This is a genomic window from Leuconostoc sp. UCMA20149 (assembly GCF_030400235.1).
GTDB classification, from domain to species: domain Bacteria; phylum Bacillota; class Bacilli; order Lactobacillales; family Lactobacillaceae; genus Leuconostoc; species Leuconostoc pseudomesenteroides.
Genome location: NZ_VJYC01000005.1, coordinates 1 through 115,343, shown reverse-complemented (window position 1 = coordinate 115,343; position 115,343 = coordinate 1). Strand labels below are relative to the sequence as shown.

The following is a 115,343-nucleotide window of genomic DNA, read 5'->3' as shown; positions in this document are numbered from 1 at the left end:
TCATCTGTCAAAGCCAACTTAGCTTTTTCATCAGCATTAATTTCATTGTAGTGTTCAAGTGAGTATTGCAAAACCCATTTTGCCATCCAATTTGTATAGAAATTGTTATTAACATTGTTTTCGTACTCGTTGGGACCCGTGACACCATGAATCATGTACTTATCGTTTCGGGCAGAATAGTGGACACGATCTGCCCAGAAGCGGGCGATATTATACAAAACTTGTGCGCCATAACCGTCAAGCCATGAGTGATCTCCCGTGATGTTTGTATAATTATAAATCGCATAAGCAATTGTCGAATTACGGTGAATTTCTTCAAAAGTAATTTCCCACTCGTTGTGTGACTCAATACCATCAAAGGTCACCATTGGGTACAAAGCACCCTTTAAGCCTTGTTCTTTGGCATTGTGGAATGCACCATCCAACTGATCAAAACGATATTGTAGCAATGAACGGGTCACAGACGGATCAGCAACACCAAGGTAAACAGGAATAGCAAATGCTTCGGTGTCCCAATACGTGGCACCACCGTACTTCTCGCCAGTGAAACCTTTTGGTCCGATATTCAAGCGTGGATCATTACCATAGTAGGTTGAGAATAACTGGAATAGGTTGAAGCGAATACCTTGCTGCGCCGCATCATCTCCTTCAATTTGAACATCAGCTTTTTCCCAACGATTAGCCCATTCTTGCGCATGCGCTGTGTATATGTCGTCGTATGTTTGTGCGGCAAGATCCGCAGTTAGTGTTTCACCTGCTTTAATCACTTGAGCTAGGCCATCATAATCACGTGAAGTTGTCACAATCACGCGCTTTTCAAAACTAACTGAACCTTTAGCTGGTACTTCAATGTCAAAGTTATCAGTCACTTCTTTTTCAGAGCGGTTCACACCATGCTTTTCACCGCCAACAAAGCTCTGACGGGCAACAACTGTAAATTGTGGCACACCAAACGGATTTTCAATCGTTTGCGTAGCGATAAATGATGAATTAGTGTCATTACCCGCATCCAAAACTTGCCAAAACTTCTCATCATAATTTGAATCTTCATTGACAACGTCAGCATCAATACTAGCATCAAAACGAATTGTGTGCGCTTGACCATCAGCAGATGACAAGTCATAGTGAATATCTGCTAGTTCCTTCACTGCTGCTGAAACTAAGCGCGTGATTTTAAACGTCACGCCAAACACAGTAAATGTTCGATTCAAAACACCATTTTTCATATCCAATGATACTTCAAAATCAGTCACATCATTCTTAGCTAAATCAACTTGATTGCCATCAACGTAAATGTCTGCTTTGACATAGTTTAGCGCATTGATAGCTTTTCCAAAGTAAAGTGGATAACCATTTTTCCACCAACCGACACGTGTTTTATCTGGGAACCAAACACCACCAACGTAAATACCTTGATGTGTGTCACCGGAATAGACTTCTTCGAACATACCACGCATGCCCATGTATTCGTTGCCCAAACTCGTCATAGATTCTTGGAGACGTTTATCTTCGGGATTCAAATCATGTGATGTAACTGTCCAAGGATCAACTTCAAAAATTCGTTTCATAAGACTTTCTACCTCTTCAATTTTTCTAATGCTTAGCTTCAGCGCTAATATCTACGACGACTAATCGCACATATTAACGCCGAAGCGTTAGCCATTATTGTGCATCTACTGGATTACTGTGAATTTCATTGATAAATCCAACACTGACTGCACCAATTAACATTAAGATTCCTGATACCAAAATCATTGATGGGAAATGTGAACCAAGTGCAGGAAATAGTGCAAAACTAGCAACCGAGGCTACAATTTGTGGTAAACAAATTGAACCGTTAAACAATCCTAGATAAGTACCCATGTGATCACCAGGCAATGCGTTGGTTACCATAATAAATGGATATGCCATCATACCTGCCCATGAAATACCGATTAAAATAAATGAACCAATCAACAAATACTGTGAGTGAATAAAGAACACTGATGTGAACCCGATTGCCCCCAAAAATAGTGACAAAGCATAACCTGTTTTGTTTTTGTTTGCTGGAATCTTTGATAATACAAGCGACCACACGACGGCTGCAATGGCATAAACCGCTGACATGATACCAAACCAGTTTCCACCATTTTGGTAACCAGCCGTTGTTGGATCAGTTGCATGGAAAATATTGTCTGCCACAGCACCAGTACCGTATGTCCACAAATATTGGAATGCCATCCAGCAGAAAAACTGAGTCAAAGTAACCATCCAAAATGTTTTTGGTGCACGCTTTAACAAAGTCAAGAAGCCACCTTCACCATCATCTGGTGTATTCAAAGCATAACCATGATATAGCTCATAAGTGGCATCATCGTATTCTTTCACGTTAAAGACTGCAATCAGTGAAAAGACAACTAAGACAATCGCACCAACATAGAATGAAATAATCACAGAAGCTGGCACCTGACCTTTAGGTGCTGTATTAGCAACACCAATGGCCGTCAGTAAGAATGGGAAAATGGTTGCCAGCACAGACCCTGTATTAGATAAGAAACTTTGGATTGAGTATGCGTATGACTTTTGGTCTTCATTAACCATGTCACCAACAACCATCTTGAAGGGTTGCATTGCAACATTAGAGCTCAAATCCATGAACAAAATTGTAATCGCTCCAAACCACAAACCAGCAGTAGTTGAAAAACCAAAACTACCTGAATTAGGCAACAAGAACATCACGATAACTGACACAAGAGCGCCAACCAATAGATAAGGCATTCGACGACCAAAGCGCTTTGTCCAAGTGCGATCTGAGAAATAACCAACTAGTGGTTGAACAAACAGCCCTGCTAATGGTGGTAGGATGAAGAAAAATCCTAACTTAGTGGGATCAGCACCCAATGTCTGAAAAATACGTCCCATTTGGGAACTCTGCAATGAAAACGCCATCTGCACGCCCAAAAATCCAAAACTCAGCATCCAAATGGTGCTTAGCGGCAAGTTTGGCAACCCCTGCCCTTTTTTCTTATCTGCCATAATTACTTCCTCCAAAAATTATTTTGAAACATAACTTGTTTGCTCTAATCATGCACCATTTCTATGAACAATTCGTGATGAAACTGTATTTTCTTCATTAGAAATGAGACACATATTTTTGGGCATCAAATCATGTAACCGTTTACATTTTATAGTATAAAACATTTTGATAATTAATGGAAGCGTTTGCACAATGTTAACGGTAACATCATCACAAATTTGTTGTTTCTCGAACAACTATATCTGGTAAAATGCTGGTATTTTCTACTTCTAAGGTGTTTTCTGATTCAATCTGAGAAATAATTTGTGCGACAATTTTTTCAGCAATTAAGGCAAACGGTTGTCTCACAGTAGTTAATTGCGGTTGAGTCAGCTGATCAATGAACACACCATCAAATCCGATTACGCCACATTCACGCGGAATATGATAAACACGCTGAACAGCACGCAACACACCAAGTGCAATCCGATCAGTCGCACAAACAATCGCAGTTGGTAATTCGAAATTGTGCATTAAGTTCGTTAATAGCGTATCCGCTAAGTGGGCATGATTTTCAGTTTGATAAACGTTAACACGACCGCCTTTTTGTGCCATAACTGCTCGATACCCAGCTTCACGTTGCTTAGCAAAAGGTAAATCTAACGATAAACCAATATAATAAATATCACGATATCCCTGCCGCCACATATATTCAGTCGCTTTTTCAATCCCAGCTTGATTATCCACGTCAACAGATGATAAGGGAGAATTTGGTGGCGCTGCGCCATAAAGTATCACTGGCACATCAAGCGTTTGTAATTTTAATAAATCTTCTTGTCGCCAACCGCTGACAATTATCCCGTCAATACTTTGTGTCTCTGCCGTAATATCTAAGCTAATTTCTAGTGTGTAGCCTTTTTGTTGTAAATTATGAGCTAATCGAATCAATAATTTGGCATAATTCGGTTCAACTGTTGCAACATCTTCTAAAAGTAAGAAACGAATGACATAATGGCGTTGGTTGACCAATGCCCGTGCGACTTGATTTGGCACATAGCCGACGGCTTCAATTGCTTGTTGTACTAATGTCATCAGTTCAGGTGATACTTGATCTGGATGATTAATTACACGGCTAACTGTCATTTTTGAAACATGCGCCTTTCGCGCAACATCGCTTAAATTCACCATGTCTCATCACCAAATTCAGGTAAACGATACGGCACAATCACGCTTGTTGCCTTAGTTTGCTCCAGCACAGAACGCTGATCGTTAAACAATAATCGGACCGCTTCACTGCCCAAGCTACGTGGTAATACATCAACTGAGTAAAAGTCCTTACCACCCAGTCGTGCATATTCAGAACGATTAAAAGCTATCGTTGGCAATTTTGGATGTGTGGGCAAATGCGCTTGCGCCTGATTACGTGCCAGATAGCCGATTTTGTCATCACTAGCAATAATGCCGTCAATTTCGTGGTGCAATTCGAAATAACTTTCCAATACCTGTTTTTGCGCTTGAAAATCAATTGGTAATGATAAGACTTGACCGTCTGGTTGTGCAATATGAAAGCCGATTTCACGATTTCGCTCATAACGCCAATCAGCCAACGTACGAACAAAGAGCGGTGCTTTTAGATTAAACTGGTCAACTAGCTGCCTAGTTGCTTCTTCCCCAGCTCGGCGATTATCATTATCAACATATAAAACATCATTAGCTTGCTCGGGTTCACCTGTAACAACAACACGGGCGTTGTTTTCTCGTAATAATTCAGAAATCGGATCATTTTCAACAGTGTAAAGTAGTATAAAACGGCGAACTTGTCCAGCTTCCACCATCATTTTAACGGCATTGTAGACTTCAGACCAATTGCTGCCCGTCGCAGTAGTCAATAAGTATTGTCGCGCAACAAGTTGAGAATTAATCCCAAATAGTAATTGCATGGCAAAATCATTTTCAGCACTACCTGCAGCTTGTGGTTGAAAAACAACCCCTACCGTGTTGCTTTCACGCTGTGTTAAGTTCCGTGCAGCAAAATTTGGCGTATAGCCCATATCTTGTGCAAGTTTTTTAATACGTTCCTTTGTTTTAACACTAATTTTCGGTGAATCAGCCAACGCGCGCGAAACCGTTGAAATAGCAACTCCGGATTTATTTGCAATATCTTGTATTGTTACCATAGCGACCTCCTGTACACGTTATTTTAACATGAAAAAGATTGGGACTGACGCCCCAATCTTTTTTAACCTTTGACCGAGCCACTTGTCACACCAGAAACGTAGAATCGTTGCAACACAATAAACAAAATCGTAATTGGAATTGCAATAATCACTGCCCCCGCAGCGAAACTCATGAATAATGAATTGGCCGTCTCTTTAGTCATCATCGAATATAATCCGATTGCAACTGTATAATTTTTAACATTGTCACCCATAATAACCTGAGCAAAAATGAAATCCATCCAAGGACCAGTAAAAGCTGTCAATGCCGTAAAGACAATGATTGGTTTAGATAATGGCAAGGTAATTTTGGTAAAAATTTGCCATTTGGTTGCACCATCTAGCATGGCACTTTCATCCAATGAATATGGAATCGTGTCAAAAAATCCTTTTTGGATGTAAAATCCCAAACCAGCGCCAGATACATAAACTAATATTAGGGCGAATAAACTTTGCGTTAAACCAGCTGCTTTCAAAATATAATAGATAGCAAACATTGCCATAAAGCCCGGAAACATGTTCAAAACTAAGGCAACCTTCAAAAAAGGACCCTTTAACTTAAATCGTAAGCGACTCAATGAGTATGCCATTGCTAACACTAAAGCTGTGGAAATAAAGCCGCTCACAATCGACACAAATAACGTATTCAAGAACCAGCGACCAAAAGGATATTGTGAGTTGGTAAAAAGTTGTACGTAGTTATGAAAGGTGTAGGTTTTTGGCCAAAAATAGTTTACAAACGCGCCACCTTCGCCACGGAAACTAGTCAATATAATCCAGAGAATGGGCACGACCCAAACAATTGCCATGACAGTCAATAATAGATACAAAATCATTGTATTACGGCGTTTTACGCCTTTTAAGCTATGCATTGTTATGCCTCCATTCCAGAATTTGATATTTTCTTATAAGCAATCAATGAGAATGTTGCGGACAAAATGAAGATTAAGATACCAATTACCGAAGCTAAGTTATAATCAGCAGTATTCAGAGTTAAATTGTATAACCAAGTAATCAGCAAATCAGTTGATCCAGCACCGTAATAATTAGAATTAGCTGGTCCACCACCTGTTAACAAGTAAATCACGTTAAAATTGTTCACATTACCAATGAACTGTTGAATCAAACTCGGCGCCATCACAAACACAATTTGCGGAAATGTGATTGACCTGAAAATTTGAAATTTATTAGCGCCATCAATTTCTGCTGCTTCAATTTGTTCTTCGGATTGATTCTGTAAGATCCCCGTTGTCACCAACATTGTAGCTGGAATACCAATCCATAGGTTAACAACAATAATTGTAAACTTGGCAAACAATGGATTTGTGAAAAATGGTAACGATGTTTTAATCAGACCTGAGTTGATCAGTAATGTGTTAACTAATCCACCGTCAGCAAACATATTATTCATAATCAGTAAACTAATGAAGGCTGGAATCGCCATCGTTAAAATGAAGATAGTTCGAAAAACTTTTTTACCTTTGATGCCCTTAGCATTGATCATCATCGCCAAGATAACGCCAAAGAAAAATGAAGTTACTGTTGCTGCAACAGCCCAAATTAATGTCCAAGCCAATACTGGGAAAAAGGTATTGGCCATTTGCCCTGAAATAACATTACCAAAATTCGCAAATCCGACCCAACTAAATAAATTTTTGGGAGGCAAGTGGTTGTGATCGTATGATGTAAAAGCAATCGCAATCATATAAATTAATGGCAAAATAGTAAAGAACAAAACACCTGTCATTGGAATTGCCATCAAAGTCACATGCATTTTTTCGTCAAGCAAGGATGCTAAGTCTTGCTTCAACGTTGGCAGTGTCTCACCGTCTTGTTTCAATTCCCATATTTTACGCGCCGATCCCAAATTAGCACGATATAAGAGAATAAACAGTACCGTAATAATGACAGCTAGCATACCCCATAGTAGCAAAAGCATCGAATTATCACCCGCTTTTAATACAGAAATCCCTAACTTTTTGTCATACACCAAACCCTGTGCATGTGTTCCCAGCGTTATCATGTTGTGATAAGCTTTTAATCCTGTCGTGAATAACCACGCCACCCAAGATATTTCTAGTAATAAAAAGATGAATCCTTTGAGATATTGCTTATTGGCAATGTTGGCAGCTCCCATAATAATATAAGAAGCCTTAGTTGCACCATCTGCTTTTTTAAATAACTTTGTTAGTGGTATATGCGCTTCAAAAGTCGAATGCTTTTTTCTTTTAAACATCTTTCTTTCCATCCTTCATAAGTATGTACACAGTGAGTGATAGCCACTCACTGCTTTCCTTTTATTTAACTGATTTTGAAGCATTTTTAACCAAAGTGGTTAGCTTTGGCAACATTTGACTGTCTGAAATCTTGCCCTTGTATGTGTCGTTAAACAAGGCATCAGCTGATGTCCAGAAGTTAGCCATGGCTGGTGATTTAGGCATTGGTGTTGAATAACCTTTCTTCGACATATCAACAACCGCCTTTGCAAGCGCATCATTTTGAATATCTTGAGAGGCTTGAACTTTTTTAGATGATGGAATGTAGTGCGAATTTTTGAATCCTAGCTCTTGTACCTTATCACTTGATAAGTATTTCGCTAATTTCATCGCTGCCAAAGGCTGCTTAGTATCTTGCTTAACACCGAATAACTTAACACCCAAGAACGCCTGCATCTGTTTTTCACCTGAACCCAAGTCAACTGTTGGATATGGTGCAATGCCTAAGTTGTCCCCTAAGGCTTTTTTATAGTCATTGTATGACCATGGACCAGACAAAGTTGCCGAAATTTTGCCTGATTGTAACAGACTCAATGTGTTCGTGCTGGCTTGAACAACGCCCGGATTATCTTTTTGAGCTTTCATCCACTTCAAAACGGACACACCTTTTTTGTTGTCAATATTTGTACCCTTTGCTTTTTCACCATTAGCACCATACAACGTATCTCCGGCAGTGTAGAATAGTGGTGAGAAAATGTAGTTAGCACCAGCTGATGCTAAATTTGTTCCCACTTTTCCCTTAGATGTCAAACTAGTCCAAGATTTAATATCATCATTACCGAGTTGCGTTTTGTTATAATACAAGACTTGTGACTCAATGCCATAAGGATAACCGTACACCTTGCCCTTATAGGTTGCCCCTTTCATCGCATTAGAAATTTGTGTTGATTTAAGGCTTTTAGCATATTTGGTATTTTGATAAATTAGTCCCTGAGAAGCTAGCGATCCAATTTGATCATGTGGAAACATGAATACATCTGCAGCAGCCGATGGGTCCTTTTGCAAATTCTTTAATGCATCAGTTGAGCTTGTGTACTTAATAGTCACCTTGATGCTAGGATTCGCTTTTTCAAAATCTTTGACAGCTTGAACATAAGTTGGTTTTGTACTTGTATCTACCCACAACTTCAACTTTTTCGTCTTGGCAGCATTTACTGTTGGGGTATCAAGTGAAACACTCAATAATCCAACGGCAGTTGAAGCCGTCAGCAATGTTACCATTGCGCCAGTCGTCACGCTCATCATTTTTCTCATGATGTTTTTCCTCCAGAAAAATTCTCTTTGTATTTTTGATTACGCAATCATCATAAAACATTTATCCAAGTAATGCAAGCGCTTACATTTTTATTTTTTATGAATTGGTCTAGACAAGCTATGATATTTTTATTGATAATAATTGAGCATATAAAGAAGTATTTTTTTATTAAGTATGAATTATCTATGATTTTATTATTGAATTAATCACATTTTTCACAAGCATATAAAATTTGGTATAACACTTTTGTGGAAACGCTTGCATTTATTTTTAAATATGCTAATCTAATTCATGTAAGCGCTATCATTTTTTTATAGTTGCGATACCCGATATTAAAAAAACGAGGAAGAAAAAATGGCTGAAATTCGTTTGGAACACATCAATAAAACATATCCACACATGTCCACCCCATCTGTGGCAGATTATAATCTTCAAATTCACGATAAAGAGTTTATCGTGTTTGTCGGTCCGTCTGGTTCTGGTAAATCAACTGTTTTACGCATGATCGCCGGCTTGGAGGAAATCTCTGGTGGTGAATTTTTCATTGACAATAAATTAATGAATGATGTTCCACCTAAAGACCGAGATATTGCGATGGTTTTTCAAAACTATGCCCTCTACCCACATATGAGCGTGTTTGATAATATTGCTTTCGGCCTCAAATTGAGAAAAGTACCCAAAGCTGAAATCACACAGCGTGTTCAAGACGCAGCGAAAATTCTTGGCATTGAAGACTACCTTGATCGCAAACCCGCTGATTTATCTGGGGGTCAAAGACAACGTGTGGCAATGGGTCGCGCAATCGTTCGCGATGCGAAAATTTTGTTAATGGATGAACCGCTATCTAACCTCGATGCAAAATTACGTGTTGAAATTAGAGCAGAAATCACTAAGATTCACAAGCGAATTGGTGCCACTACTATTTATGTGACGCATGACCAGACAGAAGCTATGACACTGGCTGATCGCATTGTTATTATCGACCACGGTGACATTCAACAAGTCGGTACACCGCAAGAACTCTACAATGAACCTGCTAACATTTTTGTTGCCACATTCATTGGTATGCCATCAATGAATATGATTTCTGGTCAGTTCAGTCATGATATATTGACCACAAAAGATGGCTTTAGTCTGAAAATTCCGCTTGGTATGGCTAAACAACTCACTGCCCGTGGCTACGAAGGCAAACAAGTTGTATTTGGTGTCCGACCGGAAGATATTCACTCCGAGCAAGTAGCACTTGACACCTATCCCGAAAGTAAAGTAACAGCAACTGTTACCATTGCAGAACTAATGGGCGCCGACTCAATGTTGTATACGCAAGTTGGTTCACAACAACTGATCGCTCGTGTAAATGCTCGCGATTACAATCAACCTGGTGCCTCAGTCGAACTCGCTATTAACACCAATAAAGGACACTTTTTTGATGCCGATACGACACAACGTATTGTCTAAAACTTCGCATATTTCCTGACAGTTTAATCTATTAACGAGGCAATTATTTATGAATAAAGCAGCAATTTATCACCGCCCTGAATCTGAATACGCTTATTTATATACAGCAGATGAATTACGATTACGAATTCGAACAGCAAAAAATGATATTCAATCAATTAGCGTCATTGCTGGAGATCCCTATAATTGGCAGAACGGTACTTGGCAAAAATCGGCCAATGTCGTCATGAAAAAAACACTTGTCACTGAAACACATCAATATTGGCAAGCATCATTAACAGCGCCTTTCAACCGTTTAAACTATGGCTTTATTTTAACTGACAGTCTCGGCGATTCCATTTTTTATGGTGATCAAGGATTTGAAACACTCACATCCTCTTCAAATGATGACAACAGTTTGATGGGTGCTAATAATTATTTCAAAATGCCCTATTTTCAAGAAATTGATCGTTTTAAAGCACCAGAATGGGTCAAAAAAACTGTATGGTACCAAATTTTTCCTGAACGGTTTGCCAATGGTGACACATCAAATGATCCATCTGGAACATTACCTTGGCGGTCAGGTGATCATCCCACCGCTGAAAGTTTTTATGGCGGGGACTTGAAAGGTATCATCAACCATTTAGATCACTTCAGTCAACTTGGTATTAACGGCTTGTATCTCACACCTATTTTTAAAGCACCTACTAATCATAAATATGATACGCAAGATTATTTTGAAATCGATCCACATTTTGGTACAAAAGAAGATTTTAAATTATTGGTTGAAAGAGCACATGCGGCCGGAATTCGAGTGATGCTTGATGCCGTGTTCAATCATATCGGTGATCAAAGTCCTCAATGGCAAGATGTTATTGCTAATGGTCGTCAATCAAAATACGCTGATTGGTTTCATATTCATGACTTCCCTGTGCGTTATACGCCGACTGATAATTTTGAATATACTGCAGACGCAAATTATGATACATTCGCATTTACGCCGCACATGCCAAAACTTAATACCGCTAATCCAGAAGTACAAGATTATCTGATTGACATCGCGACCTACTGGATAAAAGAATTTGATATTGATGGCTGGCGTTTGGACGTGGCAAATGAAGTTGATCATCATTTCTGGAAAAAATTCCGCAGAGCCACTACGGCCATCAAGCCTGATATTTATATACTTGGTGAAATTTGGACAAGTGCACAATCATGGTTGCAGGGCGATGAATTTTCGGCCGTCATGAATTATGCTTTCACAGGGTCAATTGTTGACTTTTTTGCCAAACAACAAATTTCGCCCTCCCAGATGGTCCATAAACTCAATGCACAACTAATGCTAAATCGTGATCAAACCAATCAGGTCATGTTTAATCTACTTGACTCACATGATGCGCCACGCATTCTAACCGTAGCACACAATAATAAGACCATTGTGAAACAAATGTATACTTTTATGTTTTTACAGCAAGGTACGCCTGATATCTATTACGGTAGCGAATATGCAATGAGTGGTCAACAAGATCCAGATAATCGCCGGCCTATGGTTTGGCAAAGTGATCAACAAGATGCAACGATGTATGACTTTTTGAAGCAACTGATTCAGCTACGTCATGATTATCAAACTGTCTTGTCTGAGGGTACACTGTCCTGGGAGACGGATGATAACAAAAACATTGTTGGTTTCACACGTCAGCTAGGTCAAACAAAGATATTCGCAATATTTAATGCTGGGAATACAAATTACGAAATACCAACATCAATTGATATATCTCACATCATTTCAGAGCAGTTGTACAACAACCACATCATTCAGCCTAACGGCTTTCTTGTGACGATTTCTAATCAGTAAGGAGTTTTTTTATGACAGCACCTTGGTGGCAATCAGCCGTTGTTTATCAAGTATATCCCCGTTCATTTCAGGACACTAATCATGACGGCATCGGCGATATTCAAGGCATTATCTCACATCTTGACTACTTGCAAAAACTAGGCGTTGATGCAATATGGCTATCACCAGTTTATGCTTCTCCAAACGATGACAACGGCTATGATATCAGTGATTATGAAAATATCATGGCTGAATTTGGTACCATGACCGACATGGAAGCTTTAATTCATGATGCTCGTGAAAGAAATATCAAAATCGTGATGGATCTGGTATTAAATCATACTTCTGATGAGCATGCTTGGTTTATTGAATCAAAGCGAAGCCGTGATAACGATTATCGAGATTTTTATATCTGGCGAGATGCTAATCATAATGCTGCCCCGAATGATCTACATTCTGCATTTGGTGGTAGTGCCTGGACATTAGATCCACTCACGAATCAATATTATTTACATCTATTTAGTCCAAAACAACCAGACTTAAATTGGACCAATCCTGATGTCAGACAAGCAATCTATGCCATGATTAATTTCTGGATTGACAAAGGCGTTGGTGGTTTTCGTTTAGACGTCATTGATTTGATTGGTAAAATACCAGATGACAAAATAACCGCTAATGGGCCTAAGCTCCATGACTACTTAAAAGAAATGAACCAAGCAACGTTTGCTAATCATGATTTGATGACAGTTGGCGAAACTTGGGGTGCGACACCTGACATCGCCAAATTATATACGCGTCCTGACCGAAAAGAACTATCAATGGTTTTTCAATTTGAACACATAACTCTCGATCAAGAATCTGGTCAAGACAAATGGTTTTATATTCCATTAGATGTTAGCAAACTCAAGGGGGTCATGACTAAATGGCAAACACAGCTCAACAGTGATGATGGTTGGAATTCACTTTTTTGGAACAATCATGATTTGCCTCGGATTGTATCACGATGGGGTAATGATACGATTCACCGTGTGGCATCAGCAAAAATGTTGGCAATTTTACTGCACATGATGAAAGGCACGCCCTACATTTATCAAGGCGAAGAAATTGGGTTAACCAATACACCAGTCAAAGATATTTCAGATTTACGAGATATTGAATCATTAAACTATTACCATGACTCACTCAAAAATGGCTATCTCTCATCTGATGCAATACTTGATCAAATTAACCATAAAGGTCGTGATAATGCAAGACGACCTATACCTTGGCGCAACAGCCTAAACGGTGGTTTTTCTGATGTTGATCCTTGGATTGATGTTAATAGCAATTACCCTGATATTAATGTTGAAGCCGCTTTGAATGATTCCAACAGTATTTTCTACACTTATCAAAAATTAATTACGCTTAGACATCAAAACCCAATTGTTGTCTATGGTGATTTTGAGCTCATTGATACAGTTGATCAAGTTTTTGCCTATTACCGACACTATCATGATCTAACTTGGCTAGTTGTGACTAATTTCAGCAATCAGACCAATACGTTTACAAGTGAAGATCACATAGAAGCCACCATAGTTGCAAATTATGACGAACCCAAAAATTTGCATAATAAAATACTTCAACCTTACGAGGCATTTGTGGTTCAAGTCACGACAAAATTGTAATTTTGGAGGTATTTATTGATGACAAAAATTAATCCACCATGGTGGCAATCCGCTATTGGCTATCAAATTTATCCACGCTCATTTCAAGATACAAATCATGATGGTATCGGCGATTTACAAGGTATTATTAAGCGCCTACCCTATCTTAAATGGCTTGGTATTGATTTTATTTGGCTAAATCCAATTTATACCTCACCAAATGTCGACAACGGTTATGACATTGCTGATTTTCAAAACATCGCTTCAGAGTATGGTACGTTATCTGATTTCAAAACGCTTATTGCAGCTGCTCACAAACAAGATATCCGTGTCATTATGGATTTAGTTGTCAACCATACATCAAATCAGCATGCTTGGTTCAAAGCAGCCAAAACCAGTCGTAATAACCCATACCACGATTTTTATATTTGGCAACCAAATCATAATCACCAGCCACCAAACAATTGGACTAACTTTACTGGAGATAGTGTTTGGACCTATAATCAGGCAACTGATGAATGGTATTTCCACTTGTTTGCACCAGAACAGCCTGATTTAAATTGGGAAAATCCATCTGTACAAACCGAAATTATCAATATGATTACTTGGTGGTCTGAGCAAAATATTGATGGCTTTCGTCTCGATGCGCTCAGTCATCTTAAAAAGGTTTCATTCGAGACACCACAACCCACTGGTGAACATCAATTTGATATTTTTGCTAATAATCTAGGTATCGAAAAATTTTTAAAACGCTTGCATGATACTTTTCAATCACTTCATTTGATGACTGTTGGCGAGGCTGGCGGTGTGCATGCCGACACGGCTAGAAATTGGACGGGACCACAGGGTTTCATTGACATGATTTTTGAATTAGAACATCAATCTCGTCAGTCAGAAGTACCGCCGCGCGCTGACATCAATCATTTACTTTCTAGTTTGACAACGTGGGAGAAACAACTAAATTCACAAGGCTGGCTAGGCATCTATCTAGAAAATCATGATCAGCCTAGATCATTAACTGTTTATGGTGAAAACAATCCTGTAGCAGCCAAAAGCTTGGCAACTTTGTTGCTCACATTGCGAGGCACACCTTTTATTTATCAAGGTGAGGAATTAGGCATGACCAATATGCCCTTTACCTCGCCAGACCAAATTGATGATCTACCAACTTATCATGATTTTCAACGCTTCAAGTCGGCTGGTATTGCAACAGATTTAGCTTTAAAAAAAGCAACAAGTTGGTCGCGTGACAACGCTCGAACCCCGATGCAATGGACAAAATTCGGCTTTTCCGACAATGCAGAAGATTCTAAAAAGACATGGCTAGTGACTAACCCTAACACGACAAAGCGTAATTACCAAGAAGATAGAGAAAATCCTGACTCAATACTGAATTACTATCGTCGTTTAATCCATCTCCGTCGAGATGATGACACTTTAAAATCTGGTGATTTTAAGTTAATCACTATGGAAAAAACTAACATTTTAGTATTTACACGAAATTCAACAGATAGCCAACGTTTGATTGTCATCAACTTGTCAGATGCCCCTCAAACAATTTCCCTGCCCGAACAACTACTCAATAAAGGCTGGCAGCCATTGATAGCGACCATTAATCCTATTCCAGAAATATCACAATCTATCCACTTACAACCTTTTCAATCTATTATCTGGTATAATTAACGTTTTAAAGGAGCAAATCATGGGTAGATATCAAATTGATTTTAAACAAAAACAAGCCGATGCTAAATACAAATCGGGTCAACAAACACAAACAACGAAAGCTGACAAAATCGCCGAAATTAGAGCAAAAATGGTCGCTAACAAAAAGCAATCCAAACGTTAAAAATACGTTTGGATTGCTTTTTACATAATTGTTCTAACAAAATTTAGGACTGCATCATTAAATTGATCTGGTGCCTCAATGTGAGGAATATGACCCGCTTTATCAATAGTGACACCTTGACCATTTTTTGACATGGCGACAACTGTTTCAACATGTGCCGACGGCCAAAGTGGCGAGTCTTGTCCAGCAATGAATAAGTGCTTCACCTGCTCACGACGTAACACATCACGCCAATCCTGCATTAAACTGTCTAATAGTAGTGGCTCATTGTATTGAAAGTCAAATGGTTGATAGTTATCAGCCAAAGCATGCTTGACTGTTTCTGACAGTTTCAATCGCGTTAATTTTGTATGCGGTAGTTTTGTCGCTGCTGTCCAAATCATCGTCAAATCAGCGTTAAAAATGCCATACGGCCAGCTATCATCTCGCAATATCTTTGGAAGCTGATCTTCAGTAATGATAGCTCTGACGTTGGCATCCCCATATAAGGATAAGTAAGCCCAAATTGTGCTGGCACCCATTGAATGTCCCATCAATATTGGCTTTTCCAGCCTCAATTGTGCCATTAATTCAGCTAAATCTTGCCCGTGCCGTGCCATTCGCATACCGTAGTCAACCGTATCGCTTTTCCCATGGTTACGACGATCATAAGTGATTACCTGTAAGCCAGCGTTTACTAGTGGTTCAACCTGCATCACCCATGTTGCTTGATTCCCTGAATATCCTTCAACCAAAATAATGGGCTGACCTGTACCAAATATTTGATAATCGAGTCTCACACCATCATTTGTCATCATTGTTGACAAAATCTGTTCCTCCAATCAAAACAAAGTCGCTACAAAAAGCAACTTTGTTTATGTCAAGCTTATTATATATGAATTGGTAAGCCATCCGCAACTTCAGCGGCATCCATGATGGCTTCACCCAAAGTTGGATGTGGATGAATTGTTAGGGAAATGTCTGTCGTCGTTAGACCATTTTCAATAGCTAATGACAATTCAGAAATCAAATCCGAGGCACCCGGACCAACAATTTGTGCACCCAATAGCGCTTTAGTTGTTTTATCACTTATCAAACGAATAAAGCCAACTGCTTCATCAATTGAAATGGCACGACCGTTAGCAGCAAATGGAAACTTCGAAATTGTAGCCGTTAACTGCTTTTCTGTCACTGACTCTGGTGTTTCGCCTGTTGTTGCTAATTCATAATTTGTATAGGCAACTGCTGGTAAGGAATAATGCAAGTCACGAGCATGCGCATCCCCAGAAATTGTAGCTGCAGCAATTTTAGCTTGAAAACTTGCCTTATGTGCCAATTGGGGCCCCGCTGTCACATCACCGATGGCGTAGATATGAGGCACAGTTGTCTGCATGTTATCAGTGATTTCAATCAAGCCACGATCGCTTAATTTAACATCAGTGTTGTTGAGACCAAGCGTATTGGTATTAGCGCGTCGACCAACAGCAATTAACAAATAATCACCAGAAACTGTTTGTTCTTGCCCATCTACTTCATAAGTCAATGTCACATCGTTTTCAGTTTGGACAGCGCTTTTTGCCATGGCTGAGGTAACAATCACCCCACCGCGTTTCGTGAAATCATCTATGACCGGTTTAGCCAGCTCTGCGTCAAATCCATTTAGCGTGTGATCCAAGCCTTCAATAATTGTGACCTGAGAACCTAGGTTAGCATAAGCACCACCAAGTTCAGAACCAATCACGCCACCACCAACAATAATTAACTTATTAGGTATTTCAGGTAAACTCAAGGCGCCAGTAGAATCAACAATTCGCTTACCAAATGGCAAAGCCGGAATTTCAATTGGGCTAGAACCAGTCGCAATGATAGCATTGTTAAATTGCAGCAATTCGTGGCCATCTTCTTGAACAACATTTAATGTTTCATTGTCATTAAATGATGCTTCACCCTGAATGATATCAACATGATGCTTTTTGAGCAACATTTTAACACCACCAGTCAGCGTGTTGACCACAGTATTTTGCTTCCAATCTTGTGTCTTTGACCAATCGATTTTTGCATCAGCTTGTGTCAAACCAAAAGGATTTTCTGATATAGCATCACGATAATGATGTCCCACATTGATTAAGGCTTTTGACGGAATACAACCGACATTTAAACAAACACCACCAATTTGATCACGTTCGATAATAGTCACATTTTGACCCAATTCAGCAGCGCGAATAGCGGCTACATAACCACCAGGTCCTGATCCGATAACAACTGTATCTACTTCACGTGCTTGTGCACCAACAACCATGATTACACCTCCATCAACATATAGGCTGGGTCAGCCAACAGCTGCTTCAAATAATTAATAGCTGACTGTCCTAACATGCCATCAATCAAACGATGATCATAACTCAATGACAACTTCATGTTTTGACCGACCGCCAATTCACCATCTAAACCAACAATGGGTTCTTTCAGAATTGATCCCAAGCCGAGAATTGCGACTTCTTTACCATTAATAATTGGTGTGAACCAAGTACCACGTGCCGAACCAAGGTTAGAAATTGTAATCGTACCGCCTTGCATTTGCGCTGGCTTAATTGTTCCTTCACGAACAGCGGTTGCTAACTCAGCAATTTCTTTAGCTATTGTCACGATTGATTTTTGGTCAGCCTGCTTAATGACTGGCACATAAAGACCACTTGGCGCATTAACAGCAATGCCCATATTGACATCGTCATGATAGACAACTTCTTGCGTATCCATGTCTAGACTTGCGTTGATTTCAGGGAACTTTTTAGCCGTTGCAGCTAACGCTTTTACCGCATAAGCCAAATAAGTCAAATGAATGTCTTGATCAGCCAATTGCGTCTTAAATGTTTGACGATGAGCGACCAATTTGCTAACTTCAACCGAATCAAAATTAGTAACCGTTGGAATAGTTACATTCTGTGTTGCCATTGCTTTAGCAATTGCCTTGCGAACGCCTGACATTGGTTGGCGACCTTCGCGTACAGGTTCAGGCACTTCAACATCTTTGGTCACTGCCGCTGTTGGTGAGGTAGTTGTTTCATTAGATGACTCACTTGAAGTTGCAGCTACCGGTGTATCCGTTGCTTGGTATGCCGTGACATCAGCTAATGTCACATGCCCATGACGACCCGTTGCTGGGACTTTAGTCAAATCAATCCCTTTTTCAAAGGCTAAATGGCGCACTGATGGCATAGCCAAAACATGTCCATTCACAACTTTTGATAATTCAGTCGCTGTCGGTGTTTGCGGTGTGACTGAAGTGGTTGTATCAACTGATGTGTCTTCAACTGTATCGCTGGCTGTTGGTTCAGCGCTCTCATCACTACTGTCGCCACTACCGTCGCCATCAAATTCAATCAATGAATCGCCAACAGAGACAGTTGTGCCTGCGTCAACAAACAGCTTGGTGACAGTACCTGCGTACGGCGATAAAATTTCTTGAATCAGCTTATCATTTTGAACTTCCGCGACTGGATCATCCATAGCCACAGTATCACCAACTTTAACTAACCACGACGTGATGTCACCCTCAGCCATGCCTTCGCCAATATCTGGCATTTTAAAAATCTCAGTCATAATTAACAACCTCCATCACTTTTGCAACAACATCATCAGGCTTAATCATCCAATCATTTTCTGCCTGCCCAAATGGATAAACTGAATCAGGCGCTGCAACACGACCGATGGGTGCTTTTAGGCTTAAAATAAAGCGTTCTGAAATCTCACCCATTACATTGGCACCAATGCCAGCCATCCGTTGTGCTTCTTGCACGACAACAACACGTCCAGTTTTTGTCACCGTGTCACCAATTGATTTGATATCCAATGGTGAAACAGTGCGCAAATCTAACACTTCTGCGGACACACCATTTTTGGCTAAGGCGTCCGCAGCCTTTAGTGCTACAGGTACACCGCCACCATACGAAATAATAGAGACATCTTCGCCTTCACGCGCCACAGCGGCTGTATCAAGCGGTGTTGTGTAATAACCTTCGGGTACTTCCCCTTTTAATGAACGGTACAAATGCAAATTTTCCAAGAAAACGACCGGGTCGTTGGATTCAATTGAACTCAGCAATAATCCCTTGGCATCAGCTGGATTAGCTGGCATTACAACACGAATGCCTGGAATCTGTGCCACCATACCCTCTAAATTATCTGCGTGCATTTCTGGTGTTTTGGTACCGCCGCCATATGGTGATCTGACAACAATTGGCATTTGGCGCGTGCCGTTGAAGCGGAAGCGGTTACGAGCCATTTGGCCAGCTATGGAATCCATCACTTCAAAAACAAATCCGAAAAACTGAATTTCCATAATTGGGCGGTAATTTTGCGTAGTCAAGCCAATCGCTAAACCACCAATACCGGATTCAGCTAACGGCGTATTGAAAACACGATCTTCGCCATATTTAGCCTGCAGACCATCAGTAGCACGGAAAACACCACCATTTTCACCGACATCTTCACCAAAAATAACAACGTCATTATCTTTTTCTAGCGCTAAATCCATCGCTTCACGAATTGCATCAATATAACTTTTAACAGCCATGTCACTTTCCCTCACTTTCAAACTTACTGATTTGTTCGGTCATTGCTTGTCCGGGAACTTCCAATGTATGCTTAATGAAATTAGAAATCTTTTGCTTGTCTACTTTGTCGGCGATCTTAATTTGCTCATCAATTAGCGCATTAACTTCGTCAATGTATGCACTTTCTTGCTCTTCAGACCAAATACCTTTTTCAGTCATAAACTTGCGCATACGAATCAGTGGCTCTTTTTGCCACCAAGCATCAATATCTGCTTGTTTCCGGTAACGTAGAGGGTCATCACCCGCTGTTGAATGTGGTTCTAGACGATCTGTTAGTGTCTCGATAAAGACAGGTCCTTTACCACTTGTTGCCCAAGCACGTGCTTCTTTAGCTGCTAAGTAAACAGCGATCGGATCGTTACCATCAACAACAATACTTGGTAAACCAGCTGCCCATCCTTTTGCTGCCAAATGCGTAGCTGCTGTTTGCAACGAACGGGGCGTTGAAATCGCATAACCATTATTTTGTGCAAAGAAGACGGCATTCGCCTTGTACGCACCCGCAAAATTCATGCCTTCGTAAAAGTCACCTTGCGACGTACCACCATCACCAGTATAAGCATAGGCAACGGCATCTTTATTTCTTTTCTTCAGTCCCAAAGCAATACCGGCTGCTTCAACATACTGCGCACCAATAATAATTTGTGGCATCCATGCATTAACAGGTTTACCCTCTTCCGTAGTAAATTCGTTTCCAAGTACATGACCGCGGGACCACAAAATGGCTTTCCAAATTGGCCAACCCTTAACCACAATTTCTGGAATGTCACGATAGCCAGGCATCAACCAATCATCATCATTAAAAGCATAAGACGATGCCATCTGTGACGCTTCTTGACCAGCAGTTGGCGCAAAGAATCCGAATCGACCTTGTTTAGCTAATTTAGTTGAACGAATATCTAATTGCCGGCTGAGCAACATTCTTTTGATAATGTTGACAAGATCTTCATCTGATAAATCAGCGCGCTTCAGCGCCTCTTCATCAACAATTTGACCATCATTATTTAATACAGACAACATCGGAAATGACGTGTCTTGTGCCTCTAATTGTGCTTGAAAATCTAGTATCTGCTGATTTGTTGCTGTTAGATCACTCATGAATTTTTACCTCATCTTTCTGGAAAAAAGTTGCTAATAGTTCATTATTTGTAATGCTACCAAAGTATTGTCCCCCACGATTCTGGTCAAGTACGGTCGAAACAGCTTCCGGTGTAAATGGTATTCCGACTAATGCTGGCTTGATTTCGCGCCAGTCGCGAACACCTAAGAAATCGCCAGTGAAGTTAATGTCTGTGATCCGACCATCATTAACATTGACCTGAACATCAATCGCACCTCCGTCAAATTTTGCATGATTATCATACATAAATTCTGGACTCTTGCCATAATTCCATGACCATTGTGAGAATTTTTGATCCCTTGCTTGCAAAATAGCCTTTTTTTGCGTGTCGCTTAATTGATATTCACCATCACGACCCTCATCACTCAAATAATATTGTAATTTGGCAATGAAGTCATCAATTGTTAACGATTCAGGTGCAAAATCTTTGATGTTGCCCACACGAGCACGCACCGACTTAGCTGCCTTAGAAATAAATTTTTCATCCGCAACATTTAGTGCCCTCACCATCGCTTCAACATCAGTATTCCAAAGTAAAGTACCGTGGTGCATCAGATAACCACCCGCATAGCGTTGCGCATTACCAGATACCTTCTTACCGTCAATTTCCAAATCATTTCGTCCGGAAATTGCCACTGGAACGCCAACTGATTCCAAGGCATCAGCCATCGGTTTAACAAATTGTTGAAAATTAACATTTGCACTATTTGCAACCGGTACAAAAAATGTGAAGCAAATATTACCTAAATCATGATAAACAGCGCCACCACCTGATACGCGACGGACAACTTGAACATCATGGCTATCAACATAATCTTGATTAACCTCCGCAAACGTGTTCTGATTCTCGCCGACAATGATGGCCCGTTTATTTTGCCACAGTGCAAAAACTGGCTCACTTGGGTGCAAGTTTTTCAGTAACCAAGCATCCATGGCAATATTGGTATAGGCATCATTACCAAAATAATTGATGAATTGCATAACTTTTCTCCTTTTGTAACCGCTTACATATTACACTTTTATTATACGCCTGTTTTCAGAAAATGACGGCATTTTTTGACAAAAAAAAATCCTACCGGATTTTATAGTTGCATCTTAAATTGTTTAACAACGGCATAATCACCGATGTATGGCACATCTTCACCATTAATTTTTTGGTAGGGATCTTCGCCTTTTCCTGCCACGATCACAATGTCATGCTGCCCAGCATTAGAAATAGCCTTGTGAATTGCTTTAATCCGATCCATTTCAAAATGAACGACTAATAATTGATTATCAATGTGTTCAGCAATTTGGTGAGCAATGTCAAGCGGATTTTCAAATTGTGGGTCATCAGCTGTCAAATAAACAACGTCAGCCAATTCACTCACTACACGACCAAAATCGGCACGTCGTGACACCCCTTTATTACCTGGCGAACCCACTACCACGATGACGCGACCTTCGGGTGATTGCGACTGAGCAAACTTTAACAAGGCCCTCATGGACGCGTAATTATGAGCATAATCCACAAATGCAATGCCGTGATTTGGAATTGGTAGGCTCAACATGCGACCAGGAATGAACACTTCGTCCAAACCTTTGACCATTGCCTCATGCTTAACGCCAGCAAACGCGACCATCATCATCGCAGCTAAAGCATTTGATTCATTAAAGTCACCAGGTAAATTCAGACGATATTGCCCAATCATTTCTGGAAAGTCGCTTTTGGTTACAGTAAATCGACTCTCATGAATGGCACTCTCTTCGGTTGTTATCATGCTATGACTGTACAAATAAACTTTATCATGCTCGGCTTTAGCATGTGCATAAATTGTATCAAAATGGTCTGTCTCCGCATTGATAATCACTTCATCTGAGTGATCAAATAACATCATCTTATGAGCCAAATAATCTTCAAAAGTCGGATGTTCGTTTGGTCCAATATGATCTGGTGAAATATTTAAAAACGCACCGACATTGTACCGCAACGCATAGACACGGTTTTTCAGATAGGCTTGTGAGCTGACTTCCATAACCAAATGTGTCATGCCATTATCGACCGCTCGGCGCATATCTTTAAATAATTCATAAGACTCGGGTGTCGTTAAATCCGACTTTTTCTTATCTTGAGGTTCTGGACCCGTAATACGATCAACGGTTGAAAAAAGTGCCGTATGATTGTTTGTTGCTTCTTTAAGCATTGTATATGCAAAATAAGCTGCGGTAGTCTTTCCTTTTGTACCAGTGACAGCAGCAATCCAAAGGGACTTTTGAGGATAGTCAAAAAAAGCCATTGACAATAATGATAACGCTTTTTGGACGTTGGTAACCTGCCATTGCGGTAAATTTATCGTTAGGGGTTGCTCAACAATCAATCCGGTGACACCTTGGGCATCGGCTAAATACTCTGACTTAAAGGCACCTTTCACGACAAATAATGTATTATTGCGTACTTGACGTGTATCATAATGCAAAAAGTCAAATGTCGCGTTGACATCAGCCGATTTGATTAACAAATGATGTTCAGTTAAAATATCTTCAATTTGTTGCGATGTTAATTTTATTTGTCTCAATTATTCTTACCTTTTTTCATATTGGCACTCGATATAATACTGACTACAATTATACCATCTTCGCGTGAGATGCCATGACATTCTAAACGCTATTCAACTAAAAATTAACCTTAAAAAATCATTTTTAACTCAAAATTAAAAATTCAAACACAAGAATACCTCGCATTGTTTCAAGGTTTGCGTTTGAATATATTGTCGTTAATCAGTTTCACTGGCAACCTTACGAGCAGTCGCCGCTGCCATATCTGCGCTTGCAGCGGCATTATCTCGGTAAATATGTTTGTCATTAGCAACAGCATCATAAACTTTAGCTAATTCACGTGCCAAAACAGTACGTACTTCATCAGTCGAATGCGTTTCCATCAACATTTGCCGTAAAGCAGAAGCATGCGCGAATCCACGCAAGTATATTTTGAAATAGCGTTTCAAAGCCTCAAAATGTTTGGGCGTAACGGTCGCATTGACCTCATCAAATAGATCTAACTGCAAGTTTAATAAATCAATTGATTCTGTCAAAGTGTGTTGGCGCGGACTTTTTTCAAACGCGTATGGATTCTCAAAAATACCTCTGCCAATCATAATGCCATCTAATCCAGGATGAGCTTTCGCTAAGTCCAATCCTTGTTGACGCGTTTTGATATCACCATTAATTTGGATTAAAGTTTGTGGTGCAATATCATCGCGCATCGCCAAAATGTCATCGATGAATTCAAAATGAGCCGGTACTTTTGACATTTCTTGTCGTGTGCGCAAATGCACTGTTAGTACAGCCACATTTTGTCGCAAAATGATGGGTAACCATTCTCTAAATTCTTCAGTCTTGTAGAAGCCTAAACGCGTTTTAACTGAAACAGGTAGACCAGATTGCTTCGCCGCAGCCACAATTTGTCGTGCCAAATCTTCATGACGAATCAAATCCGAACCCGCGCCGTTTTTAATCACCGTTGCATCAGGGCAACCCATATTGATATCAACAGCTTGGTACCCCATTGAGGGTAAAAGTTTAGCAGCGCCAGCGATATCATCTGGACGTCCGCCCCAAATTTGTGCAATCGGTTGCTGTTCATTTTCCGCTACCGCTAGACGACCTTGTACTGAAAATTTGGCCTTTGGGTGAATCATGGAACTGGCATTTGTGAATTCAGTATAATAGACGTCAGGAGCGCCTGCCTTAGCCACTACTCGGCGGAAAATAGTATCAGTAACTGCTTCCATAGGTGCCATACTAAAAAAAGGTTGCTTTTGATCGTGACCCATTTGTGCATTTGCCACGACTTCATCCCAAAATGGCAATGTTGTTGTTGAATTTGACATATTGTGTTGCCTCATTATTTTATATTATCTACAAAAAAACATCTCTCCCATTTTACCACGGGCTAGATGTTTTCACAAAAGATTCACAAGTGCCTGCAAAGCGCGAGAACGGTCGTGATAATCAATTACGTCATTAATTGACATTTCTGACAAAGTCAATCCATTTTCAGCTTCAACAATATTGTCTAAGCCATCAATGTAATCACCTCGTCGACTATTTTCTGCAATCCGAACGCCACCTTTGCCTTGTGCCGTTAATAAACGATTGTTCGGCGTTGCTAAGCCCATCACGGCCAATAAATAACCCGATCGATCTATTGATGGTTGACGCAATAAATCAAGAATATATTGTTGCTCTGCTTCAGTTCCTAAGATACCCTCAGCTTTGAACTCTCGCGCTGTCACAACACCAAAGCGATCCGGAAAAGCTGACAAATATAAGCCAGTATCATCTGATAAAACGTATTCATCAGGTAAATACTGATGGACAAATTGTGCCTTAACACGAGCATTTTCAATTTGAGAAGTCGTGGTTTCTGCTGGAAAAACTAATGTTTCGCCTAGAACATTTCGATAATTTTCGACTTGATGTCCCATCGCCTGCGCTAAAACGGCCACTTCTTCCGTTTTGGCAGTATTATTTGAAGCTAAAACAAATCGCATTAAATGCCTCCTTCTCTATGAATAGCACTCAAGGTATAAAAAGAACCAGTCACCACAATTAACGCTTTTGAGGATTCACGGACCCTCATGGCCAATGAAATTGCTGCCGAAGCATCGTTGGCAACCTCTACTTCAATATTGGGATAATCCGACAAAATATCGGCTGCTAGTTCATCTGCTGATAAAGCCCGTGTTTTATTATTAGGTGTAACCGTAATGACCCGTTGCACAAAAGGTACAATTTCATCCAACATTTCGTGATAGTCTTTATCTTTTAGCACGCCTAAAATCAATGTTGGCTTGATTTTCAAGTGCCAAGCATTCAGCGCCGATACCAGTCCCCTAATACCATCAACATTGTGAGCTGCGTCAAACAAAATGTTGGTGTCTTCATGATAATTCATGCGACCTAATATTCTGACATTCGCCAATCCTTGTTTTGTTTTTGCGCGGTCAAAGACCATGCCTTTTTCAATCAATGCTGCTTTTATTTGTAAAACAATACTAAAATTGTGAACCTGAAAAGCACCAGACATACTTAGAAAATAGCCACTCTCGCCATTAATACTCAAATCTAATCCAGCTGGCGTTGTATTTAAAATTATAATTTCATCACGCTTGTGCTCGAACCATCGGGCGCCAACAGCCTCTGTTCTAGCTCTCAATACTTTCGTAGCGTCAATATCTTGACCGGCGTAATTAATAACCCATGTCCCTGATTTAATTAACGCTGATTTATTATCGGCTATTTCTTTAATGTTGTGACCCAATAGATTTTGATGATCAATGCTAATTTTGGTGAAAACCGTCAACATTGGTACCTCAATGGCATTTGTTGCGTCTCGCAAGCCACCTAAACCAGCTTCAAAGATAACGATATCAACACCGTTGTCCACAAAAGCCAATAAGGAAATAACAGTCAAATATTCAAAGTACGATAAATAATCAATTGCATGTCCGTGGGCGGCAAATGTTGCCACAACTTGATCATAGTAAGTCAGAAAATCTTGCTTGGTAATCATTTCCCCGTTAATACGAATCTGTTCGCGATCATCCATGATGAAAGGACTAGAAAAATGACCATAAGTGTAGCCATTAGCTTTTAAAACAGCACCCAACATGGCGCCTGTTGACCCTTTACCGTTCGTACCAGCAATCTGAATGATTTTGAGTTTAGTGTCAGGATGGTCTAACCAACTGAGAACTTCACGTAAAATGGGCACACGTGTGTCATCAATCACGCGCCAGGTTTTGTCAAAACTTTTAATTACCTTTTTATAGCGGGCTAAAATTTTGGTTTCACGTTTTTCTAACTGTTTATCCACTTGACTTCTCCGAAAAAATAACTTAAATATATCTTAACATATATCACGTCTGTGTTAAATTGATTTGAACGAACAATCCTACTACGTCATCAAAAAAAAGCACCAAACATGGTGCTTCAGTACAAAAACTGCATGTATATTAGTCGGCACGGGTTGGCGTAAATATGAAGACAGCCAAACCGACACCAAATAGCACAATTAATGATCCAGCCGCTAATTGCACTTGCCCAGTCATTTGTGCGACTGTTCCGAACAATAAGGGCCCTAATATGGCGCTAAATTTTCCAAATATATTATAAAACCCAAAAAATTCACTGGCTTGGTCTTTTGGTACCAGCTTACCGAAATATGATCTTGATAGAGCCTGTATACCACCCTGCGATGTACCGACCAAAATAGCTAATACAAAAAATTCTATCGCATGATGAATGAACAACGCATAAATGGTAATACCAATATAAATGGTAATGCCGCCGACCAAAACTTTGCGTGTACCAAAATAGTTTGCCAATCGCCCGTAAATAATCGATGATGGGAAAGCTATAATTTGAACTGCCAATAAAACGGTTAATAAAGTTGTCATTTTGATGCCAACAGCAGCGCCAAACATTGTTGCCTCAGTAAAAATTGTATTAACACCGTCGATATAAAAAAAATAGGCTAAGAGAAACCATGCAATATCTGGATATTTGGCAATATTTTTGATTGTTGTTATTATTCTTTGTATGGCTTCTGTGAATGGTTGTTGCGGCGTAGGCAAAAAATTCACTTGGTTTACTGTACGCCACATCGGAATCGTCCATAACAACCACCATACTGATGCCAACATAAAAGCAAACATAACCCCTGTTGTTGGCGTCATCAGTCCTCGCAATAAATAAAAAATGACAAAAGGTATTACACCACCCAAGTATCCAAAACCATAACCAGCGCTTGACACGCGATTCATACGTATATCAGTTGTAACATCTGTTAAAAAAGCATCATAAAAAATATTTGCAGCGCTATAACCAATATTAGCAAGCATAAAAATAAATAATAACCACCATATTTTATTATCAGGCACCAATGCTAAACCAACGGTTCCAATAATACAATAATACCAATCAGCGTAAACCAAGTAAATAATCTTTTTTTGAATCCAGCATAATCCGCAATCGCACCTAAAATTGGCGCAGCAATAGCGACCAAAAAAGTCGAAAAAGCGTTAGCATACGACCAAAAAGCTGTTGTCTGAGCGCCGGAAAAGCCTGTGTTTTGGCCCACTTTGACCACCCAAATTGGCAATACTGCTGTCACCACAATAATACCAAAGCTAGAATTGGCCCAATCATACAACACCCAACTTTTCTCTTGGGTAGTTAATCCTCTATTTTGCACATCACTACTCCATTACATGATATAAAGTCCATATATGACACCGGGCTTATTTTTTAATTACTTTTTCCAAGGGTATCCCATCTAACACATTCTCAAATTCAACATCCAAAAATTTAGCAAACGTGGGTGCTTCATCAACCAAACGCGCATCCTCAATCGTAATATGTTCGACATCTGGACCAGCTAATACCAATGTTGTCTGATAATCGGACTTATCTGGTCGAAAACCATGGACCGCTTTATAGCGATCACTCGTGCCCAAATCAGCATCATCAGTCGCTTCAACGACCGCTGAACGGTTAACTTCATCAGTAAAGAAATAACCATTTTGTGCCTCAATAATGAAAGCGGCTTCTGGATTGATATGCCATTTGATCAGATCACTTGGCTGATAAATTGTTTCAACACCTTGAACTTGGTTAACAATTGACCGAACCTTATCTTGTAAACTATCATCTTTGATATAGACATATGTCGATCCATCAGTGGTCTTGGCTAACACACGCCAATCCCCATCAATTAAGCCTTTGTCAGTGACAACTAACCAGCCTTGCTCGGCAAACAACTGATTAAGATGAATCATATGATTAACATCAATTTGGAAGTGATCACCAAGAACAACAAAATTCGTATTTTCAAAATTACCAGCCTCTTTTGTGGCTGCCATTAATTCGCCAAGATGCGCATCAAGACGCTTTAAAGCAGCGTAAGCCTCTGCCGAACGCACCCCAAACTGATGACGATGTGCATCCATATCAACTAAATGAATAGCTAACAAATCTGGTTTTTTATTTTTTATCGTATCAACCGCAGCAGCGGTAATAAAATTATCCAAATTAGGTTGCTTAATACCGTTACGCAATTGACCAAAACGACGGTTCATATCAAACATAAAATATGGGGTACTGGCATTAAATGACACCAACACTTGGTTCGTCCAAATTCGATTAGGAAAAATCTCAGCAATATTCCAAGTAATTGGTGCTTTTGCCGACACCGGCCACAAAAAAGCTGCCGTTTTGAGTCCTTTTCGATGCGCTAAATCAAATAAAGTAGGTACTTGAATATCTTTAGCATACCAATACCAGTCTGGTGAGTCACCACGTTCTGGTTGTATTTTAGTGTTATTAACAATACCGTGCTTTGCTGGATAAACACCTGTCATAATTGACGTATGCGATGGATAGGTTAAAGTTGGATAAATGCCTTCCACTTTTTTGACATGAGCCCCACGCTGTATTAACTGCGCCAAATTAGGCATCATCTCAAGATGTTGAGCGACATCCTCAGCCCCCAATGCATCAAACGACACAATTACTAGTGGATGTGTTAAAACCATGAATAAAATCCTCTCTACTGGCGTTGATTGGACGTCATTTTTTTCAATAATCTTTTTAAATTAGCATTTTTTATGCTAGTAAAGCAATTAATCAATTTAATATCCTTTGTTCAAATCAACCACATTTTGGACAAATGTTTGGTCTTTCATAAAACTAGGTACATTTTTTTCAAAGAGCCTGAATAAGCCACCTACCCGACCCGCATTAATATTCTCCCCCCAACTGGTATGTTGGGTTAGCAAAATTTGTGGCCGTTCAAATAACGGATGATCATGAGGTAATGGTTCAGGCGTTGTTACATCTAACGCAGCATATTTAACACGAGAATCATCAATTGCTTCAAGTAAAGCGGATTGATTCAAAGTGGTGCCTCGTCCAATATTTATAAACAAAAAGAGTTGGTTAAACTGCGCAAAGAAATGATCATCAAAAAAATTCTCTGTATCTTTTGTCCCAGGTAGCCCATCGACAATGACTTGTGCTTTAGCTAAACCAGCTTGATAGTCCGTCATTGGAAACGTCTCGTCAAAGCCTGCTACTGGTCGCCCACTTGTGTTGACACCATAGACTTTACCACCGAAAGCCTTGATATGATGGGCAATTTGTTGTCCGATTCGACCTGTACCAAAAACTAAAACAGGCAATTCACTAATTAAATATTGATCAGTGAATGGTTCCCAGTGAGTACGTGTAGCATAGACATTTAATCCCCGAGCAAAATATAGCAAATAACCCAATACTGTTTGAGCGATTGGCAATGCTTTCAAACCACTCGCATTTGTGACAGTGATACCACGCTGTGCTAATAAAGATAACGGTAAGTAATCCACACCTGCAGACTGTGCCTGAATCCATTTTAATTTGGTATTTGGTAAGCTTAATATTTTGCTGCCGATGGTGTTATCCCAAGCATAGCTAATAACTACTTCTGATAGTTGATCATCAGTTATTGTGTCAGGTGTCACAACATCAATATCATACTGCGCAAGAAAATCTCTGTTTTCTTGCGTCAGTGCCTTAACTGCAAGTAGTAATGTCATTTTAATCTCCAATTCTGGTTAACCCCATTAATTATAACCTTATTATACATGATTTGTTTAAACTGCACATGGTCGCCTTGAAAAAATGAAGGGTTGCACAATTTGTTTCTAAGCGTTATAGTAGTTTTATCATATTTCTCTAAGAAAGAAGGATGGACAATGTCTGAACAACAGAAAGCAAAACCCGAAGATTTTGATTGGGATAACTTGGGATTTGAATATCATGATCTTCCCTATCGTTTCCGAGCTTATTATAAAGATGGTAAATGGAGTGAAGGTGGCCTTGAAACAGATGCCAACATTCCAGTGAATGAAGCTGCAACTGGCCTTCACTATGGCCAAAATATTTTTGAAGGATTAAAAGTATACCGTCGAAAAGATGGTGGTGCTAACTTGTTCCGTCCTGACCGTAACGCCAAGCGCTTGCAAAATTCCGCTGATCGTTTGATGATGGCGCCTGTACCCGAAGAACTCTTTTTACGTGCTTTGAAGGAAGTGGCCAAAGCCAACCAAGACTTTATTCCCCCATATGGCACTGGTGCAACACTTTATTTGCGTCCTTTTGAATTTGGTGGTGGTCCAGTGGTTGGTGTTCATCCGGCTGATAATTATGTTTTTGAAGTTTATGCAACACCCGTTGGCGCCTATTATAAGGGTGGCTTAACACCAACCGCTTATGTCACTAATCATTATGATCGTGCAGCACACGGCGGTACTGGTGCAGCCAAAGCTGGCGGTAACTATGGTGCTTCCATGTTAGCAGGTGATGAGGCCCACAAAGCCGGATATTCGGATGTTGTTTATCTTGATCCACGTCTTCATGAAAACATTGAAGAACTTGGATCAGCCAACTTCTTTGGCATCACAAAAGATGGCCGTTTCTTGACACCAAAATCTCCTTCTATTTTGCCTTCAGTCACAAAGTACTCTTTGCTTGCTGTAGCACAAGAGCTTGGTCTAAAAGCTGAAGAGACAACAATTTCCATCAATGATCTTGATCAGTTTGCTGAAGCCGGTGCAATGGGAACTGCTGCCGTCATTTCGCCAGTAGGATCAATTACACATCAAGGTAATAAGCATGTCTTCTATTCTGAAACTGAAGTCGGACCGTGGACTCAAAAACTATATGATCGTTTGACGGCGATCCAATATGGCGATCAAGAAGGTCCTGAAGGTTGGGCAGTTGATGTACCACTTGACTAGTATTTAAAAAAGCGCTGTCCGCGCTTTTTTATTTTTCCTAAATTCACAATTTGTTCACATTCAACAGCTATAATAGTATTAAAATACGAATAGTGAGGTATCTTATGTCCCCAGTTGAAGAAGCACTACGTCTCGGCGTGCATGTTGTTAATATTGCTACCATAAGTCTTGACGGCACACACCCATCAAATCGGTTTACTTATTATGCTTTACCTGAAACACTGACAAACTTTTTCTATATTACAACTTTCCGACAATCGACAAAAGTAAAAGAAATTGAGAACAATCCTCATGTGTCATTTACTACTGCCCCAAGCAATGAAAAAAATGCTTGGGTCGGCTCAAACGATGCTATTGCTGAAATTTTAGAAACACCGATTCAGACAGTCGTGCCGTTATTTAAAGATCAAATTGATGGTTGGTATGATACAGTTGGTGATCTGGATAACAATGATTGGGTAGTCATCAAAATCACTTTTAACTCTGCAATGATCGTGTCACAAGATGGTGTGAGTTATTTTCCTGAAACCGAAGATGATTAAAAAATAAGCTTAACCAAACAGGTTAAGCTTATTTTTGTTTAATTGTAAATGCACGTTTTTTCGTTGGTGCTTTTTTAGTCGATGGTTTTCCATTTTTGGACTTTGATTTTGTTTTTGGACGCTGTTTATTATCTTTGGATTCGCGCTTTGGCTTAGTATTTGGTTTATGTGAAGTATTTTCACGTGCCTCTCTGACGCGAGGATTGATATTTTCTAGCACAAAATAAGGTGCACCAAAATTAACGTACTCATATAAATAATCTTGTAAGGTTTGTATTTTATCTTGGTTAGCCACCGACTTATCATTGTGGTAGAAACCTTTTAGCCGCAATTGTTCAGCTGAAATATCACCCACTATATAATCATATTGGGCTAACAATGGTGTATACCGAATGGCTAATTTATCGACATCAAAAGCGTCTTTAAAATTATCAACCAATTCTAACGTTAAACGATCTATTTCGATTTCATCACCGCGCCGCGTCACACGGTAAACGGATTTTCTCTCTGCTTGCTGCGCTATCGTTTTTTCTTTAAGTGTATCGTGATCCATTAGTTATCCTTATTATATTTGTCAGTATAGTAGTCTGCCATTAATTCACGTAAAATAATGTTTAACGCAATTTCACTTGGTGCGTCAGCAATAATTGGAAAAAATGGAATCCATTTATAATGATCCAATGTCGCAATCTGATAGGATTGATCCATTATTAGATTCTCGCCATGATATAAAATTTGACCATCTTGCTGCCGATCAATACCATCAAAACGCATGTAACCAAATACTTTTCCCCTAAAACCACTACCTTTCATGGGAAAGTTGGCCAACTCAGCTGTCTGTTTTTCAATGCTGATCATCAAGTTTTTAATTTGTGTCCCAGTTAGTGTGATTAGCATCGGGTTGATCGCATGTGGCATACTTTCTAATAACTCGTAGCGACTCAGCTCGCCCTCAGGCAAATCTTCTACAAACATGCCAGTTGACACAAGTGCAGCAGGCACTTGATAGAAACGCTTCAAAGCACGCAAAGCATCATAGGCTTGCTCATCAGTACCAATTGTTCTTGGCAAAACTGCGACATGCTGCGATTCTAGTTCATGACGCCCTGCATTAAGCCACCCTTTAATTAAATTAAAGTCGTCAACAGACTCTGGCAACTCATAAACCGGTGTTGTCCTTGCCGCTTGATCAATAATTTTATGATCTTCCATCGTTAAAGTAACATCGCCAATATTTTCACCATAGCGACCGGCCCCTGCCAAAATTGTCTGATTAATCACTTTGCCGTGGGGTAACAAATGATGTGTATGAGCCCCAAGGATAACGTCAATATCATACTTTTTAGCGAGTCGCTCGTCTGTTGGCAATCCCAAGTGAGATAGCAGAACAATAACATCTGATTTTTCTCTGATTATTGGCAGCAAACGGTCTAACGTGTCGTCAACATCATGCGGCTGCCAACCTAGCGGTGGATATGTTAGTTCATACGGTGCCGTTAGACCCAAAACACCAATTTTTGTCCCTATCCCCGTTGTTAAAATTTTATATTCCTGCGCCCACTTTGGTTGACTATCATTGGGTAATTCTTTCAGGTTTGCTAATAAGACATCAAAATTTGCTTTATCATATAAATGATTAAGTGCCTCATGAGACAACACGAGGCCCTCATTATTACCAATTGTTACCCCATCATAATGACAATTGTTCATCAATTCAATATTTGCCCAGCCCATACTTGCATCCGTGAGGGGGTGTAACCTGTCAATCGCGTCGCCAATATCAAATGTAACTACTTCGCTATATGATCTTTGTTTTTCATGTAAAAATCGTGATACGCGTGGCCAATTTTCAAGGTGCGAATGGATATCATTTGTATGTAATATGTGAATTGTTTCCATAACACCCCTCCTATACGCGCTGCAAATAGTCTCTCTTTTTCCCAGCAATAATCGCTATTACTTCATTTTCACTCAAAGGCGCACCAAATGGCACACTATTGCTGGGCAAATAATCAATATCAGGTGAATCTACACCGACATTAATATTTTCCTTAGCATGAACACTATAATTGTGAATGTGACCATGCAGATTAATTTGATTTTTGGTCAAACCTAACATCATCGGATAATGCGTTAAAAACACTTCGTGATGATCAAATTTCAACCTGACCCCAACCTCATGAAAGTCAAATTTTGGTTGACCATTTTGGCTATTTAGCTGTTGTTGGGCCAAATATTTGAACAAAGCACTGCTATCATGATTGCCTTTAATCAACACAATATGACCATTTAAATGCGATAAAATGTCAAATGTCTGAGCCATGATCAAGCTAGCCGGTTTAGTATATTTCATTGCAATGTCGCCAAGATGATAGACAGTATCATTAGGCTTCACCTTAGCATTCCAATGGTTAATGATTGTCTCATTCATATCTGCTACCGTCAAAAATTGTGAGCGTGGAGAAAAAACTTGACTAGTTAATAAACTATCGTGATAAAAATGGGTATCTGCTGTATAAAAATTCATTGTTTACAAAACCCTCTCCACCAACTACTTGCCAAAACGATACACAAACTCTGAAAAATCATCCAAATTTGCTGGAAAAGCATTTAATCCCCAAATGAGGCGTTCCGGCTGACCAGGAATCTGGTAGCGGACACCCCATTCGTCATTTCGGCTCGGATCATCATACGATGGTCCACGATATTCAGTTAACCATGTTTTAATATAAGCCATGGCTTCTTGAGAAAAATGATCCCATACATTGGTCATATCAACCCAATCTTCCCGATAGCGCCAATTAAATGGCTCCCCTTGGTCATTATAGTGAGGATTATAAAAATCGAATTCCGGATCCAAAATATCTTTAGCTTCTTGTGATTTGCTGTCACTTTGCCAAAAAGCATGTCCCTCATGACGTTTTATATAAACGTAATCAAACCCATTGACTAAATTTCCGCGATAAAACACCAAAAAATCTAATCGTGTTTGTGCCATATTAAACTCCAATCACCAACAATTCTTTTGACAAATTGGCTGTCAAATTTTCGTATCCGTCTGCAGTCACAATGACATCATCTTCAATACGAACACCACCCTTGCCACCAAGGTAAATGCCAGGTTCAATTGTCAATAAATGACCAGCCTGCATTTCGTCACTAGAACGTGGACTTATCGCAGGTCCTTCATGAATATCAAGCCCCACACCGTGACCGCCACCATGATTGTACTGTTCAGCATAACCATGCTCCGAAATGTAATCACGAGCAACTTTATCAATTTCGCTACCTGAAATGCCGGGTTTGACAATGGCAATGGCATTTTCATTTGCTTGTTTAACAATATCATAAATTTCTTTTAATTCGTCACTCACTTGGCCGACAGCGATGGTCCGCGTAACGTCTGATGTATAACCATCGACATAATAGCCAAAGTCAATTGTTACCAATTCACCATCAGCTATTACCTTATCTGTTGCTTCCCCATGGGGTAACGCTGAACGATATCCTGAAGCCACAATTGTGTCAAATGAAGCTTTTTCAGCACCATATTTTTTTTGTAAACGATCTAATTCGTTGGCCACTTCGCGCTCTGTTTTACCTGGTTGAATAAATGGTATTAAATCTTGAAAAGCTTTGACAGATGCTGTGGCTGCAAGTCTTAGCGCAGCCAATTCACTTTCATCTTTTACTTCTCGCAAAGTTTCAATAGCACTTGGCAGTGCATCAAATTCAATGTTTGCAGGTAATAGTTCATCTAAATAATCGTATATGTTATACGGCATATCTGCTTCAAAAGCCAAATGTTTGATACCAAATTCTTGAGCAGTTGCAACTGCATCTTCGTAATATGCCCTAGTTATTTTTAAATCAACCCCTTCAGGCAAACGATCTTTATAGTCTTCTTCATATCGAGCATCTGTAATCAGTCGTGCTTGATTTAAACTAACAAGGACAACCCCATCACCAGTTCCGCCATCAAAACCTGTTAGATATTTTGTGTTAAACCCTTGGTATACAATCATACCGTCTAAATCAAGCTTTTTTAAAAGTGCTTGTAATTTTTTAAGCCGTGCTTCGTAATATTTTGTCATAATAATCTCTTTTCTCGTTCTGCTTTCATTATAGCAAAAAAGACTGACCTAAGTCAGTCTTTAGAATAGCTACTTACTTGGCAGCAGCAACGATTTCATTGTATTGTTCACGTGTATAAACAGATACTTGACGCTTTTCGCGACCTTTACGCTCAAACTTAACAACACCGTCTGTCAAAGCAAACAATGTGTCATCGCCACCCTTTTTAACGTTTACGCCTGGATAAATATGCGTACCACGTTGGCGGTAAATGATTGAGCCAGCAGTCAAATCTTGTCCGTCAGCAACTTTAGTGCCTAAACGACGACCTGCTGAGTCACGACCGTTGGCTGAAGATCCGCCACCTTTGTGGTGAGCGAACATTTGCAAGTTTTCTTGATTCATCAACATAAGTCTATTTCTCCTTTACAAGTAGTAATGATTACGCGATTGAATCAATCTTCACGCGTGTATATGGTTGGCGGTGGCCTTGCTTAGTATGTGAATGCTTCTTGGCACGGTACTTGAAAGTAACAACCTTCTTTTGCTTGCCTTGCTTTTCAACTGTGCCTTCTACCTTTGCACCATCAACAAATGGTGTACCAATTTTTGAATCAGTCAGAACAACTTGGTCAAAAGTTACCTTTTCACCTTCAGCTGCGTCCAACTTTTCAACGAAAATTGTGTCACCTTCAGCGACTTTGTATTGTTTGCCGCCAGTTACAATAATTGCATATGCCATTATTGAATTCTCCTTATACTTAGACTCACCATCACAGGCGGTTAGGCCCTAGTCCCAAACATGCTTTAACCTGATCTGAGTGGTTGTAGCTTTGCTAACAACCCTTATATTTTACCAGTTGAAAATGCATTAGTCAAATCTAATGCGCTATTTTGCGGCTTTAGGCGTAAAGTCAAATAAACCTAACCCCGTATCTTTGATAACAGTCGGATTGCCTCGCCATAAAACTGCGAATTCTTGCAGCAAATCATCTTGTGTCATATTCATATCATCACTCAACCACCGCGCAATCATAGCCCAGAAGCCTGCATTAATTGTCTCCCACTGATATTGCAATCGTCGATTAACATCCTGAGCTGATGCATTCACTTTGGTTTGCATTTGCGTCCTGAGACGATCAAACAGTGCATGCTGGAAAGAAGGATCGGCATGATGATTCAACACCGCATTATAAAAAGCGGCTTGGCGGCTGACACTGGCAATCATTTCAGCAACAATAAAAGTTTCTTTTGTATGTAACAATAAATCATTCAATATGACATCATTGACTTCAGAAATCAAATGTTCTTTATTGGCATAATACTTATAAAAAGTTCCCCGCGTAATATCGGCGCGTGCTAGTAATGTTGTAATCGAAAATCCAGGTTGCGTTGTCAATAAAGCAATAGTTGCTGATTGAATAATTTGCCGCGTGCGCACAATGCGAGCGTCAATTTTCTTGGACACAGTTTTATCCTCCTTTGCAGCATTTGTTTTTATTATACCATCTCTATCGCTAACCAAAAGTAATAAACTTGTGATGATTTGAAGCTATGTACGGTGGCTCCCATTGTTGGGGTAAACGTTTTTCAAACTCAGAATTATGAAAAGGAATAGTTGAATTAGAATGTTTTGTGTTGCGGAGTCACCTTAAGTGATATCATATCATGTCAGTCACATTTAGCTATGTGCATAACCAACAAATTTCGAACATGTTTTAGGTCATATTAACCAACTATTTTGAAGCATTAATTTATAATTAATACCTTATCGAGTATCTGAAGACAACTAAATAACGTTAATTGTGTTAGAATATCTTCATATAAGTTGTATGAGGAAAATCATGTCAGCCTTCACTTTATTATTTATCTACACCTTAATCTTAATTACGATTTTAATCATTGGCATCGTTATTCATAATAGTCACATGATTATCGCCGGTATAATTGGTGTTTGTGTTCAAATTGCAATGCTAATTTACTTATGTTATTTTATTGTGCCATACATGTAGCAAATAAAAACTGCTATGACCCTCAAAAAGTAGATCACAGCATTTCTTATCTCTTAACTATTCTTCGTGCTTAGCACCAATTTGATAAATAGCCTGCTCAATATTCAAATCACTTTTCATTTGCGCAACAATATCAGCCCTCTGCGCCGAACTCTTGTTGATTGCGTTAACTGACATTAAAATAATAGTATCAAATGCGCTGTGAAAGCGTGAGGCCACGCTACCATCAATGTTATACTTGCCTGTTTGAGCTGCTTTCGCAATTGTAACGATACCATTTTTCCCATACAATGCATCTCGCAATGATTGAGCATCAGCCTCACTTAAATTACTACGATTGTTTTTTATGATTTTGTCAGCATCTTTTTCAATGGCCGACATCGTTGCTTGCTTTTTATAATTAAATTTGTTCAAATCACTAATTAGCGCTTTTATGTCGGAACGTGACGTTTTCAAATGCTGATAGTCATCTTTTGGCATTGAAACACCAGCATATTTGGGCTGTTGACTGAACGTAATAAAGGCAACAAGTAATGCAACAACAATTGCTGCTAGTGCAATAAAGGCTTTTCTCATAAATATTCTCCAAGTTTATCTAACTCTAGTATAAATCAAATAACGAATTAAAAAAACTCTTTCATGAATCGTTCTAAAATGGTATCATAGTAAAGTACGCGTTGGTAGCTCAGCTGGATAGAGCAGCCGGTTTCTACCCGGCAGGTCGAGGGTTCGACTCCCCCTCAACGCATTTTGACCGCTGTATCAGGATTACTGGTATAGCGGTTTTTTGTTACTTAAACATTGGTGTGTAAGGATTTATAGTTGTTTTTAGTTGTTTTTAGTTTTCATAAGTTTTCACTATTTTATCGTTCGAGTGCTACAATAGTGCTACAATTTTTTTCCAAATAAAAAAAGCTCAACTAGAATTTAATCCGGTTGAGCGTTTTCTATCTTATTAATGTATTTTCTTTGGTGAAGAAAGCACATATATTATTTTAACTTACTTAATAATAGTTATCAAATAAAAAATCGGTTAGATGTCGAACTAACCGATTGAGCATTTAGGGAGTAGTTTTATAAAAAAACTACATGAATCATTATATATGACTTACTAATATATAGCAAATAAAAATGCCCGCCATTTGATAAACTGGGTGTGTTCATCTGGCGAACTAATATAATACGAGGAAGTATTACGGATACGATTATACACTTATATTTATCTCTATGTACGTACAAGAACCCGGCAGGAGTAATAACAAATACTAATCAGTTCCCCAACGTCCTGCCGAGCAAGCAAATTATATTTAATCAAATTTAAATGAATATTAAAACCCAACAATCTGCGCAGATATCAGAAGGATGGACGTTAAACTCTGATAGCGATTGTTGGGCTGACTTCATGTTATCACTCTTATTTTTTGAAAGCAAATAAAAGCTCAACAACCATGTAATCGTAATTTAGAGAATAATAAAGCGTTAGCTAATGTAATATATTTTGGTTGTTGAGCCAAATATAATCATACCCCTTGAATTTCAAAATGCAAACAAAAAGCAGGTACTACCTGCCGTCTGCTAGTTTATATCAAAATATATCGTCTCTAATAATACCACTACCGTTTATTAAAATCAAAATTAGTTATTAATAAAACCCAACAAGTTGAAAACGATCCCATAAGGAAGAGCTCGCGAGAGCATGAAACCGATTGTTGGGTCTGTAGTCCACTCTTGAAAGAACTACGATTCTATTTTATCACAGATTAAAACCCAACGATCATTGTGCGATATCGGTAGACATCTAGGTCTAGTTCCGATAATGATTGCTGGGTAGTGTCGACATAAGACTTACTTATTGTAAGCTATTTGAATTTTAATTGCAAACAAAAACCCAACAAACATATCAGATTCGAAATTGGAAGTAACTCATCATCATGTTCTTGGGCTATTTAATAGTATCACTTGTGCGGGTTTGGGGCAAATAAAAAAGCCTAAATGCAGGCCTTTTCAACCTAGTTTAGGCTTCCTTTTTAATGTCGCCATCGGACGTGATCCGTTGGATGCCTTTACTAATTCCTGGGAAAAAATTTTTTCATTGCTTTCCTTTGCTTGTTTAATAATAGATTCTGTAATCGCTGCAGATATTTCGTCAAAAACTTGTGTCACCATGATTATTTCTCCTTATGACTCATTTTCTAACTTCTTCTTTTCATTATCTAACTGTTTTTTCTGTTTGTCAATTGAATCGATTTTATTCCTTTTTTTCCAATCGTTATGCAATTTATGAATATTAGCAAAAGGAGCCTCCTCACTTTGCAGAACATCAAGAACATCACCGTTACGATCTACAAAGTTCAAAAAAACATTATGAATTATTGGATATGCTAAGTCATCTTCTACCATCCCGTAGTTCATATAAATTGAAAGTTGTTCTAAATTATTAAAAGTATCAGGCATACCCGTGCTCATTTTAGCATTGGTAGTTAGCTTTTTAATTAAATCATCGGGCAATTCCTTTTCCGTAATTTTCTTAGTAATTCCTCTTTTTCTAAACTTTTCATTAGCCTGATCAACTACCTGTTTTTTCATCTCTACAAAAACACTTGGCCAACTGCTCTCTTGTTCGCTAATTCCAGGAATAATGTTTGTTGCAAAACTGCGCAGTACATCAATCGAATTTTGAACTCTTTTGTTTTTGGCATTTTCTATCTCAGCTAATTCCTTTTTTGTTTTTAATTTTTGACTATCTCTATACGAACCAATCGCTAAAAAAACACCAACAACACCGATTATGGTTGCAACATAAGATGCACCTTCCAAAATCATCAACAATACAGCCCAATTCATAATTTTCTCCAAATGTATAATTTTAATCTAAGAGTATCACACCACAAATATATTGGCAATAAAAAACCGCCCAACCAGAAATAATCAAGTCGGGCGGGCTTTATTATATTCAATTTTGTAAGGCGTTAACCTTTGCTTGTGCGTCAGCTAATGCCTGTTGTGCTTTGGCTAATTCATCAGCCTTAGCTACTTCACTAGCTTGTTGTGCTGCTGCTTCTTGCGCTTTAGCTTGTTCAGCCGTCATCTGTGGGTACGTCTGATTCAGTTCATTAATCAATGTAGCGTATTCTTTTTCAATAGCGTTCTTGATTATTGTTTCATTTGCATTTGAAAGTCCTAATGTTAATAGCGCTTTTTTAACGATATCAACGGCACCTAACTTCTTGGCTTCGCCATTTAGGTATTGTGTCACACCTAACTTTTGCATAGCTACGATTGCAGCCTTTGCCAGTGGTGATAGAACGTTAATCAACGTTGTAGCTTTGCTATTACCAGTAATGACTTTACCAATCCAACCACCAATGATTGGAATAGCTGCCAAAGCGATTGCGATAATAACATCTGAAATACTATTTACTTGCATGTGATCTCCTTATTTGATTGTTGCAAACGACTTCATCATTGACACTGGCTCACCACCAATTTCAACATTGATGGTCGTTGCCGTCTGTGAAATGACCTTGTACTTGCCAGTCAAAGTGAAGTATTCCATACGTCCGTTGTTGCCTTGAATGTATTGATTTTTCAACTTATTACCGTATCGGTCAGTCAAAGTTAAGGCTGAGATAGGAATATAGTTGTTGTAATCAATCACTGGAATACTCATATCAATGTTGACACCGTACATTTTGTTATTGTACTTAGTCCAGTAATCAGCCACGTAGACACCGCTAAAGGTTGCATAACGTGTCTTTTCGGGTGTACTTGGTGTGTTAGTTGACTGTGATGGCTTTGAAGCTGTTTGTTCGGCTGGCTTATCATTATCCAATGAACCAACCACCATAACGTTACCGTCAACACCGTAGTGATTATCTGCATACTGCCAAATCTTCACGTTGGAATAGTTTGGGAAGTATTGCATAGGTGGTGTTGCTTGATGTGCGGTGGTTAAGTACCAAGCTAACCACAAAGCATTTGGATAACGTGCATTGATACGGGTTAAATCAACGTATGAATTGACGTAGCTTGTGTAGCTATAAAACATTGGTTTGTAACCAGCAGCGTAAATCTGATCCATGAACGTCAAAATAGCCGTAGTGTTGTTAGCCTTGTTAGCACCAGCGCCTGCTTCATAATCCAATGCGATGTAGCTACCCTTAGCTAATCCAGCGTTCTGTGCGTCTTGTACAGCTAGTTGTGCGTGATAACTCGCTTCACTAACTGAATCACCAAACTGCCCCCAGAAATAACCACCTGTTTGCATACCTACGGCATCAGCGTTATGAATTTGGGCGTAGGCTTTAGGGTTCACATAATGACTACCCTCACCACCGCCTCGTCCACCTAGCTTAACCATGGTGAAATTATCACCATAGCTCTTAAACTGGCTGAAATAGCTTGTGGTTGTGCCTTGATAACTGGCAACGTCAATACCATTTGTATTGGCTGATACACCTGAAATCGTGGCAACTAAAAAGGCAACTGCTCCAATAGAAGCAATCACCCATCGTTTTAAATTATTCATTTGTCCATCCTTTCATGTTCTAAAAGTTGCAGCCTTGTTTCGTGACCGTTTACTTCTCTTTCAATGTCTTCAATCTGTTGCAAACTTTTTTCTAATATTTTAGTCTGATTAGCTACATTGTCAGATAAAGCGTTTACAGCATTCTTCAAAGGGTCAATAGCCTCATTGAATGAGTTCTTGAATAAATAATTGAACAATCCATAAAACAGCCCCACAGTGACACCAATCTCTCCTATTAGTATTAAAATATGTTCAGCACTCATATCATTTACGCACCTCCTTTCATTGACTCAACGCTGACATGCTATCAGAAGTTGAATCGCTAGTGCTATTGGCATCTGATTCACTTACAATCGGCACTGTTTCATCAGGTGTTTGAACATTTTCTGATTGAATAATTTTTAGGAATTCATCAAAGGCAGTAATAACCTTTTCTTTATTCGTTTGATAGCCAGGTATCGTGTTGACCGACACCGTAATGCTCTGCACAACGTCATTTGTCTTTTGTGCTGTAAAATCTGCTACCAGAACATTACCATCATCATTAACTGGCTGCTCATAAGCGGTTGTTACGTTTTTATTCATCTATGCTCCTCCTATTCCAAAGGATAATTAAAGTTCGCGTTAAAGTTCCCACGAGTATTTGAACCTGTGAAGTCCACAAACATAAATCCGCTTGCCTGAACATTTAAACCAACAATATTAACAGCAGATGAGGAGTAAGTATGAGCAGCGACATACATAGGGACGTCAGGAGAGAATAGTGGCGTTAGCGTGCCCACTTGGTTACCATTAGTTGACTTTGAAACGTTAAGTCCTTTAATCCTGACGTAAACAACATTATTGAGCAGGCGGAATTGAGCATAACTGTCACTCGCCACAAAACTATTACCACTTGCTAATGGCAGACTTTGCCAACCTGTATCGAACATCAGGTTTTGTTGTACAGTAGTAGTTGCTGTTGTCGTGGTCGTTGTGAATTTAGCAATCGCCATTTCATTAACAAAGCCACCATTATTCAAATCATCTTGCGTTAAAGTCCCTGTGACTGCTGCTAAATAAACCTGATTGACTTTCACAGAATAGCTTGGTGTTCCCGCACTGCCTGAAACATCGTTTGTTTTTGTTAAATCAACGACAATGGCAATATAACCACTTGAATTAGCAGGTAAAGTCAAAGTTTCGGGTTGTGTAATTTCGATTAACCGCCCTTGAATAATTGCTTGACCAGTTCCTATAGTTGCTACCAAACCATTAACTGTGATATTAAAGTTATTCCCTCTGGGTAAAATAACTGATTGCCCGTTCGTGATGGCGGTGTATAAACTTGCATCATTAGCCGGACTGACCGTGTTACGGTCTGATTGATACATTGTGATTGCCATAGTTCCTCCTTAATTATCAGTACCAAATAAGTCAGCCTTACCAAAGCGCAAATTACCAAATGTGAGTGAAATTGTATCACTATCACTGTTCAATGAATAAGCTGATAAAACTGACTTATAAGATGTTTGATTGTAATAAATATTTGATTGAAGCCCCAACTTAACCTTGTCTAAAGGCATAAAATTGTTATCAATCGGCATTGAAAATTGAATGTTGTGGCTATAGCTGTTACCTGATAATTCAGTTTGAGCAATTGAGTCATTGGTTGGGTTGTCAGTTGCTGTTTTATCGTACAAATACACATGTACTTGTGTTGGTTGCACAACATTTGAATTTAACGATTTAACTACTGTCCCATCTGTTTGTAGCCAATAGCGGGCAATGATTGACGGTGCTTCCATATTGGTAGAAGCTTTATCCACGATCCACAACTCATTGTTATAGCCACGCAACCCACGACTATCAGAAACGGTCCAACCCGTAAAATCATATTTATTATTCTTAAAATTCCACGTATCAGTCACTTGATGAATGTCAATTTCTGGATAATAAAAAGGCACACCGTTTGATGTCCCCTTTGCAATATCCTTAACTGTTAGTACCACATTGTGTAGCTTGAAACCGCGAATCAAATAATCAATAAAATTACTGGTGTTGTTACCATCAGAACTAGTGACTGCAAACGCTGTATTAGTTGAGTTAGTGATTGAACGTCCTAAAATATTGGTTGTAGCTGTTGAGTTAATATAGCCCTTTAATAGATTGATGATATGCGTTTCATAGCTTGTCCCTGACTTATTGCCAACCACAATTTCACCATTTAGAACATTCCAAATATAACAAGCCGTTAAGGTATTCTGATTGGTATCTCCAGCCATATCCACTGCTGTTAATTGTCCGTAATATAGGAGTGTTTTAGTGTTGGCTATTTCAATTGCAATGTAATCGCCTAACAAACTTGTGCCATTATCAGCTATAACAAAAGTAGACGTAGCGTTACTCAAATTATCCATCTGTAAGTCATAAGTTAACAATGGATAAGTCCCTCTAATCGTTAAATCAGTGCCCTTAAAGATAGTTGCTTGTAAAGATAAACTCATACCAGTAACCTCTCTTCTTTGAACGTGATATTTACATCAGAATCGGCATCTAAATAGAACAATACAGTTGATTCACCCTCTGGAATTTGCACAAAGTTAGTCTTAGTATAGTCCTGTAATTGGGACACATCAACGTAACTACCATCAGGATTATATAGCCTAGCGTACTGGTCTTCTGGATAAGAACTCACGACTAACTTTTGATTATCTGTTAGTGTCAACACAAAACCATCAGTCGCTACCACATTTCCTTTTTGAACAACCGTCCAAGTTGGATTAACTGAACACGGTCCCTTGACTGTAATAATACTAGGCGAGCCACTTTGTAGTCCAAAATATTGTGACTTATTATTAAGCGACATGACTTTTTCATTTGATGGTCGACTACTTTCTTGATAGACATAATAAGGTTGATAGGTATAGCTATATATTTTGGCGTATTGTCCTAAATTAGGGTCAGGATCATAACTCTTGTATTCCGCTGTCTTGTTGTTATACCAGTTGTTGATGAATTCTAGAGTGAATATTTCGTTTAACCTATCAAAGGCATCAATCGTGCTACCACCTATTTCAGTCTTGGTTAATGATTGCAAACGTGCGTTACGATAATAAGTATTGTCATCAAAATCATATTCCAAAGTATAAGGTTGATAAGCCAAAAATTGTGCAAAATCAGAAAACGATTGATACGATTGACTTTCAATGTCACCAAATTTCATATAAACCTGCATGATGCCTTGACTAAGCACTGACTTAGTTGGAATAAAATAAGTTTCGTACGGACTATATGAATTGGTGATTTGTAATCCAAGTCCTGTCGGCGTATACGAACGCAAACTAGGTGTGTTAATATCAACCGTCTCACCTCTGGCGTTTGTCAATTTAAACATTGATATCTCCCTTCTAAAACCCGCCCCATAGTGGTATTGTGCGTTTCAATGGCGAGTTCTTTTGTTTAATTAGCTAATCTATTTTGTCGATTTTGTAACGTTCTAGCCACGTTATTCAGAGCGTTTGTTGACAATGGTTCATGAGCCTTTTGAGTTTCACCCAGAATGGCACCGACTAACGAACTTAACGTATTCATCAGTTGATTATTCTGTGTAAGCAACGCTTCAACCTTTGAATTGTCAGTTGTTACTGGTGTACCATTAATTCTCTGTGTGGCTTCTGAAAGTAACTCTTGTGCTCTAGGCTGTTTTGATTGTGACAACGGAATAGCAATCTCTGGTCCATCTTCACCGAATATTGATGGCACTGTTGCAATACCACCGTTAGCATAACCATGTCCTTGACCCAAATAGCTCAATGATGATCCATAAGTCTTTTTTGCATAATTTAAAGCAGCAAGTAGATTGTCATATCCATTAAAGATATTTCCATGACCAGGGAACTTATTGGCATTGAATGTAGACGATATGGTTTGCATCAAACCTTTAGCCAAGTCACCCGATGCATTGTTAACATCACCAATGTTGCCCTGAACAGCCTTTTCATTACCACCTGATTCCGTTTGAATCTGACGGAGAACTTTATTGACCATATCAGAACTGGTGCTTAGTCCGTTGGCTTTCAAAGCGTCTTTAACTTGGTCAGTCCAACGTGTGACACCGGAACCAGATGGTGCGCCTTTACCACCTCCGCCGTCACTGCTTGACTTCTTAGCGCTACTAATCATCTTACTTAGAAAATCAGCGATACCTTTAATACTACTGTCAACCATACCTTTTGAAACACTGTGACCAACATCACCAACACCACTAATTGAATTGATGTTAAATGCCTTTTCAGCAATGCCCTCTAATGTCTTGACTGGGTCGGTTATTTTATCCAAAGCGTCCTTAGCAGCGTCAGAAACATCGTCCCAAACGTTTGAAGCACCCTTTGCGATTGAACTAATGAAGGACGTTATGTCAGTCGTACCTTTTGCGTAACCGGGCATTGTCTTGCCTAAACCACCGCTAAACAATTTAGCAGTATCTTTAGCGTTCAATATCTGATCGCCTGGATTCAAATTCACAACTTGAGCACCGTTAGTACCTAGAAAATCAATCTTTCCAGAATAAGGTTGGTACCTTGCTTCAACGCCGGCTTCACCTACCAATGCACGGCTGGCTCTGTTGAACCCTGTACCTACTGAATAAGCAGGCATAGCCATAGCTTGATAGTTGTACTTTTGACCATCAGTGCTAATGCCCTTGACACCAAACGGCTTAGTCAAGCTGTTAAAGAACTTTGCGATTCCGTCCCAAATACCTTGCAAGCCACCGCCTTGCTTTGATGATGCTTCCATTGAACTGTTAGCCTGATTAACCGCATGACTCACCACACCATGAGACTGGTCTTTAGCAGCACTAACAATTTGGCTCTTTTGGTCATTAGCGTGAGCTATTGTCTTGTCGTGTTGCGTTCTGGCAGCATTATCAGTATCATTTTGTTGCTTTTGTGCCTTATCAACAACACCGTTATATTGATCCCAAGCAGATTTAGTAGCCTTATCTTTTTGGTCTTTAGCCTTATCAATTACTGCTTTACGTTGCTCTTCAGCCCACTTTGAATTTCCTTTGTACTGGTTGTTTGCTGCCTTTACGGTATCATCATATTGGTCATCGGCTGCTTTGATAACCTCTTTTCTTTGACGTTCAGCAGCCTTTGTTACTTGGTCGTATTGCTTTAACGCTGCTTTGAAAATACCGTCGCGCTTTTTATCTGCAAGTGACACCGTTTGCTTATATTCTTTTTGAGCGTCGTTAACAGCATCTTGAAGTTGTTTGTTGCTTAACTTTCCTTTATCCTTAGTCAATTTTGACAATATTTCAGTTTGCTTGTTAGAAGCAAGTTGAATTTTACCAGATAGGGTTGTGTGTAACTTAGCTTCGGCTACCGTAGTTTTCGTTGCGTCCTTAACTGTCAATTTGTTGATTGCTGACTTTTTCTTGCGGTCGTCTTCGGCTAACGCTTGCTCTTTTTTCTTGTAGTCACGTTGGACTTGAACAGAATTTTCACCATACTTAGCAGCGTCTTGCGCAATCTTTTTGTCCCATTTTGCACCGTCAGACTCTTTTTGCTTGTTCCATTTAGTTTCAAGTGCAGCACGTTGCTGTGCATAATACTTCGTGAGCGCAGTTCTATCTGACTGGCTTAATTTCTCAATCTTTGTGGCTTGACTACCCTCTTTTTGAATAGCGGCTAAACGCTTTTCATATTCAGCTTTGGTTAAATCGCCATTTTTATAGAGCAACTTAATATCAGCAGTATCTTGCTTTTGCTTGTCGCTGTAATACTTTTTAGCCGCTTGATTTAACTTGTCGTATGATGACTTACTGCTAATTTCAGGGACTTTAAGCTTTGTTTTGGATAGTCCTTTTTGAATGCTTTTACCGAGCATTTCACCAATTTTATCGCCACCTATCGAACCAATCCCTGCACCAATAGCAGTTCCGATACCAGGTAATATCGCCGTTCCGATCGCTGCACCGGCTGCACCACCGGCTAAGTTACCACCGAATGAGCCAACTTTACCACCTGCGTTTTTTGAGTTAATCCCTATCAGGTCTGTGGAAGCACCTAAAACACTCAATAAACCAGTAGCACCAACAGCAACTTTACCAGCACCGGTCAAGCTTTTCAGCTTTGATAGCATTCCAGCATCTTTTGCTAATGCACCGCCTGCTCCTGAAGCACGACTGCCAACACTAGCAACATCTCCAGCTACCGTTTCAGCGGCAGAAACACCTTTACCGATTTTTCCAATTGATCCACCACCAGAAGACAAGGCATTGTTTTCCATCAAAACGGCGTTTTGCTCTTGCAAAGCTTTTGTTTCAGATTTGATACCAAATACATTGGTAGCCCACTTAATACCATCTTTGATAGTATTAAAGGTATTGAGTGTACTGTTCACTAATTTAACAGTCCCCACAACACCTTTAAAAGCTAGATCAACACCAATAATTGAAGCAGCCATAACTTTAAACTGTTGGGGGTGCTTTTCTGCAAATTCTCCAAGTTCTTCTAACAAGGGCAGTGCTATTTTTAGTGTGGAACCCATGACTCCAAAACCAGCACCACCTAATTCCTTAGTCATTTTAAAGAAGTTGGTTATATCATTCGCGTGTGCTGCAATATAAGTACCAAAGCGTTCTGTATCTTTGGCCAAGCCGTCCATGAACTGATTAGCACCATTAGTGAAGTCGGTTGATTTAAATTCTTTTCCAAAAGCGGTTGTAATGCTGTCAAAAGACTTGCTAACAGCTTCTCCAACTTTCGTAAATTCAGCTTCTGTGCTTTTATCACTAACCCATTTAGATACTGCACCAAATATAGGGTTCTTTGCTTCCATAATAGGCTTTGTAAGTGCACCGGCTAACGCAGCACCACGTGCAGAAATAACACGTTCCATACCAGCTGTGGTACTCATCATGTTTTCAGAAGCCTTGGCGTATTTTTCACCTAACTCATTCATGACAGCTTCGGCATCTTTTGCGCTGATTTTACCGGCTGACATCTGGTCACGTAACTGTGCCATTGTCAGGTTATGGTTTTTCTGCTGTTGTTGCTCAAACTCTAACAGCTTTTCACCGTACATAGGCAGTTGATCGGTAATCATGTTGAAATCGCCAAGTTGTAGCTTGGTTGATGTCATCATGTGAGTGAAATTCAAACCTAATCGTTGGGTATCATCAGCTGTCATACCGATTGTATCGGCCATAGTTAGGATTGACTTTGTTAACTGATCTGTTGGCGCTTGTTGGTTGAATACGTGATAAAACTGTTGCTCCAGTTCATTTGTTAAGTCTGATGATTGGCCAAAAGCGGTACTAATCTTATTGACACTATCAACCATAGCCTGACCTTTATCAGCGCTACCAGTCAATGTATTCCAAGTCGCAACCATTACCTGCTGCTCTTTGTTGTACTCGGCTCCTTCTTCAATTAAACTATGAATTCCATTTTTGACTTGCGATATAGCGGATATGGTACCACGAGCTACAATATCAACACCGATTAAGCGTAATAGGCGTGTGTGTGTTGTTGCTAGTCCGCCGTTCGCCTTATCAATTCCATTCGAAAACTTAGACCAGCGTGATTCATTGGTTGCTTCTTGAGTGGCAGTTCCAACCTCTTTCATACTGGTTTTTGTTCTTGCCAGAGCAGTTCCGGTACGTTCCAAAGCTAACGTTTGATTTTTGATTGCAGATTCGTCTTTTTCTTCGGCACTCGTCAAAGATTTCAAACGTTCTTCTTGCTTTTGATAAAGGTCGCTGGTTAATTTAACCTTTTCAGCCAAACCTTGTTTTTCGCGAGCGTTGGCTTCTGTTTCTTTTCCCTCTGCACGCAACCGTTCAACTTGGACTCTGGTTAATTCATCATTATCCTTAATCGCCTTATTGACACTAGTAATGCCAGTTGTTTGTAAGTCATAAGCAGCTTTAGCCTTTTCCTGCTGGCTAACTAATGAAACCAACTTTGTTGTAGCGGTGTTGTATTGACGTTCTAACTTTGCGTATTCTTCTGAATTTTTGCTAGTAGACTTGGCTTCTTCGTCCATTTGTGACTTCAAAGAGCTAACCAAAGTCTTTTGCTTGTCAACCGTTCCTGCTAAACCATCATATTTAGACTTGATAGACGCTAAATCATCACCGGCTGCTTTTAGTGTGGCAGATTGTGCTTTCCATGCAGCAGTATTCGATTGTATTTCAGCCTTTAATGATTTTACTGACTGTACCGCTTCGGCAGTGTCTAATGACACCTTGTTTGCTGCATTTCTGCTAATGTCTGCCATGTATTACCTCCTATTGACTGAATTAAACAATGCTAATGGATCATCTAGCTTGTCCTCTTTCTTAGAGTTCAAAACTTCAATTAAATCGTAAAAGCTTGTATTTTCAATTTCATTTAAAGACATTCCCAAGTTAATCAGACAATCTTTTTCAAATAAAAGTAAGTCCGTTAATTGGTTTTCGTATTGCATTAGCCCTCGACGGGCTGTGATTTTTTTGATTCACCTGCTTTCATCAATTCCCAATAGGTTTCTTCTGAAATAGCTGGGTTGTTAATCAAAACAGAAACATGCGCTAACAATTCGCCAAGGTCGTTGAATGACAAGTTTTCCAAAATCTCTTTTTGCTTGCCTTTCAAATTGAAAATGGTAGCAAATACATTGATGATTGAGTCAATTTTCTTCAATTGGTCGTCCCAATTTTGAATCTGGCTCTCAATTCGCTTTTGTTCCAAATCAATGATTTCTTCGGCAGTGAGTTTTGTTTCATCAACTTCTGGCTGTTCATTATCTTGAGCGTCAACTCGTTCTTTATAGCCATCTCTCATCATTTTTGTAATTAGTTTTTGATTACGTACAGAGTCCGTAAAAGTAAACTCTTTGTTATTCAACTTTGGTTCTTTAATTGTGATTTCCATGTTTTTTCTCCTTTTGTGAGCAATTAAAAAGCGCTCTTAACGACTATCTAGGGGAGAAATACTAAATAGCCTTTAAGAACGCCCTTTCGGGTGTATTTTTTGTTAATGAACGTTTACCGTTGCTGTTGTATCGGTAGCGGTAACACTGTTAACTGTTGGATTAGTTGCTACTCGGTGCGACATAACCGCCAAACACATCTTTGAGCATTGCGGCCTTATCAAAATTAGCATCACCTGAATACCAAGTTTTGATAGAATCACCCCATTCATCAACGTCCAAGGCAGAGTAAGTCAAAGCATCATCTGCACGTGTTTCTGCGTTAGTGTTCGTTCCGTTATTCAAGCTAGGGCGAACAAGTTGGCCAAAACCGAATCCATAATAAATTTGATCATTGCTATCAATGTCATCTGATGTGATAAGCATTGCAACGTTAGGTTTATCGCCTTTTGTGTAGCCACCTTTGCCATCAGAAACACGACCCAACAGTTTGTTCAAAATATCTTGAGGCAACTTGTTAAAGTCAAGAGCCACTGAAACGTCACCTTTTGAGTGCTGCAAATCAACAGCTTTGTTGTTACCATAAACCTTCGTTGGCGCCGCTTCAATCCCTGTTATATTAGCTGTTTTGGCACTAATGACACCTTTATCGGCTGCATAAACTCCGTCCGCTGATAAACCTTTAACTGCATCTGCAATTAGTTTGCGTGAGTCATCAACTATTGCATATTGAACTAATCTTAAACCTACTGACATGAACTAGTCTCCTATTATTTTCTTATGCGATACATAAAGCACTTTGGTAGATTGGCCTGTATCTGGACTAACATACCGTGCGTCTGAATTGTCAATCACCCAACCATTTGACATGAATAACTTCATCAGCAATACTTCACATTCATCTGGATCATCACCAAACGATTGCGAATAAAAAAGATGTATAGCTACACCTTGTTGCATTTCTGAAAAGTCATCATTGCCAAACGTTACTGGCGTATTGACGTTTTCTGTTATTAAACAGTCTGTTGAATCTGTGTCGTTTAGATGCGCTTTAGGAATATATCCCTTGTAAACGTTATCTAACCAACTGTATTTAGCAGCGTTGATAAGGGTGGCTGCGTCACCTGAAACAGTCATTAGATATCAACCCCTTTCTCTTTGAGAATTTTGTGATACTCTGCGTCTTCTGCTTCAAATATTTCAGGCAATGAAGCGTTACGAACCTTGTCTAAAAAGTCATCACCAGTGACAGCTCTGCGGCCGCCTCGTATATAATCATTGCCTTTACTGTCAGTGCGTGCACTTTTTCCATGAAATTTACTAGAATCATAGATGACATGCTTTGTACCACCAGAAATAAAGTTTGCAATATATGCTTTTTCATCTGGAAAACCGACAACGGATGTACCATCAACGGCACCATCAACGTTTTTGCCTTGTGATTTAACACTATCGGCAAGGTGTGGGTCTTCGCCTGTCTTCCTATTTTGATAATGTTGGTCTTTGATGTATGCTTTCATGTTCTTTTCCAGAACCTTAGCACCAGCCAGAGTAATACGTGCCTGTTCTTCTACGGTCAGATCATAAGCCATTTCCAAATTATCAGCCCATTCGTCTAATCCACCTATGGTTAATTCACTAGCCATTCTTTGCCCCCTTGCGCGTTACTTGCTTCAAGGTCAAAATATCAAAGGCGTTCAAAGCGCCAGTATCATCTGGTGAACTGGAAACAATATCGTATTGCAATCCGTCGCTAGATTGAAACATCAAAGGTGGCTTAATACTATCGTCATGTCGAATAACGATATCTACCGTATCTTGCAAGTCCGTTCCATAAACTTGATAAGTTTGGTTCATGGTACGAGTTCTAACGCCATACCAACGCTTGAAGTCTGGAACAAACTTGTCTTCGTAACCATCCGTCTTATCGTTTTGCACTTGACGAACGGCACCGAATGAGCCACGCTTGTTCAAGTCATAAGGATTTATTTTCATAACTAATCCTCCATAGACAACTGCCACTCGTCCCACATTGCTCTTAGTTGGTTGATAATTGAATCAGAGACTAACGACACTGGCACAACAGTAGTAGCAGACAAAGCAGACCGCTGTTGATAATAAGCACCGGAAAGCGCCTGAACCAATGTATCGAACAAATCAGTAACATCATCTCTGCTATAAAAAGTGTTCGCAGTATCATCAGCACCAATAGCGTTGATTGCAAAGCTTTTAGCGGCGCTCAAATAACCATTGATTAAACTATCATCTTCATCATTATCAACACGTTGACTTGTCTTAAACGCTTCTAAAGTAACTGCCATATAACCTCCTAACACCCGCCCACTTTCGTGAACTGTTTATTTCTTAAGCGAGTAAACTCAATTTAACCAGCTGCCGGTTCAGATACTGTGACTGGCAAATCTGCCTTTGCACCTCCGCCATCAGCAGCAACCCAATGCACTGCGGTAGTACCGTCTTTAACAAAGGTAACGTTGTATGTTCCATCACCGTTATCGACAGCAGTCGCAATGGTTGCGTCTGATGTACCAATATTAACAATCTTATTAGTAGTATTATCAGGTAAGATACCCGACAATGTTACCTTAACAACATCACCAACTTTACCAGTAATTGCAGTCTTATCTAAACTGAACGATGTCATCAGTACGGCAGCTGCTTTAGCTGTGGTAAATGATGGAATTGTTGTTCTGGCTGTTTCGCCAGAATATGCGACGGAAAACTTGTCATAGGTTGTATCTGGCGTTAAATCAGAAACAACTAAGTCTGTGAAGCCGTCAGTCCCTTCATTTTCTACATGCTCTACGATAGTATCATCGTTATAAACATCAAATTTATTAGCCATTAGACCTCCTTATTTTGCAGCAATAGTAGCTGTAGTGTCCGTTGTCACGTTTCCTCTGACATTCGGACTATTTACTCGCAGTAGCCGCAAAGTTAGCTGTTTGGTCAGCAATAGCAGTAAATGAACCTGTAACAACCGCTTCGGTATCGACTGCCTGTGTATCAAAGCGTTCGATAGAACGAATGGCGGTTTGATTACGGTTAAAGGCTTGAGTAGTTTGAGTTGATGTTGTAATTGACATGTTTTGACGATCAAACAATGTGATGAATTCCTTGTAATTACCAAAGTAGAATGGGTGTGTTCCTGTTGAAACATCTGGTAACCATGTATCTTCAACCCAAATAACAGGGTGGCCATCAAGAGCAAATTGCGATCCAGATTGTGTAACGTCACGTTGAATTAGATAATCGCCCATAGCGTTTTTAACCTTACGCAATGCCAAGAAACCACTCTTGTTAGTTAGAATTGATGAGCCACTTAGTAGGGCTGAATCCAAAGAATACATTGTGTCAAACACATCATCAAATTTAGCAAGAGTTGCCTTTTTAGTAGCCTTTGGAAACATTGAAATAATGGCATCGTTACGTGTAACAACACTCTTACGAGCAATATGTTGTTGCAACCAGCCAAGAATATTTTCCGCAGAATCGGCTAACAATGAATTAGGCGCATAGAAAATATCAGCGTAGTCACCAATGTTGTATGAAATTTGACGCAAAGCTGGATAGTCGCCTTCTGGAATATCACTATTTTGATCAGTCAAACGAGTGGCTGGAGTAATAGCGCCAAACTTTTCAATGTTGCGGCTTCCTTTAAGTGTTCCAACCGTTTCAACATTGACAAGTGACTCTAGTGAAGCGTATTGACGCATCAACTGCTTAATAGCTGTTTGTGCGTCATTCGGAATAGTTAAACCAGCTGCTGAATCATCATCGGTTCCAGAAGTAACCATGTCCGTATATCGTGAAGGGTGGCGTAACATATCTTTGAAAGTATCAACAAATTGTTTTTTCTCTTTGTCTTTTGGTTCGCCAGTGATAATATTTGGTTTCTTATCCTTAATTACCTCAGCATTTGCTTGTGCGTCCGTAAACGCAGCTTTGGCAAAGTCACGTGACTTAGTAGCAGCGGTTAAATCGTCTTTAACCTTTGACACTTCTTCGTCAGTGTACTTATTTGGGTCAGCAACCAAGGCAACGGCCATTTCTGATTGCTTAGCTTGCAAATCTTCAACCTTGTGACCGGCTTCAATCCAAGCATTGTTTAGTGTGTTTAAATCCATGAAATTTCCTCCTAATATAAAAGAGCCAACTTCTTTTGAAGCTCGCTCTTGTTGTTCTCTGGTTTATTTTTTGGTGTTTTATCACCAGAATTATCAACCGGTTGTGTTTTACTAATTAAATTCATCAGCTTATTAACTGCTGCCTTACTTGGAATTGGCGATACGGCATTTGTGACAACCGCTTGTTTTTCATCAACAAACATAATGTTATCTGCAAACCCTTTATCGACTGCGTCTTGAGCAGTTAGCCAAGTTTCGTCACTCATTAACTTTAGCAAGTCGCTTTGCGCCATACCTGTTTTTGCTTCATAAGTAGCGGCGATTGACTGGTCAATACCGTCAAGCACAGCGGCTTGGTGTTCTAAATCATCTTTGTTACCTTGTGAAATAATGGATGCTTGGTGAATCATGATTTGTGCAGCAGGTGAAATATTAACAGTATCACCCGCCATTGAAATAACACTAGCAGCACTCGCCGCTAGACCTTGGATATTGACCACCACCTTTCCGGCATACTGGCGTAGCATTGTGTAAATCTCGCTTGCAGCAAACACATCACCACCACCAGAAGCAACATTTAATACAACATCTTCGTTCGGGTCGCCATTAGCTAATAAACTAGCAATGTTTGATGGATTAACACATGCCATGTCAAACCATTGATAAAACATTGCTGTTTGGTCATCAACAACGTCGCCCTTGACATCAATTGTTTTTGTCATTCATTTTCTCCTTCCTGCGGCGGTTGTTCCACCACTGTTTGTGATGGTTCCGGCACGTTTGGTGACAACCAGCCGACTTCTTTAAGTGCGGCAGTTATTTGTTGTGATTCAAGTGTCTTGCTACCCAACAATGATTTAGCGTAACTATCATAAAGTGGGTCAATCGCATGGCGTATGTCAGCCGAGATATTAGCACTAAGTTTTTGATTGAGTTCGCTTAACACCATTTGAATGTCACGATTAAGTGTGTTGCCATACATACCTTGAATTTGTTCGATTGATGATTGTTGGTCACCTTGTCCGTTCAAATAACTATCCGGCATTTGTAACGCTTTAGCGATTTGTGTTGAAGTCCAATCAACTTGTTGTAGCAATGAAGCAATATTACTTTTAATTTCAAGTGGTGTTAATTTTTCACCAGGCATTAAAGTAACCGGAACGCCGCCAGATGTTTGTAGTTGCTTCATCAACGTTTTGGCACGTGCCATAGCATATTTATCGTCAACCTGTCCCGGCAACTCCAACGTACTATTAACACTAACTGATTGAGCCAACGCACTCAAAGTTAGTTGATCAGATTTCTTTTTGATATCCAATGTATTAACCAATGAGTATAGTGGACTAATTCCAGTCATACCATTCATTGAAAAATACCGAAGATGAATCATATCACTTGACGGAACTTTGTCAATTATTCCAATATTAGGCTCGTCAAATGACAACGTGTAAATCAAGCCAGAACCATCCGACAGTTGAAATGTTTGAACCTGTGACGGTCTTAAATATTCCCAATGGTCATCAACACCATTTGTGTTACGCCAACGATAAGCAAATGCTTCACCACCCAAAATCATTTGAGCAAACATTGTTACCCAAAACGTTCTCGAATTAGCAACCTTTGACGGATTGTCTAGTATGCCTTGCAGTCTTGGCTTATCAGCAAGCAATTTAGCACTCGCTAAGTCGCCTGATAACTGTGTCACGGCTGATTGTATATCAGGGTTTTTCAAAGCGTCCCAAGCGCTAATGTACGTGCCATTATCCGGCGTTAAAAAACTCAATACGTCTTGCCAATCACTAATTCCAACCGGTTGAGCAGTAGTTGCTGTTGAGTCTCTTATTTTAAAGTTAGAATGAAACAACGGCATTAAGCATCACCCCCTTTCTCTTTTTGGTCACTAAGCCATTCTGATAGCCAACCGGTAACACCAAATGATAATGCTAAGGTAAACCACAGTAGCGGCTTGTAGATACAAAAAGCGCCATAATTGATGAAACCTGCTGCTAAAACGTAGCAAAACACATCAAAATAGCGCTTAATTACTCGTGAAATTGTCTTAAATATCATCTAAAAACTCCGGATCTATTGCGCCTTTACGCAACCCTTCTTGTATTTGTTCGGCAGCACTCATGCGACTAAACTTAGCAAATTCTGAATTATAGCTAGAATACTCATCAAAGTGATACATGCCTTGAAATAAAGCATCAATCAAGGCATCAACCACATCAATTTTCAGGGTAGCTTTGTTCTTATCTACTGAAATACCATAAGCAGAATTAGTGACAATCGCATTTAACAACGCTTTTTCCATAACAGGGTCATCATATCTAGCTATCTTGTGTGTGGTAAAAGCGTCTTGCAGATACTTTGTTGGCTTAGCTAGGTTAGATGGCCATTGCTTAATGTTCTCAACCTGCCAAGTTGGAAAGTTAGCTATCAATGAGTCTTTAATATTTAATACTTGGTACGAACCAGCTTCATCATATCCAAAGTAGATAACTTGCAAATTGTGGCGTTGAACAAAATCGACTAGCCAATTATAGACTTGGTCGGTATTGATGATACCGTCTTGATGACCTGTAATCGTACAGAAACCACGTTTTTCCAACTCACGATAATTGATACCATCTTGTTTTTCTTTGTTCTCAATACTACCAGCGTGGTTCCAAGGTATAAACGAATGTTGATACAAGAAATACTTACTTTCACCCTCATCATTGATATATGGAAATACAAAGCCAAAGGCTGTGTTATCTGAAAACTGTGAGTAATCAAAGCCGATATAGACTTCACGACCGTTGATATCGAAATCATCTGTAATTGATTCCTCAACACTTTGCAATGAAACGTAGCTGTCAGCAGATGATTGTAACCACATGTTTAGCGATTTGTTTTGAAACGAAAAGATGTTGCCAGCTAATTGGTCGGCGTCTTTTTCTGTTTTCAAATCAAGCATGAGTTTATTATGCTTGTCAGGCATGTCAAGCAATGGATTAGCTTTTACCCACATATCCGGTTGTTCTGTTTCATTGATATCATCAACCGACCATATCAAGCAGCAATAAGTATCACCATCTCGTTTCCAGTCCTGTTCCATTGCGGTAATAATACGTTTTTCGTCTTGATGAAACGGAACTGTTGCGTCAGGATAAGCAGTTGAAATTTGAATAAACTGTTTATCGTTAACATCAACTTGACCAGATGTAATTTTAGAAATCTTATCAACGTCTGAAAACGCAGGGTCACCAAATTCATCCCCGATTGCTGTTTTAAAGTGAGAACCATCATACTGTCCTGATTCCCAAGTAATCGCTTTGAGTTCGTTGTTGTTTGCTGACATAAAAATAGAGTCTGACTTGGAAGCCAAACTCTTTAAATTGATACCGTCTTCAACGCCTAAACTAGCCCATGGCTCTTGCTCCAACAAAACACGTAGCGTACTTTTGATATACGAAAGTATTTTGCTAGTCTGCTTGAAGTTTTTTGAAGTAACTAAATAATCTTGGCTAGCTTCACCAATGGATTCAATCAAGAAACTATATACCGTGATGATTGCCATTAGGTATGTCTTGCCCTGATGACGAGCAACTGAAACAATAGCCCTAGCATAGCGCTTATCACCGTCAGAATGTCGCCAACCTATCAAGGTAGCAAGAATGAATTTCTGCCAAGCCATTAGTTTAACAGGCTTTAACGTTTTAACTTCGGGACATTGCGCCGCAAAGTTTAATATCGCTGTTACATCTTCAAGCGAGTAGTGATATGGAAAGTCCTTATCACCTTGGCGTTGCAAATCTCTTAGGTGTCTAAAACAAGCAAGTTTAATATGATAGCCAGTGACATATTTTCCATCTAACACATCAAAAGCATAGCGAGTACCAGGGTCTTGATATTTGTCTCGAATGTGAGTGAAATCAATTGAACGATATGCACCAATAACATCATGCGTTTTTGTTAAATCAATTTTAATATCGCTCACCTCACTTTCCTAGTGCTTGCTTAATCAAATCAGCTGTGGAAACTTTACTATCTGGATCTGGTAGTTTTAGTTCAAGCAGTTCAGCACGCCCTTTAGGTGTTAGCCCAAGCTCACTGCCTAACGCTTTTAATTTAACCGAAGCAGAGTCCAACATTTTAACTGACGGATTGACTTTATAGCCAACAAAATCAGTACCAATGACTTCACCTGTCACTGGATTAACAACTGTTTTGTATGCAGCAGTCACTGCTTTATTTTCAATCACATGGTCATAAGCAGTTCTCATCATTTGATAATTGATACAAAACGCTTCAACCATTGTTTTATCCATTTCGTTAACAGTTGGATCTGATTTAATTAGCGGAACCAACCTACGCCACATATAACGAGCCGTCCCAGTTAGATACTTGGGTGGCTCATCAGGCAAATCTTTAATTTTACTCAAACAGCCACCTCCTTTCAAAAGTTAGGGTTACTTTAGCTACCACTTTTAAGCCTATTTTTGAGTCAAGAACCCTTTAACATTGCTAGATTAACCTTGTCAAGACCCCCCTATAAAAAATAATCGAAAATTGTTGTTTCGACACAAGACGAGCCCTATGTGTGCGCTCTCCCTGTTCCTTAAACGGGGCGGGGGTGTATTTTTCTGACGATTTAATATCAATACACTTGCAATGTTTAAAACGCCTGAGAAACGATTTTAGGCTGATTAACGTTTACCGATTTAATATTGATAAGCGCACCTATCCTCAAACGATATAAAGCTAATGCAAGTTCATTTAAATCTGACTTCAACAATGCGTTTTCTGTAATGTCAAACTTGGTTGGGTGTATGCCATCAAACGACGATTTGCTTCTCACTGAGATAAACAGTCTACTTGTATAACATTCATCAGTTGACTTAGTTAATCCCATGGCTGTTCGTTTATATTCACTATGAGATTTATGAAACTTAGTTGCTAATTGCTTTGCTTCTAATTCACTTTCGCAAACCGTAACGTGTTCTTCAATGTCTTTCATTGTGACTATCTCCTTTACTTCGGTATCTGGTCAAGATGATTCATATAGTAATCAATCAGCTTAACCGTTGTGATTGGTGTGACATTGTTCTTAGTGAAGCCGTCACTTGAACCATAGTACTCGTCTTCGAATTGGTCTTTCTTGTAGTGACACTTAGGACAAATCACATCGAGGTTATCAATGTCTGTGCTTCTGTTAGGTTCAAACGTGAATGGCACTCTGTGGTCAACTACCTTTGCTGGTGTCGTTCTACCTTCTGTTAAACAGTATTGGCATAGATGATGTTGCTTAGCTAACACGACTTGTCTTAGTGATTGCCATACCTTACTGCGATAGAACTTAACCTGTGCTCGCTTAACTTCATTAGCATTGCGGTTAACTCTGTCGTATCGTTTGCGATAGTTGTTGCCGTTGGTTCGGCTGTACTTCTGTCGTGACTTCAAATATTCTTCTTCCAACGCTCTGTGTTGTTCGCAGTACCAGTGAGGTAATGGTGCTAGGTTATGGCAGTTGGGTTGTCTACATGTTCTTACTTGCATAACGTTCTCCTCACTTTTTTAATCGATTTACGATACTAACTAATCGTTTATAGAAACGGTGCCTTTCTGATATTCTTTTATTTTCAATGCGTTCATCAAGAGTGTTAGCGGGATTAGAATAAAACTCTTTTACATTCATCATTTCATGTGCATTGAAATAAATATATGTTTCGTCATATCCTTTTATCACACCATCATAGACGTTTTCTAGTTGTATACTTTTGTCTTTAACAACTTTTATTTTCATCTTTTCTCCTCATTCACTGCAAAATAAAAAGCGCTTATGCGCTTAGTTGACCTACACTTTACCACGTATCATTTCATAGAAATTAGGAAAGTCTATTTCTCTCAAATTTTTTTCTTCACCCAATGTCATAATAAATAATGTATAAATTTTGTTATCACCAATTTTGTTTACATCAATTGTACCATCTGAAGTCGGATTGATTATTAAAGACACTCTAGAAAACTGTTGATTTGCCATAAATTCATTTTTCATGTGAATGGCATATAAATCATTTTCTATTTTAAGCAGCTTATCATCAATAGAATCTACTTTTTTTACTGATGTTTTCATCTTCGCTTATATTCATCGCTTTATATAAAATCAAAAAACTAGCAAACTTACTTCTGATTAATCTAATATTAGTTTGCAGTTCTGAAAAATAGTATTCATCAAATTCATTTAATAAATTAACAACATTCCTCGAATCTTGATTGATACTATCAGATAAATCTAACCGCCTGAGTGATAATCTTTCATAATACACCTGTGCACCAACTATCAAAATGTATATATCTTCGATTTTTGCCGTGAGCTCTCTAACACGAGAGTCCTTTAAATTTTTTTCATAGGCTAATGCTGATGTTGCCCTTTCTGAATCAATTTGTTGCTTAGCAACCAAATAAGCTATCAGACCAGAGGGAATTATTCCTAAGTAACTACCCCAAAATCCTAACCAATCTCCGTGACCAGTAGTTCCTTGTGGCCACTGTGTATACTGAACCAATAATGGACCACCTACAAAAATAACAACTCCCAAAACTACCATTAAGAACCAAAACCATTTCTTATTCATATCTAGCCTCCAATAGTAGTAATTATACTACTAGAGAGACGTGGGTTGGATTAAAAATTATATTTTTCTGATTTTGGGCTCACGACCTGAATTATCAATCTTTAAATCAGGACGAGGATCAACTAGTTTAATAATCGACTTTTCTGTTAGATTAAGTTCTCGAGCGGCTTTACTCAAAGATACATCTAAGTACTCATTAAGAGAATCTAGTGAACTATGCTCACCAAACATGTCTTTCGAATTTCCATCAATGAAGTGGTTGAAATGTTGAACAAAATCATCAATGCCTATTTCATCACTAATATCGCTATCTAAATCAATCGCTGAAACTCTAATGCCAATTTTATGTCCAAAAAATTTGTTGTTGTTTATTTGAAAATCGACTATTTGACCTTCTGCTTCTTCACGAGTCATTAGCTTACTGTCGTTAATATTGCTTGAAACTTCAACATTGAATTTATTTGGTAACACCTCCAACTTAGAAACATATCTATCATTAAAAGTCATGACCCAATAGTGTGGTTTTTCAATCATATCATTCTCCTAAACGTGCCACTCGGCAACTAGCTTGTCACTATCATATTCAAGCGCATATAGCTCTTTCTTAGATAACGTCCAACCGTTCATGATTTCGTAATTGTCATTTGGTTTAACTGTACCAAGCTGTCGACTAATCACACCACCCTCATCAACTATCTTTTCCTTGTGGAAGTGACCTTTATGGATTTCACGACTGTGTGATAGTGACCAGACACCACCAAACTCATTAGCAAATAACATAGGCAAGTTCTTAGGTGCTAAGTCACCGTGAGCTAACATGATACCCACGTTATCCAATAAATAAGCATCACGGAATTTAATGTTGTTCTGGATAACCGCCTGTGGGTACTTGGCTTTCAAATACTCCATGAATATGTACTCCATGTTGCCCGAATGATTGCCTGCCATTTGTTTGATGTGAAGCGTTGTGCTATTTTTTAATGAAGCAGTGACCAAAACGTCAAAGAACTGTTTAGCGTCCTCAACGGCTTGTACCATATTAACTTCATCAAGCAATGTGCCTTTTAAAGTCTGCGATGACCACATCTGACTAGAATGGAATAGATCACCCAATTGCTCAATCACAATCGTTTTGTAACCCTTATTGATAAGCTCTAGCAGCCTGTCTAAGTGACCTTTAACATCAAGCATGGTAGTTATACCAAAATGCAAGTCAGGTAGTGGTACAACCAGATTATGCGTATCACGTGCAACCTGTTTAACTGTTTATGGCCTAATGTCTGCTTTGAACAGATTAGCAATATCCTGTGGTGTTAATTCATCATCTGACTTTGGCTTAACATTAACCTTTAACTGGAAGTTCCACTTTGGCCCATTATCTGTTGGTGTCGTCCATTGGTTTGGTATTGCCGACACGATACGCCAGTCGTTGACATCAAGATTAAGATACTCAAGGATATCCTCTGGTGTCTTTTGTGTCTGCTCGTTCAGTAGTAGATACTTGGCTGTGATTTTAATATCATCAACCTTACCGTCACTGCCGTAGCTATATTTAGGCTCAATACTAAAATGGTCGTTTTCATTGCCGCTATTTTTAGACTGTGGTGCTTTAGCACTCGCGTACAGTCTAACGGAACGTCGTGCATAATACACACCTGTTTCTTCATAAAGTTTTTCAACTATATTTCTTGAATCAAGTCCTTGCTCACTCAATTCTTGAACACGCTTCTTTAATTCATCAGTCCATCTTGTGTAGCCCATTATCGCCACTTCCTATCATCATAAAAGGCATCCTTGCGCTTGTCTGTATTCAACTTGCGTTTAGATGCCTTCTTGTGCTTCTTGTTATATTTTTGTTGCCGGTCTAGCCTGCGGTAGATGTTTAATTCATCATCACTGGCGACAAGTCCATAATCGCTATCTATTTTCATAACTCACCCTTTGAATATTTTATGTATTAAAAATCTTTGTCTAGAGATATTAGACGTATCGTCTGGAAAGTTATATTTTTGTGACCGTTCAGACTTATATTTTGCGCGCTTTAACTGTTTTATTTTTTGTTTATTATCCAAAATTTTCTCCAAACAAAAACCGCCGTTAGATTTAACTAACGAACGGTTTCAAATACTTATTAATTTTTCAAAGTAAAGTATTGGATTAACTTGAAAATACCAATAACCAACAATGCCATTCCAAAGAACGTCCAGACAATCAATCCACCTAATACCGGACTGAACAGAAGGCTTAATCCTCCCAAAATACTAATCAACGCAGAAATAATTGACCACGTCTTATTCGTACTAATTTGGTTGATGATTGTGATTTGAATGAAGCCTTCAATTAACCATGTCATACCTGTTAATATACCAACAACCAGGATTAACGAAATAGCTGCTGATTGCATGTCGATAAAAATGAAGATACCCGCAACGAGATAAATGATTGACACAATCAAGTTCCCCAATCTGGCCATTCCGTTTTCTACATCACTTTTGAATACAGCTATCAATTTTATCAATCCAACAACAATTAGAGCAGCTCCTATCATTCCGGCGGCTGCTCTAGCACTACGATTAGGCAAAAATACGATCAAAGCGCCAATTATAGTTGAAATCAAACCATCAAAACCTACCGCCCGACGCAACTTATTAAAAAAATCTTCTGACATAAAATATCTCCCTATAACTTTATATGTTTCATTTTACGCCTTTTGTGTAATATATTGCAAAAAGGTTAATTTCAATAAAAAAGCACCCGTTAAGGTGCAACTATCAACTATTGGTTGACTGTTCAATGTGGTTGTAAACCATTAGTTGACGACCACTATGTACGCAATCGCAGGCAAGCGACTGCTATTAAGTTAATGAACTAAATACTAATCTCCAATATCCTTAATCTCTGCATCCGTCCCATCGTAATACCCTCTGGCATAATCATTATGTCCATCGTTAACCATAAAACGTTCTTCATCTTGCTTAATTGATGCAACATAAGCATCGTAATATCCCGCTTTATATTCATCGCTGTGTTTATCACTCATCATCTTTACCTCTTGAAATTTTAAGTTGTGCGGACGTACCGCAATTGACAGGGCAAGGATTTGCACCTTACATGATAATGCAGGACGGACGTGCCAGCACTAACTCTATTTCGTTAAGCGTCTACCTATTCCGCCACCTGTCACGTTTTATAGACTTTACTTGTCTGTGTCATCGCCCACAGTCTGACAGTGATTGCCTTAACGTTTAATAGGCTTTCGCGTTGCTTTTAATGGATGAGCAATAACCACAAATAAAAAAGAACGTCGTCGGCGTTCTTTTTTGTTGTCGATATTTCAATCAACGTATTTTGTGATGATTTGTACTCCCCAGGAGTATTGTGGGTGTTTCGCTAATCAACCCCACAGAAGTATTCTACTACTAAACAGTATTTTTTTGTTAACTATTTGATGATACAAATATAACACCCTTTTTCGCCTAAAAACCTTCACAAAACTCGCATGTTTTTGGCACTTTCACTTATCCACACCCCGACTAGCAAAAACAGAAGTCCTATAAATCTGTTTAATTCTCTGCATATCTCGGTAGCACTGACTCTCTGACTTTGACAATATGCTTGCCACTTGAAGCCAGCTTCGCTTTCTTCTACGATCATAACGCAATTCAAGCATGGCTCTTTCTTCACTGGTCAGCACCTTTAGGAAATTAGACATAAACCATCTGTCTCTAATGAATGATTGCAAAATATAATCGCTTTCTTGAATGATGATGTCATTTTCAGTTTGAATGTTACGTTTATTTTCTGCCTTACCACCACCTATATTTTCATCAAATGACGTTGGCGTTTCAAGTTCTCTAATACGTAGCCTAATCTGCATTTCAATCACACCTGAGAAATAATCACTTAGATATTTATCAACTCTATCCGCCAATTTTCGCTCTTCTTTCTACATGTTATAATATTAAAAACGTCAGGAGGTACTATGACCTTATTACTACTTCACGCTTTAATTTACTTTATGATTTTTCTATTGCTGATCACTCTGTGGATTGGCTTTTTAATACATAGCCGTGGCACGAAAGTAATTTCTATTTTCGGTATAACAATACAAATATTGTTACTTGTCTTTATAAATCGTTATTTGAGTTGATCCATGCTTTGCTCCTTTGACTATTCGCTCGTAATCTCTCTTGATAAGATGTATTCGATATAATCTTCACCGTGACCGCTATTTAAAACAGACTTATCTATAATTTTGTAGCCACTCGCTAATGATTCTCGTGCACTCTGTAAACTTTGATAATTGCTCATAATTGACCGCTTAATTACGTATTCAAATTTAGGTTCTTTAAGCTCATATTCTCGTCGTAAATCGTTAATTAACTGAATAACATCATCACTGTATATTTGTCGTGTTCCGTCCAGTGACAACGCTCTGGATTTTTCTATCGCTTCATCAAATGTCATTTCAGACCTCCATAATATTTCAATACAATATAAGTAACTACAACCATTGCTGACAAATACATGCCAGACTCAATCGCATGCTGTAAGTTGTGTCCTATTTCAATCATTGTCACCCTCCACTGGCAACTGCACCGCTTCTGTTAACGGATTTGTCCATTTTTCAGCCTCTTCTTTGGTGTCAAATTGTGTGGCGTATTCCTTATTATGGTTGTAAGTCAACTCACCTTCATCAGTGCAATAAAGCATATTACCACCTGCATTTGGAAGTATTCTTCTCACAAACCACTTCATATCAGGAACAATATCAATCGTTTCTTCTGGATTCTCTGAATCATAATCAATCCATAATTGTGCAAGTTTCTTCTGTCCTTCGTCGAAAGAAAAAATATCTCTCAAACCCGCGTACTCACCGCGGTGTTCGACAGGATTAAAAATTAAATTAAATAGCTCATATAAATTAACAGGATAAATACTGTTTATTACTTGTTGCCACTCTTTGTATTGCTTTTGTGTCATCTTCACACGTGGATGTAACTGTTCTGCTGTATATACAGCCGTGGACTCATCGTTTGGCGTTGCTGATCTAAGCATGCTATATACTTTTCCATTTTTAATTTTTACATATGCTACTGGTTCAGTCATCACTTATCTCCTCCGTGTAAAAACTCATGAATATCATTGCCGATTTCATCAGGGCTGAGACGGTCGGTGTCGTCCAATAAATCTGCGTTCTCGTGTATGTTGCCAATGACTTCAATTCCATAATTTAGCGATAATTCAGAAATTCCATTAACTTCTCCAGTCCAACCTTTTAAATCAAACGCTGGATAATCCCCAGTTTCGTTATATACAACTTCATATACATCAGGTTCATCATCATCAAATTGAGTTATTTCTGCTACAATATCGCCTTCATAAATTTCAACACCGTTTTTGTCTTTGAGACCTGTGTATTGTTCAAAAATAACCTCCTTATACAAAAACTGATAAGGAAAACGTGCTTACTTTCTGATGAATCATATTTTGTATAGTCATTGGCTTTATATACTTTTCATCTCTGGTGAACCACGCTCTAAACTTAATCTCTCGCATAACTATTCACTCCATTCCGCAATGTACTTATCAGCTGGCAACACTCTGATGTGTCCGTCTGATGTGTATACAAAGTAAGTATCATCTTGTCTCGGCATTTCCATACCGTGATATAAATCGCCAAATTCTATTTTGGTTACTTTAGGTTCATTGCCATTGTCAAAATAACCTACTCTTTCAATTCCATCACCAACAATATATAAGGTTGGCGAATAAGTAGTTTCATCTTCGTTTCCCGAAAAATATGTTCCCAATCCCACGCTCTGTAAGCTAACTATTTTCATCTCATCACACTTTCTAAATCTCATTAACTTCAACTACTAGACGACCTGTTTGTCCGTAACGTTTGCTGCTGATTAATTGAACCGTGGCGTTGTCGTCATTCCATAGAACGCCGTTTAAAGCGTCCTCAATGCTTTTAATATAATTGCTTAGGTCTGGTTTTGTAGTTGGCAATATCAAACCGTTAATCGCCTCTTGCTGTTTCTTGCGTGACCATGATTTTAATACAGGTCGCACAACTTGAATATTCACGCTGATTGCACCGTTAGGAATTTTATAAGACTTTCCTTTTGCAGCTATTTGCGCCATCATGCGTAGATCAGTTTTGAAATTTGCTGTCTTTTTCGGGTCGTACATTCGAATGCTGTTACCAATACGTGCCGCTCTCGGTCTGGCTTGTGCCACTGGTTCAATATCAAATTTAAATAACGTCATGCTTTCCTTTCTGCTAATTTGCTCTTATTCGTATCAAAACGCCTGTTTGCGAATTGCAAACATTAGTTTGGCATAATTACACCAAAACCGTTTTTAAACGCTTAAATCACTTTATATTCAGTCCATGTGCCAAAGCTATTTTTTCGTCAATCTTGATGCCATTAATCTTGAACCGCTGCATGAACGTTTCGATACCAAGTGAATGAGCCACATTATGGTGTTCCCTGCATAGTTGCACCGCTCTGTGTCCCAAGTGATTAGTGTGCTGTCGGTTCATTCCTGACCCAACTGTATCTAAATGATGTAGGTCGCTTGGCTTCTTGCCACAAACAACACACATCTTTTCCATGAGGCATCTATACTCCCACCGTGCAATTTCCTGTGGCTCTAACTCGTTCAACGGCTTCACACTCAAACTAATGTCATGTATCGCTGCATAATCTAGCAACATGTTGATGAACTGGTTTGTATCTGTCTTAGTACCTTTAGCAGCGCTCAAACTAAATTCTCCAAAGTCTAAGCTGTTGTAATACTCATACATGGCATAGAAGTGCTGTTTAACTGTTTCAGGGGTTTCAATCCAGTAGCCACCTTTTTGGGATAGCCAGATGTCATGCAACAAAGCAAACGCAAACTTCCGCTGTTGTGCCGATACACCGTTTTCATCACTCGCTATCAACGACACCACCTGTTGCTGCCCGCTGGCGTGATACTTCTCTAGCGTGTGGATATCATCAGTGCTCAACTGCAACGTGATTAGACCTTTGTTTGGGTCAACCTTATTCAGTTTTGCGAATAGCTCTGTCACTAATCATCAACCACCTTGATTGTTTCTGGGTGTAACCACGCTTGCATAAATGGCACAGTATACTTTTTCATAATTTCATCAACACTTTCACTATTCTTGGCGAATGATCCGGCCATTGTCTGATAACCATTTGTTAGACCGCGAATATCATCAGTCCCAAACATGGTTTGCATTTTATGTTTACTATCAGAATCAAAGATTGCAAACGAATCAAATAGCTGTCCGTCTGGATATTTCTTTGCGCTGTCAAAATATTTTTTCCCTTTAGCCGGCATCTCAATAGTCGGAGCGTACTCTTGTCGTAAATTGTAAATAATCGTTTCTATATCACCCGCCTCGATATGACCTTTAACGTTTGTGTGCTTGTCTAGACTGTCTCCATACCACGTGTCAGCACCTTTGTCGCTCAGTGCTTTTAGTTTTTCTACCGCTTCATCAAATGTCATTTTGTTGCTTCCTTTCTCATCTCTTGCAATACTGCAATCGCTTCTGGTGCACTCTGCCAAACTTCTAAAATCGAAACGTAATTAGCACTAGCGCATTTAACCATCTTTGTGAGCGATCCATTTTCTTTTAATCGTCTGCCTAACTCTTCAAAATTAACCGCTGGGAACGATTGACTATTACTAGATGTCGGTATTCCCATTGCCTTTAATCTGATTGCTAGGAGTACAAAATCTAAAGGTCCTTTGCCGCGTCCGTCAGCCATTCTGGTAACTCCCTTTCTGGCTCCTCAACCGGTTCTGAAACACTCGCTAACTGTGGCTCAACAATATTTCTCCTACCGCCATACCTTGAAGACTTTTGAGATTTATTTTTTAATTCATCAGCTTCAACAGCTTTCAGAGTGAACAGTTTTTTGTTGTACCATTTTTTAGTGATAGCCAATACGTAGTTAAAGTTATTAGCACTATTAAGTGCTGCAATCTCCATTGCTTTGGTTATGATGCTTACTGCCTCATCTTCGCTAGATTCGCTAGCAAAGTCTTTCAGTTCATCATTGATTTTTTCTGAAACGATTGGACTAACCAAACCAAAACCATTTTTTTCATAAACCGCCACAATCTTTTGATAGGCTGTTGGTTCTTTCTTTGTCTCTTGTTCTAACTCTATGTTCTTACTCTTACTCTTACTGTTGTTACTGTTTGTTACCTCGGTGTTACTTTGTAACGCTTTTTGTTCTTTTTGACGTTTTCTGAATTCTCTAACTCTGCGTGCTGAACCTGTCTCAGAACCCGTCAAATCGGGTGTTGCAACTAAATAAATATCTTCGTTCAAGTCTGGGTGTGTCATCAATTTTTTAGCTTCTAAGTAAGCCAACAATGCACGGACATCTTCAACATTTTCATTTAGCATAAGTGCTAATTCTTCGGCTATATCACTGCCGGCACCTTGAAAGTAAATCGTGCCATTTGTATCAGCACTTTTAACCAACATTTCTAAGTAAATGATTGTGTATGTGTCACCACCAGCCATGCGACGAAGCAATTTGATATATGGATCTGTAAAGAAATCTTGTCTGATTTTTATCCAAAAATAATTCTTTTCTTCTGCCACTTGTTACCTCCTAGGGCATCACACCCATTTGTATGGTTGCGCCATATCGCTGTGAATGCAGTGCGTTACAATGACTACTTGCGCTAACTTGTAATCTAAACTCCACTGGTGCTCGGTTTTACCACATTGAGCTGGTGGTGTTCTTATTGCAGTAATTGTGCGATTTTAGCTAAATCATCTTTAATGTCTTTGCCACCGTAAATACCATCATCTTCGTAGTTCGAGTACAATTCAGCAAAAGCACGATTTAGATCACGCTTTAACAAATCCAAAGGCGTTAATTCGGGCTGTTTGTTTTGGTCGTATTCTGCTAATCTTGCTTGACTAACAATTTCGTTTTGAACCTTGCCAACAATTTTTCCTGTCGGTGTGAATGTCCCGAATTTTCGCCAATCATTAGCGCTTAATTGATGTTGACTATCCAATTGGTGTAAATCATTTTGTTCATCAATAAACGCTTCCAGAATAGGCATGTTAGCGTCTAAACGTGTTTTCTCCCACGTATTAGTGCGCTCAACCAAATCTTCACGGACACTTAACAAAGTATCTAAAGCAGCTACTGCACCATGATTTTCTTCATAGAACACTTCACTGCGTCGCTTATCCTCTGCTTTAAGTTCTTTCTTAATCAGGTCAGCATTCTTTTTCAAATCACTTTTAACAGCGTTGGCACGTGACCCTTGAGCAGCAGTTACAATAGTTTCTGGCAATGATTTATACTCTTCGGCGATTGCTAACAAATCACTGTAATTAACCATCACACCATTTTTAAAACTCAATGCTGGTTTAGTCTCTAACATCAATTGTCACCTCCAAGATTTTGAGCGAACGGATTGGGCGCAGTCTCTTTATCAACATCACTCAATTCACCGAACAGACTTTCTTCCTCAGCATTCATTTCTGGTGCATTTGTCGTCTCGACTGGTGCCTCAATATTTGCTGGTTCTGGTGTGACATCTTGAATACCGGCTTGAACATATTCAGCTTGTGTATCTTCTGCTAGTGCTCGTTTCATTTCACTAGACTTTGGTGCATACTGCAAAATAGATTTAAGTACTGTCTTTTTAGCCATTGCATCAAAATCAGTTGACCAAGGACCCTTTTTGGATTTACTGAAGCGATCACGATGGGCTTCAACTTTTTCTTTTGGCCAGTATGCTGCCATTTTGAATCCGTTAACTAACGTGAAGAAAGCATAATAGCCAATGATTTTTCCTGTTTCTTCGCCGTCAGTCACCAGCTCTTGGTTGTACTTGTCCCATTCTGGATTTTCACCCTCATAGACACTTTCAGCTCCGAATGATTTCATCTGTCCGCTTCGCATTGCCAATTGAACAATGCCTTTATATCCAAGTTGGAATTGCGCATCACCTTTGTAAGGAACTAAATAGGCTTCACCTACCGTTGGCAATAGAGACAGACCCAATGCACTGGCTTTGGTTGCTTCAACAATGACGGTGCCTAGTTTTGCGTGCTGCAATGCCGGATTACCAGAAATGGTCAATGCCACTTCTTTTGCAAATGACTTGGCGCTTTCTCCAGCTGTTGCAGCGAACTGCTCCACGACTTTGTCACTACTTAATTGCTTTGCTAATGTTATTTCGTTTGCCATGATTAATCTCCCCAATCAATATCTTCTAATTCGTGCATCTCAACCGTGATAAGACAACTACTGTACTTTTCCAAGTAGTCTGCTAAATCGGTGTCTAGTACATAGTCGCCGTGCTTATCTTCTGGTTTCAGAAAAAATACTCGCTCGGCATTATTTGCTTTTGCAACTTCTGACCGTTTCATTTCTCCAAATGGATAAACGCTCAAAGTTGGCTTATCATCATAGTTAAAGTTGTCGCGGTCAACTTGTTCATGACGTTCTGTAACGTCTTTTACGTACATTTGATTCATTTAACGTCACTCCTTCCAACTAAGTAGTCAATTGAAACGTCATAGTAATCAGCCAATCTAATCAACGTTGGAATGTTTGGACTGACCCTACCTGTTTCATAACGAGACAAGTAAACGCTATTGATATTTGTACCAACAGACACCCAATCAAGCGTTAATCCCCACTCTTTTCGAAGCTCACGTAATCTATCCATTTGCTTTTACCTCGTTTCTTGCTATAATCGAGATATAAATTATTTTTCAGGACAATTTATACCTACTGCGCTTAGCCAACTCCAATTGTGCTAAGCGTTTTTCTTTTGTCAAAAATACTTGTTTGAGCTGTTTTTACCGCCCATTGCTTCAAGTCTGCGTTGCTTTTCGATTCGTTCACGCTCCTGTGCTTCACCTTGTGATAAGCCTAGTGCGAAGACCAAAACTAAAATTACGATTGTTGCTACTACTTGTAAAAACCACATGTTATTTACTTACCCTTTCAAATAAATCCAAAGCGCCGTTCGCTTGTTCTATGGGATTAAAATTCAATGTCGTATCATTCTCGATTGCCTCACGACCTTTGCTGATTGCTGCCTGTGCGTAATCAAGCAACGACTGTCTGATGTCTTCTAAATCTGCACTCTTTGACATGCTGACCTCCTATGCTGCTTGCAAAAACTTGTTGATAAAATATTGCTGTCCCTTGCCAGTTACTTTAGGCGTCTTAGATACCGTGACACTACCGTTACTGCGTGCGATTGAGGTTTCCTTGATTTCAAACAATCCCAATTCCATACTTTTCTGTGTCGGCATATTGTAATCTGTACCCCTGCGTCGGATTAAGTAGCCGTTATCACGTAGCCAACTGAATAATCGTGTGGCGCCTGTATCGACACCATTTTGTTTGAGTATCTTAGCTAGTTCACCAACCAGAACACTTGTATGACTAGTTGCTACTGCGTCCGCAAACAATGCTTTTGGTTTCATCTCGGCAATGATTTGGTCTTTCTGGTCAAGTAGTAACTGTGACGCTTTCAAACCGAGTGCCATTTGATAAGATGGATCGTTGGCTAACTTCTTGTAACGGTCTTCGACTTGTATAAAGTAATCTCGAATTTGTTGACTCTTTTCAGTCTTCGACATCATGGCTACATTCTTTGCCATGTCGACCGTGAGTGAATAATCTTGAAGTGGCTTAACAGCGCCGTTATTTACAACCGTACCTGAAAGTACACTTGTAAAATCTGTGCCTTCAACGTACATTTCGTGATATTGTTCAAACCATGCGCTGAAACGTTTCTTAACGCCTAATTCCTTGTGCAACTCTCGGGCGCTTACTCGTGTCTCGCCCTGCTCGTTTTGATTAATCTTGATAATTTCCTGCATATTGCTTACCTTCCTGACTTCTTATCAATCCAATACTGAATTTTAGTTCCCCAATACATCACTGTATTTCCTGTCCTCATATATGGTTTAGGAAACGTCTTATCTCCTCGAAAGTGTTTGTTGAATGTATTCCTTGATATATTCAAATGTTCCTTATCGACAATTTCGCCGATGTTGTATCCACGACCATCAAACGTTGCCATAGTTTTCTCCTTATAAATCATTGATGTTGAACAATGTGAAAATCTTTTTACGAATTGCTTTTGACTTTGGCGAATTTTCACCGTTAATTGCACGGTTTGTTTGAGCGGTACCTTCACCTATCGTTTCGGCAAGTTCCCATTGCTTCATGTCATCTCGTTCCCACATTTCGTCTAAAATGCGTTTTTTGATGATTCGCTTAATTTCTTTTTCTCGCTCTAGAATTGTTGTTGCTGTCATACTGTCACCTCCTTTGTTTAATTGTGATAATATTTATGTTGTGAGCGTCGAAATTCTCCCCTACATTTATGAAAGGAGTCAGACCGATGACTATTTCTGACGAACAAGTTGCTCATGACCTAGCTATTGCGTACGTAACAGCTAAAATGTCTCAACAAAGTAATATTTCCCCAAGTTCATCTGATTACACCGCTTACAAATCAGCTTTTGATAGATACAAAGCTGAGATTACTTCTGTGAAGAGCGCCATTCACAATCTTCAACGTATGAATGAATCAGTTTAATCAATGACCTTGATATCAAATCCGCTTCCATAAACGAGGAGGCGTTTTTAATTTGATTAACTTTCAAATCCAAAAGCTTCTCGTAGGTTTCTTTGTTCTCCATAGCTTGTCTCCTTTCTGTTTTTTTATTATCAAGTTGTTGACATTTTTTTACACAATGTGTAAACTAAGTGCATACGAAATAAGCTACAAATAACGCACTACCTAATAATCAGACCGCCAAGTTAGATTTATAAGTGTTTGTTTTTTGTTGCTCAATTACTTGATGAATTCATTATTACACAATGTGTAAAATAACGCAACCATTTTGTGTGATTTTGTGTAATTTTTATTCGTCAAAATATAAAAAGGTGTTGATATGACAACGTTTGAACGAATTAAAAAAATTGCAAAAAGCCGTGGAATGAATCTTAAACAAGTAGCTAAAGCCTCTGGACTGAGTGAAAATGCTATATACAGGTACAATCAAGGCGTTGACCCGACTGGTCCGTCTCTAAAAGCTATCGCCGACACTTTGCTTGTTACAGTAGATTATTTAACTGGAGAATCAGAAACAAATAATTACACAAGCAGAAAAAATACTTTTAAGCAAGCAGACATCGAAGATGATGACTTACTTTTGGCCTTTGATGGTATGGAGATTGACGAAGAAGATAAGCAGGCCATAATTGATTTGCTTAAATTCAGAAGATTTCAAAAAAGGAACGAACAAAATTGAACGACGATCTAATTAAAAAAGAAAATATAGAAAATACACTTTCTGAAATAGCAAAGAGAAATTTTATTAGTGTCTTTTTTTTGGGAATGAAATCATCAACACCTGATGTTGCCATTCCCAAAGATAGTACAGTAGTAATGAATCCTAATTTTGATACAAAAGTGAATTTTATGTACAGGTTTGCTCATGAACTAAGCCACGTTCTCTACGGAGACCCAGATGCACAAGCAGTTTATTATTTCAGTGAATACGGTAAACGTGGCGAAGAATTACAAGCACATAGAAATGCTATCAAGATTTTAATGTCAATTGAAGCGCCAACCAGCGTAAATACTTTTATGGAGTATTATCACGTACCATCTTGGCTTGAGAATTACGCCAATGAAACATTTAAGTCTCTTAATGTTATAGAATAAGTTTATGTGCCAAGCAACCACATTAAACTGCTCGGGAGTAAATATCAATGTATAGCCAATCATCACTAAGAAATAAAGCTAGGGAGGTCTTCCCGTTTCTTATTATAGTAATAATAGGAGTTGTCTACTTCAATAATATACTATTTAATCCAATAAAGATTCCAGTTGATACATACTATCAATTATCAAGAATACACAATTCTTCAGGTAGTTTGATTCAGTTTTTGTATCCGCAAAATTTTATGTCACTAGGTCAAGTAGGAGTGGCGACTAATATTTTTTACCCGTCATTTGTCATGCAACTTATTGTTAATATTATTCCTACTGTTAGTCCAATCTTCTCATTTAAAATGTTTATACTTTTGCTTTTTGTATTATCAGGATCAATCTTATATTGTATTTTGCGTTTTAAATTGAATTTTGAAATTTGGAAAAGTATTTTATTAGCTGTCCTTTGGGCGGCATTTACCACATACTCAACTTCTAATATCGGTGGAGAGGCCTTAGCCAAACTTGGATTTCCCTTACTTTGCTTTGGATTAATGAACATAAATATTCAAGGTTTTCATAAATATATAACTTCAGGCATATTGCTTGCTATTTATTCACATCTTATTACGGGAGCATTTTTGGCGCTATTCACATTTATTTATTGGATTGTTACTATCTTTACAAAAAAATCTGATAAATATATTGCATCTACTAATTTTTTTAAAACTGCTTTATACTCTTTTCTTGGTAGTTTGGCTGTAACTATTCCAATAATTATATTTTCTAAGACAAATAATATCAAAACTCCCAATGTTAATCTCCATCAGTTTCAGACTTGGAGTGTTTCTCTCTCCGATACGATAAGCAATCCCGGAATTTCAGGTCTTGTATTTATCATGATGTTTTTTGTCATAATTACTTCTATTTTCGTATCAGGAAAAATTAATTTAGGACAATCTGTTTCAGTAGTGGTTGCACTTTTCGGAACATCTTCTTTAGCATGGGAAAAAACATTATTGAATTCTCCAATAACTACAATCCAAATGCCAGCAAGAATATTTGATTATAGTTTAACTCTTTGTTTTTGCTTTTCTTTGCTTGTCCTAAAAACATATAACGATAAAAACAATCATAAGTCGCTTTATCTCGTTTTAACATTCAGTTTTTTATCCATTGTTGCTTCATCAATCCATAAATCTAATTTTCCGGACATTGAAAAAGATGGTAGCATGATTATAGCAACAAACGAGAAAATAACATCATATTATAAACAAGGAAACGATGGTTATGGCGTTGCCTCGTTAGGTGCATTTGACAAGAGCAGCACATCTAATGAGAACTTTTGGAGCCTGATGAACTATTCAGACTATGTTCCATCTAGTGCTTTAAAAGACAACAAAACAAGTATGCTTAGGCAAGACGATACGGGACGAAACTTTGTTAATCATGATATATTGACAGAACAAAACCGTTTATACAAAACATCAGATTACACTGCAAATTATAATCAGTTATCGTTCAAAAACCTAAGCTCAATACAATCCACTAAAATAAAGTTGCCTGTTTTAGGATATAGATCCTCTAATATTTCAGTATTTATAAATGGCACACGTATTACACATACAATAAAAAACGGAAGTATACAAGTATTTTTAAATAAAACTCTGCCTAAAAGATCTACAATATTAGTTAAAGAAGGTATTCCGTTATTCATGATTTTTTCATATATTTTGTCTTTGCTATCAGTTTGTTTTTTATTTTTCGGTCATAAAAGTTATATGAGTAAACATTAAAAAGCACACCCCTTACTCGCAAAAGTTCTTTGGGTGTGCTGAACAAAATATTGTAAACGCACGGGGCGTTCTATTAGATTATAACAGATATAAGCCCCCTTTTTAAAGGAGGTTTTTATTATGGCTTCAATATACAAACGTGGTTCAAAGTGGACAGCTAATGTTTTTATTATCAAGGACGGACAACGCAAAAGAAAAACAAAGTCTGGTTTTAGTACAAAACGTGAAGCACAGGCATGGTCAGTTGATGCTGAAATGAAAAAGAAAAATAATGAGTTCAGCGTTGATAACGTTGTGTTCACCGAAGCATTTGAAGAATGGTATCACATTTTTAAAGAACCACAATTAGAAACAGCAACTAAACAATGGTACCGCACTACCCTGTCTGTTTTAAAATCTAATTGGAACAACAAAAAGTTATCAGAAATAACATCAAAAGACTTTCAGATTCTAATTAATGAATATGGCAGTAACCATGTTAAATCATCTGTATCACACATCAAAAATATTACCAGCGCTTTTGTTCGCTATGCAGTAGATGAAAACATGATTTTAAAAGACTTCACACGAAATGTTAAAACATATTCAGTAGTCAAAAGCAAAGACAAAGAGCTAAAATTTTTAGAAACAGATGAAATGGAGAAATTAATTGAACGTGTTAAAAATAATAATGCTGTGACCAGTCGAATGATTCTGACTGCGATTTATTCTGGATTAAGATTTTCAGAAGTTGCTGGTCTTACCAAAGATGACTTTGATTTTAAAAATAACACTATATCAGTGAACAAATCATGGCAAATTCACGATCAGGCTTTTAAAGAAACAAAAACTAAAACATCAAACAGAATCGTATCAATGCCTAATTCATTCGTTGAAATAGCCAAAAAATGGACGTTTGGAGATACGTTTGCTTTCGAGGGTGATAATGGCACACCACCATCAGATAATGCCGCTAATAAGCAATTAAGGCGTCTTCTAGAACAAGACAATAGCAAAATAATTACTTTTCACGGTTTACGTCATACCCATGCCAGTTACCTACTAGCTAAAGATGTGTCAATTCAGTACGTTAGCGAGCGGTTGGGTCATGCCGATGTTAACATTACTTTATCAACCTATGCTCATTTGTTAGATAAAAAACGTTCTGAAGAAACAGATAAGGCGCTTTCACTATTAGACAAATTATGAAATAGTGCTACAATAGTGCTACAAATGCTGTCTAAACGCTTATATACCAGTGTATAATACTCCCCCTCAACGCATTTTGACCAATTCATCACGTTTGTTGATGAGTTGGTTTTTTACTTGATTAATACCTGAGACATGATGATTAATTAAAATTTAGACAAAAAATGACTGAGGAAGTATACACCTCCATTATATAAATGTAATTTCGGTTCAGCTCACATTCCATTATTTCAGACGTAGTTGTTCTTAAGTATGAACATCACATACATTATCTAGTAATCTTTTTTCCACAACACAGCCCACACAAAGTCAAAATATTCACTGTAACTACATTAAATTACCAACCGAAAAATACTGACTTTTGTTATAATATTAGGTGAAAATAAGTCACACCAAGGGAGACCTTTATGAGAGGAAAACACATGCCTAGATCGACCAAGTGGCCGGTCTTCGTACTAATCATTATTGCAGTGATTTTAGCCATGATTATATATGGCGCAAGTTCACGCAATCAAACCACCAAAAATCAAAGAACTGTTAGCCATCAATCTAGCCTTTCTTCAACACGGTCATCATCCATCAAATCGTCCAGTAACTATAGCTCAAATCAATCTACGAGTAGCAGCGATGTCGCAGTAAAAAGTACCTGGAATGCCACTAAAAACAAGCAATTAAGTGATTTCATGAGCCAATGGCAAACGGAAATGAATCAAACATATACTGGTACCTATGATAATCAAAAACCTGATTATTATGGTATTTCATTTCCAACAGCCTTAGAAAATGGTAGACTTAGTGGCCATATCAAGTTTGACAATCAAGATACAACCATTGAATGGTCACCAAATGGCAGCAGCAATTCCAAGAATCAAGTCATAGCTGTTGCTGTCGGTCAAACATCATCAGATGGTTATAACAAAATCCTTTACTTGTTTATCTCTCAAGAAAGCCAACCAAAAGTATACGTTTCACAAACAACAAATGGTGAGGATCTATATTTTACAGAGACAAAAAATACAGCGCTGGAAAACGGCTTTAGTCAAATATACACAGGTAACTAAAGCTAATCACCTAACTATATGTCATTAACACAAACAGGAGAACATCATGAGAGCAAAAATAGGTAACAAGATGGTCGAGGTTTGGCAGATTTCACATCAGCCTATCTCTGAGAGTTGGGTCCGTCAGAGTTTTGACAAAAAATTATTAAGTTGGCACCAAATTTATCCAGACGACCTGTTGGTCAATGCGCCTTGGTCTGTCAGTATCGGTAAAATTGGTGATTATTTGATTAAAGATGGTAATCAAATATCTTTAATCACCCAGCAACAATTTGACAAAACATATAGACTAGCTAATTAGATAATGGCAATATTTCAGTCAGCGCTACCGCTGACTTTTTTTGTATCAAAAATATGTCAAGCTGACTAAACCCCTATCAGTGAATTGTTCCTAACCAAAATGGTAACCATAACGAGATATCATCTTTGAAATTTGGTTTCACTAGTTCTGTAAAAAATTGCAAACCTTGTGGCGACAATTTTTGTTGCAAAGCGAGCGGTCGAAAATTACCAATTAAGCTACGGATTACCAAATCTTCTCGCTCTTTTTCGTCTATCAATTGATGGATTGCGATGTTGACAAAAACTTGTTCTTCATCATTCAAGGAAAGATGTTGTAACAATTCAGCAAAATTATTTTTTTCTTTTTTCAATTTAATACTCCTCTAATCATTAATCTTACAATAATACTTATATTTTTTCAAATCAAGACCAAAGTATGGCAATTGATCAGTCTAGGAATGTTTATTTAATATGATTATCTTTTTAATTTGCAGGAATTATTGATCATTGATATTTAATAATAGAATGACTGAACTTAAATTTTAATCTAACTGAATCTAGGTATCTCCCCTAACAAACAATAAAAAAACAGCAGTTCTGCTGTTTTACTTACCACATATACACTTGTTCGAAAGGAGCTAGCGGGATTTGAACCCGCACACCGCCAAAAGCGGCTCGACGGATTTCGAGTCCGTTGCAGTACCAGATTGTGCCATAGCTCCATCATGAAGAAGTTAGAACATATTATCTAACCTACTTCGAAAATTTAAAATTACTTTGATGCCTTACGACGTTTTGCGGCCTTTTCACGCTCAGCTGTGTTCAAGATAGCTTTACGAATACGAACGTTTTCAGGTGTTACTTCAACATATTCATCATCATTCAAGAATTCAAGTGATGCTTCCAAATTCATTGTACGAGGTGTCTTGATTGAAGCAGTTTGATCCTTGTTTGAAGAACGCACGTTTGATTGAGGCTTCAATTTCGTAACATTGACTGAAATGTCGTTGTCGCGGGCATTCATACCCACAATCATGCCTTCATAAACTTCAACACCGGCACCAACGAACATTTGACCACGGTCTTCAACACCCATAATGGCGTAGTTAGAAGTTGCCCCTTGGTTGATCGAGACTAAGGCACCATTTCGGCGTCCTGGCTCCCAGTTGCGCACTACTGGACGATATTCAGCATAAGTATGGTTAAAGATACCATAGCCTCTTGTTGCTGACATAAACTCTGTTGAGTAACCAATCAAACCACGTGAAGGTGCCATATAGGTCAAACGTGTTTGACCGTTTCCGACAGACTCCATGTTGACCATTTCACCCTTACGTTGGTTCAATGAGTCAATAACAGTTGATGAGTATTCATCAGGCGTGTCAATTTGTACAGATTCATAAGGTTCTGATTGAACCCCATCAATATCACGGTAAATAACTTGTGGACGTGATGCTTGCAATTCGAAACCTTCACGACGCATTGTTTCAATTAAGATGGCCAAATGTAATTCACCACGACCAGATACTAACCAAGCGCCAGCTTGATCAGTGTCTTCCACGCGAAGAGAAACATCAGTGTGCAATTCGCGACGCAAACGATCTTCAATTTGGCGTGCAGTGACAAACTTTCCTTCTTTACCAGCAAATGGGCTATCATTTTGACGGAAAGTCATTTGCAAAGTTGGCTCATCGATACGAAGAATTGGCAATGGATCTGGATGAGCAGGATCTGCAACTGTTTCACCCACAGAAATATCTTCCATACCTGACACGGCAATCAAATCACCAGCCTTGGCTTCTTCGATGTCAACTTGATCTAAGCCAATGAAACCAGACAGTTTTGTTACGCGGAAGCTCTGCGTCGAACCATCCAACTTCAAAACTTCAACGTTATCACCAATCTTGATTGTGCCGCGCTTAACACGACCAATTCCAATACGGCCAACGAAGTCGTTATAATCCAACATTGCCACTTGGAATTGAAGTGGTTCATCAGAATTATCGACTGGCGCAGGAATTGTTGCAAAAACAGCATCAAAGATTGGCTTCATTGTGTGTTCTTGATCTTCAACAACTGGTGATAATGATGACGTACCGTTCATAGCTGAAGCAAAGATAACTGGGAAATCCAAATCCTCTTCGTCAGCACCCAATTCAATGAACAAATCCAAAACTTCGTCAACAACTTCTTCAGGACGGGCGCCAGGACGGTCAACTTTATTGACAATCACGATGGGTGTCAAGTGTTGTTCAAAAGCTTTTTTCAAAACAAAACGAGTTTGTGGCATTGTACCTTCAAAGGCATCAACAACCAACAAAACACCGTCAACCATACCCATGATACGCTCAACTTCACCACCAAAATCCGCGTGACCTGGTGTATCCAAAATGTTAATTTGCTTGTCACCAACCTTAACGGCTGTGTTCTTTGACAAGATAGTGATACCACGCTCTTTTTCGATATCGTTGGTATCCATGGCACGATCACCCAATTCCTTGCGTGAGTCCAAAGTGTCTGATTGTTTCAAAAGCTCGTTAACCAGCGTCGTCTTTCCGTGATCGACGTGGGCAATGATAGCGATGTTACGAATGTCTTCGCGATTTGCCAATTTTCCAGTGCTCCTTTAATTTAAATGCTACTCACATACAAAAGCTAGGGAATCCGTATTCCCTAGCTTTTATGCAACTCGACAATGTCGCGATGCGCTCGTTTCGTAGCAACTAATACTATGTTTGATGATAACATATCCAGTGCTTGCCCGTCAATATCTGAGACGATTAAACCCAAAGTTTTCGCTAAAACTTGGCCTGCAGCAAAATCCCAAGGCATCATTTTTGACGAATAGCCAACAGCTTGTCCCGTAATAACCCGTATAAATGAAGGACCAGCGGCACCAATAACACGATATCCTAGAGCAGCTTTAGCAATTTGATCATAGCCAAACATACCATACAGCAATCTGGCGCCACTAAGCAAAACTACGCCTTCCGCCAAGCTATCATCTCCAGGTTGTTGAATGCGCAACTGATTAGCAAACACGCCAATTTTTGGTCCGCCATGATACACAACATTATCAACCACATCCAGAATCCAACCTAGCACTGGTTGATTATCCACATATAGGGCTATCATAATGGCAAAATCAGTATGTTCTTTGACAAAATTCATTGTGCCATCAATAGGATCTACAAACCAAACATGCCCGTTCATAGCTGTTGGTTTATCGCCGAACCCTTCTTCACTCACAATCTTTGCATTGACATCGAAAGACCTAATAAGCGCGTTAATTTTTTGTTCATTCGCCTTATCAACATTGGTAACCAAATCACGTTCGTCATGTTTTGTTCCGACCTGTAAATGGTGTCTCATTGCACTGATTGTATCCTTTTGTAGATCATCAAGCCACAGAAGTACTGTTTGGTCAATATTTTGAATTTCCAACTGACTCATTGTCATAGTCGCACCCTTTTTTCTGTGCTCGTTTGTAATAGTTTAGTCACGCGATAAATGCTATGCCCTGTTTGACGTTCAAAATCTTTGTCGAAACGCTTTTGTTCGCTTTTTGCAGGCATAACAACGCGATATTTGTTATAGTGTTGTACCAGTTCGTCTCGTGAAACACCGTTTTCGTAAACGCTCAGAATGGCATCAACAAAGTTTGAAACTATCACAATATCTTCAGTTGTCCAGTTACCATCAATTGGTAAAGTATAATTTTCGCTCATAATCTTATTTTAACATGTTCAAACGTTTGATATACTAGAATATGAGGTAAAAAACATGACAATCAGATTTACAATGGATAAAATAACGCGAGATGGCGATCCTGTCTTACGTCAGACAGCTAAAGATGTGCCATTCCCGCTGAGTGATGAGACAGCTCAACTGGCTAAAGATATGATGACCTATTTGGTTGTTTCTCAAGATGAAACTGAAAATGAAAAATATGGTCTTCGTCCCGGCGTTGGTTTAGCGGCACCACAAGTTGGTTATTCTTTAAGAATGGCTTCAATTTTGGTCCCATCACTCGATCCACACGACCACCCAGAAGAGCCCTACTTTAAAGGTACGATATTCAATCCAGTGATTATTTCTGAGTCAGTCAAGCGTGCCGCACTGGACGTTGGTGAAGGCTGCTTATCTGTTGACGAAGACGTACCTGGATTTGTACCACGCGCCGACCGCATCACTGTTCGTTATCAAGATGAAGATGGTGAAACACAGACAATTAAGCTGCGCGACTATCCCGCCATTGTCTTCCAACATGAAATTGATCACCTACATGGTCATCTTTATTATGATCATATTGACATCAAAGCCCCATGGCAAATTGATGATGATACTAAATATATTGAATAGTTATTAAACTTGTTGTTAACTATGCCGCCTAGGTTGATTAATTTCAACCTAGACGGCTTTTTCTATTTCAGGGCTTTTTCCACAACGACTATTCCCTCAGCAATGGCATCCTCCAAGGAAACATGACTATTGATTTGATACCCAACAACAATACTGATTATTGTGCTACTAATCAACTTTATCGCCTGAAAATCGCTGATATTACATATTTCACCACGCTCTCGTAATATGCTCAATAATGGTTTCACCTCCTCAACAATTGCTGTACGAAAATGCTGAACCATTTGTTCTGCAAACGTTTTATCCACTAACACTTGAACCAATGCAACTTTGATAGCTGGCAAATTATTTTGGATGAAATGGACGCGATTTGAAATGACTAACATCAAAACATCGTGCAGTTTTGGTATTTTATCACGTGAAGTGATTTGAGACAAAAATTCATGAACGGCACTTTGAAAAACATTGTCAAGTACGGGCGCAATGCCCTTAACCAACAACTGATTTTTGGTTTTAAAATGTTTGTAAACTGTTCCTTCCGATACACCAGCGGCGCTGGCAATATCTTTCGTCGACGTTTGCTCGAATCCTTTTTCTGAGAATAACAGCAAACTGGCATTCAACACCGCTTGCTGTTTTGAACTCAGTGCATCATCTTTTGCTGATAATTGCTTAAATAGTGCAATTAAATTTGTTTCTGTCATTAATCCTCCTTAAACACGCCGATATCTTTTCAAGCCAACTATATTTAACACTAATAATATTATAGCAAATCCAATTAACACAACTAAATCCAGCCATACACCGCTAATTGAGGCGCCTTTTTTAATCACATTAGTCAACGCATCACCGCCATAGTATAGTGGCATTATTTTAGCAACACCTTGCCATATTTGATTCATACCAGAAATATTAAAAATACCTGAAAAGAATATCTGAGGTACAACTAAAAGTGGAATAAATTGAATCATTTGAAATTCGGATGCGGCAAAAGTGGATACTAGTAATCCTAAACTCAAAGCAACCAAAGCTAAAATAATATTGATGATCAAAACAAGTACAAATGAACCCTGATTTTGCACACCTAATACGAAAAAAACATAACTGACAATAATCACAGTTTGAAGCACTGCCAGTGTGCCATAAGCTAGTGTATATGCACTGACAATTTCATAACGTTTAACGGGCGATATCAGCAACCGGTTCAGTGTTCCGGTTGTACGTTCATGCAACAGCGAAATACCAGAAATTAGAAAAACAAAGAAAAATACAAAGAAGCCAACCATTACAGGTGCAATACTAATAAAGAGTGAACTGTTAGATTTTCTATAAATATAATTTTCATTAATTGTCATACCACTGTTAATCTCAGATATTGCTCGGCCTGGTTTTGTTCGTTTGGTCACCTTTGCCAAAGCCGACTTAAGTTTGGACATTTGTTCGCCTGAAACCGTCTTTGTAAGATCTGCTTTCACAATACCAGTGAGACTTGTGTCTGCATTTTGGTATGTCACTGTCAATTGGTTTTCTTTTTGTGTTATAACAGCAGATAAATTATATTGCATCAATGATTCTTTGGCGGACTTTCGCTCTTTCAGGGATACAAGATGAAGATTATCATTTTTCTTCAATTGATTGACTATTGTTTGGTCAACTTGATACACACCTAGTCTTGCAGTTACTGAGGATGAATTTTGTAGGATGGCAAACAACAGTGTCAAAATAAGCAGTGGAGCAACAAAGACAATAGCTAATGTACGTTTATCCCGTCGTAACTCTGTCATAATTCGTTTAAATATGGCTATTATTCTCATAACGTTCTCCCGCCTTGATAAATACTGATTCGATATTTGTGACCTGATATTGTTTTTCCAAGAAAGTCGGCGTATTGTCAGCAATGATATGTCCGTCTCGCAACATTAACAGGCGATCCACCGTCTCAATTTCAGACATGACGTGTGTTGTAATCAGAACTGTCTTACCTTGTTGATGCAATTTATCTAATTCTTGCCAAATTTTGATTCTAAGTTCAGGATCAATCCCGACTGTTGGTTCATCCAAAATTAACAATGGTGCATCTGATAGCAATGCAATTGCGAGAGATAATCGTCTTTTCATACCACCTGAGTATTGGTTGACCCGTAAATCTAAGTGATCCTGTAAATCAACAGTTTGGCTAACCAAATGAATTTTGTCAGTTAATACCGAACGAGATAGCCCCATTAATTTTCCAAAAAATGACAGATTTTCCAAACCAGTTAAATTACCATATAACGCGTCATTTTGGGCCATATAACCAATATTTTGCAGAGCTGATCGATTAGGCATGTCACTGTTCAATAACCTGACTTGTCCGCCGTCCAATCTTAACATGCCAAGCATTGCGGCAATAAGCGTGGACTTTCCAGCACCAGACGGACCAATTAAACCAACTAATTGTCCAGAATTGATAGTTAAACTAATTTTATTCAACACATGGTTAGTTCCAAAGTGTTTATCAACATTTTTAAGTTCAATCACTTTTTCCATGCCACACCTCATTATTTTTATTAAGTGAGTGAGTGTTCACTCACTATTTGTACAAAATATAACACAAAACACAAAAAAATGACAGAACAAAATTATTCTGTCATGTCAAATTCTACAATTTATCAAAGAACCCTTTGCGCTTTATGCCAGTTGTTGCTTCTTGAAAGGCCTCTAACGCCTTCTTTTGTTCTTTGTTCAATTTTGTTGGCACATCAACAGTGACAACCACAAATTGATCACCATTCCCGTTACCACGCAGTCGAGGCGCACCCTTTCCACTTAGGCGGAATCGCTTACCAGTCTGTGTGCCGGCGGGAATACGTAACTTAACCTCTCCGTGCACAGTTTTCACTTGGATATCATCACCCAAAGCAGCCGTCACGAAACTAATTTTTTGTTCAAGATAAACATCAGCTCCATCACGTTCAAATCCGTCACGCGAAGCGGATACTTGGAAGACAACGAACAAATCACCATGTGGTCCACCGTTAAAGCCTTCTTCACCTTGACCAGCCAAACGCATTTGTTGACCAGTTTCAACACCAGCAGGCACGGTCACTTTAATTTCATGTTGAGAACCATCACCACGTTTGAACTTAATCGTTGTTTCTTTACCAAAGATGGCTTCTTCAAATGTCAAACGCATACGGTACTGTAAATCCTGACCTTTTCTTGGTCGATTTGGATCGTAACCACCACCAAACATCTGACTGAAAATATCTCCAAGATCAGAAAAGTCACCAAAGCCACCTTGCTGCTGGTAACCGCCAAAACCACCTTGTCCACCAAAACCGCCTTGCGCGCCAGCTGGTCCAAATTGATCATATTGCGCCCGCTTTTGCTCATCACCCAAAGTTTCAAAGGCTTCCTGAACTTCTTTATACTTATCTTCAGCTCCTGGTTCATGGTTCAAATCAGGATGATATTTTTTTGATAACTTTCGATATGCTTTTTTTATTTCATCTTGACTAGCGTTCTTATCTACGCCGAGACGGTCATAATATTCTGTGTTATTCACGTGCCCGCTCCTTCTAATTTATGTACACAAACCGCACTCAACGAATGCGGTTTGCATGATCAATAATTACTTCTTGTCGTCTTTTTTAGGATCAACTTCTTCAAAATCACCATCAACTGTATTGTCATCAGCTGATTTTGCGTCACCCTCAGCCCCATCTTTTGGTGCCGCTTGTTGATAAAGCTTCATTGCCAATTCACCGGCAACCTTTGTCAATTCTTCTGACTTAGCCTTCAAATCAGTTAAGTCAGCGTCCTCAGCAGAAGCATCTTCTTTGGCCTTTTTCAAAGCTTCCAAAGCATCTTGGGTTGGCTTTTTATCGTCATCACCCAACTTGTCGCCAACTTCTTCCAAAGTCTTTTCAGTTTGGAAAATAAGTTGATCAGCTTCATTGCGCGTGTCAACCGCTTCTTTCTTCTTAGCATCGGCTTCTTCGTTGGCCTTAGCATCATTCATCATTTGTTCAATTTCTTCATCAGACAAACCACCGGCGGCTTGGATAGTAATCTTTTGCTCTTTTTGAGTACCCAAATCCTTGGCAGAGACATTTACAATACCATTACGATCAATATCAAATGTCACTTCAATTTGTGGTACACCACGCTTTGCAGCTGGAATATCTGACAATTGGAAGCGTCCTAATGTTTTATTATCAGCAGCCATTGAACGTTCACCTTGCAACACATGAATATCAACTGCAGGTTGATTATCAGCCGCAGTTGAGAAGACCTGAGACTTTGATGTTGGTATCGTAGTGTTGCGATCAATCAACTTTGTGAAGACACCACCCATAGTTTCAATACCTAATGATAGAGGCGTCACATCAAGCAACACAACATCTTTAACATCACCAGTAATCACACCACCTTGAACAGCAGCACCTAAAGCAACAGCTTCATCAGGGTTGATTGAATGGTTTGGTTCTTTGCCAGTCAATTTTTTAACTGATTCTTGAACGGCTGGAATACGTGTTGAGCCACCATTCAAAATCACTTCATCAATGTCTGAGAATGACAAGCCCGCATCCTTCAAAGCATTCAAAACTGGTTGTTCCGCTTTCTTAACCAAATCAGCTGTCAATTCATTAAACTTAGCACGTGTCAAAGATGTTTGCAAGTGCAATGGGCCTTGATCACCTGAAGCAATAAATGGCAAATCGATTTGTGCTTCGTTAGCTGAAGACAATGTCTTCTTTGCTGATTCAGCGGCATCCTTCAAACGTTGCAAAGCCAACTTGTCATCTTTCAAATCAATGCCATTTTCAGCTTTAAATTGCGCTGCTAAGTAGTCAATGATTTTGTTATCGAAATCATCCCCACCAAGGTGAGTATCACCATTTGTTGACAATACTTCGAAGACGCCATCGCCTAATTCAAGAATAGAAACATCAAATGTTCCACCACCCAAATCATAAACTAAAATCTTTTCATCTTTGTCTAATTTATCTAAGCCATACGCCAAAGCAGCTGCAGTTGGTTCGTTAATGATACGTTCAACTTCCAAACCGGCAATCTTACCAGCGTCTTTAGTTGCTTGACGTTGTGCATCATTAAAGTAAGCAGGCACTGTAATTACTGCTTTATCAACTTTTTCACCCAAGTAGTCTTCAGCATATCCTTTGATGTATTGCAAAACCATTGCTGAAATTTCTTGTGGTGTATAGTCTTTACCATTGGCTTTAACCTTGTAACCAGCTTCACCCATGTGTGACTTAATTGAAATGATTGTGTCTGGGTTTGTAATAGCTTGGCGCTTAGCCACGTCACCAACTTGGCTCTCACCGTTTTTAAATGACACAACTGAAGGTGTGGTGCGACCACCATCTGGGTTCGTAATAATCTTTGGTTCGCCACCTTCAAGGACGGCAACAGCTGAGTTTGTAGTTCCTAAATCAATACCAATAATTTTTGACATGAATATATTCTTCCTTTACTTTTTAATTAATTAGTTAGTCTTTTTAAGGTGTGGTGCCAGCGCTGAATCACCATAGTAATTATTTTGCAACCGCAACCATCGCTGGGCGCAAAACTCTGTCTTGCAATGTATAACCTTTTTGCAAAACTTGTGCGATTTGATCTACTTCAACTTCATCACTGTCAACAGATTGAATGGCCTGATGTTTCGTCGGATCAAAAGTGTCGCCAACTTTACCTGTTGCAGCAATACCATTATCCGTTAGAGCCTGAGTCAATGTTTTAAGTGTCATTTCAACACCTGTCTTAATTTGCTTAGCAACTGCGTCATCCGCTTCAACTGCCAAAGCACGTTCTAAGTTATCAACTGCTGGCAACACTGACGTTGCTAAGCGTTGTCCGTCATATTTACGAATACTTTGCAGTTCACGTGCATTACGTTGCTGAATATTTTGAATTTCTGCTTGAGATCGAAGTAATTTATCTTCTAATTCAGTAACCTTGGCAGTCAGCTCATCAATTTGTGACTGTCTTGGATCGACATCAGTCTGCAAGTCATCAACATCAGCTTCAACTTCTTGCGTTGTCGCCTCGTCGTCAACAACTTGTTCTTCAACCACTTCTTCGTTTTTATCTGTCACAGGTGTGACCTCCTAAATTATGTATATTCAATCATCTTTTGACTTAGTGCTTCTCCGAAAGCGTCAATTAGTAACGCATTTTTACTATACGCCATCGGTATTGGACCAAGTAAAGCAATAACACCACTACCTTGATTAGGTACCAAGAAATCTCGCGTAACCAAACTGAAATTGGAAAGCAGTTTTTCGCCAATTTCTCGACCAATTTTAATTTGGACTTGCGCGGAGGGTGTCACAATTTGCCTAACCGCTCTTGCATTAGTGAGAAACTCAAGCAGTTGCTTAATATTATTAACACCAGTTTCACCACTGAAATCAAGGACGTTGAGCCTGCCACCAATATGAACATTATCGCCAACGGAACGAGCCAATACATCACCAAACAATTGCAAGAACGCCGCCGGCGTTTGAATCATGCGACTCATTTGAGTCGGCAACTCATCAGATTGCATCATTTTTAGAACATCATTAACTGGTCGACCAACCATCTGCTCGTTAATGTATTTAACCATGCCCTCCAAAGATTCAATTGCCATTTCGTTTGGTAGTTTGAAAGTTTGGCTTGTTACCTTACCGTCATTAGTCACAAGAACCGCAATTAATTGGTGCCCCTCTAATGGTACGAGACGGAAGCCAGAAACTTTAATATCCACACGCTTAGGTTTAAGAATTAAAGCCGTATAGCCAGTTAGTGCTGAAAGTGTTCTTGCTGTTTCATCCAACAAGTCATCAATTTCATGGAAATTGCCTCGGAAAGATTGAATAACAGCACGAACATCTTGCGGAGAAGCCTTGCGGGTGACCATCAAATGGTCAAGATAATACCGATAACCCTCGTAAGATGGCACTCGACCCGCAGAAGTGTGTAATTTTTTGATAAAAGCATCAGCTTCTAGTGTCGCCATCTCATTACGAATAGTAGCAGAACTCACTTTAATATTAAGTTGCTCTTGCAGGCTTTTTGAACCAACCGCATGAGCAGTCTGAGTATATTCATAAATGATAGCACTCAAAATTAACTTTTGTCTGTCGGTCAGTGCCATCTCATCACTCCTTTTAGCACTCTTTTTTTTAACTGCTAACATCTTTTATGATACACCTATTTTTCAAAAAAGCAACCCTTTTTGGCACTCTTTTTATAAGAGTGCCAAAAAAGACACTTGATTATTCTTCAAGTGTCTCAAAATATTGTTGCGTCGCCGTTTGGTCTTTAATAAGTTGTTCAATTAGTTCCTCGGCATTATTGAATTTAACCTCACCGCGCAAACGATGATACCAGGCTACCTTAACTGCTTCACCATAAACTTCATTATGAAAATTTAAAATGTTGATTTCCACCGTCACTGGTCTGTTGTCACCAAAAGTGACGTTTCTGCCAATGCTTGCCATGCCAATAAACCACTGACCCGCAATTTCAATTTTGACGGCATAGATGCCAATTCCTGGTAGCCATTCTTGTTCTGGCGTTTGAATATTAGCAGTTGGAAAACCTAGTTCGCGCCCTCTCGCCTCGCCATGAACAATCATCCCCGTTGTCGTGTGGATTCGCGCCAATTGTTTCGCCGCCTCATCAACATCTCCATCGTCAAGTAATTTCCTGATTCGTGAAGAACCAATTTTTTGATCGTCTAAGCTGCATTTTGGCACAGTAATTGCTTCAAATCGTTTGCCAGCATAACCTTGTAAATGCGTCATGTCACTATTGGTATGTGCCGGACCATACAAGTGATCAAATCCAGCAACAACTGCCACGGGGTTTAAATGCATTAATATCTCATCCACAAATTGTTGTGCTGATAAATTCGCAAGTGCAGATGTAAAACGCATGACATACACGCGATCAACACCTAGTACAGACATCAGTTCAATTTTTTGATCCAACGGGGTTAGGTATCGTAATGGTTGGGTTAACATTTTGAAAGCGACAATCGGATGAGGATCATATGTTAATACAGCGAGTGGAACGTGACGTTTCTCAGCTTCGCGCTTAGCATGTCTGATTACCGATTGGTGGCCTTGATGAACGCCGTCAAAAAAGCCCATCGCAACAACTTGTTGCATTGGCTCGACATCATTTTGAATTGGATAGTGAAGTTTAATTATATCTGTCATATTTATTGATTATCAAATACATAACGCGAACGCCAAACGTGCTCACTGTCATCATACTGATAGACTGCTTTTAATTTATCGTTATAATAAAGTTGTTTCAAAAATGAACTTGGTTCCCAATCGGCAATTTTTTGACCATTTCTAACGGCAAACCATTCATCATCTGAGAGAACGTGAGTAGGCCAAGTCAAAATATCTTTGATCGGCACAATCGTCTGACGTAAATCATCTGGTGCAAGCTTTTCCACCTCTAATAAGTCATGAGCTTCACTCAATGTGAATCCACTACCCATCGTCCGTGTCAAACTTGTCATTGTTGCTGGTAGATCAAGCCTCTTACCAGTATCCGAAGCCAACGTCCTAATATAAGTACCTTTTGACACAGTTGCCTCAAAATTAAATTTTTGGACACTATTTTCAAAATCGATATCTGACGTTCGATGAAAATCATAAATCATTGCATCGCGTTCTGGACGCGCCACTGTCTCACCTGCTCTGGCATAATCATAAAGTCGACGACCGTTTACTTTCACAGCTGAATACATCGGTGGCATTTGTTTAATTGAACCATTTAAAGATTTTATTGCAATATCAATTTTTGCCGCCGTAATCGGTATATCGATTGCCCTTGTTGCAATTACAGCACCATCTAAATCCTCTGTTTCCGTCGCAAAGCCAAGAGTGATTTCACCAACATAGCGCTTAGGCCTAGTTTGGAGTTCATCGATTAGTTTAGTCGCCTTTCCAAGTGCAACGACTAACACACCCGCCACAGATGGGTCTAATGTACCAGCATGCCCAACCTTTTTTTGCCCAAACATCCGACGCACCTGCCTAACAACATCAAAAGAAGTAACACCTCTTGGCTTGTTGACAATCAGAACGCCATCAATCATCTGTTTGTTTGTCATTAAAGTCATCCTCGGATTGCCAAATATTTTGGCCAGCATAGACTGAACCAAAACGGACTGTTGGAATTTGGCGTTCTGCCCAAACAACATAAACACGCACAGCCTCACTGTTTTGCGCTAAGATTTTTTGGTTAGCTGTTCCCACAACATCACCGGCATGTAATTGTTGTCCGGTACCATAACATGCCAATCGAGCAGCTTCACCTTGACTAACTAAGGTCATGGTAACACCTTGACCATGACCATCCGTAATGATTAACTTTTCGGTGGTCGATTCACTCACAATTCCGGATACTGGTAGCATCAAATTTCCGCCATTTGGAATTAACATAATACCATTGGCAGCTTGATAATGCTCATCATGGCTTTCTTTAATAGGTCTTAATTGTCCAGTGGCTGGTGCCACTAAAACAAGCGTTCCCGATTTTTTTGCCATTTTAATAGCATTGAGCCGCCCAGTCGCATTTACTTGTGTTTGTTTTTTCTTCAAGCGAAAAATTCGTTGCCAAAAATTCATTTTGAACTGCGTACCTTTTCAATATACTTTGTTATACGTTTCATGCCCTCAGCCAAATCTTCATCAGATGCGGCGTACGAAATTCTGATGTATGGATTAGGTTCATCACCATGGCTAAATGCTGAGCCGGGAATCACAGCGACTTTTCCCTGCTGTGCCAGTGCCAATGCAAAAGCATCCCCATCATTGCCTAAATCTTCAGGTAGCTTTGCAAATAGATAGAAAGCACCTTCAGGTTCAACAACCTCAAACCCCAAATCTTGCAATTGCGCCAGCAGATTATCACGACGGTGTTGATAGGTATCACGCATCAACACCGGTGCATCCGTCACGTCACGCAAAGCAACTAATGCTGCATCTTGAACAAATGTTGGTAATGCAAATACTAAAGCACCATGTACTTTCTGCATTTCATCAATAATTTCCTTTTGCGCCAAAATAAAGCCAACACGATAACCTGTCATGGCATGTGATTTCGACAAACCGTTAATATAGATTGTTTGTTCAGGAATGATTTCAGCCAAGGAAACATGTTCTTTGTTATAGGTCAAAACCGAATAAATCTCATCAGAAATAACCCAGAGCTGATGCTTTTTAAAGGTCACTGCTAGCGCTTCTAATTCTTCACGTGAGTACGTTACTCCAGTAGGATTAGTCGGGTAATTCATCAAAATAGCTTTTACTGGAACTTTTGCTTCAGCAATTGCTTTGTCCACCATTTCCGGTGTCAATTTGAAGTCATTTGGTGTCGTATCAATACTAATTCTGGTTCCGCGCGCCAGATCAAGTGACGCAAAATAAGGACCATAAGCTGGTTCAGGAATCAGTAATCCATCATTAACATTTAATAGCGTTTGAAAAACAACATTGACGGCTTCACTCACCCCCTGTGTCACAATAACGTTATCTTCATTTTTAAAATTCAAATGATATTTTTCATTGAAATAAGCAACAACTTCTTGTCGCAAATCCGTTTCACCTTGACTCTCAGCATAATGCGATCGATTACCATTTACTGCATCAATTGTCGCCTGCTTAATTTTATCGTCAACATCAAAACCAGGTTCTCCAAAAGTAAGACGAAGAATGCCAGGAATATCGCGAATCATCAATTGAAAGTTCAGCAATTTATCTGCCGCCATCTCTGCAACAGCACTGTTGATTGGTTGTGTCAATTTAGTCATGTATTAGCTCATTTTCTTAAAATAATTTTGATAATCCTATTTTAACACAAAAGACTCTTCCCAAAATGGGGGAGAGTCTTTTCTTCACAACTTATTAATTTTCTTTGTGTAACTGACGGATTAAGTCCTCAATATGATTACCATATTGAACGGAATTATCACGCACAAATTTTAATTCAGGAATCTTATACACTGTCAAACGTGCACCTAATTCTTTCCGAATTAAGCCACTAGCGGCTTCTAATCCTGCTTGTGCTTTTTTAGCATCACTTGCTAAATCAGACAAGATTGAATAATAAATCGTTGCAATTTGCAAATCACCTGTCAATTCAACACTTGTGACAGTAACATCTTGTACACGAGGATCATTGATTCGCTTGAGCAATAGATCTGTTACATCACGTTGAACTTCTTGAGCAAGACGACCTGCGCGTTGTGGATTAGCCATAACTGCATGCCTCTTTTCTTTAATTGATTATATTTGTTTCTAGGTTACTTAGGCTTAACTTCTTGCATCACATAGGCTTCAACCACATCACCCACATGAACATCGTTGTACTTAGCCACAGTGAATCCAAATTCAAATCCCATTTTGACTTCGTTCACAGCATCTTTGCCACGTTGAAGTGAGCCAACCTCACCATCAAATACAACAACCCCATCACGAATGACACGAACTTTTGATTCTTTGGTAATCTTACCTTCTTCAACCATAGCACCAGCAATGGTACCAACTTTAGAGAACTTGAAGAGTTCTTTAACAACAACTTGGCCGATAATCTTTTCTTCAAATACAGGTTCAAGTTGACCCTTCATAGCTGCTTCGACATCATCGATAGCGTTATAAATCACATTATAGAAACGAATATCAACTTTCTCCGTTTCAGCTTGCGATTTAGCCAATGGCGTAGGCCGCACATTGAATCCAATGATAACAGCCCCAGATGCTTCGGCCAATGTCACATCAGATTCATTGATAGCACCAACCGCCGTGTGGATAATATCAACACGAACACCATCAACTTCAATTTTCTTCAGTGAGCCAGAGAGTGCCTCGACCGAACCTTGTACATCAGCTTTGACGATGACCGGAACAGTCTTCATGGCCTTTTCTGCCATTGTATTAAACAAAGTATCAAGTGTAACGACTGACCCAGAGTTACGAATTGCTTCTTGCGCACGCTTTGCACGTTCTTCACCAGCTGCACGAGCTGTTTTTTCATCAGCCATAACAATGAAACGATCACCAGCTTGTGGTACATCATTCAAACCAGTAATTTGAACTGGCGTTGCTGGTAGAGCCGCTTCCAATTCTACACCGCGTTCATTAGTCATTGTTCGTACGCGACCATAAGTATTACCTACAACAATTGGGTCACCAACATGCATACTACCTTGTTGCACCAACACAGTCGCAACAGGTCCACGTCCACGATCCAAACGCGCTTCAATCACTGAACCACGAGCAGGCATATCAGGATCAGCCTTCAGCTCAAGCACTTCTGCTTGTAGCAAAATCATTTCAAGCAACTCATCAACATTTTGTCCAAACTTAGCAGAAATCTTAACAAAGATTGTATCACCGCCGTATTCTTCAGGCACTAAATCATATGCCATCAATTGGTTCATCACATCATCTGGATTGGCACCAGGCTTATCAATCTTGTTAACTGCCACAATGATAGGTGTGCCGGCAGCTTTGGCATGGTTAATCGCTTCGATTGTTTGTGGCATAACCCCATCATCAGCAGCAACCACCAAAATTGTCAAATCCGTCACATTAGCACCACGTGCACGCATCTCTGTAAAGGCGGCGTGCCCTGGTGTATCCAAGAAAGTGATTAGCTTGTCATTCAAACGAGTTTGATAAGCACCGATGTGTTGTGTAATACCACCAGCTTCGCCCTCAGTCACATGCGAATTACGCAAGTAATCTAACAACGTAGTTTTACCATGATCGACGTGACCCATGATTGTAACAACAGGTGGTCGAGGTACTAATTTACTTTCATCAATCGTTTCATCATCGAAGAAACGATCAATATTGGCAACATCTTCTTCTTCTTTAACTTTAGCATCAATACCATAATCTGCAGCCAAAATTTCAATCGTATCTTCATCCAAACTTTGGTTTTGGTTCGTTACAATTCCCAACAAGAACAACTTTTTAATAATTTCTGCTGTATCACGGTGCAAAAGTTTTGATAAATCTTGGACGTTCATACCAATACGATATTCCAAAACCTCTGGCAATGGCTGTTCCTTTCGAACAGTCACTGGTGTAGCTGGTTGATGTTTCGCTGCAATACGACGTGACTTTTTAGATCCGCGTGGACGATCATTACGGCGTGGCGTTTGTTGTCCTGTTCCATTAGTATTGCGCTTGCGTGAATTATTACGCGCAGAGTTATTACCAGAAGCCAATGCACCACCAAACTTACCGGTTCCAGCAGCAGGAGTTGCTGGTTGTGCTGTGGCTGCAGGCTGTGCTTTAGGTTGCGTTGCTGGTTTAGCAGCAGCCTTTTTAGGGTGTTTAACTGCTTCAGAAGCTTGTCGCTTTTTTTCGTTTTCATTCACGTACTGCTTGAGACTATTGTCAGGCTTAGCTGAATAATCTACTTGTCCGGCACGTGGCTTTGTTGACCAATTTTTCTTTTCACGAATCATTGGACGACCTTCAGATGGTGCCACTCGTGAGCCAGGACGACCGCTATTACGGTTAGTATTGTTTGTATTTGAGCGACTCTGACCACTATTACTTGGTCGATTTTGAGATGTATTACGCTTTTGACCTTGGCTACCGTTATTTTGGTGACCTTGACCATTATTGTTATTTGGACGTCCCTGACGTGCTGGACGTGAACTATTTTGAGCTGGTGTTGCACCATCCGCTAACTTAGCCGCATGGCGTCTTTGCGATGCGGGCAATTCCTTACGTTCTGGCACTGCCTGTTTTCTTGCAGGACGGTTTGAGCCTGAGAATTTCTTTTCTTCTGCCATTTAGTTCCGCTCCTTTTCTGATATTAATTGTTTAATTTTGCGACTAAAACCATGATCTGCAACAGCAAACACACCTCGATTAACACCGATGGCGTCTGTCAATTGCTGCTTAGTATAGTCTTGTACTAATCTGACATTGTAAAATGATGATTTGTCGGCTAATTTTTTAGCTTGGCTAGCGCCACCATCGCTTGGAAAAAATGCTAATGACACTTTTTGCCCACGAATGGCTGCAAGAGTCGGTGCCGTTCCCAGCACTAACTTGCCAGCGCGCATTGCCAAACCTAGCAAATTTAATATTTGTTCGTCTTTACTGATCACCGAACAACTCCCGACGTGCTTGTTGATGATCAACGTATGCTATCAGTTCATCATAAAACTGATCAGGCACTTTCACTTCAAACGCTTTATCAAAGATGCGCTTTTGTTTAGCTTTTTCCGCTACGGCCACATCTAAACTAATGTATGCACCACGGCCGTTTGCCTTGCTTGTAGGATCTAAAGTGACCTTACCTTCTTTGTCGCGAACGACACGAACGAGATCTTTTTTAGGAAACATTTCACCTGTTACAATGTCTTTTCGCATTGGTATTTTACGAGGTTTCATAGTTTTAAAACATTAGGTGTGGAGTTTAGGTTGTCACACACCATGTATCCTTTCAAATTATTCTTCGTCTTCGTCAATTTGTTTGTCGTCTGCAGGCTTTTGCGCTAATGTTTCTGCTGCTTCGCTTTCTGACTTGATATCAATCTTAAATCCTGTCAAACGAGCCGCTAAACGTGCATTTTGACCTTTTTTTCCAATTGCTAATGATAATTGGTTATCAGGCACAATGACAGTCACCGCGCGGTCATTTTCGGAATCAAAAATAACATCCGTTACTTCAGAAGGATTCAAAGCGTTCGCAATGTATTGCGCTTCGTCTTCAACCCACTCTACAATGTCCATGTTTTCGCCAGCTAACTCGTTGACAACGCTTTGAACACGTGCACCGCGTTGACCAACCATAGCGCCCACAGGATCTAAATCACCATCATGCGTGTAAACAGCGATTTTTGAACGATCACCTGCTTCACGTGCAATTGACATAATTTCAACCGTACCATCGTAAACTTCTGGCACTTCTTGTTCAAACAAACGCTTAACCAAATCAGGCGCTGTACGTGAAACGAAAATTTGTGGCCCCTTGGCATTGTTTTCCACTTTATTGACCAAAACCTTTATACGATCACCCATACGGTAACGTTCATTTGGCATTTGATCATTGGGGGCCATGACAGCTTCTTGATTGCCTGGTAAATTGACATATAAGAAACGCGAATCTTGTCGATCGACTTCACCAGTGATAATTTCGTTTTCATATTCAGCAAACTTATTATAAACCGCTTGACGACTGGCTTCACGCATTTTTTGAACAATCACTTGTTTGGCTGCTTGTGCAGCCATACGACCAAAGTCCTTAGGCGTGACATCGAACCGAATTTCATCACCAGCTTCGTAAGCTCTATTCAAAGCCAAAGCATCAGACAATGCAATTTCCGTTTCATCATCTTCAAGGTCATCATCTAAGACAACGTTTTTCACCTGCTTAATACTAATGTTACCCTTTTTATCGTCAAACGTTGCTTCAACATTATCGGCGGTGTTGTATTGCTTCTTGTAAGCTGCTTTTAGTGCGTCTTCTAAAGCATCCACAACAACCGAACGATCAATACCACGTTCTGCCTCAAGAGCATCAAGTGCATCTACTAATTCTTTACTCATTCGATTTCTCCATTTTTTACCGATTAAAACTGAACATCTAATATCGCTTTTGCTATCTCATCGAAAGTCAAAGGCAAATCACCATTTTCAGTTTTTAAGACTAAACCATCCTGATCAAGCGACTGAATTTTACCTTGCCACCTCTTTTGACCATTTTTATTGGTAAATAGTGATACTAATATGTTCTCGTTTGCTTCTTTTGCCCATTCAAAATGCCAATTTTCTTTCAATGGACGGTCAGCTCCGGGTGAAGAAATGTCTAACATGTATGCTTCAGGTATTGGATCTGGATCAACCGTATCTAATAATTCATTAACATCTTGTGTAAAAGTTGTTAACTCATCCATCGTAATAAATTCATGGTTAGGTTTGTCAATCAGTATGCGTAAAATCTTTTGACCACCTTCTTTAGTGATCGTCAAATCCCACAGCAAATCATCATGAGTCTTTAAAATTGGTGTGATCAAGTCTATAACAACTTGTTCCGTTTTACTGGTCATTTGCTTTCTCCTTTCGACTAAATTCAGACTACTATTTTTGGTACACATTTGAATACCTGTTCGTGTGTATTGACAGCAAGCGCTAATCTCATAAAAAATGAGCCGGCCTCTTTTTACAAAGTGACCCGCTCATTTACAATTGCTATGTAAATTAACTATATTAATTATAGCTTATTTATGAAAAAAATGCAAATTCACTGTTTGTTTTCACAAATAAAAAAGCCGCAAGCCGGCTTTTTAAAATAATATATAAGTGCTTACCAAGAAGCCTTACGCACACCAGGAATTTGACCTTTGTGTGCCAATTGACGGAAGTTCAAACGTGACATACCAAATTCGCGCATGTAAGCATGAGGGCGACCATCAATCAAATCACGATTGTGAACACGTACTGGAGATGAATCTTTTGGCAAAGCAGCCAAACCGATGAAATCACCAGATGCTTTCAATGCAGCACGCTTTTCAGCATACTTTGCAACTAAAGCTTCACGCTTTTGTGCCTTAGCAATTTTTGACTTTTTTGCCATTACTTAATCTCCTTAAATGTCACTACTTTACGAAGTTTTGGTGAGTACTTCTTCAACTCGAGGCGGTCAGGCGTATTACGACGGTTTTTAGACGTCAAGTAAATACGCTCACCAGTTTCATCATTTCCTAAAACGACGTGGATACGCATAATCCTTGCTCCTTAGTGTGTTTTCTTAAAAATTTTTATTTGCTTGTCAATACAAATAACTATTATACATGAACTATTGGGCACTGTAAAGCCCTTTTTTCTAACTTGACGAAATTTTGTTCGTAAAAGTTTATATCTCAGCTTAAGATGTTTAAAAAATCTTAAAATTGTTGCTCAAGTGGTGGGACAACTTGTTTTTTACGAGACACTACACCTGGTAAATCAATGACATTGCCTGCTAATTTCGCATTGAAGGCACTTTCAATGGCATCGTTTGCATCCCCTAGATAAATTGCTTTTGAATTAGAGTTCAAAATATCTGTAATGACAAACAAGAAGTCCTCGTAGCCTTCAGACTTGATGGCATCTTCAATACCCGCTTGGCGTGCCAAAACGTCATCAATATCAACAGTGTTCACTTGCCCAATGCGGAATTGGTGCCCAGCCATATCAAATGACTTTGCGTCACCATCAATCAACTCTTTATCAGTACGTGAAGAAAGGTCAGTCCCTGCCTTCAACAAATCTAAACCATACTTTTCATAGTCTTCAAGACCAGCTATTTCTGACAATTCTGACAAAGCAACTTTATCAGCTTCAGTGGTCGTTGGGCTTTTAAGCAACAAAGTATCTGAAATGACAGCCGATGCCATCAAACCAGCTATGTTAGCTGGAATTGTAACGTCATTATTTTTAAATTCAAAGTATAAAATAGTAGCTACTGAACCCCAAGGCTTAGCCACAATATAAAGTGGTGTGCTATTGGAAAAATTGAATTTATGGTGATCGTATATAGCTGCTACTGTCACATCAGCTAAATTATCAATTGATTGCGCTGCCTCGTTGTGATCGACTAAGACAACATCATCGGTATCAGCACTTGTAATGACGCGAGGTGCTTCTAGTTTAAAGTAACTCAAAGCGAACTTTGTTTCCTCGTTTGGTGTCCCTAGTGCAACTGCTTCTGTGTCCCAGTTGTATAGGTGACGCAACAAATGAGATGTGGCAATTGCCGAAGCAATTGTGTCTGTATCAGGGTTTTTGTGCCCAAAAACTAAAGTTTTAGCCATGAATTTTATATCTCCTAGATTAATATAGTTTCATTTTAACAAAAAATTGTCAATTTGTCGTTACCAATGTTAGCGGTGTCATTATCCATGGTGTCCCATTTTTATCAACATCTACAACATACTGACCATTTCCTATCCGTTGAGATGGTCGGTAATCACTCAATTGAATTTCTTGAACTTGATAGCGCGTTGTCAGAATCGACAGTGCAGTGACTGTCTCGTCAAAAATTGTTGCTGTTGCCACATGATAAGCTACTGTCTTCTTTTGAGTGAAAATCAGCAGTCCCTTGTTGGCACGCTTTGAACGGCTAATTTCAGAAACAGGCATATACTTAAACGCCCCATTTGTTGCGGCTATTGCAACTTTTTGTTGGTTATCAGTAATTAATAGTGCTGCTTTGATGGTGTCTCCATCACGCAAATCCATTGCCTTGACACCTGCCGTTCGCGCACCAATTTCCGGTACGTCAGTCAATGCAAAACGCAATCCCACACCATTATGAGATAGTAACAATACGTCCTGTTTAGCAACCTTATCAACATAAACAACGTTCACTAAATAACTCGTTTCCTGTTTTAGCTTAATCGCCATGGCTGACTTTTTCTTATATGATTTCGGCACAATATCTGAAACTGACGTTTGCTTAATATAACCATCATTGGCTACTAATAAGAAATCGCCACCTTGGTCAATATCCGTAAGTGCTATTGCTTTGATGACATACTCGTCACTCACCCAATTAGAAAGCTGCTGAGAAAAATGCTCACCAGTATCTTTCCATTTGGTATCAGGTAACTCATGAACTGGTCGATAAATGACATTCCCTTTATTAGTAAACATCAGCAAATGCGCCGTGGTATTGAGCGTTCCCTCAAATATTGTTAAATCATCATCCGCCAAGCCATTTTCGTTATCTGATGCTTTATATGAACGAATCGACGAGCGCTTGTAATAACCATTTCTTGAAACCAATACACGGACATCTTCTTCAGCAATCGTAACCGCTGTATCAATAACTAGTGTTTCAACCTCTGCCTCGATTTCACTGCGACGAGGAGAAGCATACCCTTTCGTGATTGCCGCTATTTCAGCACGAATCACATCTTTTAGTGCGCTCTCATCTGTTAAAATCAAGTTCAGTCGTGCAATTTTTTCATTTAATTGCGCAAATTCTTCCTCTAATTGCGTGACATCAGTGTTTGTTAGACGATACAACTGTAAAGTAACAATTGCTTCCGCCTGTGGTTGCGTAAATTGAAACTTGTCGATTAAGTTTTGCGTCGCATCTTTACGATTTTTTGAGGCACGAATTGTCGCCACAACCTCGTCCAAAATTGATAGCATGCGAATTAGGCCTTCAACAATATGTTGTCGTGCCTGAGCTTTTGCTAACTCGTATGCAGACCGTTTTAGAACAACTTCTTTTCGGAAATCCAAGAAAGCAGATAAACCGTCCTTTAGGCCAACGTGAACAGGTCGCTGATCGTGGATAGCGACCATATTAAAGTTATACGATATTTGTAAATCAGTCTTTTTGAACAAATACGTTAAAATACCTTCAGCATTCGCATCTTTTGAAAGTTCAATGACGATGGACATGCCTTCACGATCAGACTCATCGCGAACTTCAGCAATACCAGCAACTTCTTTATTGAGTCGAATAGCATCTATTTTAGAAACTAATGTTGATTTGACAACTTCATATGGCAATTCAGTAATTTCGATTTTTTGTTTGCCGCCCTTCAGCGTAGAAATAGCTGTTTTAGCGCGAACGACAATTTTGCCACGACCAGTCTTATAGGCTTTTTTGATACCATCCAAACCTTGAATAATACCACCTGTTGGAAAATCAGGACCTTTAACGTAACGCATTAATTGTGATAACGTTGCTTCTGGATGATCCAGCAGGTAAGTCAACGCAGCATTGATTTCTTTGAGATTATGTGGCGGAATCTCAGTCGCATAACCAGCAGAAATACCGGTCGCACCGTTGATAAATAGACTCGGAATACGTGATGGCAAAACTGTTGGCTCATAAGTGGTATCATCGAAATTCAACACCATGTCAACTGTCTCTTGTCCCAAATCAGCCATCATCTCACCGGCAATTTTGGATAAACGTGCTTCCGTGTAACGCATGGCAGCAGCTGGATCATTATCAACTGAACCATTGTTACCGTTCATATCAATTAATGGTTCACGCACTTTCCAACTTTGGGATAAGCGAACCATCGCCTCATAGATTGATGAATCACCGTGAGGATGAAAGTTACCCATCACATTGCCGACTGATTTAGCGGATTTACGATATGGATGATCATATGTGTTACCATCTTGATCCATCGCAAATAAAATGCGTCGTTGAACTGGCTTTAAACCATCACGAATATCTGGTAATGCACGTTCTTGAATAATATATTTGGAGTAACGCCCAAAGCGTTCTCCCATCACTGTTTCCAGTGATAGATCAGTTATACGATCTGCCATTTAACTTTGGTTCTCCTATTTTAAAAGTTCCACACTTCTTCTTAATAATGGTTCATTATCAACAATGATCAGCATTAACTTATTTTTTGCACGAGTAAAATTCATGATCCACATTTTATCTGAGAAATACGGTGTTTGTGAGCTCTTACATAAAACTGGTTTTCCATTTTTTCCATATACAAACATTTTATCAACGATCAAAGCAACATTCTCGAATTCTTGTCCAATAACATCATGAGTATTTAATGCCTCTGCACTCGATACATTAATATTATCAACATGCGTTACATTATATTTTGACGCTGTTAAATTTAGTATCTGGAATTCTTTCGAATATTGACTCAGAAAAATTTTTGCATTTTCTGCTTTAGTAAAATACTCAATTTTTATTTTATCTTTATCTACAATTTTCCTTCCCGCTTTCTTATCATATTTATTAAAGATTCCATGAATGAAATTAGCCAAACTTGTGTTTGTTCTTATCTTTGTACCAAGAGTAGCAATTTTTTTTGTTTCCAAAAATTCCGCAGCTCCACCTTCAGAATCTTTTTGTCCCAATACTTGTGCTGCATCGAAAAAAGGAATGACCGTTTTATCATTTTGTTTTTCTAATGCTATCAAAGTATCCCCATATATTCTCTGTGTTTCATCAATAATTACAACCTCATAGTCATTTGACAAGAGAATGTTTTTTAAAGATTTCACTCCATAAACTGATGTCCCATTCTCTCGTAATTGCAAAATACCTTTATTTTCTTTTGCCGCTAATATTAACACACTTTTTTTGCCCAAGTCCTGTGCTTTTTTTAGGACATCAAAAGCCATTAACGTTTTCCCTGACCCAGCAACACCAGAAATTGAAAAAACACCTTTCTTCTTAAAATCAACGGTTTTGGTCAAGAGATTTCCTATCTTATCAAATTGTTCCTGTGTTAATAAGTACTTATTACTCAAAAATCTTAAGGGTTGATTATAAGGTGAAACCAAGAAATTTTCAGGCATCAACATTTTTTCAAAGTACTCTTCTTTATCAAACGCTTCCTTGTTTTGCTTAGCAATCTCTGCTTCTGTTTTATAGTTGCCTGTTTTTTTTGGCCTTGGAACTGCTTCAATAACATTGGTAACTGATACTTCAATTAGTGTATTGTCATCAATTACCTGAAAAAATTTACTTTCGGAAGCAACAAACGTAAACACAGAAACATTATCAAACATTCTTAGATAGTGCTTAACAGCTTTTTGCTGACATTGAACTCTTTTTTTACCGCTCAACTCTTTTTCTTTATTATATTCAGGCCAATCATATTTCAATTCAATATCAACGATTGAATTTTTATCATCACTAATCTTTACAAGATCAATTTCTTGAGAAATTTGTGGTAGTTCATAGCCCACAATCCAATCTTCGAAAATATACGGCCTTTGATATCCTGAATCCAAAAACTCTTTTACCATTTGTGACAAGGACTTAAACTCATTTTCCCTGTGTATTTCAATTTGTTGCATTTCACGAAAACTATTCCAAAATTCTGTATCATTTTGACCTATATGTTCAAATGTATCAACAATAGATAGCAAATTATTCAGCTTAACCATAACTGCTCCTTAGAATAACTATACAAACAATCCTGACGCTTTTAATTATTTACTCCGAGTAAACTTGAACATTGAACGTCTTCACTAAATATATACAATACCACTATCGATATATTTTAATCCTTTATGTACATCAAACACAATAAAGTATTTGATTTCAAATTATTATTTGTATTATTTGGAAGTACCATTCTGCCAAGTCTTAATGACTGGTACATTTTTTTGTTCTTTAAATTTTGTATCAGTTTCATGATGACGGACTTTTTCAAAGACATCACTTGACTTAGTATCGCCTTCAACCGTATCCAAAATGGAACCAGCCTCATCCATTGTAAATTGGACATTAGCTTCAATCCAGTCGCGTCTTGGCTCAACTTTATCACCCATCAAAGTTGTTACCCGCTTTTCAGCAAGTACAGCGTCATCAATTTTGACACGAATTAGAGTTCTTGACTCAGGATCCATTGTTGTTTCCCAGAGCAATGATGCGTTCATTTCACCTAATCCCTTAAAACGTGTCAGTTCATAACGTGCCTCACGTTTGCTGGTAATTTGCTCTAATTCATCGTTGGTCCAAGCAAATTGATCAGGAATTTTTTTAGATGAATATTTAACGCGATAAAGTGGTGGCAATGCAATATATACGCGACCTGCTTCAATCAACGGGCGCATATATTTGTAGAAAAAAGTGAGTAACAAAGTTTGAATATGAGCCCCATCATCATCGGCATCAGTCATGATAATAATTTTACTGAATGCGGCATCATCTACTTTGAAATCAGCTCCAACGCCACCACCAATTGCATAGATTAACGTTGATATTTCTTCATTCTTCAAAATATCAGCTAATTTGGCCTTCTCAGTGTTCAAGACTTTACCACGTAAGGGTAGAATCGCTTGAAACTTACGGTCTCGACCTTGTTTAGCTGAACCACCGGCCGAATCACCCTCGACTAAAAATAACTCGTTCTTGTCGGCATTTTTTGATTGTGCTGGTGCCAGTTTACCTGACAACAAACGATCTTTAGCACCCTTTGATTTGCCAGTACGACTTTCGTCGCGCGCCTTACGTGCTGCTTCACGGGCTTCACGGGCTCTGATTGCTTTGCGAATCAAGCTCTGCCCAAAGTCACCATTCTCCATCAAGAAACGACCTAAAGTTTCATTAACAACCGCATCAACAATTCCACGAGCTTCCGGTGTACCTAGCTTATCTTTAGTTTGACCTTCAAACTGTAAGAATTGTTCTGGCACACGCAATGAAATAACGGCGGCTAAGCCTTCACGTACATCTGTCCCTTCCAAATTCTTATCTTTATCTTTCAACAAATTGACTTTTCGGGCATATTCGTTAAATGCTTTGGTCCATGCAGTTCGAAAGCCAACCTCATGTGTACCACCATCTTGAGTTCGCACATTGTTGACAAATGATAACAATGTTTCCGAATAGCCGTCGTTATATTGGGCAGCAACGTCAACAACAATACCTTCTTGCTCGCCCTCAAAAGTCATGACTGGTCCGATCGTTTCTTTGTCTTCATTTAAAAAGCCAACGAACGCTTCCAAGCCTTTTTCATAATGATATTCTTCAATGCGAACTGGATCTACTCGTTCATCTGTCAACGTGAATTTAACACCACTCATTAAGAAGGCAGATTCACGTAACCGCTCTGACAATGTTTCGTATTTATAAACTGTTGCACTAAATATCGATGGATCAGGCTTAAACGTTACCGTCGTACCAGAATGCGCTTTTGTTTTGCCTAAATCACGCAGTGTACCAACAGGATTACCACCATTCACAAAGTCTTCTTCCCATTTGTGTCCATCACGAACAATCGTTACTTGTAAACTTTCCGATAAGGCGTTCACAACTGATGACCCAACACCATGTAAACCACCTGATGTCGCATAGCCACCTTGCCCAAATTTACCACCGGCATGTAGGACGGTCAAAATAACCTCAGGGGTTGGTTTACCTGATTCATGCATACCTACCGGCATACCACGCCCAAAATCTTGCACAGTTATGGCGTTATTAGGATGAATGGTCACACGAATATCATTGCCAAAGCCACCCAGAGCTTCATCAACAGCATTATCGACAATTTCGTACACTAAATGATGCAACCCGCGACCGTCAGTTGAGCCAATATACATCCCCGGCCTTTTTCGAACGGCTTCTAACCCTTCTAAAATTTTTATTGAATCTGAATCATAATGATTTTTTTCTGGCATGTTTATTTATCCTTAAAAACACGAACCAGTGTTCGTGCGTTAATGTCAATCTATTTTATAATAGATTAAAAAATGTATTCTGACAAGTGGTAATATTTTAAAATTGATTAGTCATGCCATATACTAAGTGCTTTTATGGTAAACTAATAAATGGTTTTTAGTTAAAGGAGTTAAGTTATGTTAACCACCATTACCATGTTTATTTTGGCCTATTTATTAGGTTCTTTAGTGCCAGGCTATTGGGTCGGCAAAATTTTTTATCATAAAGACATTCGTGACGAAGGGTCCGGAAATATTGGCACAACAAATTCATTCCGTGTTTTAGGCGTTCGAGCCGGTATCACCGTTTTGGTTCTCGATCTACTGAAGGGAACGGCTGCTGGACTACTTCCCTTATTGTTTCACAGTAACATTAATCCAATGATAATTGGATTAGGGGCAATTCTAGGGCATACCTATTCATTTTGGATTGGTTTCAAAGGTGGCAAAGCGGTTGCCACTTCAGCCGGTGTGTTGCTAGCTTATAATCCGCCTTTCTTTTTAATGGTCTCTGCAGTATTCATCATCACTTTATTGATTAGTTCGATGGTCTCTCTGAGTTCTATGATTGGATTTGGATTTGCAACGGTGGTTTCCTTTTACTTTCATGATTGGATATTAACACTAGTTGCTATTGCATTAACTATTTTTGTTTTCTATCGTCATCGTAGTAACTTATCACGTATTAAAAACGGCACTGAAAGTCTTGTCTCGATTGGTTGGTACTATCACCACAAAAAAAGCGCTCAGAAATGAGCGTTTTTATTTGTGATCGGTGTCAAAAATAATTGTTACCGGACCATCATTTGTCAATGTTACTTGCATATCAGCACCAAATGTACCAGTTTCAACTGGTACACCGGTTTTCAATAAACGATCATTAAATAAGTCATACATCTTTTCTGCAAAATCAGGTGCACCGGCGTCAGTAAAACTTGGTCGATTACCCTTTTTGGTATTAGCGTACAACGTAAATTGTGAAATTGACAATATACCACCATTGATATCCTTAAGACTCAAATTCATATGGTCGTTTTCATCACTAAAAACGCGTAAATTGGTAATTTTACGAACAAGGTAATCAATTTCATCCTCTGTATCATGATCACTAATACCTACCAAGAGCACAAAACCTTGTCCTACTTGACCGGTTGGTTGACCATCAATTGCTACAACTGCTTGTTTGACGCGTTGCACTACTACTCTCATATTGTCTCCATTTAAGTATATCTTTTGTTGTTATCATGATACGTGAAATAGCATTTGGTTTCAAGCGACGTAAAAACAACGCAGCATGGACCGTTATCAACAAAGCATCCAGAGGGTCACTTTTAATCACATAAAAAATAAAGAACATAATAGCAGTTGGCGGCAACAAAAAAAGAACAAAAGCAATCCATAATCGTTCAAACCACCAATATTTCAAATCAACAAGTAGTTCATCTTTTTTAACTGTCAAGGGTTTTAATTGCGTTAAGTTATATTTTCCTTTTTGCCGACCAAAGTACCAAGCTAAAAATGGCAATCCAGCAGTTAAACATAAGCACAGCCACCATAAAATTGGCTGATGTATCACAAAATGAGGCAACGTGATAAAGCGATCAAACAGCCAATAGGGTGTCACTAAAATACCACTCACAATCAGTAACCAAAGTAACCATTTATCTGCCTTAGCTTCTGGCAAAACTTGAGGTGTGAAATAAACCTCGTGATGCCGCTTATCAACTAATAGCGTCCCCACTTTTCCCTCTTGTCTGATTGATGCCATTGTAATTAAATGCATAGTATGCTCTCCTAATATGCGCTATATTTTCAAAAAACAATATAGCACAAAAAAAAGACTTATCGCCTGATAAATCTTTTAATCTCACTACAAAAGGAACTCATTAATGAAATGCGCGTTCAACATCATATACTGAAGGCAGATTATTGAGCGCATCCATAATAACGGTTAACTGCTCAACATTACGCACGCCAATTGATAATGCCACTTGTGCCATGCCATTTTTTGTCACATGACCATTAACTGAGTTGACATATTTGGTACGCCCATTGACGCTCCGCAAAACATCGTTCAACAAACCATTGCGATTTTCTCCACGAACAGTTAGATCAGCATCATAATTAGGTTTCAAGCCAGAATCATCTTCCCATGCGACATCAACTAGCCGTTGTCCCTGTGCTTCAGCAGCACGAATGTTGGGACAGCCAAGGCGATGGACAGATATACCACGTCCCTTTGTGATATAACCTTTTACAGCATCTCCTGGCACGGGTGTACAACAACGTCCTAATCTGACCAACAAATTATCAACGCCTGCAATCACAATATCATCAGCAGAGGCTTTTTGACGTTTAGTAAATGCCGTTTCATCACGTTTAATGCCATGACCTTCTTCAAGCATTTCACGTTGCAACTCTTGTGCCGCTGCTTCTTGTTGTGCTTCTCTTATTTTTTCAGTGAGTTTATTGACAACACCAGGTAAGGCAACATCGCCAAAACCAATCGCAGCTAGCATATCATCAGATGAATGATAGTGCATTTTTTCGGAGACTTCCTGAATATTGTCTGCCGTTAATATAGCATTGACATTATAGCCACCATCTTTGATGCTGTTACTCAATAATTCTCGAGCTGCTTCAATATTATCATCACGATCAAGTTGCTTAAAATACTGCTTAATTTTATTACGAGCACGACGCGTTGACACAAGTTCAAGCCAATCACGACTTGGTTTGGCATTAGCTGAGGTAGTGATTTCAATAATGTCACCGGTTTTAATTTTATAATCCAGCGGCACAATACGACCATTAACTTTTGCACCTGTGGTTTTAATGCCCACATTTGTATGAATTGAAAAAGCCATATCTAATGGTCCAGCACCTTTTGCCAGTTCAAACACGTCTCCTCGCGGTGTGAAAGCATAAACACGATCCGAAAATAGATCGCCTTGCACGCTGTCCATAAAATCTTCAGCATTTTTAGCATTCTCTTGAAGCTCTAAGATACCTTGTATCACATTCAGCGTCTGTTCACTTTTATCTTTGACATTTGCCTCTTTATTAGAACCCTTATTTTGTTTATAGGCCCAATGCGCTGCCACACCAAACTCGGCAACTTCATGCATATGGTGAGTTCTAATTTGAACCTCTAAGGGGCGCCCACCAGGTCCAATAACAGTAGTATGTAAACTTTGATAGCCGTTAGCTTTCGGTAGCGCGATATAGTCCTTGAATCGACCAGGAATTGGGGTCCATTTAGAATGAATAGCACCTAACACAGCATAAGTATCTGGAATAGAATCGGTTAAAATCCGGACAGCTGACAAATCGTAAATTTCTTCAAACGCCTTGTGTTTGTCAGTCATTTTACGATAGATTGAATAAATATGTTTTGGTCTACCATAGACCTCGACATCTTGTAATTCCAACTCTTGAATCGCATTCTCGATTTCTTGAACAGCTTCGTTGACATAGCTAATCCGCTCATCACGTTTCATATTCATCAAGGAAGCAATGCGATGATATTGTTCAGGATTGATAAAGCTTAATGATAAATCTTCTAATTCCCACTTGATGGCACTAATTCCTAAACGATCAGCCAATGGCGCATAGATATCAAGCGTTTCATTGGCAATTCTCTTTTGCTTGTCATCACGCAGCGCACCAAGTGTCCGCATGTTATGCAAACGGTCAGCCAGCTTAACAATAATCACTCGAATATCTTTTGACATTGCCAAAAGTAATTTACGATGATTTTCAGCCAGTTGTTCTTGTGAACTTTGATATTGAATTTTACTAATTTTGGTTACGCCATCAATAATTTGAGCAATTGTGTCACCAAAACGTGCTTGGACATCCGCCAACGTGGCAGGCGTGTCCTCTACAACATCATGTAAGTAACCTGAAATAACTGTGGCGGTATCCATTTTTAATTCAGCTAAGATACCCGCAACTTGAATTGGATGAATGATGTAAGGTTGCCCTGATTTGCGCTTTTGTGTCTTATGCAAATCTGTTGCCCACTCATAGGCTGCTTTCACTTTTTCAGCATCCTCGCTTGACATGTATTCATTCACCATATCAAGCACTTCTTGTCCAGTATAATCTTTTGTTCTTGCCATATCATTACTCTGTAAGCGCACATAATATCACTTTTTGGCGCTCACTTCCCTTCATATAATCAGGAAGATACTTCACTATTTTTAAAACCGCAAAATACCTTAATAACGCTTTTTAAACGTACATCAATTATAATCAAAATTTAATCTATTCACAAGTCAAGGTTTAAAATGTGCACATTTTAACATTTAGGGATAGAATGGAATAATAGTTTATATCATTTTATAACACACTAAGTTAAGGAGGTCGCGTATCGATGATGTTACGTCTAAGGTTCACCCTTAACAACACATCGTTTTTAATAGTATTAATCGCTTAAATTTACTATTAATTCGCGTAATATTTATGTCTGAAAATTCTGAAAGTAATCTTTGGAAGCGTAATGTTTTTGTTCTCTGGTTTGGCGTCTTCATGACCGGAATCGCATTAAGTGAAGTAATGCCGTTTTTAGCATTATATATTGACACTTTAGGTGATTTTAGCAAAAATGAACTCACGTTTTATTCAGGTGCTGTTTTTGCTATAACGTTCTTGGTCACTGCAATCGTGTCACCATTTTGGGGAAAATTAGCAGATCGTAAAGGTCGAAAACTAATGATGCTACGAGCTGCGTTAGGAATGGCAATTGTACTATTTCTGATGGGATATGTCAGCAATGTTTGGGAACTATTCGCTTTAAGAGCATTACAAGGGGCCATGGGCGGTTTTGTATCTAACTCAAATGCTTTAATTGCCACCCAAACGCCCAAAGAGCATGCTGGTCACGCTTTAGGTATTTTGGTCACTGGTATGACAGCCGGCAATCTACTCGGGCCATTGTTCGGTGGTACACTAGCTTCACTTGTCTCCTATCGAATGTCATTTCACATCACGGGTGTGATTTTATTTCTGGTTTTCCTGTTGACGCTATTTTTAGTTAAGGAAGAACCTGTTAAAATATCACCTCGAACCGCTCGTGCTTCCACAGCACAACTCTGGCAAGCTGTTCCAAATAAACAACTTATTCTAGGTTTATTCATCACGACCATGTTAGTACAAACTGTGAATACGTCAATTAATCCCATCGTGAGTTTGTTTGTCCGTGAATTAACGCATAACGCTTCTAATACGACGTTCATCGCTGGTGTAGTCGCTGCCATGCCTGGTATTGCAACGGTTATAGCCGCCCCACAATTTGGAAAAATTGGAGATCGTGTTGGTACTGACCGCATGATTAAAATCGGGTTCATGATTGCCGTTGTTGCGTTTGTACCAACGGCATTCGTCACTAGTATTTTCATGCTAATGGTCTTTAGATTTATTGTCGGTATAAGCGATGCGACCATGTTACCTGCCGTGCAAACCATGTTAACTAAAAATTCGCCAATGGCCATGACTAGCCGAATTTTTAGTTATAATCAGAGTTTTCAAGCTGTTGGTAGTGTGATGGGACCTATGTTTGGCGCCTTGATTGCTAGTATGTTTGATTACCGAGGCATTTTTATCTTCAGTGCGCTACTAATTGTTCTCAATGCCATTTTATTTAACTTTAACGTCAAATCGCTCAAAAAAGATGAGAGTGCAACAAAAGCCTAAACATGTCATCTCATGTTTAGGCTTTTTTCTACCAGAAGTCAAGTGTTTCAATGCATTTAGCTTCTTTTTCTTATGATGCAATTGATAATAAAGTACTACTGAAATAAGCCGATGTCTTCACATTGGTTTTGCAAAATGTTAGGCTTATA

The 115,343-nt window shown here is 39.1% G+C and carries 128 protein-coding genes, 2 tRNA genes, 1 pseudogene and 1 other annotated feature (1 of these 132 running past the window's edge); of the genes and pseudogenes, 18 read left to right on the top strand and 113 right to left on the bottom strand.

Annotated elements, in window-relative coordinates; translation table 11 throughout:
- The 7 genes from FF105_RS06040 to FF105_RS06010 form a co-directional block, all read right to left on the bottom strand.
- Positions 1–1,568: the 5' portion of a glycoside hydrolase family 65 protein gene (locus FF105_RS06040; protein WP_290046457.1), read on the bottom strand. It extends 691 nt beyond the left edge of the window; 1,568 of the gene's 2,259 nt are visible here — the first part of the coding sequence; it begins with the start codon at positions 1,566–1,568; its stop codon lies off the left edge, out of view.
- A gap of 94 nt (positions 1,569–1,662) precedes the next feature.
- Entirely contained in the window at positions 1,663–3,015 is a 1,353-nt protein-coding gene (locus FF105_RS06035; RefSeq protein WP_010294172.1) for an SLC45 family MFS transporter, read from the bottom strand.
- A gap of 211 nt (positions 3,016–3,226) precedes the next feature.
- The gene (locus FF105_RS06030) at positions 3,227–4,183 is read right to left on the bottom strand and encodes a LacI family DNA-binding transcriptional regulator (protein WP_010294174.1); all 957 of its coding nucleotides are present in this window, start codon (positions 4,181–4,183) and stop codon (positions 3,227–3,229) included.
- Positions 4,177–5,172 (bottom strand): LacI family DNA-binding transcriptional regulator, encoded by a 996-nt coding sequence (locus FF105_RS06025; RefSeq protein WP_010294176.1) that lies wholly within the window; start codon positions 5,170–5,172, stop codon positions 4,177–4,179. The genes FF105_RS06030 and FF105_RS06025 overlap by 7 nt, the downstream gene beginning before the upstream one ends.
- A gap of 62 nt (positions 5,173–5,234) precedes the next feature.
- Positions 5,235–6,083 (bottom strand): sugar ABC transporter permease, encoded by an 849-nt coding sequence (locus FF105_RS06020; protein WP_010294179.1) that lies wholly within the window; start codon positions 6,081–6,083, stop codon positions 5,235–5,237.
- Between the two features lie 2 nt (positions 6,084–6,085).
- Positions 6,086–7,447 (bottom strand): carbohydrate ABC transporter permease, encoded by a 1,362-nt coding sequence (locus FF105_RS06015; RefSeq protein WP_010294182.1) that lies wholly within the window; start codon positions 7,445–7,447, stop codon positions 6,086–6,088.
- Between the two features lie 61 nt (positions 7,448–7,508).
- Complete coding sequence (locus FF105_RS06010; RefSeq protein WP_010294184.1) at positions 7,509–8,741, bottom strand: extracellular solute-binding protein; 1,233 nt, start codon at positions 8,739–8,741, stop codon at positions 7,509–7,511.
- A 355-nt stretch (positions 8,742–9,096) separates the two neighbouring features.
- On the opposite strand from FF105_RS06010, the gene FF105_RS06005 reads away from it, so the two are divergent.
- The 5 genes from FF105_RS06005 to FF105_RS05985 are packed head-to-tail and all read left to right on the top strand — an operon-like array spanning position 9,097 to position 15,502.
- Complete coding sequence (locus FF105_RS06005) at positions 9,097–10,200, top strand: ABC transporter ATP-binding protein (protein ID WP_010294186.1); 1,104 nt, start codon at positions 9,097–9,099, stop codon at positions 10,198–10,200.
- A 49-nt stretch (positions 10,201–10,249) separates the two neighbouring features.
- On the top strand, positions 10,250–12,034 hold the full coding sequence (locus tag FF105_RS06000) for a glycoside hydrolase family 13 protein (RefSeq protein ID WP_010294187.1): 1,785 nt from the start codon (positions 10,250–10,252) through the stop codon (positions 12,032–12,034).
- Between the two features lie 11 nt (positions 12,035–12,045).
- A complete protein-coding gene (locus tag FF105_RS05995) occupies positions 12,046–13,677 on the top strand; it encodes a glycoside hydrolase family 13 protein (RefSeq protein ID WP_010294189.1) in 1,632 nt (543 codons plus the stop codon).
- An 18-nt stretch (positions 13,678–13,695) separates the two neighbouring features.
- Positions 13,696–15,339 (top strand): alpha-glucosidase, encoded by a 1,644-nt coding sequence (locus FF105_RS05990; RefSeq protein ID WP_147651813.1) that lies wholly within the window; start codon positions 13,696–13,698, stop codon positions 15,337–15,339.
- A gap of 19 nt (positions 15,340–15,358) precedes the next feature.
- Positions 15,359–15,502, top strand: a complete 144-nt coding sequence (locus FF105_RS05985; protein ID WP_010294197.1) for a hypothetical protein — start codon at positions 15,359–15,361, stop codon at positions 15,500–15,502.
- 20 nt (positions 15,503–15,522) lie between these two features.
- Here the strand turns inward: FF105_RS05985 and FF105_RS05980 are convergent, their stop codons facing one another.
- The 13 genes and pseudogenes from FF105_RS05980 to FF105_RS05915 all read right to left on the bottom strand — a co-directional run bounded on the left by FF105_RS05980 (position 15,523) and on the right by FF105_RS05915 (position 30,831).
- A complete protein-coding gene (locus FF105_RS05980) occupies positions 15,523–16,308 on the bottom strand; it encodes an alpha/beta fold hydrolase (RefSeq protein ID WP_010294201.1) in 786 nt (261 codons plus the stop codon).
- Between the two features lie 62 nt (positions 16,309–16,370).
- Complete coding sequence (gene lpdA, locus FF105_RS05975) at positions 16,371–17,780, bottom strand: dihydrolipoyl dehydrogenase (protein ID WP_010294203.1); 1,410 nt, start codon at positions 17,778–17,780, stop codon at positions 16,371–16,373.
- A gap of 2 nt (positions 17,781–17,782) precedes the next feature.
- Positions 17,783–19,081: a 2-oxo acid dehydrogenase subunit E2 gene (locus FF105_RS05970; RefSeq protein WP_010294205.1), complete on the bottom strand. Its 1,299-nt coding sequence runs from the start codon at positions 19,079–19,081 to the stop codon at positions 17,783–17,785.
- Positions 19,074–20,054, bottom strand: coding sequence for an alpha-ketoacid dehydrogenase subunit beta (locus FF105_RS05965; protein ID WP_010294207.1), 981 nt, complete (start codon positions 20,052–20,054; stop codon positions 19,074–19,076). Before FF105_RS05965 ends, FF105_RS05970 begins: the two co-directional genes overlap by 8 nt.
- 1 nt (position 20,055) lies before the next feature.
- Positions 20,056–21,192: a thiamine pyrophosphate-dependent dehydrogenase E1 component subunit alpha gene (locus FF105_RS05960; RefSeq protein ID WP_010294209.1), complete on the bottom strand. Its 1,137-nt coding sequence runs from the start codon at positions 21,190–21,192 to the stop codon at positions 20,056–20,058.
- The gene (locus tag FF105_RS05955) at positions 21,185–22,195 is read right to left on the bottom strand and encodes a lipoate--protein ligase (protein ID WP_010294211.1); all 1,011 of its coding nucleotides are present in this window, start codon (positions 22,193–22,195) and stop codon (positions 21,185–21,187) included. Before FF105_RS05955 ends, FF105_RS05960 begins: the two co-directional genes overlap by 8 nt.
- 101 nt (positions 22,196–22,296) lie before the next feature.
- Positions 22,297–23,760 (bottom strand): UDP-N-acetylmuramyl-tripeptide synthetase, encoded by a 1,464-nt coding sequence (murE, locus tag FF105_RS05950; protein ID WP_031941337.1) that lies wholly within the window; start codon positions 23,758–23,760, stop codon positions 22,297–22,299.
- A 207-nt stretch (positions 23,761–23,967) separates the two neighbouring features.
- Positions 23,968–25,083, bottom strand: a complete 1,116-nt coding sequence (locus FF105_RS05945; protein WP_010294216.1) for a tRNA dihydrouridine synthase — start codon at positions 25,081–25,083, stop codon at positions 23,968–23,970.
- 72 nt (positions 25,084–25,155) lie between these two features.
- Positions 25,156–25,746: a non-canonical purine NTP pyrophosphatase gene (locus tag FF105_RS05940; protein ID WP_010294218.1), complete on the bottom strand. Its 591-nt coding sequence runs from the start codon at positions 25,744–25,746 to the stop codon at positions 25,156–25,158.
- On the bottom strand, positions 25,746–27,071 hold the full coding sequence (locus FF105_RS05935; protein ID WP_010294221.1) for a bifunctional folylpolyglutamate synthase/dihydrofolate synthase: 1,326 nt from the start codon (positions 27,069–27,071) through the stop codon (positions 25,746–25,748). The genes FF105_RS05940 and FF105_RS05935 overlap by 1 nt, the downstream gene beginning before the upstream one ends.
- Before the next feature lie 139 nt (positions 27,072–27,210).
- A pseudogene (locus FF105_RS05930) lies at positions 27,211–28,451 on the bottom strand (MFS transporter).
- 46 nt (positions 28,452–28,497) lie between these two features.
- Entirely contained in the window at positions 28,498–29,790 is a 1,293-nt protein-coding gene (locus tag FF105_RS05920) for an alkaline phosphatase family protein (RefSeq protein WP_147651817.1), read from the bottom strand.
- Between the two features lie 96 nt (positions 29,791–29,886).
- A complete protein-coding gene (locus FF105_RS05915; protein ID WP_010294223.1) occupies positions 29,887–30,831 on the bottom strand; it encodes an NAD(P)-dependent oxidoreductase in 945 nt (314 codons plus the stop codon).
- Positions 30,832–30,990: 159 nt separating this feature from the next.
- Between FF105_RS05915 and FF105_RS05910 the strand changes: the two genes are divergently transcribed.
- Both FF105_RS05910 and FF105_RS05905 read left to right on the top strand, forming a co-directional pair.
- Positions 30,991–32,034: a branched-chain amino acid aminotransferase gene (locus tag FF105_RS05910; protein ID WP_010294225.1), complete on the top strand. Its 1,044-nt coding sequence runs from the start codon at positions 30,991–30,993 to the stop codon at positions 32,032–32,034.
- Between the two features lie 104 nt (positions 32,035–32,138).
- Entirely contained in the window at positions 32,139–32,576 is a 438-nt protein-coding gene (locus tag FF105_RS05905) for a pyridoxamine 5'-phosphate oxidase family protein (protein WP_010294228.1), read from the top strand.
- A gap of 28 nt (positions 32,577–32,604) precedes the next feature.
- On the opposite strand, the gene FF105_RS05900 is transcribed toward FF105_RS05905, so the two are convergent.
- The 9 genes from FF105_RS05900 to FF105_RS05860 all read right to left on the bottom strand — a co-directional run bounded on the left by FF105_RS05900 (position 32,605) and on the right by FF105_RS05860 (position 39,238).
- Positions 32,605–33,129, bottom strand: a complete 525-nt coding sequence (locus tag FF105_RS05900; RefSeq protein ID WP_010294230.1) for a YutD family protein — start codon at positions 33,127–33,129, stop codon at positions 32,605–32,607.
- Positions 33,129–34,475 (bottom strand): bifunctional metallophosphatase/5'-nucleotidase, encoded by a 1,347-nt coding sequence (locus FF105_RS05895; protein WP_010294231.1) that lies wholly within the window; start codon positions 34,473–34,475, stop codon positions 33,129–33,131. Before FF105_RS05895 ends, FF105_RS05900 begins: the two co-directional genes overlap by 1 nt.
- Before the next feature lie 10 nt (positions 34,476–34,485).
- Positions 34,486–35,103, bottom strand: coding sequence for a metallophosphoesterase family protein (locus FF105_RS05890; RefSeq protein ID WP_010294233.1), 618 nt, complete (start codon positions 35,101–35,103; stop codon positions 34,486–34,488).
- Between the two features lie 24 nt (positions 35,104–35,127).
- Positions 35,128–35,574, bottom strand: a complete 447-nt coding sequence (locus FF105_RS05885) for a hypothetical protein (RefSeq protein ID WP_010294235.1) — start codon at positions 35,572–35,574, stop codon at positions 35,128–35,130.
- 1 nt (position 35,575) lies between these two features.
- On the bottom strand, positions 35,576–36,670 hold the full coding sequence (locus tag FF105_RS05880; protein ID WP_010294237.1) for a M24 family metallopeptidase: 1,095 nt from the start codon (positions 36,668–36,670) through the stop codon (positions 35,576–35,578).
- A 73-nt stretch (positions 36,671–36,743) separates the two neighbouring features.
- The gene (gene rpmA, locus FF105_RS05875) at positions 36,744–37,061 is read right to left on the bottom strand and encodes a 50S ribosomal protein L27 (protein WP_002814840.1); all 318 of its coding nucleotides are present in this window, start codon (positions 37,059–37,061) and stop codon (positions 36,744–36,746) included.
- A 31-nt stretch (positions 37,062–37,092) separates the two neighbouring features.
- Entirely contained in the window at positions 37,093–37,392 is a 300-nt protein-coding gene (gene rplU, locus FF105_RS05870; RefSeq protein WP_004911533.1) for a 50S ribosomal protein L21, read from the bottom strand.
- An 11-nt stretch (positions 37,393–37,403) separates the two neighbouring features.
- Positions 37,404–37,487: a sequence feature (ribosomal protein L21 leader region), on the bottom strand.
- Positions 37,488–37,539: 52 nt separating this feature from the next.
- Positions 37,540–38,118: a TetR/AcrR family transcriptional regulator gene (locus FF105_RS05865; RefSeq protein ID WP_010293306.1), complete on the bottom strand. Its 579-nt coding sequence runs from the start codon at positions 38,116–38,118 to the stop codon at positions 37,540–37,542.
- 601 nt (positions 38,119–38,719) lie between these two features.
- Positions 38,720–39,238 carry a hypothetical protein gene (locus FF105_RS05860; RefSeq protein ID WP_010293303.1) on the bottom strand — a complete coding sequence of 173 codons (519 nt, stop codon included), beginning with the start codon at positions 39,236–39,238 and terminating at the stop codon, positions 38,720–38,722.
- A 98-nt stretch (positions 39,239–39,336) separates the two neighbouring features.
- Between FF105_RS05860 and FF105_RS05855 the strand changes: the two genes are divergently transcribed.
- Positions 39,337–39,410, top strand: a tRNA-Arg gene (locus FF105_RS05855).
- A 1,256-nt stretch (positions 39,411–40,666) separates the two neighbouring features.
- Here the strand turns inward: FF105_RS05855 and FF105_RS05850 are convergent.
- The 53 genes from FF105_RS05850 to FF105_RS05590 form a co-directional block, all read right to left on the bottom strand.
- On the bottom strand, positions 40,667–40,828 hold the full coding sequence (locus FF105_RS05850; protein WP_290046455.1) for a hypothetical protein: 162 nt from the start codon (positions 40,826–40,828) through the stop codon (positions 40,667–40,669).
- A gap of 12 nt (positions 40,829–40,840) precedes the next feature.
- Entirely contained in the window at positions 40,841–41,506 is a 666-nt protein-coding gene (locus FF105_RS05845) for a hypothetical protein (protein WP_290046454.1), read from the bottom strand.
- 109 nt (positions 41,507–41,615) lie between these two features.
- Positions 41,616–42,089, bottom strand: coding sequence for a holin (locus FF105_RS05840; RefSeq protein WP_290046453.1), 474 nt, complete (start codon positions 42,087–42,089; stop codon positions 41,616–41,618).
- 9 nt (positions 42,090–42,098) lie between these two features.
- Positions 42,099–43,190 (bottom strand): GH25 family lysozyme, encoded by a 1,092-nt coding sequence (locus tag FF105_RS05835; RefSeq protein ID WP_290046452.1) that lies wholly within the window; start codon positions 43,188–43,190, stop codon positions 42,099–42,101.
- Positions 43,187–43,453: a hypothetical protein gene (locus tag FF105_RS05830; protein ID WP_290046451.1), complete on the bottom strand. Its 267-nt coding sequence runs from the start codon at positions 43,451–43,453 to the stop codon at positions 43,187–43,189. The genes FF105_RS05835 and FF105_RS05830 overlap by 4 nt, the downstream gene beginning before the upstream one ends.
- 19 nt (positions 43,454–43,472) lie before the next feature.
- A complete protein-coding gene (locus tag FF105_RS05825) occupies positions 43,473–43,775 on the bottom strand; it encodes a hypothetical protein (protein WP_290046450.1) in 303 nt (100 codons plus the stop codon).
- Between the two features lie 11 nt (positions 43,776–43,786).
- Positions 43,787–44,575 carry a hypothetical protein gene (locus tag FF105_RS05820; protein WP_290046449.1) on the bottom strand — a complete coding sequence of 263 codons (789 nt, stop codon included), beginning with the start codon at positions 44,573–44,575 and terminating at the stop codon, positions 43,787–43,789.
- A gap of 9 nt (positions 44,576–44,584) precedes the next feature.
- Positions 44,585–45,676 carry a hypothetical protein gene (locus tag FF105_RS05815; protein ID WP_290046448.1) on the bottom strand — a complete coding sequence of 364 codons (1,092 nt, stop codon included), beginning with the start codon at positions 45,674–45,676 and terminating at the stop codon, positions 44,585–44,587.
- Positions 45,673–46,566, bottom strand: a complete 894-nt coding sequence (locus FF105_RS05810; RefSeq protein WP_290046447.1) for a phage distal tail protein domain-containing protein — start codon at positions 46,564–46,566, stop codon at positions 45,673–45,675. Before FF105_RS05810 ends, FF105_RS05815 begins: the two co-directional genes overlap by 4 nt.
- A 65-nt stretch (positions 46,567–46,631) precedes the next feature.
- The gene (locus tag FF105_RS05805; protein WP_290046446.1) at positions 46,632–51,461 is read right to left on the bottom strand and encodes a tape measure protein; all 4,830 of its coding nucleotides are present in this window, start codon (positions 51,459–51,461) and stop codon (positions 46,632–46,634) included.
- Between the two features lie 188 nt (positions 51,462–51,649).
- A complete protein-coding gene (locus FF105_RS05800) occupies positions 51,650–52,096 on the bottom strand; it encodes a hypothetical protein (protein WP_290046445.1) in 447 nt (148 codons plus the stop codon).
- 160 nt (positions 52,097–52,256) lie between these two features.
- Positions 52,257–52,850 (bottom strand): phage tail protein, encoded by a 594-nt coding sequence (locus FF105_RS05795; RefSeq protein WP_290046444.1) that lies wholly within the window; start codon positions 52,848–52,850, stop codon positions 52,257–52,259.
- A 3-nt stretch (positions 52,851–52,853) separates the two neighbouring features.
- Positions 52,854–53,231 (bottom strand): DUF806 family protein, encoded by a 378-nt coding sequence (locus FF105_RS05790; protein ID WP_290046443.1) that lies wholly within the window; start codon positions 53,229–53,231, stop codon positions 52,854–52,856.
- A complete protein-coding gene (locus FF105_RS05785) occupies positions 53,231–53,740 on the bottom strand; it encodes an HK97 gp10 family phage protein (protein ID WP_290046442.1) in 510 nt (169 codons plus the stop codon). Before FF105_RS05785 ends, FF105_RS05790 begins: the two co-directional genes overlap by 1 nt.
- Positions 53,733–54,089: a phage head closure protein gene (locus FF105_RS05780; RefSeq protein WP_290046441.1), complete on the bottom strand. Its 357-nt coding sequence runs from the start codon at positions 54,087–54,089 to the stop codon at positions 53,733–53,735. The genes FF105_RS05785 and FF105_RS05780 overlap by 8 nt, the downstream gene beginning before the upstream one ends.
- A 2-nt stretch (positions 54,090–54,091) precedes the next feature.
- Positions 54,092–54,415, bottom strand: a complete 324-nt coding sequence (locus FF105_RS05775; RefSeq protein WP_290046440.1) for a head-tail connector protein — start codon at positions 54,413–54,415, stop codon at positions 54,092–54,094.
- Between the two features lie 62 nt (positions 54,416–54,477).
- Positions 54,478–54,957: a head protein gene (locus tag FF105_RS05770; RefSeq protein WP_290046439.1), complete on the bottom strand. Its 480-nt coding sequence runs from the start codon at positions 54,955–54,957 to the stop codon at positions 54,478–54,480.
- Between the two features lie 67 nt (positions 54,958–55,024).
- The gene (locus FF105_RS05765; RefSeq protein ID WP_290046438.1) at positions 55,025–56,239 is read right to left on the bottom strand and encodes a phage major capsid protein; all 1,215 of its coding nucleotides are present in this window, start codon (positions 56,237–56,239) and stop codon (positions 55,025–55,027) included.
- 11 nt (positions 56,240–56,250) lie between these two features.
- The gene (locus tag FF105_RS05760) at positions 56,251–56,961 is read right to left on the bottom strand and encodes a head maturation protease, ClpP-related (RefSeq protein ID WP_290046437.1); all 711 of its coding nucleotides are present in this window, start codon (positions 56,959–56,961) and stop codon (positions 56,251–56,253) included.
- Entirely contained in the window at positions 56,958–58,109 is a 1,152-nt protein-coding gene (locus FF105_RS05755; protein WP_290046436.1) for a phage portal protein, read from the bottom strand. The genes FF105_RS05760 and FF105_RS05755 overlap by 4 nt, the downstream gene beginning before the upstream one ends.
- A complete protein-coding gene (locus FF105_RS05750; protein WP_188352891.1) occupies positions 58,109–58,309 on the bottom strand; it encodes a DUF1056 family protein in 201 nt (66 codons plus the stop codon). The genes FF105_RS05755 and FF105_RS05750 overlap by 1 nt, the downstream gene beginning before the upstream one ends.
- Positions 58,299–60,221: a terminase large subunit gene (locus FF105_RS05745; RefSeq protein WP_290046435.1), complete on the bottom strand. Its 1,923-nt coding sequence runs from the start codon at positions 60,219–60,221 to the stop codon at positions 58,299–58,301. The genes FF105_RS05750 and FF105_RS05745 overlap by 11 nt, the downstream gene beginning before the upstream one ends.
- 1 nt (position 60,222) lies before the next feature.
- On the bottom strand, positions 60,223–60,666 hold the full coding sequence (locus tag FF105_RS05740) for a phage terminase small subunit P27 family (protein WP_290046434.1): 444 nt from the start codon (positions 60,664–60,666) through the stop codon (positions 60,223–60,225).
- Positions 60,667–60,899: 233 nt separating this feature from the next.
- A complete protein-coding gene (locus FF105_RS05735; RefSeq protein ID WP_290046433.1) occupies positions 60,900–61,241 on the bottom strand; it encodes a hypothetical protein in 342 nt (113 codons plus the stop codon).
- 14 nt (positions 61,242–61,255) lie between these two features.
- Positions 61,256–61,780 carry an HNH endonuclease gene (locus FF105_RS05730; protein WP_290046432.1) on the bottom strand — a complete coding sequence of 175 codons (525 nt, stop codon included), beginning with the start codon at positions 61,778–61,780 and terminating at the stop codon, positions 61,256–61,258.
- A gap of 10 nt (positions 61,781–61,790) precedes the next feature.
- A complete protein-coding gene (locus FF105_RS05725; protein ID WP_290046431.1) occupies positions 61,791–62,027 on the bottom strand; it encodes a hypothetical protein in 237 nt (78 codons plus the stop codon).
- Positions 62,028–62,078: 51 nt separating this feature from the next.
- On the bottom strand, positions 62,079–62,357 hold the full coding sequence (locus FF105_RS05720; RefSeq protein ID WP_290046430.1) for a hypothetical protein: 279 nt from the start codon (positions 62,355–62,357) through the stop codon (positions 62,079–62,081).
- Positions 62,323–62,859 carry a hypothetical protein gene (locus FF105_RS05715; protein WP_290046429.1) on the bottom strand — a complete coding sequence of 179 codons (537 nt, stop codon included), beginning with the start codon at positions 62,857–62,859 and terminating at the stop codon, positions 62,323–62,325. Before FF105_RS05715 ends, FF105_RS05720 begins: the two co-directional genes overlap by 35 nt.
- Positions 62,860–62,916: 57 nt before the next feature.
- Entirely contained in the window at positions 62,917–63,393 is a 477-nt protein-coding gene (locus FF105_RS05710; protein ID WP_290046428.1) for a hypothetical protein, read from the bottom strand.
- Positions 63,394–63,402: 9 nt separating this feature from the next.
- Entirely contained in the window at positions 63,403–64,050 is a 648-nt protein-coding gene (locus FF105_RS05705; RefSeq protein ID WP_290046427.1) for a hypothetical protein, read from the bottom strand.
- A 75-nt stretch (positions 64,051–64,125) separates the two neighbouring features.
- Positions 64,126–64,620, bottom strand: a complete 495-nt coding sequence (locus FF105_RS05700) for a hypothetical protein (RefSeq protein ID WP_290046426.1) — start codon at positions 64,618–64,620, stop codon at positions 64,126–64,128.
- Positions 64,620–64,790 carry a hypothetical protein gene (locus FF105_RS05695; protein WP_290046425.1) on the bottom strand — a complete coding sequence of 57 codons (171 nt, stop codon included), beginning with the start codon at positions 64,788–64,790 and terminating at the stop codon, positions 64,620–64,622. The genes FF105_RS05700 and FF105_RS05695 overlap by 1 nt, the downstream gene beginning before the upstream one ends.
- A 200-nt stretch (positions 64,791–64,990) precedes the next feature.
- Positions 64,991–65,527: an HdeD family acid-resistance protein gene (locus tag FF105_RS05690; protein ID WP_290046424.1), complete on the bottom strand. Its 537-nt coding sequence runs from the start codon at positions 65,525–65,527 to the stop codon at positions 64,991–64,993.
- 207 nt (positions 65,528–65,734) lie between these two features.
- The gene (locus tag FF105_RS05685; RefSeq protein ID WP_290046423.1) at positions 65,735–65,902 is read right to left on the bottom strand and encodes a hypothetical protein; all 168 of its coding nucleotides are present in this window, start codon (positions 65,900–65,902) and stop codon (positions 65,735–65,737) included.
- 471 nt (positions 65,903–66,373) lie between these two features.
- The gene (locus FF105_RS05680; RefSeq protein WP_290046422.1) at positions 66,374–66,790 is read right to left on the bottom strand and encodes a DUF722 domain-containing protein; all 417 of its coding nucleotides are present in this window, start codon (positions 66,788–66,790) and stop codon (positions 66,374–66,376) included.
- A gap of 239 nt (positions 66,791–67,029) precedes the next feature.
- Entirely contained in the window at positions 67,030–67,326 is a 297-nt protein-coding gene (locus tag FF105_RS05675) for a hypothetical protein (protein WP_290046421.1), read from the bottom strand.
- Positions 67,327–67,425: 99 nt separating this feature from the next.
- Positions 67,426–67,968, bottom strand: a complete 543-nt coding sequence (locus tag FF105_RS05670) for a hypothetical protein (protein WP_290046420.1) — start codon at positions 67,966–67,968, stop codon at positions 67,426–67,428.
- Entirely contained in the window at positions 67,968–68,306 is a 339-nt protein-coding gene (locus tag FF105_RS05665; RefSeq protein ID WP_290046419.1) for a YopX family protein, read from the bottom strand. The genes FF105_RS05670 and FF105_RS05665 overlap by 1 nt, the downstream gene beginning before the upstream one ends.
- 114 nt (positions 68,307–68,420) lie before the next feature.
- The gene (locus FF105_RS05660; RefSeq protein ID WP_290046418.1) at positions 68,421–68,702 is read right to left on the bottom strand and encodes a hypothetical protein; all 282 of its coding nucleotides are present in this window, start codon (positions 68,700–68,702) and stop codon (positions 68,421–68,423) included.
- A gap of 13 nt (positions 68,703–68,715) precedes the next feature.
- Positions 68,716–69,135 (bottom strand): RusA family crossover junction endodeoxyribonuclease, encoded by a 420-nt coding sequence (locus tag FF105_RS05655; protein WP_290046417.1) that lies wholly within the window; start codon positions 69,133–69,135, stop codon positions 68,716–68,718.
- 106 nt (positions 69,136–69,241) lie between these two features.
- Positions 69,242–69,943, bottom strand: coding sequence for a putative HNHc nuclease (locus tag FF105_RS05650; protein ID WP_290046416.1), 702 nt, complete (start codon positions 69,941–69,943; stop codon positions 69,242–69,244).
- Positions 69,943–70,389: a hypothetical protein gene (locus tag FF105_RS05645; RefSeq protein ID WP_290046415.1), complete on the bottom strand. Its 447-nt coding sequence runs from the start codon at positions 70,387–70,389 to the stop codon at positions 69,943–69,945. Before FF105_RS05645 ends, FF105_RS05650 begins: the two co-directional genes overlap by 1 nt.
- A complete protein-coding gene (locus FF105_RS05640) occupies positions 70,386–70,652 on the bottom strand; it encodes a hypothetical protein (RefSeq protein WP_114667461.1) in 267 nt (88 codons plus the stop codon). The genes FF105_RS05645 and FF105_RS05640 overlap by 4 nt, the downstream gene beginning before the upstream one ends.
- Positions 70,622–71,500, bottom strand: coding sequence for a phage replisome organizer N-terminal domain-containing protein (locus FF105_RS05635; RefSeq protein WP_290046414.1), 879 nt, complete (start codon positions 71,498–71,500; stop codon positions 70,622–70,624). The genes FF105_RS05640 and FF105_RS05635 overlap by 31 nt, the downstream gene beginning before the upstream one ends.
- Positions 71,501–71,643: 143 nt before the next feature.
- On the bottom strand, positions 71,644–72,300 hold the full coding sequence (locus tag FF105_RS05630; RefSeq protein ID WP_290046413.1) for a hypothetical protein: 657 nt from the start codon (positions 72,298–72,300) through the stop codon (positions 71,644–71,646).
- Positions 72,300–73,112, bottom strand: coding sequence for a recombinase RecT (locus FF105_RS05625; protein ID WP_290046412.1), 813 nt, complete (start codon positions 73,110–73,112; stop codon positions 72,300–72,302). Before FF105_RS05625 ends, FF105_RS05630 begins: the two co-directional genes overlap by 1 nt.
- Before the next feature lie 2 nt (positions 73,113–73,114).
- Positions 73,115–73,402: a hypothetical protein gene (locus FF105_RS05620; RefSeq protein ID WP_290046411.1), complete on the bottom strand. Its 288-nt coding sequence runs from the start codon at positions 73,400–73,402 to the stop codon at positions 73,115–73,117.
- A complete protein-coding gene (locus tag FF105_RS05615; RefSeq protein ID WP_290046410.1) occupies positions 73,399–73,596 on the bottom strand; it encodes a helix-turn-helix domain-containing protein in 198 nt (65 codons plus the stop codon). The genes FF105_RS05620 and FF105_RS05615 overlap by 4 nt, the downstream gene beginning before the upstream one ends.
- Before the next feature lie 108 nt (positions 73,597–73,704).
- The gene (locus FF105_RS05610; protein WP_180922005.1) at positions 73,705–73,860 is read right to left on the bottom strand and encodes a hypothetical protein; all 156 of its coding nucleotides are present in this window, start codon (positions 73,858–73,860) and stop codon (positions 73,705–73,707) included.
- Between the two features lies 1 nt (position 73,861).
- Positions 73,862–74,029 (bottom strand): hypothetical protein, encoded by a 168-nt coding sequence (locus tag FF105_RS05605; protein ID WP_228933960.1) that lies wholly within the window; start codon positions 74,027–74,029, stop codon positions 73,862–73,864.
- 9 nt (positions 74,030–74,038) lie between these two features.
- The gene (locus tag FF105_RS05600) at positions 74,039–74,764 is read right to left on the bottom strand and encodes a phage antirepressor KilAC domain-containing protein (protein ID WP_290046409.1); all 726 of its coding nucleotides are present in this window, start codon (positions 74,762–74,764) and stop codon (positions 74,039–74,041) included.
- Positions 74,765–74,769: 5 nt separating this feature from the next.
- The gene (locus FF105_RS05595) at positions 74,770–74,967 is read right to left on the bottom strand and encodes a hypothetical protein (protein WP_290046408.1); all 198 of its coding nucleotides are present in this window, start codon (positions 74,965–74,967) and stop codon (positions 74,770–74,772) included.
- A 10-nt stretch (positions 74,968–74,977) separates the two neighbouring features.
- A complete protein-coding gene (locus FF105_RS05590) occupies positions 74,978–75,205 on the bottom strand; it encodes a transcriptional regulator (RefSeq protein ID WP_290046407.1) in 228 nt (75 codons plus the stop codon).
- Between the two features lie 86 nt (positions 75,206–75,291).
- On the opposite strand from FF105_RS05590, the gene FF105_RS05585 reads away from it, so the two are divergent.
- From FF105_RS05585 to FF105_RS05555, 7 genes are all read left to right on the top strand, one after another.
- On the top strand, positions 75,292–75,489 hold the full coding sequence (locus FF105_RS05585; protein ID WP_290046406.1) for a hypothetical protein: 198 nt from the start codon (positions 75,292–75,294) through the stop codon (positions 75,487–75,489).
- 358 nt (positions 75,490–75,847) lie between these two features.
- Positions 75,848–76,207 (top strand): helix-turn-helix domain-containing protein, encoded by a 360-nt coding sequence (locus FF105_RS05580; RefSeq protein ID WP_290046405.1) that lies wholly within the window; start codon positions 75,848–75,850, stop codon positions 76,205–76,207.
- Positions 76,204–76,623 carry an ImmA/IrrE family metallo-endopeptidase gene (locus FF105_RS05575; RefSeq protein ID WP_290046404.1) on the top strand — a complete coding sequence of 140 codons (420 nt, stop codon included), beginning with the start codon at positions 76,204–76,206 and terminating at the stop codon, positions 76,621–76,623. Before FF105_RS05580 ends, FF105_RS05575 begins: the two co-directional genes overlap by 4 nt.
- Before the next feature lie 242 nt (positions 76,624–76,865).
- Positions 76,866–78,407 (top strand): hypothetical protein, encoded by a 1,542-nt coding sequence (locus FF105_RS05570; RefSeq protein ID WP_290046403.1) that lies wholly within the window; start codon positions 76,866–76,868, stop codon positions 78,405–78,407.
- Between the two features lie 120 nt (positions 78,408–78,527).
- Positions 78,528–79,595 carry a site-specific integrase gene (locus FF105_RS05565; protein ID WP_290046402.1) on the top strand — a complete coding sequence of 356 codons (1,068 nt, stop codon included), beginning with the start codon at positions 78,528–78,530 and terminating at the stop codon, positions 79,593–79,595.
- A 407-nt stretch (positions 79,596–80,002) separates the two neighbouring features.
- Positions 80,003–80,656, top strand: a complete 654-nt coding sequence (locus FF105_RS05560; RefSeq protein ID WP_290046401.1) for a DUF4767 domain-containing protein — start codon at positions 80,003–80,005, stop codon at positions 80,654–80,656.
- A gap of 46 nt (positions 80,657–80,702) precedes the next feature.
- Complete coding sequence (locus FF105_RS05555) at positions 80,703–80,957, top strand: hypothetical protein (RefSeq protein ID WP_010276278.1); 255 nt, start codon at positions 80,703–80,705, stop codon at positions 80,955–80,957.
- 76 nt (positions 80,958–81,033) lie between these two features.
- On the opposite strand, the gene FF105_RS05550 is transcribed toward FF105_RS05555, so the two are convergent.
- From FF105_RS05550 to FF105_RS05530, 5 genes are all read right to left on the bottom strand, one after another.
- On the bottom strand, positions 81,034–81,309 hold the full coding sequence (locus FF105_RS05550; protein ID WP_010276282.1) for a hypothetical protein: 276 nt from the start codon (positions 81,307–81,309) through the stop codon (positions 81,034–81,036).
- A 262-nt stretch (positions 81,310–81,571) separates the two neighbouring features.
- Positions 81,572–81,660 (bottom strand) — tRNA-Ser (locus tag FF105_RS05545).
- A gap of 50 nt (positions 81,661–81,710) precedes the next feature.
- Entirely contained in the window at positions 81,711–83,549 is a 1,839-nt protein-coding gene (gene typA / locus FF105_RS05540; RefSeq protein WP_010276285.1) for a translational GTPase TypA, read from the bottom strand.
- 62 nt (positions 83,550–83,611) lie between these two features.
- Positions 83,612–84,397, bottom strand: coding sequence for an inositol monophosphatase family protein (locus FF105_RS05535; RefSeq protein WP_010276288.1), 786 nt, complete (start codon positions 84,395–84,397; stop codon positions 83,612–83,614).
- Complete coding sequence (locus tag FF105_RS05530) at positions 84,394–84,666, bottom strand: UPF0223 family protein (RefSeq protein WP_010276291.1); 273 nt, start codon at positions 84,664–84,666, stop codon at positions 84,394–84,396. The genes FF105_RS05535 and FF105_RS05530 overlap by 4 nt, the downstream gene beginning before the upstream one ends.
- A gap of 55 nt (positions 84,667–84,721) precedes the next feature.
- Between FF105_RS05530 and def the strand changes: the two genes are divergently transcribed.
- Complete coding sequence (def, locus tag FF105_RS05525; protein ID WP_010276294.1) at positions 84,722–85,300, top strand: peptide deformylase; 579 nt, start codon at positions 84,722–84,724, stop codon at positions 85,298–85,300.
- A gap of 62 nt (positions 85,301–85,362) precedes the next feature.
- Here the strand turns inward: def and FF105_RS05520 are convergent, their stop codons facing one another.
- The 23 genes from FF105_RS05520 to parE all read right to left on the bottom strand — a co-directional run bounded on the left by FF105_RS05520 (position 85,363) and on the right by parE (position 109,458).
- Positions 85,363–86,004, bottom strand: coding sequence for a TetR/AcrR family transcriptional regulator (locus FF105_RS05520; RefSeq protein WP_010276295.1), 642 nt, complete (start codon positions 86,002–86,004; stop codon positions 85,363–85,365).
- Between the two features lie 9 nt (positions 86,005–86,013).
- The gene (locus tag FF105_RS05515) at positions 86,014–87,114 is read right to left on the bottom strand and encodes an ABC transporter permease (protein ID WP_147651821.1); all 1,101 of its coding nucleotides are present in this window, start codon (positions 87,112–87,114) and stop codon (positions 86,014–86,016) included.
- Entirely contained in the window at positions 87,092–87,829 is a 738-nt protein-coding gene (locus tag FF105_RS05510) for an ABC transporter ATP-binding protein (RefSeq protein ID WP_010276301.1), read from the bottom strand. Before FF105_RS05510 ends, FF105_RS05515 begins: the two co-directional genes overlap by 23 nt.
- A gap of 112 nt (positions 87,830–87,941) precedes the next feature.
- Entirely contained in the window at positions 87,942–88,847 is a 906-nt protein-coding gene (locus tag FF105_RS05505; RefSeq protein WP_290046400.1) for a DnaJ C-terminal domain-containing protein, read from the bottom strand.
- 66 nt (positions 88,848–88,913) lie between these two features.
- A complete protein-coding gene (dnaK, locus tag FF105_RS05500) occupies positions 88,914–90,761 on the bottom strand; it encodes a molecular chaperone DnaK (protein WP_010276308.1) in 1,848 nt (615 codons plus the stop codon).
- 79 nt (positions 90,762–90,840) lie between these two features.
- A complete protein-coding gene (gene grpE / locus FF105_RS05495) occupies positions 90,841–91,401 on the bottom strand; it encodes a nucleotide exchange factor GrpE (RefSeq protein ID WP_010295203.1) in 561 nt (186 codons plus the stop codon).
- Between the two features lie 17 nt (positions 91,402–91,418).
- Positions 91,419–92,444 (bottom strand): heat-inducible transcriptional repressor HrcA, encoded by a 1,026-nt coding sequence (gene hrcA, locus FF105_RS05490; RefSeq protein WP_031941353.1) that lies wholly within the window; start codon positions 92,442–92,444, stop codon positions 91,419–91,421.
- A 121-nt stretch (positions 92,445–92,565) separates the two neighbouring features.
- Positions 92,566–93,513: a riboflavin biosynthesis protein RibF gene (ribF, locus tag FF105_RS05485; protein WP_010295207.1), complete on the bottom strand. Its 948-nt coding sequence runs from the start codon at positions 93,511–93,513 to the stop codon at positions 92,566–92,568.
- 2 nt (positions 93,514–93,515) lie between these two features.
- Entirely contained in the window at positions 93,516–94,424 is a 909-nt protein-coding gene (gene truB, locus FF105_RS05480) for a tRNA pseudouridine(55) synthase TruB (RefSeq protein ID WP_010295210.1), read from the bottom strand.
- On the bottom strand, positions 94,402–94,941 hold the full coding sequence (locus FF105_RS05475) for a PTS sugar transporter subunit IIA (protein ID WP_290046399.1): 540 nt from the start codon (positions 94,939–94,941) through the stop codon (positions 94,402–94,404). The genes truB and FF105_RS05475 overlap by 23 nt, the downstream gene beginning before the upstream one ends.
- The gene (locus FF105_RS05470) at positions 94,938–96,125 is read right to left on the bottom strand and encodes an aminotransferase class I/II-fold pyridoxal phosphate-dependent enzyme (RefSeq protein ID WP_010295216.1); all 1,188 of its coding nucleotides are present in this window, start codon (positions 96,123–96,125) and stop codon (positions 94,938–94,940) included. The genes FF105_RS05475 and FF105_RS05470 overlap by 4 nt, the downstream gene beginning before the upstream one ends.
- A 94-nt stretch (positions 96,126–96,219) precedes the next feature.
- Positions 96,220–96,573, bottom strand: coding sequence for a 30S ribosome-binding factor RbfA (gene rbfA / locus FF105_RS05465; protein WP_010295219.1), 354 nt, complete (start codon positions 96,571–96,573; stop codon positions 96,220–96,222).
- A 44-nt stretch (positions 96,574–96,617) separates the two neighbouring features.
- Complete coding sequence (gene infB / locus FF105_RS05460) at positions 96,618–99,125, bottom strand: translation initiation factor IF-2 (RefSeq protein ID WP_010295221.1); 2,508 nt, start codon at positions 99,123–99,125, stop codon at positions 96,618–96,620.
- Positions 99,126–99,446: a L7Ae/L30e/S12e/Gadd45 family ribosomal protein gene (locus FF105_RS05455; protein ID WP_010295223.1), complete on the bottom strand. Its 321-nt coding sequence runs from the start codon at positions 99,444–99,446 to the stop codon at positions 99,126–99,128. It lies immediately after the preceding gene.
- Entirely contained in the window at positions 99,436–99,732 is a 297-nt protein-coding gene (gene rnpM / locus FF105_RS05450; RefSeq protein ID WP_010295225.1) for an RNase P modulator RnpM, read from the bottom strand. The genes FF105_RS05455 and rnpM overlap by 11 nt, the downstream gene beginning before the upstream one ends.
- Positions 99,733–99,789: 57 nt before the next feature.
- Complete coding sequence (nusA, locus tag FF105_RS05445) at positions 99,790–100,890, bottom strand: transcription termination factor NusA (RefSeq protein WP_010295227.1); 1,101 nt, start codon at positions 100,888–100,890, stop codon at positions 99,790–99,792.
- A 23-nt stretch (positions 100,891–100,913) separates the two neighbouring features.
- Positions 100,914–101,390 carry a ribosome maturation factor RimP gene (gene rimP, locus FF105_RS05440; RefSeq protein ID WP_010295229.1) on the bottom strand — a complete coding sequence of 159 codons (477 nt, stop codon included), beginning with the start codon at positions 101,388–101,390 and terminating at the stop codon, positions 100,914–100,916.
- Between the two features lie 257 nt (positions 101,391–101,647).
- Positions 101,648–101,917, bottom strand: coding sequence for a 30S ribosomal protein S14 (gene rpsN, locus FF105_RS05435; protein WP_004910882.1), 270 nt, complete (start codon positions 101,915–101,917; stop codon positions 101,648–101,650).
- Positions 101,917–102,066, bottom strand: a complete 150-nt coding sequence (gene rpmG / locus FF105_RS05430; RefSeq protein WP_002815032.1) for a 50S ribosomal protein L33 — start codon at positions 102,064–102,066, stop codon at positions 101,917–101,919. The genes rpsN and rpmG overlap by 1 nt, the downstream gene beginning before the upstream one ends.
- Before the next feature lie 161 nt (positions 102,067–102,227).
- Complete coding sequence (locus tag FF105_RS05425) at positions 102,228–103,136, bottom strand: manganese-dependent inorganic pyrophosphatase (RefSeq protein ID WP_010296141.1); 909 nt, start codon at positions 103,134–103,136, stop codon at positions 102,228–102,230.
- 49 nt (positions 103,137–103,185) lie between these two features.
- Entirely contained in the window at positions 103,186–105,624 is a 2,439-nt protein-coding gene (gene parC / locus FF105_RS05420; RefSeq protein ID WP_010296143.1) for a DNA topoisomerase IV subunit A, read from the bottom strand.
- 15 nt (positions 105,625–105,639) lie between these two features.
- On the bottom strand, positions 105,640–107,220 hold the full coding sequence (locus FF105_RS05415; protein ID WP_147651825.1) for a DNA/RNA helicase domain-containing protein: 1,581 nt from the start codon (positions 107,218–107,220) through the stop codon (positions 105,640–105,642).
- 174 nt (positions 107,221–107,394) lie between these two features.
- Entirely contained in the window at positions 107,395–109,458 is a 2,064-nt protein-coding gene (gene parE, locus FF105_RS05410; protein ID WP_010296146.1) for a DNA topoisomerase IV subunit B, read from the bottom strand.
- Positions 109,459–109,635: 177 nt separating this feature from the next.
- On the opposite strand from parE, the gene plsY reads away from it, so the two are divergent.
- A complete protein-coding gene (plsY, locus tag FF105_RS05405) occupies positions 109,636–110,253 on the top strand; it encodes a glycerol-3-phosphate 1-O-acyltransferase PlsY (RefSeq protein ID WP_010296147.1) in 618 nt (205 codons plus the stop codon).
- A 6-nt stretch (positions 110,254–110,259) separates the two neighbouring features.
- Here plsY and dtd read toward each other — a convergent pair whose 3' ends face one another.
- The 3 genes from dtd to FF105_RS05390 form a co-directional block, all read right to left on the bottom strand.
- Positions 110,260–110,706, bottom strand: a complete 447-nt coding sequence (dtd, locus tag FF105_RS05400; RefSeq protein WP_031941382.1) for a D-aminoacyl-tRNA deacylase — start codon at positions 110,704–110,706, stop codon at positions 110,260–110,262.
- Positions 110,660–111,280: a hypothetical protein gene (locus FF105_RS05395; RefSeq protein ID WP_010296159.1), complete on the bottom strand. Its 621-nt coding sequence runs from the start codon at positions 111,278–111,280 to the stop codon at positions 110,660–110,662. The genes dtd and FF105_RS05395 overlap by 47 nt, the downstream gene beginning before the upstream one ends.
- Before the next feature lie 103 nt (positions 111,281–111,383).
- Positions 111,384–113,621: a RelA/SpoT family protein gene (locus tag FF105_RS05390; protein ID WP_290046398.1), complete on the bottom strand. Its 2,238-nt coding sequence runs from the start codon at positions 113,619–113,621 to the stop codon at positions 111,384–111,386.
- A 343-nt stretch (positions 113,622–113,964) separates the two neighbouring features.
- Here FF105_RS05390 and FF105_RS05385 point away from each other — a divergent pair, with 343 nt between their 5' ends.
- Positions 113,965–115,194 carry an MFS transporter gene (locus FF105_RS05385; RefSeq protein ID WP_010296165.1) on the top strand — a complete coding sequence of 410 codons (1,230 nt, stop codon included), beginning with the start codon at positions 113,965–113,967 and terminating at the stop codon, positions 115,192–115,194.
- Positions 115,195–115,343: the final 149 nt, after the last annotated feature.

Bases quoted from the DNA above. Each gene is read 5' to 3' on its own strand.
- FF105_RS05785 (WP_290046442.1), bottom strand. From the start codon at position 53,740: ATGGCTAGTGAATTAACCATAGGTGGATTAGACGAATGGGCTGATAAT.
- FF105_RS05905 (WP_010294228.1), top strand. From the start codon at position 32,139: ATGTCCCCAGTTGAAGAAGCACTACGTCTCGGCGTGCATGTTGTTAAT.
- FF105_RS05660 (WP_290046418.1), bottom strand. From the start codon at position 68,702: ATGAAAATAGTTAGCTTACAGAGCGTGGGATTGGGAACATATTTTTCG.
- FF105_RS05770 (WP_290046439.1), bottom strand. From the start codon at position 54,957: ATGGCTAATAAATTTGATGTTTATAACGATGATACTATCGTAGAGCAT.
- nusA (WP_010295227.1), bottom strand. From the start codon at position 100,890: ATGAGTAAAGAATTAGTAGATGCACTTGATGCTCTTGAGGCAGAACGT.
- FF105_RS05830 (WP_290046451.1), bottom strand. From the start codon at position 43,453: ATGAGTGCTGAACATATTTTAATACTAATAGGAGAGATTGGTGTCACT.
- dtd (WP_031941382.1), bottom strand. From the start codon at position 110,706: ATGAGAGTAGTAGTGCAACGCGTCAAACAAGCAGTTGTAGCAATTGAT.
- FF105_RS05675 (WP_290046421.1), bottom strand. From the start codon at position 67,326: ATGACATTTGATGAAGCGATAGAAAAATCCAGAGCGTTGTCACTGGAC.
- FF105_RS05385 (WP_010296165.1), top strand. From the start codon at position 113,965: ATGTCTGAAAATTCTGAAAGTAATCTTTGGAAGCGTAATGTTTTTGTT.
- FF105_RS05585 (WP_290046406.1), top strand. From the start codon at position 75,292: ATGACTATTTCTGACGAACAAGTTGCTCATGACCTAGCTATTGCGTAC.
- FF105_RS05390 (WP_290046398.1), bottom strand. From the start codon at position 113,621: ATGGCAAGAACAAAAGATTATACTGGACAAGAAGTGCTTGATATGGTG.
- FF105_RS06025 (WP_010294176.1), bottom strand. From the start codon at position 5,172: ATGGTAACAATACAAGATATTGCAAATAAATCCGGAGTTGCTATTTCA.
- FF105_RS05910 (WP_010294225.1), top strand. From the start codon at position 30,991: ATGTCTGAACAACAGAAAGCAAAACCCGAAGATTTTGATTGGGATAAC.
- FF105_RS05520 (WP_010276295.1), bottom strand. From the start codon at position 86,004: ATGACAGAAACAAATTTAATTGCACTATTTAAGCAATTATCAGCAAAA.
- FF105_RS05755 (WP_290046436.1), bottom strand. From the start codon at position 58,109: ATGCCGTTGTTTCATTCTAACTTTAAAATAAGAGACTCAACAGCAACT.
- FF105_RS05470 (WP_010295216.1), bottom strand. From the start codon at position 96,125: ATGACTAAATTGACACAACCAATCAACAGTGCTGTTGCAGAGATGGCG.
- FF105_RS05620 (WP_290046411.1), bottom strand. From the start codon at position 73,402: ATGAATCAAATGTACGTAAAAGACGTTACAGAACGTCATGAACAAGTT.
- dnaK (WP_010276308.1), bottom strand. From the start codon at position 90,761: ATGTCAAAAATTATTGGTATTGATTTAGGAACTACAAACTCAGCTGTT.
- FF105_RS05885 (WP_010294235.1), bottom strand. From the start codon at position 35,574: ATGGCACAAACACGATTAGATTTTTTGGTGTTTTATCGCGGAAATTTA.
- FF105_RS05990 (WP_147651813.1), top strand. From the start codon at position 13,696: ATGACAAAAATTAATCCACCATGGTGGCAATCCGCTATTGGCTATCAA.
- FF105_RS05475 (WP_290046399.1), bottom strand. From the start codon at position 94,941: ATGAATTTTTGGCAACGAATTTTTCGCTTGAAGAAAAAACAAACACAA.
- FF105_RS06000 (WP_010294187.1), top strand. From the start codon at position 10,250: ATGAATAAAGCAGCAATTTATCACCGCCCTGAATCTGAATACGCTTAT.
- plsY (WP_010296147.1), top strand. From the start codon at position 109,636: ATGTTAACCACCATTACCATGTTTATTTTGGCCTATTTATTAGGTTCT.
- FF105_RS05775 (WP_290046440.1), bottom strand. From the start codon at position 54,415: ATGGCAGTTACTTTAGAAGCGTTTAAGACAAGTCAACGTGTTGATAAT.
- FF105_RS05395 (WP_010296159.1), bottom strand. From the start codon at position 111,280: ATGCATTTAATTACAATGGCATCAATCAGACAAGAGGGAAAAGTGGGG.
- FF105_RS05945 (WP_010294216.1), bottom strand. From the start codon at position 25,083: ATGTCAAATTCAACAACAACATTGCCATTTTGGGATGAAGTCGTGGCA.
- rbfA (WP_010295219.1), bottom strand. From the start codon at position 96,573: ATGGCTAATCCACAACGCGCAGGTCGTCTTGCTCAAGAAGTTCAACGT.
- FF105_RS05565 (WP_290046402.1), top strand. From the start codon at position 78,528: ATGGCTTCAATATACAAACGTGGTTCAAAGTGGACAGCTAATGTTTTT.
- FF105_RS05580 (WP_290046405.1), top strand. From the start codon at position 75,848: ATGACAACGTTTGAACGAATTAAAAAAATTGCAAAAAGCCGTGGAATG.
- FF105_RS05735 (WP_290046433.1), bottom strand. From the start codon at position 61,241: ATGAAAGACATTGAAGAACACGTTACGGTTTGCGAAAGTGAATTAGAA.
- FF105_RS05560 (WP_290046401.1), top strand. From the start codon at position 80,003: ATGAGAGGAAAACACATGCCTAGATCGACCAAGTGGCCGGTCTTCGTA.
- FF105_RS05570 (WP_290046403.1), top strand. From the start codon at position 76,866: ATGTCACTAGGTCAAGTAGGAGTGGCGACTAATATTTTTTACCCGTCA.
- FF105_RS05730 (WP_290046432.1), bottom strand. From the start codon at position 61,780: ATGCAAGTAAGAACATGTAGACAACCCAACTGCCATAACCTAGCACCA.
- FF105_RS05815 (WP_290046448.1), bottom strand. From the start codon at position 45,676: ATGAGTTTATCTTTACAAGCAACTATCTTTAAGGGCACTGATTTAACG.
- FF105_RS05710 (WP_290046428.1), bottom strand. From the start codon at position 63,393: ATGATTGAAAAACCACACTATTGGGTCATGACTTTTAATGATAGATAT.
- truB (WP_010295210.1), bottom strand. From the start codon at position 94,424: ATGACAAACAAACAGATGATTGATGGCGTTCTGATTGTCAACAAGCCA.
- FF105_RS05750 (WP_188352891.1), bottom strand. From the start codon at position 58,309: ATGATATTTAAGACAATTTCACGAGTAATTAAGCGCTATTTTGATGTG.
- FF105_RS05615 (WP_290046410.1), bottom strand. From the start codon at position 73,596: ATGGATAGATTACGTGAGCTTCGAAAAGAGTGGGGATTAACGCTTGAT.
- FF105_RS05760 (WP_290046437.1), bottom strand. From the start codon at position 56,961: ATGACAAAAACAATTGATGTCAAGGGCGACGTTGTTGATGACCAAACA.
- FF105_RS05960 (WP_010294209.1), bottom strand. From the start codon at position 21,192: ATGAGTGATCTAACAGCAACAAATCAGCAGATACTAGATTTTCAAGCA.
- FF105_RS06015 (WP_010294182.1), bottom strand. From the start codon at position 7,447: ATGTTTAAAAGAAAAAAGCATTCGACTTTTGAAGCGCATATACCACTA.
- ribF (WP_010295207.1), bottom strand. From the start codon at position 93,513: ATGACAGATATAATTAAACTTCACTATCCAATTCAAAATGATGTCGAG.
- FF105_RS05850 (WP_290046455.1), bottom strand. From the start codon at position 40,828: ATGGTGACACAAGTTTTTGACGAAATATCTGCAGCGATTACAGAATCT.
- hrcA (WP_031941353.1), bottom strand. From the start codon at position 92,444: ATGGCACTGACCGACAGACAAAAGTTAATTTTGAGTGCTATCATTTAT.
- FF105_RS05765 (WP_290046438.1), bottom strand. From the start codon at position 56,239: ATGGATTTAAACACACTAAACAATGCTTGGATTGAAGCCGGTCACAAG.
- FF105_RS05915 (WP_010294223.1), bottom strand. From the start codon at position 30,831: ATGACATTACTACTTGCAGTTAAGGCACTGACGCAAGAAAACAGAGAT.
- FF105_RS06030 (WP_010294174.1), bottom strand. From the start codon at position 4,183: ATGGTGAATTTAAGCGATGTTGCGCGAAAGGCGCATGTTTCAAAAATG.
- FF105_RS05535 (WP_010276288.1), bottom strand. From the start codon at position 84,397: ATGACAATGAGTCAGTTGGAAATTCAAAATATTGACCAAACAGTACTT.
- FF105_RS05695 (WP_290046425.1), bottom strand. From the start codon at position 64,790: ATGAAAATAGATAGCGATTATGGACTTGTCGCCAGTGATGATGAATTA.
- FF105_RS05920 (WP_147651817.1), bottom strand. From the start codon at position 29,790: ATGGTTTTAACACATCCACTAGTAATTGTGTCGTTTGATGCATTGGGG.
- FF105_RS05625 (WP_290046412.1), bottom strand. From the start codon at position 73,112: ATGGCAAACGAAATAACATTAGCAAAGCAATTAAGTAGTGACAAAGTC.
- lpdA (WP_010294203.1), bottom strand. From the start codon at position 17,780: ATGGTTGTTGGTGCACAAGCACGTGAAGTAGATACAGTTGTTATCGGA.
- FF105_RS06035 (WP_010294172.1), bottom strand. From the start codon at position 3,015: ATGGCAGATAAGAAAAAAGGGCAGGGGTTGCCAAACTTGCCGCTAAGC.
- FF105_RS05820 (WP_290046449.1), bottom strand. From the start codon at position 44,575: ATGGCAATCACAATGTATCAATCAGACCGTAACACGGTCAGTCCGGCT.
- rplU (WP_004911533.1), bottom strand. From the start codon at position 37,392: ATGGCATATGCAATTATTGTAACTGGCGGCAAACAATACAAAGTCGCT.
- FF105_RS05705 (WP_290046427.1), bottom strand. From the start codon at position 64,050: ATGCTTGATGTTAAAGGTCACTTAGACAGGCTGCTAGAGCTTATCAAT.
- FF105_RS05985 (WP_010294197.1), top strand. From the start codon at position 15,359: ATGGGTAGATATCAAATTGATTTTAAACAAAAACAAGCCGATGCTAAA.
- FF105_RS05595 (WP_290046408.1), bottom strand. From the start codon at position 74,967: ATGGCAACGTTTGATGGTCGTGGATACAACATCGGCGAAATTGTCGAT.
- FF105_RS05610 (WP_180922005.1), bottom strand. From the start codon at position 73,860: ATGTGGTTTTTACAAGTAGTAGCAACAATCGTAATTTTAGTTTTGGTC.
- rpmG (WP_002815032.1), bottom strand. From the start codon at position 102,066: ATGCGTATCCACGTCGTTTTAGGAAATGATGAAACTGGTGAGCGTATT.
- parC (WP_010296143.1), bottom strand. From the start codon at position 105,624: ATGGCAGATCGTATAACTGATCTATCACTGGAAACAGTGATGGGAGAA.
- rpmA (WP_002814840.1), bottom strand. From the start codon at position 37,061: ATGTTGATGAATCAAGAAAACTTGCAAATGTTCGCTCACCACAAAGGT.
- FF105_RS06005 (WP_010294186.1), top strand. From the start codon at position 9,097: ATGGCTGAAATTCGTTTGGAACACATCAATAAAACATATCCACACATG.
- FF105_RS05510 (WP_010276301.1), bottom strand. From the start codon at position 87,829: ATGGAAAAAGTGATTGAACTTAAAAATGTTGATAAACACTTTGGAACT.
- FF105_RS05425 (WP_010296141.1), bottom strand. From the start codon at position 103,136: ATGGCTAAAACTTTAGTTTTTGGGCACAAAAACCCTGATACAGACACA.
- FF105_RS06020 (WP_010294179.1), bottom strand. From the start codon at position 6,083: ATGCATAGCTTAAAAGGCGTAAAACGCCGTAATACAATGATTTTGTAT.
- rnpM (WP_010295225.1), bottom strand. From the start codon at position 99,732: ATGAAACCTCGTAAAATACCAATGCGAAAAGACATTGTAACAGGTGAA.
- FF105_RS05700 (WP_290046426.1), bottom strand. From the start codon at position 64,620: ATGGGCTACACAAGATGGACTGATGAATTAAAGAAGCGTGTTCAAGAA.
- FF105_RS05670 (WP_290046420.1), bottom strand. From the start codon at position 67,968: ATGACTGAACCAGTAGCATATGTAAAAATTAAAAATGGAAAAGTATAT.
- FF105_RS05690 (WP_290046424.1), bottom strand. From the start codon at position 65,527: ATGTCAGAAGATTTTTTTAATAAGTTGCGTCGGGCGGTAGGTTTTGAT.
- FF105_RS05970 (WP_010294205.1), bottom strand. From the start codon at position 19,081: ATGACTGAGATTTTTAAAATGCCAGATATTGGCGAAGGCATGGCTGAG.
- FF105_RS05940 (WP_010294218.1), bottom strand. From the start codon at position 25,746: ATGCGATTTGTTTTAGCTTCAAATAATACTGCCAAAACGGAAGAAGTG.
- FF105_RS05780 (WP_290046441.1), bottom strand. From the start codon at position 54,089: ATGAAAATAAATCCTTATGACTTGAACAAGCGTGGCTCATTCGGTGCC.
- FF105_RS06010 (WP_010294184.1), bottom strand. From the start codon at position 8,741: ATGAGAAAAATGATGAGCGTGACGACTGGCGCAATGGTAACATTGCTG.
- rpsN (WP_004910882.1), bottom strand. From the start codon at position 101,917: ATGGCAAAAAAGTCAAAAATTGCTAAGGCACAAAAGCGTGAAGCTTTA.
- FF105_RS05720 (WP_290046430.1), bottom strand. From the start codon at position 62,357: ATGAAAACATCAGTAAAAAAAGTAGATTCTATTGATGATAAGCTGCTT.
- FF105_RS05965 (WP_010294207.1), bottom strand. From the start codon at position 20,054: ATGGCTGTTAAAAGTTATATTGATGCAATTCGTGAAGCGATGGATTTA.
- FF105_RS05600 (WP_290046409.1), bottom strand. From the start codon at position 74,764: ATGCAGGAAATTATCAAGATTAATCAAAACGAGCAGGGCGAGACACGA.
- FF105_RS05995 (WP_010294189.1), top strand. From the start codon at position 12,046: ATGACAGCACCTTGGTGGCAATCAGCCGTTGTTTATCAAGTATATCCC.
- FF105_RS05715 (WP_290046429.1), bottom strand. From the start codon at position 62,859: ATGAATAAGAAATGGTTTTGGTTCTTAATGGTAGTTTTGGGAGTTGTT.
- FF105_RS05805 (WP_290046446.1), bottom strand. From the start codon at position 51,461: ATGGCAGACATTAGCAGAAATGCAGCAAACAAGGTGTCATTAGACACT.
- FF105_RS05895 (WP_010294231.1), bottom strand. From the start codon at position 34,475: ATGGAAACAATTCACATATTACATACAAATGATATCCATTCGCACCTT.
- FF105_RS05810 (WP_290046447.1), bottom strand. From the start codon at position 46,566: ATGTTTAAATTGACAAACGCCAGAGGTGAGACGGTTGATATTAACACA.
- FF105_RS05630 (WP_290046413.1), bottom strand. From the start codon at position 72,300: ATGTTAGAGACTAAACCAGCATTGAGTTTTAAAAATGGTGTGATGGTT.
- FF105_RS05890 (WP_010294233.1), bottom strand. From the start codon at position 35,103: ATGAATTTTTATACAGCAGATACCCATTTTTATCACGATAGTTTATTA.
- FF105_RS05655 (WP_290046417.1), bottom strand. From the start codon at position 69,135: ATGACGTTATTTAAATTTGATATTGAACCAGTGGCACAAGCCAGACCG.
- FF105_RS05795 (WP_290046444.1), bottom strand. From the start codon at position 52,850: ATGTCAGTAGGTTTAAGATTAGTTCAATATGCAATAGTTGATGACTCA.
- rimP (WP_010295229.1), bottom strand. From the start codon at position 101,390: ATGACCAGTAAAACGGAACAAGTTGTTATAGACTTGATCACACCAATT.
- def (WP_010276294.1), top strand. From the start codon at position 84,722: ATGACAATCAGATTTACAATGGATAAAATAACGCGAGATGGCGATCCT.
- FF105_RS05860 (WP_010293303.1), bottom strand. From the start codon at position 39,238: ATGAGAAAAGCCTTTATTGCACTAGCAGCAATTGTTGTTGCATTACTT.
- FF105_RS05835 (WP_290046452.1), bottom strand. From the start codon at position 43,190: ATGAATAATTTAAAACGATGGGTGATTGCTTCTATTGGAGCAGTTGCC.
- FF105_RS05825 (WP_290046450.1), bottom strand. From the start codon at position 43,775: ATGAATAAAAACGTAACAACCGCTTATGAGCAGCCAGTTAATGATGAT.
- FF105_RS05845 (WP_290046454.1), bottom strand. From the start codon at position 41,506: ATGAATTGGGCTGTATTGTTGATGATTTTGGAAGGTGCATCTTATGTT.
- FF105_RS05640 (WP_114667461.1), bottom strand. From the start codon at position 70,652: ATGGCTGACGGACGCGGCAAAGGACCTTTAGATTTTGTACTCCTAGCA.
- FF105_RS05555 (WP_010276278.1), top strand. From the start codon at position 80,703: ATGAGAGCAAAAATAGGTAACAAGATGGTCGAGGTTTGGCAGATTTCA.
- FF105_RS05590 (WP_290046407.1), bottom strand. From the start codon at position 75,205: ATGACAGCAACAACAATTCTAGAGCGAGAAAAAGAAATTAAGCGAATC.
- parE (WP_010296146.1), bottom strand. From the start codon at position 109,458: ATGCCAGAAAAAAATCATTATGATTCAGATTCAATAAAAATTTTAGAA.
- infB (WP_010295221.1), bottom strand. From the start codon at position 99,125: ATGGCAGAAGAAAAGAAATTCTCAGGCTCAAACCGTCCTGCAAGAAAA.
- FF105_RS05530 (WP_010276291.1), bottom strand. From the start codon at position 84,666: ATGAGCGAAAATTATACTTTACCAATTGATGGTAACTGGACAACTGAA.
- FF105_RS05725 (WP_290046431.1), bottom strand. From the start codon at position 62,027: ATGAAAATAAAAGTTGTTAAAGACAAAAGTATACAACTAGAAAACGTC.
- FF105_RS05955 (WP_010294211.1), bottom strand. From the start codon at position 22,195: ATGCAATTCATCAATTATTTTGGTAATGATGCCTATACCAATATTGCC.
- FF105_RS05800 (WP_290046445.1), bottom strand. From the start codon at position 52,096: ATGGAAATCACAATTAAAGAACCAAAGTTGAATAACAAAGAGTTTACT.
- FF105_RS05685 (WP_290046423.1), bottom strand. From the start codon at position 65,902: ATGATGAGTGATAAACACAGCGATGAATATAAAGCGGGATATTACGAT.
- FF105_RS05790 (WP_290046443.1), bottom strand. From the start codon at position 53,231: ATGACTGTTTCAGGTGACGCAGCCACCCTTATCAACGCTGCTAAATAC.
- FF105_RS05605 (WP_228933960.1), bottom strand. From the start codon at position 74,029: ATGTCAAAGAGTGCAGATTTAGAAGACATCAGACAGTCGTTGCTTGAT.
- FF105_RS05645 (WP_290046415.1), bottom strand. From the start codon at position 70,389: ATGACATTTGATGAAGCGGTAGAAAAACTAAAAGCACTGAGCGACAAA.
- FF105_RS05900 (WP_010294230.1), bottom strand. From the start codon at position 33,129: ATGGATCACGATACACTTAAAGAAAAAACGATAGCGCAGCAAGCAGAG.
- FF105_RS05880 (WP_010294237.1), bottom strand. From the start codon at position 36,670: ATGACAAAATATTACGAAGCACGGCTTAAAAAATTACAAGCACTTTTA.
- FF105_RS05415 (WP_147651825.1), bottom strand. From the start codon at position 107,220: ATGGTTAAGCTGAATAATTTGCTATCTATTGTTGATACATTTGAACAT.
- FF105_RS05840 (WP_290046453.1), bottom strand. From the start codon at position 42,089: ATGCAAGTAAATAGTATTTCAGATGTTATTATCGCAATCGCTTTGGCA.
- FF105_RS05515 (WP_147651821.1), bottom strand. From the start codon at position 87,114: ATGAGAATAATAGCCATATTTAAACGAATTATGACAGAGTTACGACGG.